We start from the raw sequence: 111,360 nt of genomic DNA, 5'->3' as shown, positions 1-111,360 counted from the left end.
CGCACCCAGGCCTTCGTAGAAGGCAATGCCCGCATGGTTGGACGCCTTCACGTTCCAGTCCATGCGGCCGCAGCCCCCATCGGCTGCGTACCGGGCAACCCAGGCCACGAGCTGGCGGCCAATGCCCTGGCCACGGGCATGGGCGCTCACGAACAGCTCCTTGAGCAGGCACTGGCGCCGGTGCTCGGGGCTGGGGTCCACCAGCGAATGCAGGAGCACGGCGGCGGCAAAGCCCAGGGCCGTTCCCTCCCCATCGCTAGCAACCACCAGGTGTACGGATGAGCCAGGCGCAAGCAGATGGTCGCGCAGGTGAGTTTGCACTGCGTCGCGCGGTGCCGTGGCCACGCCGGCATCGGCGTAGTAGGCGTTCAGTTCGCAGAGCAGGTCCACGAGCGCGGCGCTTGCGCTGGTGGCGAGTGCGATCTGCGCGGCAGGGCGGGCCGTGCGGTTCATCCCGCCTGCGTCATGGGAAAAAGCGCGCCAGCGCGTCCTCGAAGGCCGGCACGTCTGCGCCGACGTGGGTGGCGTTGTACTCGGCCTTGAGCAGCGTCAGCCCAGGGTTGCTCTGTGCGGCCATCTGGGCATGCAGAGGGTTGACGACGGGCACCATGTTTCCATTGACGGCGCCGGTGAGGAACAGCGTGGCGTTCAGAGGCTTGCCGTCGAGCTGCTTTTCGTATGCCAGGAAGGCCGTCGGATTGCTGTGACCGCCGTAGCTGGATTCGGTGGACAGGTAGTGCGAGAAGCTCAAGGCGCCGGCCATGCCCTCGATCACCAGGGCCGCCACCACGAAATAGCCGCCATGCGACAGGCCCGAGAGCGCGCGGCGCTTGGGGTCGGCGCGGTACTGGCGCTCGATGGCGGGCGCCAGCTCCCGGGTGATGAAGTTCAGGTAGACCGCTGCGCCGGGCAGCAGGAAGTCCGTGCCGCGCTGGGCCGTGCCGCCGATGCCCACCAGGATGGCCTGCGTGCCCCGGCGCTGCATCACCTGCTTGAAGGTGTCGAAGCGCGTGGGGGCCAGGCCGCTGCTGCCGTACAGGGCATCGCCTTCGGTCACGTAGATGGTGGGCAATGGGGCCGTGCCCGTGGCGTACGACGCAGGAAGGTAGACGCGGATGGCGTAGGAGCCACCCGTCGCCTCGGACCGCAGCGACGAGTTGATGACCTGGCCCACGGACTCGGCGGGCGGCTCGTCGCTGGACGAACCGCCACCGCCGCAGGCTGCCAGCGCCGTGGCGGCGGCAGCCGCCAGCAGGGCGGTGCGGCGTGGAAGGGAAACAATGGGGCGTGGCGTTGGCTGGGGCAGCTTCATGCGTGGGACTCCTCCTGTGCGGCCCATTGTAGGGAGGACCGCCGCCTTGCGCTGGGGCGTGCCCAGGCGCTCAGAACCGGGCCCGGTCCAGGTCGGCGATCAAGGTGGTTTCCACCGGCCGCCAACCCAGGCGCTGCTGCGTGAGCGCGCTGGATGCCGGGCTGTCCATGCCGGCAAAGCGCGCCAGCCAGCCAAAGTGCTGCCCCGCCTCGCTGGCTGGCACCGAGACCACGGGCAGTTGCAGGCCCCTGCCAATGGACTCGGCCACCGCCTTGAGCGCCACGCCCTCTTCGCCCACCGCGTGGTAGCGGGCGCCGCGCACACCTTGCTCCAGCACCAGCCGGTACAGGCAGGCCGCGTCGAGCACATGCACGGCGGGCCAGCGGTTGCTGCCTTCGTCCACATAGGCCACCACGCCCTTTTCGCGCGCCAGTGCGATCAGGTAGGTGATGAGCCCCTGCTTGAAGGGGTCGTGCACCTGCGGCAGGCGCACCACGCAGGCATGCACGCCCTGCTGCGCCAGATCGGCGGCGGCCTCTTCGGAGGCGCTGCGCGGCACGCCGGCGCTGCTGGGCACGGGCGCGTGCTCTTCGGTGCCTACGCCACCGGTGCCCAGCAGGGTCATGCCGGTGGTGACGAGCAGCGGGCGGTCACTGCCTGCCAGCTCCGCGCCCATCGTGGCGATGACCTGCCGGTCGGCCTCGCAGTTGGCCGCATAGGTCGAGAAGTCGTGGTTGAACGCCGTGTGGACCACGCCATCGGCGTGGGCGATGCCGCGGCGCAGGCTGGCGAGGTCGTCGATGGCGCCGCGGTGCACTTCGGCGCCGACCGCGGCCAGGCGCTCGGCCGCTTCGTCCGAGCGGGCCAGGCCCAGCACCGTGTGGCCCGCATCGATCAGTTCGCGGGTGATGGCCGTACCGACAAAACCGGTCGCACCGGTCACAAATACACGCATGGAAGAACCCCTGGGGTGGAAGGAAGGGGGCAGTGTCGGTATCCTCTCTATCCAGGTAAAGTAGTGTTCTTATACAGGTATAAGAAGTAACAGGAATCGCTCCCATGGCCGATGGCACCAAGGACAACCCGCTGGGTGACTACCTGCGCGACCGCCGCACGCGCATGGACCCGGCGGCGCTCGGCTTTCCGCTGGTGCGCCGGCGCACGCCCGGCCTGCGCCGCGAAGAGGTGGCCCAGCGCGCCCACGTCAGCGCCACCTGGTACACCTGGCTGGAGCAGGGCCGGGGCGGGGCGCCGTCGGCCGAGGTGCTGGCGCGCATCGCGCGCGCGCTGATGCTGACCGATGCCGAGCGCGAATACCTCTTCCTGCTGGCCCTGGGCCGACCGCCCGAGGTGCGCTTTCAGGACGCCGAAGGCGTGACGCCGCGGCTGCAGCGCGTGCTCGATTCGCTCGAAACCAGCCCGGCCTATGTGCGGACCTCGACCTGGGACGTGGTGGCCTGGAACCATGCCTCCACCCGTGTGCTCACCGACTACGGCGCCTTGCCTGCAGGGCAGCGCAACATCCTGCGCGTGGTCTTTGGCAGCATGGCGCTGCGCCGCAAGATGCCCAACTGGGAGCGCGACTCGCGCTTCATCGTCGGCGCCTTCCGCGCCGATGTGGCACGCGCTGGCGCCGCCGCGCGCGTGCAGCCCATGGTGGACGAGCTGTGCCAGCTCGACCCCGAGTTCCGCGCCCTGTGGCGCGGCAACGATGTGCAGAGTGCCTACGGCGAGCACCCCAAGCATGTGGTGCACCCGGTGGCCGGCCCCATCGATCTGGAGTACTCGGCCTTTGCCGTCGATGGCCGGCCCGACCTGGGCATGGTGGTCTACACCCCGGCCACGCCGCGCGACCTGGCGCGCGTGAAGGCGTTGATCGCGGCGGGCGAGGGCGCCAAGGCGCTGGCAGCAGCACCTGCCGCGAAGCGTTCGCGCCAGTCCGCGCCGGCATAGCCCCCGTTGCTTGTCACCCCGCCAGTCCTGCAGGAGACCCGCCAGATGACCACCCCTCCAGTTGCTCACGCCAGCTTCGACCAGTTCCAGGCCCGGTCCTTGGCCGAAGGCTTCGACGAAGTGCTGGTGCGCGAGTGGGCGCCCGGGCAAGAGGGTGAGCCTGTCTATGGCCTTTTCAGGACCGCGCAAGTGCCTTGCCGGGATGGGGTGCAAGGCGCGGTGCGCAGTTGATAGCTCAGCTATCAACAAGCGCAGCAACGCCGCAGACCGCCCGGCAAGGCACTTGCCCGAAGGGTTGGGGTGAAATCGGGCGATTGGACGCCTCGGCTGCTTGCATGGGCACGAGCCCATGCGGCGCATCCGAGGCATCCACTCATCCCGATTGCGCCCCAACGCGGCCCCGAAAAGGCCATAGACAGGCTCTAGCATCGGCACGACTTCGGCGTGAGCGCCATCGTCGTGCAGGGCGAGATGTGGCTCACCTGCGCGGGCCGCGAACGGCACCTGCTGCCGGGTGACGCCTTCACGCTGGACCGCAATGAGCCGCATGCGGAGCGCTATGGCGCGCAGGGGGCGACCTACTGGGTGGCGCGGCGCAACCCTCAGGATTGAGGGGCCTGCCCCGCGTGCCGGGGCAACAGGCAGCGCAGGCCCACGCCGCGCCCGCCCAGGCCTTCGCCAAAGCCCAGGCTGCCGCCCATGCGCTGCACCACGCGGTGCACGATGGCCAGGCCCAGGCCGGTGCCGGCCTCGCTGGTGCCGGGGATGCGGTAGAAGCGCTCCCAGACCTGCGCACGGTGCTCGGGGGCAATGCCCCGGCCATCGTCCTGCACCTGCAGCACCAGTTGCTCGCCCTGGGCCGCACCGGCGCCGCCATCTGCCAGCAGGCCCAGGCTCACTTCCACATGGCCGCCGGACGCACCGTAGCGGATGGCGTTGTCCACCAGGTTGTCGACGATGGAGCACAGGCCTTCGCGGTCAAGCCGGGCTTCCAGGTGCTCGGGGGCGTTCAAGGCCAGCTCGATGCGTTGTGCACGCGCCAGGGGCACCAGCAGCGCGACACGGGTGCGCAGGAGGTCGGCCACGTCCAGGAGCTCGTGGACTGCCGGGGCACTGGGCGCGGCGGCAGCATCGGCACGGGCCAGGGTCAGCAACTGCGTGAGCAGGTGCGAGGCCCGTGCAATGCCCTGCTGCAGCGCGCGGGCGGCCTGGCCGCGCGCGGCGGGGTCGGGCTCGGTCAGCAACTGGTGCGCCTGGGCATTGACGGCGGCCAGGGGGGTGCGCAGCTCGTGTGCGGCATCGGCCAGAAAGCGGCGCTCCGCCTCCAGGCGCTGGGCCTCGTGGGCCAGCAGGGCGTTGAGCTCGTGGATCACGGGTGCGGTTTCGGCATAGAGCCGGTCCACCTGCACCGGTGCCAGATCGCCCGCGCGGCGGCGCGAGATGCGCTCGGCCAGCTGGCGCAGCGGGGCCAGCCCGCTGCGCACGGTGATCCACACGACCAGCGCATGCCACAGGAAAACACCCAGCTGGCTCTTGAGCACCAGCCACAGGATGGGCAGCAGCGCGCCCAGGCGCAGCGTGCCGGGCTCGGCCACCTGCACCACCACGCTCGCGTCGCTGGACGGCTGGGTGTGCAGATGCCAGGGCGGGTTGCCGGCCGGCGGTGCCGCACCATCGGCCATTGCGGTGGCCGCTGCGGGTGCAGGCCAGGGCACCTCGTCGTTGCTGTCGCTGCCGCCACTCTGGTACAGCACCTGGCCCTGCGGGCCGAGCACCCGGTAGTGGGTGAGTCCGGCCGCACCCAGCAGGTCGCGGCCCGTGATGCGCACCAGGGCTTCCTGGGTGGCCTGCATGCGTGCGGGCAGGCCCGCTGGCGGGCCGCTGGCCGCCTCGGCCAGGATGCGCGAGGTTTCCTGGAGCCGCAGGTCGATGTCTTCGGGGCTGCGTTCCAGCGCCACCCAGGTCATCACCGAGGCCAGGGCCAGCCAGGCCACCACCAGGGCCAGGGCCTGCCAGGCGATCAGGCGGCGGATCAGCGAGGGCGGGTGGGCGCCGCCGGGCACCGGGGCTGCTGCGGGCGCTTGGAGGGTGGTCGCGTGCGTCATGGCGCCGTGTCCGTGGCGGGGGCTTCCAGCACATAGCCGACGCCGCGCACCGTGCCGATCAGGTGGTTGCCCAGCTTGCGCCGCAGTTTGTAGACGTGCACGTCGGTGGCGTTGCTGTCCAGCGTGTCGGCCGGGCTGGAGCTGGCCTCGATCTGGGCACGTGTGAGCACGCGGCCGGGGTCTTCCGCCAGGGCGCGCAGGATGTCGTACTCGCGGGCGGACAGGTGCACGTCCTGCCCATGCAACTGCACCCTGCGCCGCGCGGTGTGGATGGACAGCGGCCCGATCTGCCAGACGCTGCTGGCCTGCCCGCTGTGGCGCCGCAGAAGCGCACGCACGCGCGACAGCAGCTCCTCGATCGCGAAGGGCTTGCCTAGGTAGTCATCGGCCCCGGCGTCCAGGCCCTGCACGCGCTCGCCCACGCTGTCGCGCGCGGTCAGCAGCATCACCGGCGTGGCCTGCCCCTGTTCGCGCCACCAGGCCAGCAGCTCCAGCCCGGTCTCGCCGGGCAGGCCGATGTCCAGCAGCAGCAGGGCAAAGTGCTGCTCCTGCAGGAAGCGGCGCGCATCGGCACTGCTGCGCAGCCACACCACATGGTGGCCCGCCACGGTGAGCACGCGCTGCAGTGAATTGCCCAGGGGGAGGTCGTCTTCCACGAGGAGGATGCTGGCCATGCGGTGTCGGTACGGTGGGGGGTAGAGGGGCTGCGGCGATTCTAGGAGCCGCTTGCGCAGATTGCGGGTGGGGCGGCGGGGGTGTTCATCGGAGCTTCATCTTCGCGGCGCGAAGGTGGCGCTGGCTTCATGGGGGCTTCATGCAGCGCTTTGCACACTGCGGGCTTCCTTTCTTTTCTCCTTCACTTCCGGGTTGTCCGCATGAATCTGCAAAACGCCATCGCCCTTTTCCCGCCACGCCACCTGGCATGCGCCTTGTTCATTTCCCTCCTGTCGGCCTGCGGCGGAAGCTCCGATGAGGGGCATGTCGTCACGGTGGACGGTATCAGCATGGACAAGACCATCAACAAGACCGGCCGCTACGACCTGGAGGTGACCGGTGCCCGCAACGACGTCACGGTGTCCGCCGGCAACACCGTCGGGCGCATCATCGTGGCGGGTGTCAACAACCGCATCTTCGTGCTGGAGACCGCCACCGTGGAGCGCATCGAGCTCGATGGCAGCGGCAACACGGTCTATGTGCCCAAGGGGCACAAGCCGCCGGTCACGCGCCATGGCAACAACAACGATGTGATCGAGCGCTGAGTGCTCCGGGGTGGGGCCAGAAGCTGCAAAGGCACAAGGCCCAGCCCGTGGACTGCGGCGGTGGCAGGGCTGCGGCAGCAGGTGCCTGGTGGTGCCTTGTGCCGGTGCGGCTTGCAGGGCAGGGGTGTCGTGGCCGTTCACGCGTTTTTTTGCCGCTCGCGAGCGTGCCCGGCCTGGCCCTGCCAACTGTTGCTCCCCCGCCTCATCCCCAGCAAATCCGCCCCGTCTTACGAAAAATCACGCTTTCCCTCTTGTCATTTTCCATAATTATGAGAAATTACACCCACGCGAGAGCAAAGCCAGCGTTTGCCGTCATTTGGTGGCACGTTGGCGGCAAAAGCCGGTTCCCTGGGGCAGGGCGCGGCCGCTGATCGCCTGGAGTTCGCCTGAACATGCGCCTGGTATCCAATTCCCTGCACGACGAAGTCGCCTCGCGGCTGCGGGAGGAGATCTTTGCCGGCAAGCTCGCGCCGGGCAGCTTCCTCGACGAGGTGGCGCTGTGCGAGCGGCTCGCGATTTCGCGCACGCCGCTGCGCGAGGCGCTCAAGGTGCTGGTGGCCGAGGGCCTGCTGCGCCATGAGCCGCGGCGCGGCTGCTTCGTGGCCGAGGTCACGGCGCGCGACCTGGACGAGATCTTCCCCGTGATCGCGCTGCTCGAAGGCCGGGCCGCGCACGAGGCCACGCGCCATGCCAGCGCCGCCGATGTGGCCGCGCTGGAGGTGCTGCACCAGCGCCTGCAGGCCCACGCGGCGGCCGGGCGCATCACCGAATACTACGAAGCCAACCACGCCATCCACGAGGCCTTCATCACCCTGGCCGACAACCGCTGGCTGGCCCAGGTGATTGGCGACCTGCGCAAGATCCTGCGCCTGGCCCGCCTGCAGCAGCTGCACGCGCCCGGGCGCCTGCAGCAGAGCCTGGCCGAGCACCTGGCGGTGTTTGCCGCCCTGAAGGCCCAGGACTGCGATGCCGCCGAGGAGGCCATGCGCACCCATCTGCTGCGCCAGCGAGAGGCCCTGCGCGACGTAGCCCGCACCCAGCAATCGAGGTTGACACGATGAACATGAACACCGCCCCCGAATGGATCGCCCGCAGTGTCTCGCGCCTGCGCTCCGCTGCCCCGGCCAGCGACAACAAAGCCCCGGGAGACAAGCCCGCGCGAGCGGCGGCCGACAAGGCCAACGTGACCGATGTGGTGGCCAAGGTGGCCGCGCCGCGCTCCACCAACGAGCGCCTGGCGGCCACGCTGCGCCGTGGGCAGGAAGCGCTGTCGCCGCGCGCCCTGCGCCGCCTGCTGGCCGACCTGCAGGAAGTGGTGGCCCCGCAGGTCAGCGAGATCGAGGGCGGGCGCCGCGCCCAGGGCGTGGCCCAGTGGTACGCCGCGGCCGAGCCCGAGGAGCGGCGCGACATGTGGCTGCTGCTGTGCGAGCAGTTCGCACCCGATGCCACGCGCTTCAAGTCGGCGCGCCAGCGCTACGAGGCCGCGGCCGGCACGGCCGAGGAAGGCCAGGCCGAGATCAGCCTGCGCCGCGCCCTGGTGTCGCCGCGCACGCGCCTGCTGCAGCGTTTTGCGGTGTTCCCCGAGGGCATGCGCTTTCTGGTGGACATGCGGGCCGAATTGCTGCCCCTTCTCAAGGCCGACAAGCGCCTGCTGGCGCTCGATGCGGAGCTGGAGCACCTGTTCTCCACCTGGTTCGACGTGGCCTTCCTGGAGCTGCGCCGCCTGTCGTGGGATTCACCGGCCTCGCTGATCGAAAAGCTCATCAAATACGAGGCGGTGCACGACATCCGCAGCTGGGCCGATGTGAAGAACCGGCTGGACAGCGACCGCCGTTGCTACGGCTTCTTCCACCCGCGCCTGCCCAACGAGCCGCTGATCTTCGTGGAGGTGGCGCTGGTGGACCACATCTCGGCCAGCATCACCCCGCTGCTGGACGAGGCTGCCGCGCCGGCCGATCTGGCCAAGGCCACCACGGCGATCTTCTATTCCATCAGCAACACCCAGAACGGGCTGCGCGGCGTGAGCTTTGGCGACTCGCTCATCAAGCATGTGGTGGAGACGCTGAATGCGGAGTTCCCGCGCCTGCGCACCTTTGCCACGCTCTCGCCCATCCCGGGCTTTCGCAGCTGGCTGGGCAAGCACGCGGGTGCCATGCTGGAGAAGCTGGACGACAAGCGCCGCGCCGAGCTGGGCCGCGCCGTGGGCTTCGAGCCGCCACAGGCCGCGCACCTGCTCACCGCGCTGGAAAAGCCGCTGGACCTGGAGCCCCGCTCGCCCGTGCGGCAAATGCTGCTCGAATGCGCGGCGCACTACCTGGCGCGCGAGCTGGCCGAGGGCAAGCCCGTGGACCCGGTGGCGCGCTTCCACCTGGGCAACGGTGCGCGTGTGGAGCGGCTGAACTGGGGGGGCGATCCTTCGGCCAAGGGGCTCAAGCAGTCCTACGGGCTGATGGTCAACTACCTGTATGACCTCAAGCGCATCGACAAGCACCGGGGCCTGCTGGCGCAGGGCAAGATCCCCACCTCCGGGGACATCGAAAGCCTTTGCCGGAACTGATCCGAAGAACCCGGGCCCGGCCCTGGCGCCCCGGTCTGCCGGGGCCGGGAGCAAGCCCGTACGGACAGGGTGTGCATCGGTGACACCCGTGTCGTAAGCCGGCGCTACCATGCGCCTCTTGTGTGTTGGCATTTTCATTTTTATTTTTAGAAGACAGGAGACAAGGATGAAAGACAACGACCTGCAGCGCCGCGACGTGCTGCGCGGTGCCGCTGCTGCGGCCGCCGCTCTGGCCTGTGGCAGCAGCTGGGCCCAGGCCTCGGCGTGGCCCAGCAAGCCGGTGACGCTGGTGGTGCCGTTCCCCGCAGGCGGGGGCACCGACGCCTTTGCCCGCCCCATGTCGGCGCAGTTCTCCAAGACCACGGGCAAGACCCTGGTCATCGACAACCGGGGCGGCGCCGGCGGCACCGTAGGCGCGAGCTTTGCGGCCAAGGGCGCGCCCGATGGCTACACCTTGTTCATGGGCGCGGTGCACCATGCCATCGCGCCATCGATGTACCCCAAGCTCGACTACGACATCGAGAAGGATTTCATCCCCCTGGCCCTGATGGCCAATGTGCCCCAGGTGCTGGTGGTCAACCCCAAGGCCGTGCCGGTGGCCAACTACCAGCAGTTCCTCGAACACGTCAAGCGCAACCCCGCCAAGCTCAACTACGGCTCGGCCGGTGCCGGCACCTCGCACCACCTGGCGGGCGAGCTGTTCAAGCAGCAGACCAAGACCTTCATCACCCATATTCCCTACCGCGGTGCGGGCCCGGCGCTGCAGGATCTGATCGCGGGCAACGTGGACATGATGTTCGACGGCCTGGGCTCGTCGGCCGCGCACATCAAGGGTGGCCGCATCAAGGCGCTGATGGTGGCCGGCACCAAGCGCAACCCGGCCTTCCCCGACGTGCCCTGCGCCGCCGAGGTGGGCCTGCCCGAGTACACCGTGACCACCTGGTACGGCCTGTGGGCGCCCAAGGGCACGCCGGCCGACATCCAGGCGCGCATTGTCGAAGAGGTCAAGCGCATCGGCACGGCCGACGAGATCAAGACCATCTGGGCCAGCAACGGCGCCGAGTACGGCTCCCTGACCCCGCAGCAGTTCGGCGCCATGGTGAGCAGCGAGGTCAAGCGCTGGGCGGCTGTGGTGAAAGCCTCGGGCGCCAAGCTCGACTGAAATGAAACACCCCCTGAGTCGCTTCGCGCCTTCCCCCTCTCTCGACTCGCTGCGCGATTCGGGAGGGGGACGCCCCCAGTGCGGCGGGGCGGCCCTTGCACGGGGGCGCTGGCTTTGGCCGCGCCAGTTTCGAGCAATGAACAAGTAAGAAGAAAGGCGATATGCAGGCAGCAGCAGTGTCCGCAGGGACATCAGCAACCAGGGCCGAAGTGGTCGTGGCGAGCGCGCCCGGCCCGGCCGGCGAGGCCGGCGTGGTGCAGGTCACGCTGCGCCATACCGGCCGGCTCAACGCCATGTCGCGCGCCATGTGGCAGCAGCTGCGCGCGGTGTTCAAGGACATCCAGCGCAGCCACGGGGCGCGCTGCGTACTGATCGAGGGCGACGGGCCGGCGTTCTGCGCGGGCGGCGACATCTCGGAGTACCCGGGCTTTCGCTTCGATGCGGCGGCGCTGCGCGAATTCCACGAGGGTGATGTCTGGGGTGGGCTGTCGGCCATGCTGGACTGCGACGTGCCCATCGTCGCCCACATCGCCGGCGCCTGCATGGGCGCGGGCGTGGAGATCGCCAGCTGCTGCGATGTGCGTGTGGCCCATGCGGGAGCGCGCTTTGGCGCGCCCATCGCGCGCCTGGGCTTTCCCATGGCGCCGCGCGAGGCGCAGTTGGTGGCCGGCGCCGTGGGCGAGGTCACCGCGCGCCAGATGCTGCTCGAAGCCGCCACTTTCAGTGCCGACGAGATGTTCGCGCGCGGCTTTCTGAGCCGCGTGGTGGCCGGGGATGCCCGTGCCGAGGCCCTGGCCAGCGCCTGCCGCATTGCCGCGCTGGCGCCCGGTGCCGCGCGCCTGAACAAGCAGACGCTGCGCGCGCTCAAGAGCGCACCGCCTGCCGACCACACGCCACCCGACCCCTATGCCTACGCGGACAGCGCCGAGCACCGCGAGGGCATCACCGCCTTTCTCGAAAAACGCCCACCGGCGTTCTGATGAATAACCCCGTCCTGTTGCCTACCCGGATGACCGCACCATGAGTTCCACCACCCAGCACAACCTGTTCAGCGCGCTGCGCGCTGCCTTCCCCGCAGACCTCGCCAGCACGGCCGTGGAGACCACCAGCGCCGACGGGCGGCCGCTGCTCTACAGCTGGAGCGACCTGGACCGCGCCAGCGCCCGCATGGCCAACCTGCTCGCCTCGCTCAAGCTGCCCGAGGGCAGCCGCGTGGCCGTGCAGGTCGAGAAATCGGTCGAGGCGATGCTGCTGTACCTGGCCACGCTGCGCGCGGGCTATGTGTTCCTGCCGCTCAACACGGCCTACCAGAGCGCCGAGATCGAGTACTTCATCGGCAATGCCGAACCCGCCGTGGTGGTCTGCACGCCCGGCAACTTCGGCTGGGTGAGCAAGATTGCTTTCACGCAGGGCACGCAGCATGTGTTCACCCTGGGCGACGACCGCACGGGCAGCCTGCTCGAGCGCGCCGCGCACCATGGCGACGAGCACACGCCCGTGCAGCGCCAAGCCGACGACCTGGCCGCCATCCTCTACACCAGCGGCACCACGGGGCGCAGCAAGGGCGCGATGCTCACGCATGGCAACCTGCAGTCCAACGCCGAAGTGCTCAAGGACTACTGGGGCTGGAAGAGCGGTGATGTGCTGATCCATGCGCTGCCCATCTTCCACGTGCACGGCCTGTTCGTGGCCATCCATGGCGCGCTGATCAATGGCAGCAAGATGATCTGGTTTTCCAAGTTCGACCCCAAGGCCGTGCTCGCCGCCATGCCGCGCGCCACGGTCTTCATGGGCGTGCCCACACTGTACGTGCGCCTGCTGGCCGAGGCTGGCCTGAACAAGGAGGCGGCGAAGAACATGCGCCTCTTCGTCGCAGGCTCCGCGCCGCTGCTGATCGAGACCTTCAATGCCTGGCAGCAACGCACCGGCCACACCATCCTGGAGCGCTATGGCATGAGCGAGACCATCATGCTCACCTCCAACCCCTACGCGGCCGATGCGCGCCACGCCGGCCAGACCGAGCGGCGCGGCGCCACCGTGGGCTTCCCCCTGCCGGGTGTGGGCCTGCGCGTGGTGGACGATGCGGGCAAGGCCCTGCCCGTGGGCGAGATCGGCAACATCCAGGTGCAGGGCCCCAACGTGTTCAAAGGCTACTGGCGCATGCCCGAGAAGACGGCCGAGGAATTCACTGCGGACGGCTGGTTCAAGACCGGCGACGTGGGCAAGGTCGATGAGCGCGACTACGTGAGCATCGTGGGCCGCAGCAAGGACCTGATCATCAGCGGCGGCTACAACGTCTACCCGGCCGAGATCGAGGGCTACATCAACGACATGCCCGGTGTGGCCGAGAGCGCCCTGGTCGGCGTGCCCCACCCGGACTTCGGCGAAGTGGGCGTGGCCGTGGTCATCGCCAAGCCCGGTGCGAAACTTGATGGCGAGGCCATCGTGGCATCGCTCAAGTCGCAGCTGGCCAATTTCAAGATTCCCAAGCGCTGCTTCGTGGCCGATGAGCTGCCGCGCAACACCATGGGCAAGGTGCAGAAGAACCTGCTGCGCGATCAGCACAAGGGCTTGTTTGCCTGACGGCCAAGCTGCCGCCTCGGATGATCGAAAAGGGCCTGCGGGCCCTTTCTTCGTTGGGGAATCGGCGCTCGGTCAGGGCGTCGCCAGTTCCATGGGATGCTGCCGCGCAAAGTCGATGAAGCTGCGCAGCGGCACGGGCACATAGCGCTGCTGCGGGTAGTAGAGGTAGGGCACGCCCAGCCCGGGTGCCCAGTCGGCCAGCACGCGCTCCAGCCGGCCGGCGGCCACGTCGGCCAGCACATAGCTTTCGTGCACATAGGCCAGGCCCGCGCCGTGCAGCGCGGCGTTCAAGGCAATGTGCGCATCGTTCACCGTGAGCGGGCCGCGCGGCACCACGCTGGCGGCCTCGCCATCGCGCGCAAAGTGCCAGGTGAACAGCGTGCCGCCCGGAAAGCGCCGCCGTATGCAGCGGTGCGTGGCCAGGTCGTGCGGCGTGGCGGGCCGCCCGTGTTCAGCGAAGTACGCGGGCGAGCCCACCACTGCATAGCGCTGCGGCGGGCCAATGGGCACGGCCACCGCGTCCTGCGCCAGATCGTCCGCAAAGCGCACGCCAGCATCGAAGCCGCCCTTGACGATGTCGGTCAGGGCCGCGTCGGCACTGATGTCCACGCCGATGTCCGGGTAGGCCTGCTGAAAGCGCGCCACCAGCGGTGCCAGCACAAAGTGCGCTATCGGCCCGGGCGCATTGAGCCGCAGGGTGCCAAAGGGCATGTCGCGGTAGCGGTTGAGCCGGTCCACCGCGTCGGCGATCTGCGCCAGGGCGGGTTCCAGTTGGGCAAACAGCTCCTTGCCCGCATCGCTGGGTGCCACGCTGCGCGTGGTGCGCTTGAGCAGCACCACGCCCAGTTGCGCCTCCAGCCGGCGCAGGTTCTGGCTCAGCAGCGAGGGCGTCACGCCCCGCTCCAGCGCCGCGCGGCGAAAGCTGCCATGCCGGGCCACGGCGGCAAAGACTTCGAGGTCGGCCAGGGGGATGCGGTCCATTGCGTAGCCGGGGTTCATTGTTTGTGAATGATTATGGGGCTATCGCTTGATAGTGGGCGCTTTTACAGTCGGCGGCAACGACCCATCAGGAGCCCTAACCATGCCAACTTTCCTGCGCACAGCCCGCTTGGCTGCCCTTGCCGGCTTGATCACACTGGTGCCTCCGGCATGGAGCCAGGGCGCACCCTCTGCCACCTGGACCACGGCCGCCCCGGCCGGTGTGGCGCGCCAGGAGCTGTACCCCGAGGTGCTGAACGGCAAGATCTATGTGGCCGGCGGCCTGCTCAGTCCCAACACGGGCTACTCGGCCCACTTCGAGGCCTACGACCCGGCCACTGACGCCTGGACGCGCCTGGCCACGCTGCCGCAGGCGCGCCACCACATGACGCTCACGGCCATCGGCGGCCAGCTCTATGGTGTGGGGGGCTTCACGGGCGGCTTCCCGGTCTGGCAGGCGCAGCCCACCATGTTCATCTACGACCCCGTGCGCAATGCTTGGCGCCCCGGCACCGACCTGGCTACGCCGCGTGCCGAGGGCATTGCCGCCGCGGTGGACGGCAAGCTCTACCTCATTGGCGGGCGCGTGCGCGCCACGCCTGCGGCCAGCCATTTCGACGAGCATGTGGACAGCACCCTCAACGAGGTGTTCGACCCCTTGCGCGCCCAGTGGTCAGCACGCGCACCCGCGCCCACGGCGCGCAACAGTGCGGCCTTCGGCGTCATCGGCGGCAAGGTCTATGTGGTGGGCGGGCGCCAGTATGGCAAGAACGCCGACGGCACGGCGCGCCAGGTCAACGTGCCCACGCTGGAGGTCTACGACCCCGCCACCGACACCTGGGCCACGCGCGCGCCCATGCCCCAGGCCCAGGGCGGCCTGGCCGCCACGGTGGCCGATGGAAAACTCTACGTGTTTGGCGGCGAGCAGTGGGTGCCCGAGCAAAAGGTGTTTGCCGGCAGCTGGGTCTACGACCCCGCCACCGACCGCTGGTCGGCCCTGCCGCCGCTGCCCACGCCGCGCCACGGCCTGGGTGCGTCCACCCTGGGCAACCGCATCCATGTGTTCGGCGGAGGCCTGCGCACGGGCGGCAATGCGGCCACGGCCGTGCACGAGGTGCTGGTGGTGGACGCCGGCAGCAAGCCCTGAGCTTCAGCCCACAGCGCGTTGCAGCGCGAGCTTCAGGTACTCGGCCACATGCCTGGCCGCGATGTCCTGCACCGCCGTCAGCTTGATATGGCGCCGCCCCTTGCCCTGGCCCTCCAGCACGCCATGCGGGTCGGGCAGGGCCGCGCCTTCGCTGAACTCCAGCGAGACATGCCGGGTGTATGAAAAGATGCCGCAGAAGGGTTGGGAGGCGGCGAACAGGATGCCGCCGTATTTCACCTCGTCGGTGATGGCAGCATCCAGCCCCAGCACGGCCTCGCGCAGGGCCTGGACCAGGGCGTAGCGGTCTGCATCGTGGGCGCGCAGGTCTTCGAGCAATTGGGCAACGCGGTCCGTGGTGGCTGGCGTCATGGTGTTTCGACAGGTGGCGGTGGGTGGGTCGGTGCGTGCATCGTGCCATGGGTGGCGGACGGTTTTTGTCAGCAGCCTGTCCTGGTCCGGCCCGTCAGCGCTTGCTCCAGGAGCGACGCCAGGCCCGATGGGGCCACCAGGTCCAGGCGTCCTTCGCCGAACTGTCGCGCAGCAGGCCCTTGTGCACAGCCGATTTCTCCGGTGCAGCAGGCTACCGCACCGGCGCCCTGAGCGGCAGGCTCAGCCCGAAGGTGTTGCCCTGCGGGCCGCTGGCGGCCTGCCAGGAGTATTCGGCACCGATGGCCAGTGCCCGGCTGCGCACGTTGGCCAGGCCCTTGCCCAGGCTGCGTTCGGACGGCTGCCCCTGCGGCGCGGGGCCGGCATAGGGCGTGCCATCGTCGCGCACCCAGACCACCACGAAGCCGGCCTGCGTGCCCGTGGCGATCTCGATGGTGCGCGCGCCGCTGTGCTTGACGATGTTGGTCAGCACCTCCTGCAGGATGCGCAGGATGTGCAGCGCGCTCTGCGGGTCCAGCCAGGGCAGGGGCGGCACGTCCTCCACGCGCCAGTGCAGTGCCAGCCCGGCGGCCTGCAGGCGTGGCCCCAGGCGAAAGCGCAGGGCCGCCAGCAGGCCCAGCAGGTCGGTATCGGCATGCTCGAGCGAGTCGATGGAGAGCTTGAGGTCTTCGATGCACTCGGTGAGCACGCGCGCCATGTCGGCCTCGGTGAGCTGGCTCTCCTGCGCCATGCGCAGGGCGCTGAGCAGCGAGGAGCCGATGCCGTCGTGCATCTCCTGCATCAGGCGGCGGCGCTCGGCGTCCAGCGTCTGCTGGCGCTCCAGCGCGCTCAGCTGCTGGTAGCTGGCGGCCAGTTCGGCCTCGCGCTGCGACAGGCGGCGCTCCAGCTCGGCGTTGGCCACTTCCACGGCGCGGATGGCCCCGACGTACTTGCGGTAGCCGATGGCCAGGAAGGTGGCCAGCGCGCCGATGGAGGTGTAGGGGGCCAGATAGGCGTGGCCCATGTCCAGTACATAGTTCTGCAGCAGCAGATCGTGCACGCCGGTGGGGATGAACAGCAGCATCCACACGGCCAGCAGCCGGCCTTCCAGCGTGCCTGCGCTCCAGGCCACGCGGCTGCCAGAGACCACGGCGACGGCCAGCATGAGCAGTGCCACTGCCGTGGCCAGGGGGAGCATGGCATCGACCTGCAGCAACCACGGCAGGGGCAGGGTGGCGACCGAGGTGAGCGACTGCAGTACGGCCATGCCGCGTTCCAGTCGGGGCCGGCGCTGGCCATGGATGCGCAGGATGAACAGGTAGATGAAGACCATGGACCAGCCCAGCGCATTCAGCGTGAGCCAGCCGAACCAGGCCTCGGGCAGCAGCAGCGGCAGGTCGCCCAGCGTGAAATGCACGGTGCGCAGGCCATGCGCCAGTGAGGCGGCAAAGAACAGCAGGTAGGGTGTGTCGTGCCGGCGCACGCACCAGACGGCCAGCGCCATCAGCCCGAGGGCCAGGTACACCGCGGAGACAATGGCCAGCAGGTCCACCTGCATCCAGGTGCGCAGCCGGTAGGAGGGGAGCAGTTCGGGAACCGGGCCCATCCAGGCCGCCGACAGGGCCCCGCCGACCCCGGGCTGGCTCGCCATGCGCAGCAGCACCTCGCGGGGGCCGGGCGTGTCGGGCGCCATGGCTGGCAGCTGTACCCACAGCGGCCGGTTGAAGCTGTTCCAGACCCGGCTGCCGCCCTGTTCACCCGTGCCGTGGACCAGGCGGCCGTCCACATACACGGCGACGTTGCCGATGGTCTGCCAGCGTGGCAGGTACAGGGCCAGTGCGGTGCCGCCCGGTGCCTGCAGGGCGTCCGGCACGGGCAGCCGGTACCACACCACCTGCGGCTGGGCCGCGAGCGACTCGCCAGGCTCTGCGATCGAGCGCGGCCGTGCGTGCGGCAGTGCGACGGATTCGCCAGCCGTGACGTCCAGATCGTCGCGCGGTACCGTGGCCGGAGCCTCCCATCCCGCCCCAGGCTGCTGGAACAGTACCGATTCTCCGATGCGCAGATGGCGCTGCTCCGCGTGGGCCTGTGCCGGAGCCACGGCGAGCAGCAGCCACAGGGCCAGCCAGAGCACCAGTGCCACGGCCAGCATCCAGGGCCGCAAGCCCTTCGTCGAGGGCCGCGCCCTGCGGTCAACACTATTGCGGCAGGATGCCATGCCGCTGCGCCTCCAGGATGGCCTCTGCCCGGGTGTTCACTTCCAGCTTGGCGTAGATGCGCCGCACGAAGGTCAGCACGGTGCTGGGCGATATGCCCAGCGCGGCAGCCGTTTCCTCGGCGGTGAAGCCTTTGCTCACGCGCAGCAGAACTTCATGCTCGCGCGGTGACAGGGTGACCGTGGGGCGCTGCGGCGGCGTCGTCCGTTCCGAAGGGGGATGGGCTCCTGGCTCCCGCGGCGCTTGCCGCAGGGCCGTGCGCGCCAGGATCTTGCGCGCCACCATCGGGCTGATGGGGCTGCCGCCGGCGTGCACACTGCGGATCTCGTCCACCAGGCCGGGCGCGCTCGCATCCTTGAGCAGGTAGCCCATGGCGCCGGCCTCGATGGACGGCAGCACATGCATTTCGTCGCCGAAGATGGTGCTCACCAGCACGCTGCAGTCGGGCCATTGGCGGCGCGCAGCGGTGATCACATCCAGGCCCGAGCCGTCGGGCAGGCCCAGGTCCACCAGCAGCACGTCCAGCGGCGCGCGCGGCAGCAGCGCAAGCGCCTGCTCGCGGCTGGCGGCCTGCAGCACCAGCTGCATGTCGGCCTGGTCTGCGATCGCGCGTTCCAGGATGGCCCGGGTCTTGGCGTCGTCCTCCACCAGGCCCACGCGGATGGTGGTTGTGGGCAGGGGCAAGGGGGCGGCTTCGGGGGCAGCAGGCATGGCCGCAATTATGGCCAGCGGGGCGGCGCTGTCTGTCCTCAGTTCTGGGGACATACAAGCGGGGCCGAAAAACCTAGCATCCCGGCCACATCGCATTTGCCATGCCTTGCAGGGCAGGCAGAAATGCCGCTTGCAGACATTGTTCAGAGAAGGTGAGAACCGCCATGAAACGCCTTTTGCCTTGCCACCGGTGGGCCCGCACATGCCGCCCCCTGTTGTGGGTGTTGCCCCTGCTTGGGTGGATGGGCGCAGTACATGCGGCCGGTGTGTGCCAGGTGGCGCCAGGCGGCACGGGCGACGGCAGCAGCTGGGCCCAGGCGGCGTCGCTGCAGGGCGCGCTGGCCGATGCGGCCTGCTCGGAGATCTGGGTGAAGCAGGGTACCTACCAGCCCACGGCGGGCACCGACCGCAGCGTGGGCTTTGCGATCAACCGGCCGCTCAAGCTCTATGGCGGCTTTGCCGGCACCGAGGCGGCGCTGGCCCAGCGCAGCAGCGATGCCAGCCTGACGGTGCTGTCGGGGGACATCGGCGTGGCCGGCGATGCCGCGGACAACAGTTTGCACGTGGTGGTGATTGGCGGCCTGGGCTCGGATGGCAATGGCACCTATACCAGCAGCAATACAGCCATCGATGGCTTGAGCATCCGTGATGGCAGGGCAGACCAGGCCACTTCCGAGCGCGACAAGGGCGGGGGGCTGTACTGCAATGGGTGGGGTACCGGCAAGCAGTGTGGCCCCGCCATCACCAATGTGGTTTTTCGCGACAACTCGGCCAGCGATGTGGGCGGGGCCATCTACCTGACGGGGTCGGGCAGCCTGGACATTGCGAAGTCCTCCTTCCTGTCCAACACGGCGCGCCATGGTGGCGCGATTCGCGTGGCAGGCCGGGGCATTGTGGGCAGCAATGCCACCGCCATCGCGCAGTCCACCTTCTCGGGGAACTCGGCCTCCCAGCAGGGCGGTGCGCTGTACCTTTCGGGCGACGCTTTTGCGGTCACGCAGTCCACTTTCACCGCCAACAGCGCCCAGTGGGGGAGTGCGGCCGTGGTGGTCAACGACAGTGCAAGCCTCAGCGGCAGGTTCGGGCAGTCCACTTTCAGTGGAAATGCGGCCAGTGACCGGGCCACGATCCGTGTGCTCGGTGTGGGCCCCATCGCGTTTGCCCAACTGAGCTTCAGTGCCAATGCATCGCAGTGGCAGGGGGCGGCCATCTACATTGATGCCGGCAACAGCCACTCCATCGAGTCTTCCATCTTCGGCAAGGGGGGCGCTTCATCCCAGCCCCAGGTCTTCGCCAAGATGGGCGCTGCGGTCCCTGTCCAGCGCAGCATCGTGGAAGGGGGCTGCCCGACCCGCGTGACCTGCACGGACACCATCGACGCCGATCCCGTGCTGCAGCCCCTGGCCGACAACGGCGGCAGCACACACACCATGCTGCCGGGCGCGGGCAGCCCGGCCATCGACGTGGCGGACTCCTGCTCCGCCCAGACCACCGACCAGCGCGGCCTGGCGCGCAATGTGCACGGCGCCTGCGATCTCGGCGCGGTCGAGCTGCAACCGCCTGGCGCGCCCACAGCGGTCGCGGCCACGGCTGGCACGGAGCGGGCCAGCGTGTCCTGGACCGCCCCTGCCAGCGACAGCGCCATCACCGGCTACACGGTGGCCGCCGTCGAGGACGGCACCAAGACCTGCACCGTCGGCACCGGCAGCCCGGTTGCCACAAACTGCACGGTGACGGGCCTGGCCAGCGGCCGGGCCTATACCTTCACCGTGGTGGCGTCGAGCGCCCAGGGGGCGGGTGCAGTCTCTGTGGCCAGTGCCGCGGTCACGCCCACGGCCGCGGCGGTCGATCCGCTGCCTCCGTCCCCCAGCCTGCCCGTGACCGGCCCCGGCACCACGACCATCACCGACCCCACCGTGCCCGTGGTGGTGGGCCCGGGCGCCGGTGGCGGCACCATCGTCGTTCCGGGCACGGGCGCCACACCGGTCACGTTGCAGGTCACGATCAACGGCCAGGCATTGCAGGTGCAGGCCAACCCGGGCACGCAGCTGCGCGTGGCCCAGGTCAATGGCCAGAGCGTGCTGGTGCTGGTGGTGCTGCAGGGCTGGGCGTCCATGACCGCCAGCGCTGAAGGCCAGCCCATGGCGCTGGCGGGAGACGTATTGCTCAGCGCAGGCCGCGCCGGTACGGCCATAGAGGCCGAGCCGCTTACGGTGGCCGTGCTCACGGGGGCCCTGGTGCCGCCCCAGGGCAGCCTGCCGCAGGTGGGACGCATGGGGCTGCTGGCGGGTGAGAGGCTGCAGGTCAACGCGCAAGGGGCCGTGGTCTCCATCACACTGGGTTCGCTGAAAGGCGATGCTTCGCTGCCCGGCGATCCGATGGTGTTCGCCAACCTGCCGGCCTCGATCACGGTGGACGGCAAGGCGTTTGCCCGCCTGAGCGGCCCGCTGGCGCGCCTGTCTGGCGTGAACCTGGCCCAGGGGCTGGAAACCACCGCTTCGGGCGTGGTGCTGGTGCGCGACGGGGGCCAGGTGTTCCAGTTGCTGCCCGCCATGCCCATCACCATCGACGCGACGCAGCCCGACGGCCTGGCCTTCACCGCCCCGGGCCTGCTGCGCTGGGTGCGTGGCGGGGTGGTGGTGCAGTTTGCGCCCGCGGTGGCGGATCTGGCCGGCCTGGCGGGTGCCGTCACGGCGCTGCTGCCCGATGCGCAGACCAGGCTGGGTGCCGAGGGCGTCATCCAGCTGCGCACCGGTGGCCGCACCTACGTGCTCAGACCCGGCTGGACCGGTGCGGGACCGGCGGCAGGCTCACCCCGGATCGGTGTGGACGAACAAGGCCACATCTTCTTCCAGGCAGGGGCCGGCCCCCGGCAGTTGCTGTTGCCGGCACTGCTCAATGCCACCCAGGCCCAGGCGATTTTCCAGGCGGCCATCCCGGGCGCCGGGCTGACGGTGCAAACCGCATCCAGCGAGGGCGCCTTCACGGTGACCCTGGGTGGGCAGACCTGGCGGCTGGTGCCGCAGTGGGTGCTGCCGGAGGGCAGTGCGGCGCAGGTGCCCGCACCGGCTGCGAACTGGTGGCTGGGTGGCGATGGGCTGTTGTACCTGAAGCTGGGCAGCCAGGTGCAGGGCGTGCGCGTGGCGCCTTGAAGGGGCAGGGCCTTGCGCCGCCATGGGTGGCTTCCCGGGTACAACCCGGAGCGCCTGAACGCCCTCTGGCCCATGCCGGCGGCCTGTCCTTGTCACAAGTTCTGGGGACATACAGAACCGCTGGCGCTCGGTAGCATGCAGGCATTGCCATGAATCCACTTCCTGTCCTGCGACGCCTGCTGCCCCGCCTGCAACGCCAGCTGTTGGCGCTGTCGGGTGACATGCGCCGGTTTTGGCTGCTGTTTCTGCTCTGGGCGCTGGCCATGGCCGCTTCCCTGCTGGCCGGGCCGGTGGGGAGCCTGCAGGATGCGGCGCTGCCCGGCTTCAGCCCGCCCGCGCATAGCGCCCCGGCGCCAGCCCCACGTGGCGGCTGAAGGCCGTGCTGAAGGTGCTGGCCGAGCCATAGCCCACGCGCTCGGCCACCTCGGCAATGGCCAGGCCCTGCTCACGCAGCAGGCCCTTGGCCAGGGCCATGCGCCAGGCCAGCAGGTATTCCATGGGCGGCATGCCCACGGCGCGCGCAAAGCGCTCGTAGAAGGCTGAGCGCGACAGGGCGGCCGTCTGCGCCAGCTGTGCCATGGTCCAGGGGCGGGCCGGGCTGGCGTGCATGTGGCGCATGGCCTCGCGGATGCGCACATCGGCCAGGCCGCGCAGCAGCCCGGGCGGGGTCTCGTCCCCGGTGGAGCTTGAGCGCAGCGCCTCGATCAGCAGCAGCTCCACCAGGCGCGCCAGCACCAGCTCGCGGCCCGGGCGGTCCGCCGCCGATTCCTGGCTGACCAGTTGCACCAGTGCCTGCAGGTGCTCGACCCCGCGCACATGCATCAGCGCCGGCAGCAGCGAGACCAGCAGGGCCGCATCGGGCGAGCCGAAGACGAAGTAGCCGCCCAGCAGGCGCACATCGGGCGGGCCGTCGGGGTCGCCATGGCGCAGCTCGGTGGTGGGCGCGGGTGCCGTCTTCGGGTCGATGAAACGCGGTGCCGCCGGTTCGGCCCCGCACATGGTGAAACCCGGCGTGGCGGGCAGCAGCACGAAATCGCCTGCCATGAGGGTGATGGCGTCTTGTCCGTCCACCGCCAGTTGGCAGCTGCCCTGCAGCACCACGCAAAAGCTCGGGTGCCCGAAATCTGCATAGCGCACGGCCCAGCGGCCGGCACCGCTGATTGCTTTGGAGAACACGGCGCGGGGTTGCAGGAGGGCAATGACTTCGGCAAGAGGATCGTTCATGGATGGACGATTGCAAACAAAAACAGGATTTTCCATTGTGGATGGTCCGGTCATTGGTCCCTATCGTGGAGGCCTTGTCAACCCACCCTTTGCTTTTCTTCAAGGAAACCACCACCATGACCTCCACCGTTCTCATCACCGGCTGCTCCTCCGGCTACGGCCTCGAAACCGCGCGCCACTTCCATGCCCAGGGCTGGAACGTGGTGGCCACCATGCGCAGCCCGCGCGCCGACCTGCTGCCCGGTGGCGAGCGCATGCGCGTGCTGCCGCTCGATGTGACGCGCGCCGACAGCATTGCCGCCGTGCTGGCCGCGGCCGGGCCCATCGATGTGCTCGTGAACAATGCCGGCATTGGCCTGCTGGGCGCCTTCGAGGCCACGCCCATGGCGACCACGCGCGAACTGTTCGAGACCAATACCTTCGGCGTGATGGCCATGGCCCAGGCCGTGCTGCCCCAGATGCGTGCGCGCCGAGCCGGCACCATCGTGAACGTCACTTCCAGCGCCACGCTGGCGCCCATGCCGCTGGTGGCGGTGTACACCGCGAGCAAGACGGCCATCGAGGGCTTCACGGCCTCGCTGGCCCATGAACTCGAAGCCTTCAACGTGCGCGTGAAGCTGGTGCAGCCGGGCTATGCGCCGACCACCCGCTTCACGGCCAACGGCAGCGAGCGCATGGCGGGCCTGATTCCCGAGGCCTACATGCCCTACGCACAAAGCGTGTTCGCGTCGCTCGGGCAGATCGGTGCCGTGACACGGGAGACCGATGTGGCCGAGGCCGTATGGCAGGCCGCCACGGACGCAGGAGCGCAACTGCGCTTTCCCGCAGGGGCCGATGCCGTGGCGCTGGCCCGCGCGCAGGCACGCTAAGGGCGGCAGGCGACCGCTCTCTGTGGCTCGGTGCTCTGGCCGTTTGTGGCACCATGCGCCGCGGGCCGGAGAGAGAGGTTGATGAGGCCGCCCGCTAACAAAGACACAACGGGGGGCAAAAAAGATGGCAAAAACCAAACCAGCGCTGCTGGCTGCACTGTGCCTTGCATCCGGTGCGGCACACGCGTCGGACATGGGGGCTCTGGCCTACATGCTGGGCGTTCAGCTCATCTACCTGGCATGGCCACTGCTGCTGCCGGCCTTCTTCATCCGTAGCTACCCGCCGGGTGCCAGGTCCTATGCCATCCTGGTGGGGCTGGTCTATGCCGTCATCGGTTTTGTGCGCCTGCCGTTTTCCATCGTTGGCATGGTGGCGCCCTGGCTGGAAGTTGCCTTCCTGGGCATGGTGCTGGTCTTTGGCGAGCAACTGGTGGCGCTGGTGCTGTCGGCGCTTGCCGTCCGCAAGTATGGCAAGGCGCTGGTCGGGGCCCTGCTGGCGCCCCGGGGGGCGGACTGACACATCGGCAGCTGCCTGCCGCGTCGCGCTCCAGTCGTGCAAGCGGGTGCGGAGCGTGTAGCCGATCTACAGGCAAATGCCAGGGCCGCTACACGCTGCGGCGTGTCCCGGGTGCTATTCTTTGATGGAACATTTTCGATCCGCAAGCACCTTCTGGAGAACCCAACATGGCAGTAGAAAAAGTAGCCCTCGTCACCGCCGGTGGCAGCGGCATGGGCGCCGCTGCGGCGCGCAAGCTGGCGGCAGACGGTTACCGCGTGGGCATCCTGTCCTCGTCGGGCAAGGGCGAGGCGCTGGCCGCCGAGCTGGGCGGCCTGGGCGTGACGGGTTCCAACCAGTCGGTGGACGATCTCGCCCGGCTGGTGGACCAGGCCGTGGCGCGCTGGGGCCGGGTGGATGTTTTGGTCAACAGCGCCGGCCATGGCCCGCGCGCCCCGGTGCTGGACCTGACGGACGAGCAATGGCACACCGGCATGGACGTGTACCTGCTCAATGTGATCCGTCCCACGCGCTTGGTCGTACCCCACATGCAAAAGCAGGGCGGGGGCAGCATCATCAACATCTCCACCGCCTGGGCCTTTGAGCCGAGCGCGATGTTCCCGACCTCGGCTGTGTTCCGTGCCGGGCTGGCGGCCTTCACCAAGCTGTTCACCGACACCTATGCCAAGGACAACATCCGCATGAACAATGTGCTGCCGGGCTGGATCGACAGCCTGCCCGAGACCGAGGCGCGGCGCGAGACCGTGCCCCTGGGGCGCTATGGCAAGAGCAGCGAAATCGCGGCAACCATCGCCTTCCTGGCGTCGGAAGGCGGGGCTTACATCGCCGGCCAGAACCTGCGTGTCGATGGCGGGCTGATGCGCTCCGTCTGATACTGGCTCACGCCGCCACGGCGCGACCTGCGGGTGGCATCTGCATTTGCTCCATGGGCGCTGCCGGCAACCAGCGGCACGCCACCATGCCCAGCACCGCTACGGCTGCGGCACAGCCCCACACGGCCTGCAGCGCATGCGGCCCTGCCTCGGCCAACGCGGCGGGGTTTCCTGCCACCAGCGTGTGCACCATCTCGGCGAACAGCGTGGTCAGCAAGGCCACGCCCACGGCGCCGCCCAGGCTGCGCAGCATCACCGGCACGGCCGTGGCAATGCCCATGAGCTGCGCAGGCGATGCGCGCTGCGACACCATGGTGATGATGGGAAACAGCACCCCGATGCCCAGGCCCAGCGGCAGCAGGCACAGCGACAGCACCAGCGGCTGGGCTGGCGCCCACTGCATGCCTGCGGCCAGTGCGGCAAAGCCCAGCACCACCAAGGCGCTGGCCAGCATGCCCATGCTGCGGGCCGGCACGCGGGCACGCAGCAGGCGCCCGCTGGCAATGGCGGCGCCTGTGACCCCGGCCATCAGCGGCAGCAGGTGCCAGGCGGCCGTGGTGGGGCCCAGGTGCAGGGCGGTCTGCAGGTAGGCCGGCATGAAGACCACGGCCGCATACAGCGCCACCCCAGTGACCAGGCCGATGGCGGAGGCTGCTGCATACACCGGCCGGCTGAACAGCGACAGCGGCACCAGCGGGTGCGCAGCCCGGCGCTGGCGCAGCACAAAGGCGGCTGTGCACAGCGCGCAGGCCGTGCCCAGCACGGCGGCGGACAGCCAGCTGGGCAATTGCAGGCGCTCGTGCTGCGTCATCAAGAGGGCGCTGCACAGCGCACCGGTGAGCAGCAGCGCGCCCAGGTGGTCGATGGGCGTGCGCGGCCCGGTGGCCTGGTGCGGCAGCGTTCGGGCGAGCACGGCAAATGCCAGCAGTGCCAGGGGCACGTTCAGGCCAAAGGCCCAGTGCCACGACAGATGCTCGGTGAGCCAGCCACCCGTGAGCGGGCCGAACATGGTGGCCACGCCGTACACCGCCCCCAGCAGCGACTGGTAGCGCCCGCGCTCCTGCAGCGGGAACATGGAGGCCACGGTCAGCATGGTCAGCGTCATCAGCCCCCCGCCACCCGCCCCCTGCAGCGCGCGCGCCAGCACCAGCTGCAGCATGCTCTGGCTGAGCGCGCAGGCCAGCGAGCCCGCGAGGAACAGGCCGATGGACAGCAGCAGCATGGGCTTGCGGCCGTACACATCGGCCAGCCGGCCGTACAGCGCGATCACCACCGTGGCCGCGAGCAGGTAGGCCGAGAAGGTCCATGCCGGCGGCAGCGTGCCCGGCAGGTCGCGCGCAATGGAGGGCAGGGCGGTGGAGAGGATGGTCTGGTCCAGCGCGGCCAGCACCAGCATGAGCATCAGCGCCGCCATGGTGAGCGCAGTGCTGCGGCGGGTGGGAGGGGTGGTCGAAGTCGTGGTCGTCGTCATGGCCGGCAGTGTCCCGGCTGGTGCTGATTCTGTACAGTGCAATGATCTGAACATACAGTTGCACCGTATGAAAACCTATGACCTCAACCTGCTGGTCGCGCTCGATGCCTTGCTGGCCACCGGCAGCGTGACGGCCGCAGCCGAGCGCGTGCACCTCTCCACCCCGGCCATGAGCCATGCGCTGGCCCGCATCCGCGAGGTGTTCGGCGATGCCATCCTGGTGCGCGCCGGCCGCCAACTGGTGCCCACGCCGCGCGCATTGGCCCTGGCCGAGCCGGTGCGCCAGCTGCTGGCCCAGGCCCGGGCGCTGCAGTCGCCCGGCGAGGGGCCGGGCGGCCTGGCCCAGGTGCGCCGGCATTTCGTGGTGCGCGCGCCCGAGGGCATGGCCGTGGTCTATGGCGCGGCGCTGTCGCAGGCCATCGCGCAGCAGATGCCGCTGGCCAGCCTGCAGTTCCTGGCCGAGAGCCACAGCGACCCTGCGGCCTTGCGCGAGGGCCGGGTGGACCTGGACGTGGGCGTGTTCCGCAGCCGCGACCCTGAGGTGGAGTGGCAGGAGTTGTCGCAGCAGCCCCTGGTGGGCGCAGCGCGCGCAGGCCATCCCTTGCTCGCCAAGCCGCTGACCCCCGCACGCCTGGCCGCCGTGCGCCATGTGGGTGTGACGCTGCGGCCTGGGGAGCCGAGCACCTTGGACGATGCGCTGGCTGCGTTGGGTCTGGAGCGCATGGTGGCCTTGCGCGTGCCCAGTGCGTTTGCGGCCTTGATCGCTGCGGCGCGTTCGGACCTGGTGGCCTGTGTGCCGGAGCGGGTGGCGCGTTCGGACCTGGTGGCCTGTGTGCCGGAGCGGGTGGCGCGGGGGATGTCGGCCTCGCTCAGGCTGGAGGTGTTTGCTTTGCCGCTGGCTTTGCAGAGCGATACGACGCGGATGGCGTGGCATCCGCGGTACAGCGCGGATGCGGCGCATCGGTGGTTAAGGGAGTGTTTGTTGAAGGTGTTGGAGGATCCGTTGATCAAGGGGCCGGATGTGAAGCCGCCTTCTCGTCGTCGGAGGCCGTAGGGTTTGTTGTTTCGTTGGTGTTGGTTGCCGCGTGCCTTTGCTGAGGGCGGGAGCCGGGATGTGCGCCCGGCGGCGCAGTAACTTTCTCTTGGGCCGCCAAGAGAAAGTCACCAAAGAGAAGGCGGCCCCCAGTCTGCGTCCCCCATCGCCCGAAGGGCGATGGGGGCAGCCTGCGATGCTCGGATCTGGGGTGGGCGTCGATGAACTCCCTGCGCTGCCTCTGCGAGGCAGCTCCGGTCAAACAGCATCGACGAGCCAGAAGACGAAGTGCATGTGTCCTGCGGCACATGCACCCACCCCAGCTCCTGCGCTTCTCGGCGCAGCCAGAAGGGGTGGGAGCGGGGTCAGGGACGGCTGCTGCTGCGCAGCTGCGCCGGGTGTCGGTTACGCGCTGCGCGCTGCCGACGCAGATGGCGAGCGCTCTGGCGAGCCGAGCGCAGCGAAGGGCCACGCGGCCGAGCGAAGCAATGGCCCGTGTCGGTATCCACCCCCTTCTGACCGTGCCGAGAAGCGCAGGGCCTGGGGTGAGCGCGTGCCGAAGGACACGCGCATCGTTGTCTAGCTTGCCGCAGCTGTTTGAGCGGAGTTCGAAGAACGCAGCGAGTTCTGCGGCACACCCCAGGACCGAGCATCGCAGGCTGCCCCCTCGCCACAGGCGAGGGGGACACGGGCAGCGGGGCCGCCTTCTCTTTGGTGACTTTCTCTTGGCGGCCCAAGAGAAAGTTACTGCGCCGCCGGGCGCACATCCCGGCTCCCGTCCTCAGTCAATGCATGGAGCAACCATGCGTCGCAAGCGCTGAACAGGAAGCAAAGACCTACCTCAACACTAAAACAGGAATGTGCGAATGGGTGAGCACATGCTGCGTCTCACTCCCCATCAACATCCGCTTCACCCCCTTGCGCCCATGCGAGGCCATCACGATCAAATCCGCCTTGTGCTTCTTGGCCGCAGCGATGATCGCCTCGGCCACCAGATCGGACTTGCTCACCACGGCCTTCACCGTGATGCCGCGCGCCTTGCCCCGCGCCTGCACGGCATCGACCAAAGCCTGGGCCGCGTCGTTCCACTGTTGCTCGATGCGCTTCACATCGGCCAGTTCCACGGCCATGCCGCCTTCGAAATAGCTGCGCGGGTAGCGCGGCACCACCTTGAGCGCGATGGCGGTGGCGCCGGACAGCTCCGCCAGTGCCAGCCCATGGTCCACGGCCTTTTCGGACAGGGTGGAGCCGTCGGTGGCGATCAGGATGCGTTGGTAGTACATGGTGGTCTCCTTGTAGATACCGCAAGCGTACGGACCATGATGTTCCTCGCCTTGATCCAGGTCAACCCGCCGACCCTGCTGCGGCGATAGGCTTGAGCCATGTCAAATGCCGCACCCACCGTCTGCGCAGAGGTACCCGGCTTGCCGGTGGACTCCTTGCAAGCGCAGCACCCCACCACGCTGCTCGACGATCCGCAGGAGTGGGCGTCGTTTGGTCGCCCCTGCGCCCCCAGCGGCGCACCAGCGGAATTGCCGGCCGGAGCCACGCCGCAGGAGGCCCCCGCATGGGAGTCGCATGTGGTGCTTTCGGGCATGCACTGCGCGGCCTGCGCGCTCACCATCGAAGACGCGCTGCGCAGCGTGCCCGGCGTGCTGGCCGCCGATGTGAGCGCCACCACCCACCGCGCGCGCATCGTGTGGCAGCCAGCGCAGGTGCTGCCCTCGGGCTGGATGGCGGCGGTGGCCCGCGCGGGCTACCAGGCGCTGCCGGCCGTGGATGCGTATGCGCGCACCCAGCGCCAGCAGGACAACCGGCGCGCGCTGTGGCGCTGGCTGGTGGCGGGCTTTTGCATGATGCAGGTGATGATGTACGCATGGCCCGCCTACGTGGCGCAGCCGGGCGATCTGTCGCAGGAGATGGAGACCCTGTTGCGCTGGGCCTCGTGGGTCATCACCTTGCCGGTGGTGTGCTTTGCCTGCGGGCCCTTCTTCGCGAGCGCGCTGCGCGACGTGCGCCTGCGCCGCGTGAGCATGGACCTGCCCGTGGCGCTGGGCATGGCCATCACCTTTGCCGTGAGCACGGCGGGCACCTTCGACCCTGCGGGCCTCTTCGGCAGGGAGGTGTTCTACGACTCGCTCACCATGTTCGTGTTCTTTCTGCTCACCGGCCGCTGGCTGGAGCTGCGCCTGCGCGACCGCACAGCCGGTGCGCTCGAGGCGGTGATGAACCGCCTGCCCGACAGCGTGGAGCGGCGCGGTGCCGACGGGGCCACCTTCACCCGCGTGGCCACGCGCCGCCTGGCCGTGGGCGATGTCATCCGCGTGCTGCCGGGCGAGGCCTTTCCGGCCGATGGCCGCATCACCGAGGGCAGCACCCAGGCCGACGAGGCCCTTCTCACGGGCGAGTCCACGCCCGTGGCGCGGCCCCTGGGCAGCGCCGTGGTGGCCGGCAGCTACAACCTGCAGGCAGCGGTGCAGGTGTGCGTGGAGCGTGTGGGCAGCGCCACGCGCTTTGCGCAGATCGTTGCGCTGATGGAAAGTGCCTCGCTGCAGAAGCCGCGCCTGGCGCAACTGGCCGACCGCGTGGCGCGTCCCTTTCTCATCGCCGTGCTGCTCGCTGCTGTGTTGGCCGCCGCGTACTGGTGGCCCAGCGACCCGGGCCATGCGCTCATGGTGGCGGTGGCCGTGCTCATCGTCACCTGCCCGTGCGCGCTGTCGCTGGCCACGCCGGTGGCCATGCTCACCGCCGCAGGCACGCTGGCGCGCCACGGCCTGCTGGTGCGCAACCTGCAGGGGCTTGAAGCGCTGGCCGCGGTGGACACCATCGTCTTCGACAAGACCGGCACGCTCACGCGCGACGGCATGGCCCTGCAAACCGTGCACACATCCATTGCCGGCCTGGCGCACGGCGATGCGCTGGCGCTGGCCGCCGCGCTGGCGCGCCAGTCGGTGCACCCGGCATCGCGCGCACTGTGCGCGGCCGCACCTGCAGATGCGGGGCGGTGGGTGGCCACGCAGGTGGTCGAAGAGGCCGGCAGGGGCTTGACCGCCACCGTGACCGATGGCCAGGGCGCCGCTGCCCCGCGCCGGCTGCGCCTGGGCTCTGCGCGCCATGCGGGCGTGGGTGCAGGGGAGGAGGGCGCCCATGGCGACGCCCTCCTGCAGGTGGTGCTGTCCGAAGAGGTGGATGGGCAGGGTACGGCGGTGGAACTGGCGCGCTTCACCCTGGCAGAGCAGTTGCGGCCCGAAGCGCACGCCGTGGTGCAGGCCCTGCAGCACGAAGGCGTGGCCGTGCACGTGCTCTCGGGCGACCGCATGGCGTCGGTGCGGCGCGTGGCCGCACAGGCCGGCATCGCGCAGGCCCAGGGTGACTGCACGCCGGGCGGCAAGCTGGCCGCGCTGCAGATGCTGCAGTCCGCGGGGCGCCACGTGGCCATGGTGGGCGATGGGCTCAACGACGGGCCGGTGCTCGCGGGTGCCCATGTGTCCTTTGCCTTTGGCTGCGCCGTGCCGCTGGCGCGCGCGCAGGCCGACTTCGTGGTGCTGGGCGCCAGCCTGGCGCTGGTGCCCGAGGCCCTGCTGCTGGCCCGCCGGACGCTGCGCGTGGTGCGCCAGAACCTGTGGTGGGCCGCGCTCTACAACGCGCTGTGCGTGCCGCTGGCGGTGCTCGGGTACATGCCGGCCTGGCTCGCCGGCCTGGGCATGGCGGCCAGTTCGCTGCTGGTGGTGCTCAACGCCTCGCGCCTGGCCCGCCTGCCGGGCGAGAAGCTGCGGGCACCGGGGCGTGCCCAGGCCCCTGGGCAAGGCCTTGCGCCCGCCGCGCTGGAGGCCGTGTGATGGACATCCTGTACCTGCTGATCCCCCTGTCCGTGGTGCTGGTCCTGCTGATCCTGGCAGGCCTGTGGTGGGCCGTGTACCGCGGCCAGTTCGAGAGCGTGGAGCAAGAGGGCGAGCGCATTCTCAGGAACGATTGACATGCGTCAATACCCGCCGGGCCCCTCTGCGGGAGACTCTTTACAACACAAAGAGGTGCCCGATGGATTCAACTCACAACACAGCTGCCGCGCACTACAACGACACGGTCGTGCGGCAGTTTTCTATCATGGCAGTGGTATGGGGGGTGGTAGGGATGTTGGTCGGCGTCATCATCGCCGCCCAGCTCGCCTGGCCTGAACTCAACCTCGGCATTCCGTGGCTCAGCTACGGGCGCCTGCGGCCGCTGCACACCAACGCCGTCATCTTCGCCTTTGGCGGCTGCGCGCTGTTCGCCACCAGCTACTACGTGGTGCAGCGCACCTGCCAGGTGCGGCTGTTCGCCGGGCCGCTGGCGGCCTTCACCTTCTGGGGCTGGCAACTGGTCATCGTGGCGGCGGCCATCAGCCTGCCGCTGGGCTACACCTCGGGCAAGGAATACGCCGAACTCGAGTGGCCCATCGACATCCTGATCACGCTGGTGTGGGTGTCTTACGCCATCGTGTTCTTCGGCACGGTGGGCATGCGCAAGGTGCGCCACATCTACGTGGCCAACTGGTTCTTCGGCGCCTTCATCCTGGCCGTGGCCATCCTGCACCTGGTCAACAGTGCCGCGGTGCCCGCCGGCTGGATGAAGAGCTACTCGGCCTACGCCGGCGTGCAGGACGCCATGGTCCAGTGGTGGTATGGCCACAACGCGGTGGGCTTCTTCCTGACCGCGGGCTTCCTGGGGATGATGTACTACTTCATCCCCAAGCAGGCCGGCCGCCCGGTGTACAGCTACCGCCTGTCCATCGTGCACTTCTGGGCGCTGATCTTCACCTACATGTGGGCCGGCCCCCACCACCTGCACTACACCGCGCTGCCCGACTGGACGCAATCGGTGGGCATGGTGTTCTCGCTGATCCTGCTGGCGCCCAGCTGGGGCGGCATGATCAACGGTGTGATGACCCTGTCGGGCGCCTGGCACAAGCTGCGCGACGACCCCATCCTGCGCTTTCTGATCGTGTCCCTGTCGTTCTACGGCATGTCCACCTTCGAGGGCCCGATGATGTCCATCAAGACCGTCAATGCCCTGAGCCACTACACCGACTGGACCGTGGGCCACGTGCACTCCGGCGCGCTGGGCTGGGTCGGCCTGATCTCCATGGGTTCGCTGTACTACCTGGTGCCGCGCCTGTTCGGCCGCGAGAAGATGTACTCGGTCAAGGCCATCGAGCTGCACTTCTGGATGGCCACCGTCGGCATCGTGCTGTACATCGCCGCGATGTGGATCGCCGGCGTCATGCAGGGCCTGATGTGGCGCGCGGTCAACCCCGACGGCACGCTCACCTACACCTTCGTCGAGAGCGTCAAGGCCACCTACCCCTTCTACGTGGTGCGCCTGCTGGGCGGTCTTCTGTACCTGGGCGGCATGGTGGTCATGGCCTGGAACACCTGGGCCACCGCCATCGCCGGCCGCTCGAGCAAGGTGGCCATCCCCGCAGTGCATGCAGCCCACGCCTGACCGGCTGCCGTACGGAGAGCTTTGACCATGTCTGACAACAAGATTCCCGCGACCACCACCCCCGGCTTCAGCCACGAAAAGGTGGAGACCAACAACTTTCTGATGATCGTGCTGATCCTGCTGGTGATCGCCATTGGCGGCCTGGTGGAGATCGTGCCCCTGTTCTTCCAGAAGTCCACCACCGAGGCCGTGAAGGGCGTGGAGCCCTACACAGCCACGCAGCTCATCGGGCGCGACGTGTACATCCGCGAGGGCTGCTACAACTGCCACTCGCAGATGATCCGCCCCTTCCGCGCCGAGACGCTGCGCTACGGCCACTACTCGGTGGCTGGCGAGTTCGTCTACGACCATCCCTTCCAGTGGGGCAGCAAGCGCACCGGCCCCGACCTGCACCGCGTGGGCGGCAAGTACAGCGACGAGTGGCACCGCATCCACCTGAACAACCCGCGCGACGTGGTGCCCGAGTCCAACATGCCGGCCTACCCCTGGCTGGAGAAGACAGCCGTGAACCCGGCCGACGCAGCGCCCCGCATGCAAGCCCTGCGCACCGTGGGCGTGCCCTACACCGACGCGCAGATCGCCGACGCCGCGGCCGAGCTCAAGGGCAAGACCGAGATGGACGCCCTGGTGGCCTACCTGCAGGTCATGGGCCGCGCGCTCAAGTAACGACAGATCAACAACCGAATTGGAGCGGCCAACAAAACTCAGCGAAGCGGTCCTGGCTAGGCGTAGCGTCGCAGGCAGTACGAACAGTACGACAAGACGCCACAACGACGCCAGGAGAGTTTTGTTGGCCGCTCAGAGGAGATAACTATGGACATCACCACCATGCGCATCGTTGCCACGCTGGCCTCGCTGGTCTGCTTCATCGGCATCTGGGTCTGGGCCTACCTGGGCAGCAACAAGGACCGCTTCGACGAAGCGGGCCGCGTGCCCTTCGAGCACGAATGACTGCCCCGCACAGCAAGAACGAACAACGACAACCCCATGAACGAGAGAGCACCCCATGAGTGACTTCACCAGCAATTTCTGGTCGGTCTTCGTGACCGCCGTGACCCTGGGCGGCATCATCGCCTGCGGGCTCCTGCTGTGGATGGCTGGCCGCAAGAAGGTCGCCGCCACCAGCGACAACACCACCGGCCATGTCTGGGACGAAGACCTGGTGGAGATGAACAACCCCCTGCCGCGCTGGTGGGTGTGGCTGTTCGTCATCACCATCGTCTTCGGCCTGGCCTACCTGGCGGCCTACCCCGGCCTGGGCACCTTCGCCGGCAAGCTCGGCTGGACCCAGTTGGGCGAGTACCAGAACGAGATGGACAAGGCCAAGGCAGAGCTTGCGCCTCTGTACGCCCGCTTTGCCGACATGAAGCCCGAAGACATGGCCCGCGACCCGCAGGCCCATGCCATCGGCGAGCGCCTGTTCATGAACAACTGCGCGCAGTGCCACGGCTCCGACGCGCGCGGCAGCAAGGGCTTTCCCAACCTGGCCGATGGCGACTGGCTGCACGGCGGCACGCCCGACAAGATCCGCGAGACCATCGCGCAAGGCCGCACCGGCGTCATGCCGCCCATGGCCGCCGCCGTGGGTTCACCCGAGGACGTGCGCAATGTCTCGCACTATGTGCTGAGCCTGTCGGGCAGCCCGCACGACTCGCTGCGCGCATCGCTGGGCAAGTCCAAGTTCAGCGCCTGTGCGGCCTGCCACGGCATGGACGGCAAGGGCAACGCCGCTCTGGGTGCCCCCAACCTCACCGACGACGTGTGGCTGCACGGCTGGGGCGAGGCCGCCATCACCGCCATGATCAACAACGGCAAGACCAACCAGATGCCGGCCCAGGCCGAGAAGCTGACGGAAGCCCAGATCAAGGTGCTGGCGTCCTACGTCTGGAGCCTCTCCAACAGCGGCGCCTCTCCCGCAGCCGCGCAATGAGCTGAACCCGGCGCCCCGGACCCCGCCACCACGGCTGGGCCGGGGGCGCGCCAGGCCCGCCGCATGCCCCCATGCATTGCCCAAGGCCACCCCTTTCGAGAATTGCCATGAAGCCACCCAGCGGGCCTGCCCGCAAGGTCATTCCCATCACCCCGGTCGCTGCCGGGCCTGCAGGCACCACGGACGCTGCGGCCGAAGTCGTCTCGCTCTATGAAGCGCAGAAGAAGATCTACCCGCGCTCCATCAGCGGCAGCTTCGCGCGCTGGCGCTGGGCCATGGTGGCCCTGACCCAACTGGTGTTCTATGTGGTGCCCTGGCTGCAGTGGGGCGAGCGGCAGATGGTGCTGTTCGACCTGGGCGCGCGGCGCTTCTACCTGTTCGGCTACGTGCTGTACCCGCAGGACTTCATCTACCTCACCGGCCTGCTCATCGTCAGCGCGCTGTCGCTGTTTCTGTTCACCGCTGTGGCGGGGCGGCTGTGGTGCGGCTTTGCCTGCCCGCAGACGGTGTACACCGAGATGTTCATGTGGATCGAGCACAAGGTGGAGGGCGAGCGCAGCGCGCGCCTGCGCCTGGACGCCGGCCCCTGGACCAGGGAGAAGATCCGCAAGAAGGCGCTCAAGCAGTTGCTGTGGATCGGCCTCGCGCTGTGGACGGGTTTCACCTTCGTCGGCTACTTCGTGCCCATCCGCGCACTGGGCGCTGAGCTGCTGGCGCTGCAGGGCAGCTGGCAGATCTTCTGGGTGCTGTTCTATGGCTTTGCCACCTATGGCAACGCGGGCTATATGCGCGAGCAGGTGTGCAAGTACATGTGCCCGTATGCGCGCTTCCAGAGCGCCATGTTCGACCGCGACACCCTCATCGTGACCTACGACAACGCGCGTGGCGAACCCCGCGGCCCGCGCAGCAAGGCTGTGGACCCCAAGGTCAGCGGCCTGGGCGACTGCATCGACTGCACCCTGTGCGTACAGGTCTGCCCCGTGGGCATCGACATCCGCAATGGCCTGCAGTACGAATGCATAGGCTGCGGCCTGTGTGTGGACGCCTGCAACACCGTGATGGACAAGATGCGCTACCGGCGCGGGCTGATCCGCTTTTCCACCCAGAACGCCGTGGCCGCACGCTGGAGCGGTGCACAGATGCTGCGCCGCGTGCTGCGCCCCCGCGTGCTGGTGTACGGCGCCATCCTGCTGTCACTGTGCGTGGGCCTGGCTGCCAGCCTGGTGTTGCGCACGGCTTTCAAGGTGGACGTGGTGCGCGACCGTGCCGCGCTCTCGCGCATCGTCGCGGGCGGCCAGCTCGAGAACATCTACCGCCTGCAGATCATGAACGCCACCGAGGCTGGCCAGCGCTACCGCATCGGCGCGCACGGGCTCGATGGCCTCAGGGTCGCGTCCGATGCCGAGGTGGACATCGGCGCCGCCGAATCCCGCTGGGTCGCCGTGCGCCTGCAGATCCCCTACGGCTCGGCCACGCCCGGCTCGCACCCCGTGCAGTTCGAGATCGAGGCCTTGGGCGGCGGCGGCCATGTCACCGAGAAATCGGTGTTTCTGGTGCCGCGCTGACCGGATCCATCGCCCGACAACCCCACTTTTTTTCAGGATGACCCACATGCCTTCATCTCCCTCCATCGCCGCTGCGCCCGTTCCCGCCCCCTGGTGGAAGTTCGGCCATGTCTGGCTGGTCATCTCCGGCCCGGCCATTGTGGTCGTCGCGGGCTTTGTCACCCTGTGGCTGGCCGTATCGAGCCCCGACCCCGTGGTGGCCGAGGACTACTACCAGCAGGGCATCGAGATCAACAAGACCCTGGGCGAGAAGGCCCGCAGCAGCATGGCCCCGGCCGTCAAGGGCCGCAACCATGCAGCCACGCCAGAGCAGGACAAACCCCGCTGACCGCTGGCGGTGTGCGCCGTCAAAGCCCCACAACAAGGAGACACCCCCATGCTGCGCCAACGCCTGATGTGGATTGCCTGGCCCGCCTTTCTGATGGCGGGCGTGCTGGAGATGCTGGTCTTCGCCGTCGTGGACCCGCAGGACATGCACTGGTTCGGCGGCCAGCCGCTGGCCCTGTCGCGCGAGGGGGTCTACACCCTCGCTTTTTTCGTTTTCTGGCTGGTCACCATGGCATCGAGCGCGCTCACCACGCTGCTGGCCATGTCGCCGTTCGAGCTCAACCGCTGCCCGGTGCCAGTGACCGAGCGCCCAGCGGATTGCGCCAGGCATCACCAGCCCTGAGCGAGCGGGGACCGGGAGGGCAGGGAAAATCGGGAGGGCGAGGGCTGGCACGGCTCTTGAATGCGCGGGGGGATCTCCCTACAGTAGCGGGCGGGCCATGCCGGCCCGCTGCCCGCCACCCCTGCCGCCATGTACCTGAGCCAAGCCCGCGTCGAGAAACTGTCCCGCCTCATGGGCCGGCTGGAGGCCGCCGAGCTGCCCGGCAGCGCAGCCCTGCGCCTGGCCGTGGGCCAGGACCTGCTGGACCTGCTGCAGGCCGACCACTTTGCTTCCTACACCTGGGACGATGCGGCCCAGCGCTTTGGCGAGCGCGCCGCCCTCCACATGGATGACGCCAACCTGCAGGCCTACGAGGCCTACTACCAGTACCGCGACCCCATCACCCACCAGCTGCGCCAGCGCCGCGCGCCCACCCTGGTCACGCAGATCCTGCCCCAGCAGGAACTCATGAAGACCGAGTTCTTCAACGACTTCCTGGCCCGCGACGGCCTGCACCACGGCGTGAACCTGTTCGCCTGGGACGGCGAGCGCAATCTGGGCGACCTGCGCATCTGGCGCGGCCGCCAGCGCGGGCCGTTTGATCGCGATACGCTGGACCTGCTGCGCCTGGTGCAGCCGGCCTTCACCGGTGCCTTACGGCGGCTGCGTGACCGCCCCGTGGCGGCGCCTGCGCCGGTGCCGCCCGATCCCTGGCAAGGCCTCAACGGCCGCGCCCGCGAGATTGCCCAGGCCCTGTGCGCTGGCTGGCCCGACAAGAAGATCGCGGCCGAGCTGGGCATTGGCTACTCGACGGTGCGCACGCATGTGGATGCGCTGTTTGAGCGGTTCGGGGTGCATAACCGCACGGAGCTGGTACGGCGGTTGATCGGGGATGTTACATCTTGCCATTGAGCTTGAAATTGTTTGATATTTCGAAGGACTATCAGGTGGAAAAATCAAGGTCGATGAATTATGAGGACTTGATTGGCTTGGAAATATCGAAGACAGGGTATGTGCTTGAGCACAGGGTTGCTCAGCTGCTTAAGGCGAAAGGATGGTCGGTTATTAGTGGGGAATATTACGTGGATGACAATGAAGATGTGCCGCGAGAAATGGATCTCATTGCATATCGAGTTGCGAAAATAGATAATGACGAAATTGAGGTGTATACCGTATTAATAATAAGCTGTAAGAAGAGTGAAGAAAACGCATGGGCGCTTCTTGCGCGAAATATAAACCTCAAAGATCCAAATACGGATTACTGGCCGCTACATTGCTGGACTAATGATGTAGCATTGGGATACCAATTGGCCATTTCTGGTAAGCCAAAAAAATATCATGAAGGCGTAAGGATTCACGGTGTAACGGATGCTGCGGCAGATCCGCAGGTTGAAGTCTTTGCCTTCCAGGAAATGAGTAAAATTAATGGTTCTCCTAGAAATGATAGAGCAATATTTAATTCATTGACTTCACTGGTTAAGGCGCAAGCATATGAAATATCAGCACTGCCGGCCAGAAAAAAGAGCAAAGCGGTGTATCAGTTTAATCTGATATCAGTGCTTGGCACGGACATGTACCGACTCATGTTTGCCGATGCTGGTGGTGGAGTGAAGGCGGTAGCCATCGAATCGGAGCAATATATAGCACGATACATTGTGGCTAAGCGAGAAAGCTTTTCAAGAATAAGATTTTTAACTGAGGACGGATTTTCTGAATCCCTTGATGATTACGGGCGGTTGCATGCTGCGAATGCCAGATGGTTTGCTGGTGAATATGCTGATTTTTATCGTGACATCGTGTGCGATGACAAGCGAACTGAGGTGTTGATGTCAAAATTTCATGACAAAGTGCGCTTTCCTGTGAAGTGGAGGTTGGAGAGAAAGTTCAAAAATATTTCTTATGATGATAAGCCGCTTTTGAGTTGGAATTTGGATTTCTCTGATTTAAGTGTTGAGTATATGTATGGTGATGATGTCTTGGATTTTATGAATGAAGACGAGGATATTAATAATATAGTTGCTGCGGCTCTGAAGGCGATCTATAGATATGAGGGGTCGTTCAAATTTAGGTTTGAAATTCCGTTCTAAGTTTGTGATTTTTTCGGTTGGTGTCGATGGGGGAATTAACCATATTTTTGAAGCTTGCCCTCTCCACTCTCGCTGCTAGTAATTTCGATATCGGTAGTCCACCGGCACAAACGCATACTTCCCCTTGCCCTCATCGCGCAGATGGCCTACGCCCGGGTACGGCAGGTGCGCCGCAGCCACCAGGCGCCGTTCCTTCGCCAGCCGTGCAAACTGCTGCAGCCGCTGCGCCCGGGCATCGCTCGGCACCACGTCGTAGGCAATGGTCACGTCGGGCCGGGGCATCTGCACGGCCTGCACATGCAGGATGTCGCCAATGAACTCCAGCGCCTCGCCCCGGCTCTGCAGCACGAAGAAGGCGTGGCCGGGCGTGTGGCCCGGGGTGGGGCGCGAGCGGATGCCGGGCACGACTTCCACCGCGCCGGTGAAGGGGCGTACCTGGCCTGATTTCACATACGGCCCGAGGGCGGTGGTGCCCTGCTGGAAGTAGGCTTTGTCGTAGCCGCGCACGCCTTGCTGGTTGCCGGGCGCGAGGAAGAAGTCGACGTCGGCCTTGCCCACATGGATGGTGGCGTTGGGGAACACGCGTTCGCCCTGCGCGTCCACCAGCCCGCCGCTGTGGTCGGTGTGGATGTGGGTGATCAGCACGTCGTTGATCTGCGCAGGCTCCACGCCCACGGCTTGGAGGCTGGCCACCAGCTTGCCGCCCGCGCCGGGGCCGAAGAAGGCGCCGGCACCGGTATCGACCAGCGCCAGGCGGTCACCCGCGTAGACCAGGTAGGCATTGATCGAGGCCTCCACCGGGTTGGCGAGAAATCCACGCGCCAGCAGCTGGTCGGTCTGTGCGGGCTTCATGTGCAGCAGGGCATGCAGGTCCTGTGGCACCGTGCCATCGGACAAGGCCACCACCTGCACGCCGCCCACGCTGAAGCGGTAGTAGCCGGCTTGCTGGGTGGCCGGGGGCGTGCTGGCCGGTGCTGCAGGCGCGGGGGCCTGGGCGATGGCGAGAACAGGGCCGAGCAGCGATGCGGCAACGGCCAGGGAAATGAGGGAGCGGCGAATCGTCATGGTGTGAGAAATATGAGTTTGAAAGCAGCGACAGGGCTCAGGCCACCCGGCCATGCGGAAACAGCTGCGCCTTGGCATCGGCATCGAGCTCGGCCTTGAAGGCGTGCTTTGTGGCCAGGGCCATGGCTGCGATGGCGGCGGGGCGGGCATTGAGTTCGTCGAAGTGGCGCTTGACGTGCGGGAACTTCGCCCACGCCGCATCGCCCATCAGGTAGGCCAGGCCGCCGCACCAGCCCCAGAGCGACATGTCGACGATGCTGTAGTGGTCGTCCCCCAGCACATAGCGGCGCGTGGCCAGGCGCGCGTCGAACAGTGCCCAGTGGCGCTCGGCCTCGAACTGGTAGCGGTGCAGCGCGTAGTCCTTGGGCTCGGGCGCGTAGTGCGTGAAGTGCACGGCCTGGCCGGTGAAGGGGCCCAGGCCCGTGGCGGCCAGCATCAGCCACGAGAGCATTTCGGCGCGGCCTGCGGCACCGGGCGCGCCGAGAAAGCGCCCGCTCTTCTCGGCCAGGTGCAGCAGGATGGCGGCGCTGTCGAAGACCACGGCATCGCCATCGGCCAGGGCCGGCACTTTGCCGTTGGGGTTGATGGCGCGGTAGGCGATGCTGTGCTGCTCGCCTTTCGAGGTATCGACCGGCACCATCTCGTAGGGCAGGCCCAGTTCCTCCAGCAGCAGCGCGACCTTGCGCGGGTTGGGGGTGGGGTGGTAATAAAATTGGATCATCTGAAAGCTCGCGACAAGTGCGGTGAAGTGAGGGCGCAACGATAGGCTGCATGGGCACGAGAGCGTGAGTCGGAATTGCCGATAGGAGGTATAGGCACCATGGATATACGGCGTTCCGATCTGCCGCTCTTGATCTCGCTCGACGCGCTGCTCGACGAACTCAACGTCACCCGCGCGGCGCGGCGCCTGAACATCAGCCAGCCCAGCCTGTCGGGCCAGTTGGCCAAGCTGCGCGACCTGTTCGAAGACCCTTTGCTCGTGCCCGCCGAGAACGGCCGGGGCATGGTGCCCACACACCGCGCGCTGGAGTTGAAACCCCGGCTCAGCGAGGCGCTGAACCAGTTGCGCGGCGCGGTAGAGCTGGGCGAAAGTTTTGACCCCGCCACCGCGCGCCGCGCCTTCGTGATCGCGGCCAATGACAGCGTGTTCAGCATCCTGGGCCTGCCGGCACTGGGCCGCATTGCGGCCATCGGCAACCCCGATCTGCGCGTGAGCTTTGTGCCCGCGGCCGATTCCGGCTTGGTGGAGCGCATGGAGCGCGGTGAGGTCGACCTGTACCTGGGCGATGTGGGCAAGGTGCCCGGCCCGCTCAAGTCGCGCTACCTGATGGGTGACCGCTTCGAGATGGCGCAGCGCATCGGCCACCCGCGTGGCCCTGCGCCCGCCACGCTCGACGAGTACTGCAGCCTGCCGCATGTGCTGGTCTCGCAGGTGGGCCACCCGCACAGCCAGATCGACGATTTGCTGGCCGCACAGCAGCGCAGCCGCAAGGTGGTCGTCACCGTGCCCAGCTACAACCAGGTGGCGCTGGTGCTCACCCACACCAACTGCGTGGCCACGCTGCCCAGCCAGCTGCTGCGCCGCTATGCGGCCATTCTGGAGATCCTGCCCGTGCCCTTCGAGATACCGGTGTTCAACCTGGCCATGGCCTGGCATGCCCGCGTGCAGGAGGACGCGGGCCACCGCTGGCTGCGCGCGCTGTTCACCGACGCGGTGAGCCCCGGTTAAATCTTCGGCGCGGGCACGCTGCCCAGAAGCTTCTCGATTTCCAGGCCAATCGCCAGCAGCTTGCGGTCGCTGCCCACCGGGCCGTCCAGTTCCAGCCCCACCGGCAGGCCGGCGCTGGTCAGGCCCGCAGGCACCGAGAGGCCCGGAATGCCCGCATTGCTGCCCGGGTCGGTGTTGCGGATGAAGGTGGCGAAGGTGTCTGCATCCGCCCCGCCATTGAGCTTGACGGTGGACGAGCCCTTGGCCTTGTCCATGGGCACGGCCGGCAGCGGCGTGGTCGGGAACAGCAGGGCATCGAACTTGCCCTGCGCGAAGGTGCTGGCATACAGCGCCTGCAGCTGCGGCCGGTGCACGGCCATGGCCTCGGGGTAGGCGGCGCCGAAGGCATCGGCCTGGATGGCACCGAAAGCGCCCTGCACATCGGGGCTGGCGACCTTGGCCGCGATGCCGGCCACCGTCTTCACGGGTGCGTTGTTGGCCGCCAGGTAGGCGGGCAGATCGGCCACGGGCTCGTGCAGCGCGATCTGGAACGACATCTTCTCGTTGAGCGGCATCAGCTGTGCCATGTCCACCTCCACCAGCGTGGCGCCGGCTGCGCGCAGCCTGGTCAGGGCGGCATTCACCACGGTGGCCAGGGATGCATCGAGCCCCGCCCACAGCGGCCGCGGCAGGCCCAGGCGCACACGCGAGAGCGGCAGGGCGGGCAGGCTGGCATCGCCGGTGATCACCGCGTCGAGCAGGGCCACGTCGGCCACGGTGCGGCCCATGGGGCCCACGGTGTCCCGCGTGTGGCTGATGGGCACCACGGCCAGCGGGTCGTGGTAGCGGCGCTCGGCCCCGCCATTGCCCACCGAGGGGCGCAGGCCCACGATGCCGCACAGGGCGGCCGGCACGCGGGTGGAGCCGCCCGTGTCCGTGCCCAGGCCGGCCGCCACCATGCGCGCGGCAATGGCTGCGGCCGTGCCGCCCGAAGAGCCGCCGGGGATGCGTGTGGGGTCATACGGGTTGCCCACCGGCCCGGCAAAGGGCGACAGGTTGGTGCTGGTGATGCCAAAGGCCAGCTCGTGCAGGTTGGCCTTGCCCAGCACGATGGCGCCCGCGTCGATCAGCTTTTGCAGCGAGGGCGCGGTGCGCGGGGGCTTGAAGCCCTGCAGCGCGGGCGTGCCGCCCGTGGTGGGCAGGTCGGCCGTGTTGATGTTGTCCTTGGCCACGATCACCAGGCCCGCCAGCGGACCGAGCGTGGCACCCGAGGCACGCGCCGCATCGATGCGCCGGGCAGCAGCCAGGGCGCCCGCTTCGTCGAGGGTGATGAGGGCATTGAGCGACTGCAGCGCCTTGGCGCGCGCCGCCAGCGCGGCCACATAGTCCACGGCTTGGAGTTGCCCGCCCTTGATCTGCGCAATGGCCTGGGCAGAGGTCAGCTGGGTGGGGTCCGACGGCGTGGGGGCTGTGCTGGCACACGCGGCCAGCCAGGCCGGGGCGCTGAGGGTGCCGGCCAGTGCACCGGTGTGTTGCAGAAACCGGCGGCGGGGCTGGTGCGAGGGGTGGCTCATGAAGGCGCTCCTGAAGGTCGATGGCATGGAGTCTTCAGGTTATCGGCGGGGGCCCGCGTGCGGTATCCCCAGGATTGAGGAGGGCGTGGCTGGGCGGCGTTCGATGGACAAGTTGTCCAGTGCGGCGGGCGCAGGGCTCCCTAGAATCCCTCCATGCGGAACGCAGGGCCCATCGCCGCTGCGCCGCCACCATCCAGGGAGCAAACAAAGACATGGACGCCCAAGCCATTGACGGCCATACCCGACAGGACCTGTGGGACCGGCTGGAACAGGCCGACTATTTCGACTGGTGCCGCAAGGAAGAGCTCAAGCAGCTGAGGGCCCTGTTTTTCGAGGGCAAGGTCGTGGAATCCCCCGACAAGTTCATCCGCTGCCGCCAGTTGATCTGGAGCCCTTTGCAGGGCGAGGCGCACTGGCAAGCGGCGATCGAGGCGCGCAGCCACTTCAGGGACAGCGAAACCGAGGAGCTTGTCCGGTCCGAGGAGTCGGGCAGGGCGTTTGCCGACCCCTTCCTCCATGACCTGCTCAGCCGGGACTCGCAGCCCTATGGCCTGGCCGTCGATGACCACGTTGCTCTGATCCGCTTCCTCGGCTTCGAGCGGCATGCACCGTCCCAAGTAAGCTTGTACCTGGGCGAGTGGATACACGAGAGTGAATTCTGGCTCGCGGGCGAGGCCCGGGGCGAGTACGGCATTGCCGGCCTGACCGACATGTTCACCAGCCGGACCATCGACCTGTTCTACCAGCTGCTGGCCCAGGCCCCGCTGGCGCTCAAGGGCAAGCGCCTGGTCACGACCGAGGAGCACGTCGGGTGGAATGACGACCGGGCAGCGCGGCTGCAGTCCAGCCTGCACGGTTTGTTCAAGAAGATCGACAACTACCGCGTGCCGCACAAGCTCAGCTGCGACCCGGCACCGCGTTTGCGCTTTGCGGAGTCCTTGCGCCACGGTGTGGAGGCAGAGGCCACGTCGCAGGTGCTGCGCGAGGTCTGGGGCCTCTGGAAGTCGCTCAAGACCGAAGCCCAGGCCCGGGGCCAGGCCAAGGCCGGCGCCCCAGCGAAGGCTGGTTGAACGCCATGCCCCCATGGGGCAAGGCGTTCGCGCCGGGGATCACAGGAACAGCACCACCCGTTCGCCCGCGGCCCGCGAGCAGCAGGCCATCATGCGCTGGTTGGCCTGGCGCTCGGTCTTGCTGAGCACCTTGTCGCGGTGGTCGATGTCGCCGCCGGCCACCTGCACCTCGCAGGCACCGCACAGGCCCTCGCCGCAGTCGCAGGGCACATCAACACCGGCGGCCTGCAGCGCCTGCAGCAGGGTCTGGTGGCGCGGCACCTCGATGGTGAGGCCCGAGTCCTTGAGCTCGGCGGTGAACGCATGCTCCTTGCTCGGGTCCAGCGCCGCGTTGTCGGTGCTGAAGTGCTCGAAGCGCAGCACGGCCTCGGGCCAATGCTCGGCCAGGGTTTCGAGTTCGGCAATCAACCGGTCCGGCCCGCAGGCGTAGACGCGGGTGCTGCCGTCCACCTGCTGCAGCAGGGCGGGGAGGTCCATGCGCGCGCCCTCGGCCTTGATGTGCAGGGTGGCGTGGCCGGCATGGTCCTTGAGCACCCGGTCCAGCAGCGCCATGTTCTGGCGCGCGCGGCCGGCGTAGTGCAGCTCGTACGGCAGGCCCAGGGCCTTGAGCCGGTCGGCCATGGCCAGGATGGGCGTGATGCCGATGCCCGCAGCCAGCAGGATGTGGTGGGCGCCCGCCTCGTCGATGCGGAAGAGGTTCTTGGGCCCGGCCAGCTGGATTTCGGCACCGGGCTGCAGGGTGTCGCAGAAGTGGCGCGAGCCGCCGCGCCCGTCTTCCTCGCGCTGCACCACGATCTCGTAGCAGCCCGGGTGGGCGCCCGCGCCGCACAGCGAGTATTTGCGCCGGTGGCCCCCGGCGATCAGGTCGATGTGCGAGCCTGCCGTCCAGGTGGGCAGCGGGGTGGTACCGGCAGCGGCCAGCACAAAGCGGTAGAGGCCTTCGCCTTCGGCGATCTTGTCCTTGACCACCACGGCACGTGCAATGCCATCCTTGGGTGGCGGGCCGATCTGGAACTTGGCGAGCACGGCAGGTGCCTGGTTGGCCAGCCGTTCGGGGTTGTGCAGCGGGTCCCACTGCACCCACAGCGCCGAAGGGCCACGGAACGAGGTGTTGGAGAGGAAATCGAACTGCTGCCCCTCGACCAGCCGGATGTGCGGCAGGCGGCGCACGAACTCTTCGAGGAAGATGCGCATCTGCATGCGACCGATGTTCTTGCCCATGCACTGGTGCGCACCGTAGCCGAAGGTCAGGTGCTCCACCGCGTTCTCGCGGTGCAGGTCCACGCGGTCGGGGTCCTCGAAATGGCTGGCGTCCGCGTTGGCCGAGGCCTGGAACAGCAGCAGCTTGCCGCCTTTGGGAATCTCCACGCCGCCGACCACCGTGTCGCGCGTGGCCATGCGCCGCCAGGCGATGATGGAGCCCGCCACGCGCAGGCATTCCTCCACCGCATTGGGGATCAGCGCGGGCTGCGCGCAGATTTCCTCCCAGGCTTCGCGGTGCGACAGCAGGGTCATGAAGGCGTTGGCCGTGGCGTTGGAGGTGGTCTCGTGCGCGGCAGCCAGGATGGCCATCATCATCGAGCGCAGGTAGGACTCGGTCACGATGTCCGGGTGCGCGTGGTGCTGGCGGATGGAGTCGTACATCCAGCCTTCGCCGTCGGGCTTCGCCATCATGGTGTCCAGGATGCCCTGGGCCGTCTGCCAGAAGCGGCCCACGTTGTGCGCGATCTCCAATTGCTCCTGCGCCGTGGGCCGGCCCCAGGTGTTCAGGGTGTGGGCCACGGCAAAGTGGCGCAGTTGCTCGGCCCCTTCGTCGGGCACACCCAGGAAGTGCAGCGCAATGGTCAACGGGATCTCGTAGAACATCTCCGCCACCAGGTCGGCGCGGCCCTTGTCGACAAAGCGGTCCATGTATTTGCGCGCCAGGTCGCGGATGGGCTGCTCGTAGTCCATCAGCCGCTCGGGCATGAAGGCGTCCATCAGCAGGCGGCGGCGCGCCATGTGGTCGGGCTCGTCCTCGTTGACCATGGTGCGGTTCATCGCAAAGCCATAGCTTTTGAGGATGTCCATCACCTCCCCGGTGGCGGGCGTGATCTTCTCCAGCGCCACGGAGGGCGAGAACAGGAGGTTGTCGCGGAACACCGCCTTCACGTCCTCGTAGCGTGTCACCACCCAGTAGCCCAGCTCGGGGCTGTAGAAGACGGGCTCTTCCTCGCGCGCCCAGCGCACCACCTCGGCGGGGTTCTGCTGGTAGCTGGGGGCAAACGGGTCAAAGGCCGCCGCGCGCGCGCTCACCGGGCAACCCGTGGGGCTCTTCAGGGCGGCGGCCATCGCGGCATGGTCGACCGGGCAGCGGGAGGCGTTGGCGGGGGCAGTCATCGTGAATCTCCTTTTGCGTAAATGTATTACGCAATATGAATTCAAAATTACGGGTTTACCCTAGTGGCCCTGGTAGCCCATGGCCCGGCTGATCAGGCGCGCCTCCTGCAGCAGGGCGGGGCAGATGGCACCATCGGGCCGCAGGTCGAAGCCGCCCGTGGCCCCCAGCGTGGTCAGGCAGGCACAGACATTGCCGGTGGCATCGAACACCGGCGCCGCCAGCGCGCTGATGCCCTTGAGCAGCGAGTCGTTGGCCATGGCCCAGCCGCGCGCGCGCACCTGCTGGCGCAATTGCTCCACCGGCCGTGTGCCGTCGAGCTGCGCGCGCCGCTCGGCGGACGCCTCGGCCAGCTCTTGCTCGGCCATGTCGGTGACCTGCCGGTCGTTGGAATAGCCCAAAAACACCCGGCCCGTGGCCGACCACAGCGTGGACAGCACCGAGCCCGCGCGGATGTTCACGGTGACCGGCAGCGTGGGCTCTTCCATGCGCAGCACGGTGGCGCCCTTGTTGCCCATCACCGCGAGGAAGGCCGTCACCTCCAGCGCCTGGCGCAGGCGCTGCAGCGAGGCCTCGCCCAGGCGGATCGGGTCGCACTGGCGCAGGGCCGCCAGGCCGATGGCGATGGACTCCTGCGCCAGGTAGTAGTGCTGGTTGGTGGGCGACTGCTCGACAAAGCCCTGCTGGCACAGGCTGGCCAGGTAGCGGTGCACCTTGGCGGGGCTCTCGCCCACCTCGGCGGCGGTGGCGGTCAGGCTGGCGGCGCCGCCCAGGCGGGTCAGGGCCTTGAGGACGCTCAGGCCCATTTCGGCGGACTGGACGCGCTGGCGGCGGTCGGCCACCCGGGCCGTGGAAGGGGGTGTGCTCATGGTCTTTTGGTGTGAAACCTAGGGTAAACGCTGCCTCGGGATATTACGCATAGCGGAGTAACATCACGCAGATATTAATCCTACGAGGTCTGGACATGTTGAAAAATCGTCGCTTGGCTGCCGCCATGTTGGCTCTGCCTGCATTGCTGGCCTGGGCCGCACCGGCCAGCGCGCAAACTGCTGCTTACCCCGCCAAGTCCATCCGCTGGCTGGTGCCTTACCCGGCAGGCGGCGGCTCCGATTTTCTCGCGCGCACGGTGGGCCAGCAGCTGTCGACGCAGATCGGCCAGCCAGTGCTGATCGACAACAAGCCCGGTGGCAACACCGCCATTGCCGCCGTCGAGACGGGCCGCTCCGCACCCGACGGCTACACCATCCTGTCGGCCGACAACGGCACCATGGTGTTCAACCCCGCGCTGTACAGCAAGCTGACCTACAACCCCAGCAAGGACCTGGTGCCCGTGACGCTGATGGGCAAGTTCCCCATGATCCTGGTGGCCCACCCCGGTGCGGACTTCAAGGACGCCAAGGACTTCATCGCCAAGGCCAAGGCCAAGCCTGGCGCCATGAGCTTCGGCTCGGCCGGCGCAGGCAGCCCGCACCACCTGGCGATGGAGCTGCTCAAGGTCGATGCCGGCCTGTTCATGACCCACATCCCCTACCGCGGTGCGGCGCCGGCACTGACCGACCTGGCCGGCGGCCAGATCCCCGCGATGATGGTCGACCTGGCCGCCGGCGGCGCCTTCATCAAGGCCGGCAAGGTGCGCCCCCTGGCCGTGGCCAACGCCAAGCGCCTGCCGCAGCTGCCCGATGTGCCGACCTTTGCCGAGCTGGGCTTCAAGAATGTGGAGGCCTCGGCCCAGGTAGGCATCGTTGCGCCCGCGGGCACGCCGGCCGACGTGGTGAACGCTTTGCAAAAGCAGGTGGCCACGGCCATCAACCAGCCTGCCGTGAAGCAAAAGCTCATCGATTTCGGCATCGAGCCCGTGGCCAGCACGCCGGCCCAGTATGCGGACCTGATCCGCACCGAAACCGACAAGTGGCACAAGCTGATCAAGGCACAGCGCATTTCGCTCGATTGAGTGGAGCGGGCCCGGGGCGCTGCGGCAAGACCCCGGCGCCCCCGCAGGTTTGCACCCGGCGGCGCACTCCCCGCTACAGTGGGGCTCCAACGCTCCACCCGATGCCGGGAAGTCCCATGCCGACATGCCACCGTTTTCAGGACGCGGCCCTGGGCCGGCGCACCCTGCTGGGTGCGGGCCTGGCCCTCACCACGCTGCGCGCCTGGGCCAGCCAGGATCGAGAGGCCGAAGCCCTGCTGCGCAAGGGCGGTGTGGTGGCAGCCTTCCGCCATGCCCTGGCGCCCGGTACCTTTGATCCTCCGAGGTTTCGCCTGGGCGATTGCAACACGCAGCGCAACCTCAGCGAAGAAGGCCGCGCGCAGGCGCGGCGCACGGGCGCGTGGTTCAAGGAACGTCAGTTGCAGCCGGCCAAGGTGCTTTCGAGTCCCTGGTGCCGCTGTATCGACACGGCGACCCTGGCGTTTGCAGCACCCCAGGTGTGGCCGGCGCTGGGCTCCCCACATGGCGCGCGCGAGACCACCGGCGCGGAGCATCTGCGCGAATTGCGCCAGGCGCTGGCGGCAGCATCGCTGCGGGCCGGAAGTTTCGAGGCCTGGTTCACGCACATGTTCGTGCTGGCCGACCTCGCGGGCGGCAATACCAGCTCGGGTGAGGCGTTGATCCTGCGGGCCGATGCTGGCGGCCGGGCCGAAGTGCTCGCCCGCTTGCAGGTCTCTTGAAGTTTTAGCTGCAGGTCTGCGAGTTGACGATGCGCTTGAGCGCATCGGTATCGAGGATGCGCACATGGCGCTGCTTGACCTCGACGATGCCTTCCTCGACGAACTTCGAGAAGGTGCGGCTCACGGTTTCGAGCTTGAGGCCCAGGTAGCTGCCGATTTCCTCGCGCGTCATGCGCAGCACCAGCTCGGACTGCGAGAACCCACGCGCGTGCAGGCGCTGCACCAGGTTCAGCAGAAAGGCCGCCAGGCGCTCCTCGGCACGCATGCTGCCCAGGAGCAGCATGACGCCGTGCTCGCGCACGATCTCGCGGCTCATGATCTTGTGCACGTGGTGCTGCAGGGCCGTGACCTCGCGCGAGAGCTCCTCGATGCGGTCGAAGGGCATCACGCAGACCTCGGCATCTTCCAGCGCCACGGCGTCGCAGGTGTGGTGGTCGTTCACGATGCCGTCGAGGCCGATGATCTCGCCCGCCATCTGGAAGCCCGTCACCTGGTCGCGCCCGTCCTCGGTGGCCACGCAGGTCTTGAAGAAACCGGTGCGGATGGCGTACAGCGAGGTGAAGGTCTCGCCGTTGCGGAACAGCGTGCCCCCGCGCTTGACCTTGCGCCGCGTCGCCACGATCTCGTCGATGCGTTCCAGCTGCGCGTCGTTCAGGCCCACGGGCATGCACAGCTCGCGCAGGTTGCAGTTGGAACAGGCGACTTTGATGGTGAGCGGGTTCATGGGCGCAGCAGCTGTTGGGGGTTGCGAACGGATCGCATCCGGCGAGAGGAGCGTGGTGGTGGCTGACATGAATCAAATTGTGGGCCCTGCGGGCCTTTCAACACTTGATCTAGGTCAAGGACGGGGGGCAAGCACTGCGGCAAAGTTCCACCTCAATAAGGAATGCCCCCGAAATGACCGCTGTGACGCCCGAACTCCTGACCCGTTTCGACGTGCCGGGCCCCCGTTATACCTCCTATCCCACGGCCGACCGCTTTGTGGAGGCGTTTGGCGAAAACGACTACGTGCTGGCCCTGGCCCAGCGCCGGGCGGGCGCGCCGGGCAAGGCACTGCCGCTGTCGCTGTATGTGCACATTCCGTTCTGCGAATCGCTGTGCTACTACTGCGCCTGCAACAAGATCATCACCAAGCACCACGACCGGGGCGACGTGTACCTGCGCTACCTGGCGCGCGAGGTGGAGCTGCACACGGCCCACTGCGGCACCGGCCAGGTGGTGAGCCAACTGCACCTGGGCGGGGGAACACCCACCTTTCTGTCGGATGACAAGCTGCGCGAGCTGATGGCCGTGCTCAAGCGCAGTTTCAGCTTTGCGCCGGGCGGCGAATACTCCATCGAGGTGGACCCGCGCACCGTGACGGCCGAGCGCCTGGCCGTGCTGGCCGAGCTGGGCTTCAACCGCCTGAGCTTTGGCGTGCAGGACTTCGATGCCGACGTGCAAAAGGCCGTGCACCGCGTGCAGCCGGCCGAGCAGGTGTTCGCGCTGGTCGAATCGGCGCGCCGGCTGGGCTTCGAGTCGGTCAACGTGGACCTGATCTACGGCCTGCCACGGCAGACGCCCGAATCCTTCGACCGCACGCTGGAACAGGTCAAGGCCCTGCGGCCCGACCGCATCGCCCTGTATGCCTATGCGCACCTGCCCGAGCGCTTCAAGCCGCAGCGGCGCATCGTGCCGGCCGAGCTGCCGGCGGCACCCTCCAAGGTGGCCATGCTGTCGCGCTCGCTGCAGCAGTTCATGGACGCGGGCTATGTCTATGTGGGCATGGACCATTTCGCGCTGCCCACCGACGCCCTGGCCGTGGCCAAGCGCCAGGGGCGGCTGCACCGCAACTTCCAGGGCTACAGCACGCAACCCGACTGCGACCTGATCGCCCTGGGCGTCTCGGCCATCGGCCGCGTGGGCGCCACCTACAGCCAGAACGCCAAGACCCTGGACGAGTACTACGACCTGCTGGACCAGGGCCGCCTGCCCGTGGTGCGCGGCCTGGCGCTGAACCGCGACGACCTGGTGCGCCGCGCCGTCATCATGGCGCTGATGTGCCAGGGCGAGCTGTCCTTCGAGTCCATCGAGGCGGGCTGGCTGATCGACTTTCGCCGCAGCTTCGCGGCAGAGTTGGAGCAGCTCGCCGGCCTGCAGGAGCAGGGGCTGGTCAACGTGACCGGTGAGGGCATCACCGTCACGGCCATGGGCTGGTTCTTCGTGCGCGGCATCGCCATGGTGTTCGACCGCTACCTGCAGGCCGACCGCAACCGCGCCCGGTTCTCCCGGATCATCTGACCATGCTGGCCACCCTGGGCTGGACCGCATTGGTGATGGGCCTGGCCGGTGGCCCGCACTGCCTGGCCATGTGCGCTGCACCCTGCGGGGCGCTGGTGGAGCAGGGGGGCGGCCAGCCGGTGCGCTGGGCCGGGCCGGCAGGTGCAGCGCTGGAACCACCACCGCCCGCCCTGGGGCGGCTCGTGGCCTTCCATGGCGGGCGGGTGGCGGGCTATGCGGGCCTGGGTGCTGCTGCGGCGCTGGCCATGGACAGCCTGGCCTGGCTCACGCAGCGCACGGCGGCGCTGCAGCCCGCGTGGGTTTTTCTGCACCTGGCGGTGATGGCCTGGGGCGTGCTGCTCATGGTGCAGGCGCGCCAGCCGGCCTGGGTGGAGCACCTGGGCCGCAGGGTCTGGCAGCGCGTTCGGCCGCTCACGGCCGGGGCGGGCGGGGTGGGGGTGGCCGGGCTGCTGTGGGCGCTGATGCCCTGCGGCCTGCTCTATTCGGCCCTGCTGGTGGCGGCGCTCAGCGGCGGGCCGGTGCAGGGGGCCGCCACCATGGCCTGGTTCGCCCTGGGCAGCGGGGTGTGGCTGGTGGGCGGGCCCTGGTTGTGGGGGCGCCTGCGCCGCCGCATCAACCAGGCCCGGGCCGACTGGGGCACGCGCATTGCCGGGGGGCTGCTGTGCGCGGCGGCGGGCTGGGCGCTGTGGATGGACCTGGTCGTCAAGCCTTCGCTGTGGTGCCGGTGATACAGTGGGCTCGGGGCTGAGGGGCGTGCCGGACTGTTGTTTTGTGTGTCCTACGTACTTGCACGCATGCGGCGTGCGGCCCGGGCCCGCAGGGGGCGCCGTTCGCTGCGCAGCCCGCCCCAGGGTTTTTACCAGGAGGTAAATCGCGCCGCAGCCCCCGCCAGCCGTGGTGCAGGGGGAATGTCCCGGGGCATGGCAGGGCAAGACAAGCCTTCAGAACTGGAGATAATGGGTGTAACCAATGGTGGCAGAAGTGCCGCCGTGTTTCCTCACGTACGTTTGCAGTGAATTCGTCCATCCTCATCGATATCCGCCAGCTGCGCATCGGCATGTACATCCAGCTCGACCTGGGCTGGATGCACCATCCGTTTCCGGTGAGCAGCTTCCGGGTGGCGTCGGCCGAACAGATCGCCACCCTGCGCGAACTGGGGCTGACCGAGGTGCGCTACGTACCCAAGAAGAGCGACCCCGACCTGCGTGATCTGCCCCTGCCCCCGGTGGGCGGCCCCGAGGATGCACCGCCGCCCGATGCGGCCGGCGCCGTGCGCGAGGCCACGGCACCCGCCCCGCTGGCGGCCTCCGCGGACCCTGCGGCGGACGAGGCCGCCGCCCGCCGCCGCCGGCTGCTGGAGGCGCAGAACCGTGCCCTGGCCCTGTGCAACCAGCGCTTTGGCGAAGCCACCCGGCGCTACGTGGAGCTGGAAAAGCTGGTGGTGGAGCTGCCCGAGCGCGCCCGCACCGATGGCGAGCTGCTGGTGGCCGGCTGCGTGACCGATCTGCTCAACAACGGCGATTCGGTGATCCGCCTGCTGTCCGAAGGCGTGGGCGAGTCCGGCGCGCTGCACCCCGTGAACGTGCTGGTCGTCAGCCTGCTGCTGGGCAAGGCCCTGGGCATGAAGGCCGAAGACCTGCAGGACCTGGGCGTGGCAGCCCTGCTGCACGACCTGGGCAAGATGCGCCTGCCCGATGCGTTCAAGAACGCACTGCCCCATATGCCGGCGCCCGACCGCACCCGCTACGAGGGCCATGTGCGCGAGTCCGTGGCGCTGGCGAGCCGCATGGGCCTGGGCAAGCCGGTGCTGCTGGCCATTGCGCAGCACCATGAGATGGTGGACGGCAGCGGTTTTCCGATGCGGCTCACGGCGCATGACCTCTCACGCCCCGGCCAGGTGCTGGCGCTGGTCAACCACTACGACCGGCTGTGCAGCCCGGGCAGCGGCATGGGCGGGCTCACGCCGCACGAGGCGCTGTCCGTCATCTTCGCCCAGCACAAGGCGCGCTTCGATGCCGTGGTGCTGGGGGCCTTCATCCGCATGATGGGGGTGTACCCGCCGGGCTCCATCGTGCAGCTGGTCAACGACCGCTATGCCATCGTGGCCTCGGTCAACTCCTCGCGGCCGCTGCGCCCCAAGGTCATCGTGCACGACCCGCGCGTGCCCAAGGACGAGGCGCCCATCCTCGACCTGGAGACCGTGCCCGAGCTGGGCATCCGCCGCAGCCTCAAGCCCGCCCAGTTGCCGCGCGAGGCGCTCGACTACCTGTCGCCGCGCAAGCGCATCTGCTACTTCTTCGAACGTGCCGTGGCCGCTGTCCCCGACGAGGGTGGAGCGTGATCCGGCCGCTGCCGCAGGCGTGGATCGACGGTCTGCTGGAGGCGGTGTGGCTCGTCGATGAAAAGACGCTGCACATCCTGGCGGCCAACCAGGCGGCCGAGCAGCTGACGGGCCTGTCCATCGCCGACATGCTCGACATGCCGGTGACCCAGCTGGCCGCGACGCCGCAGGACATGGTGTTCTGGAGCCAGCCCGCGGCCGTGGTGGCCGACGGCATCCACTCCCACACCAGCGTGCTGCATGCCACGGGCATGCTGGTGGCCGTGGAGCGGCGCGTGACGCGCGTGCCGCGGCTCGAAGGCGGCACGGCCTTCCTCGTGACCATGGTGGACCGCAGCCACCAGCAGGCCACCGAGCGCGAGCTCGAGACCCTGCTGGCCGAGCTGCGCGCCACGCTCGATTCGGCCGCCGACGGCATGCTGGTGTGCAGCCTGGACGGGCGCGTGCGCGCCTTCAACCAGCGCCTGGCCCAGCTGTGGAACGTGCCGGCCCCGCTGCTCGTGCGCCGCGACGACGAAGCCCTGTTCGCCCACATGGCCGACCAGGTGGCCGACGTGCCGCTCTACATGGAGCGGCTGGCCGCCATCACGGCCGAGCCCATGCAGGAGAGCATCGACATCATCGCGCTGCGCAATGGCATGAGCATCGAGCGCCGCTCGGTGCCCCAGTTCAGCCAGGGGCGCGCCGTGGGCCGGGTGTACTCGTTTCGCGACATCACGCGCCAGCACGAAGTGCAGGCCAGCCTGCGCCTGGCGGCGCGGGTGTTCGAGTCGAGCATGGACGCGATCTTCATCGCCGACAGCCACCACCGCCTGATGCGCATGAACCCGGGCTGCGAGCGCCTGGTGGGCAAGAACGCGCGTTCCTTCGAGGGCGCGGCGGCGGCCTCGCTGTTCGGCGGCGGGCCCGATGCCGACTTCATGGCCCAGGTGGAGGCCGGCTGGGCGCGCGAGGGCTTCTGGGAGGGCGAGCTGTGGCTGCCCCGCGAAAACGATGCCTACTGCGCCGTGCAGCTGTCCTGGGTGGCGCTGCGCGACGACGAAGACCGGCTGGTGCAGAGCATCGGCTTCATGCGCGACCTCACCCTGCAGCATGCCGCGCAAAAGCGCATCGAGGAACTGGCCTACAGCGACGTGCTCACCGGCCTGCCCAACCGCCTGCTGCTCTCGCAGCGCGTGGACACGGCCATCCAGGGCGCGCGCCAGAGCGATACCGGCTTTGCCATCCTGTTCCTGGACCTGGACCGCTTCAAGATCATCAACGACTCGCTGGGCCACCCCTTTGGCGACCGCGTGCTGCAGCTGGTGGCCGAGCGCCTGCAGACCTGCCTGCGCCAGACCGACATGCTGTGCCGCCTGGGCGGCGACGAGTTCGTGATCTACCTGCACGGCGGCGATGCCGTGGTGGCCGAGAGCGTGGCGCGGCGCATCCTCGATGAGATGCTGCGCCCCTTCACGCTGGACAGCATGGGTTTTTCGATCCAGTGCAGCATCGGCATGGCGCTGTACCCGCAGGATGGCGCCACGCTGGACGAGCTGATCAAGCAGGCCGACACGGCCATGTACCAGGTCAAGGAGCGCGGCCGCGGCAGCTACGGCTTCTACCAGCCGCAGATGAATGCCAACCTGCTCTCGCGCATGAAGCTCGAGCACGCCATGCGCCAGGCGCTGGGCGAGCAGCGCCTGGCCGTGCACTACCAGCCCCAGGTGAGCATGGAGACCGGCGCCATCACCGGTGCCGAGGCACTGATCCGCTGGACCGACCCGGAGTTCGGCGCGGTCTCGCCGGGCATGTTCATTCCACTGGCCGAGGAGTCGGGCTACATCGTCACGCTGGGTGCCTGGGTCATGGAGCAGGCCGTGCGCGAAGCCGCGGCCTGGATCCACGGCGGCCACCCCATCGTGGTGTCGGTCAATGTCTCGGCGCTCGAATTCCGCCAGCCCGATTTCGTGGAGCGGCTCACGCGCCTGCTGGCCGTGCACCAGCTGCCGCCCACCTTGCTGGAGCTGGAGCTGACCGAAACCATTCTGCTGCAGGACGCCGCCGAGATGGAGCAGCGCCTGCACGAGCTGGCCGGCCTGGGCGTGAGCCTGGCCATCGACGACTTCGGCACCGGTTATTCGAGCCTGGCCTACCTCAAGAAGCTGCCCATCCACAAGCTCAAGATCGACCAGTCCTTCGTGCGCGGCCTGCCCGACGACGATGGCGACCGGGCCATCGTGAGCGCCATTGTGAGCATGGGCCGCGCGATGCGCATCGAGGTGGTGGCCGAGGGCGTGGAGACCGAGGTGCAGCGCGCGGTGCTCGCGCAGATGCAGTGCGACCACTACCAGGGCTTTCTGCGCGCGCCCGGCCTGCCGGCCGAGGATTTCCGCAGCCTGCTGGGCCGGCCGGTCGCTGCGCCGCCCGGCGTGCCCGCGCCGCAGCCGGTGGTGGCTGGCAAGCGCGCGTCCGATCCCGAAGAAGACTGAGCTGCACGCAACGCTGTTGCCATGGGGTGGTGCCGGAGCTCGCGAGGCGGATCGCTTCGACTGCAGCCTGTGCATCTCCGCGGTCTAAGCCAGGGCAGCCGTGCAAGGGCCGCCCCGCCGCACTGGCTGCGTCCCCCTTCCCGAATGGCGCAGCCATTCGAGTGAAGGGGGAAGGCGCGGAGCGACTCAGGGGGATGTCACCCCTTTGTAGAGCATATAGGCGGCCAGGCAGAACAGCAGGCTGGCGAACACGCGCTTGAGCTGCTTGACGGGCAGCTTGTGCGCGGCCTTGGCGCCCAGTGGTGCGGTGAGCACGCTGCACACCGCGATCACGGCCAGGCCGGGCAGCCAGATGTAGCCCAGCGAGGCCGGCGGCAGGTTCTGCACCGACTGCCCGCCCACGGCATAGCCCACCACGTTGGCCAGTGCAATCGGAAAGCCCAGCGCCGCGCTGGTGGCGACCGCGTTGTGGATGGCCACGTTGCACCAGGTCATGAAGGGCACGCTGACAAAGCCCCCGCCCGCACCGACCAGGCCCGAGAGAAAGCCGATCACGCCGCCGGCCGCCAGCTGGCCTGCCGTGCCCGGCATCTGGCGTGTGGGTGCGGGCTTCTTGTCCAGGAACATCTGCGTGGCCGAGAAGCTCACGAACAGCGCAAAGAAGATCGCCAGCGATGAACCCTTGAGCAGCGCGAACACCCCGAGGCTGGCCGCAAAGCCGCCGATCACGATGCCCGGTGCCAGGCGCTGCACGATGTCCCAGCGCACGGCACCACGCTTGTGGTGCGCGCGCACGCTGGAGACCGAGGTGAAGACGATGGTGGCCATCGAGGTGGCGATGGCCATCTTCACCGCCAGGTCGGGTGCCACCTGGCGCGCACCCAGGATGTAGGTGAGAAAGGGCACCATGAGCATGCCGCCGCCAATGCCCAGCAGCCCCGCGAGAAAGCCCGTGCACAGGCCAAGAACACCGAGTTCAACGATCAGGAGGGGGTCAAGCATGGGCAGGGGGAGGGATGTGGAAAGGAGGCGGGGCGCACCGCTGGGTGGCGCAAGAATTGTAGTGCGCGAGGCTCCGCTCTGCTGACGGGGGCGCATCGCCGGGCGCAGGAGCTGGGCCTCTGGGATGGGTGCCTACTGCGGGCCGCCGCGGCGTGCGCCGTAGCGCCTGAGCAGGGCCGCCTTGCCGGGCTCGCCGCGTTCGGTGGCCATGTCCAGCGCAGTCCTGCCCGCTTTGTTGCGCGCGTTGGGGTCGGCCTTCAGGCGCAGCAGCTGCGCCATCACGTCCTGCATCTCCGGGTGCGCGGTGGCCGAGTGCAGCGGTGTGTTGCCGTCATGGTCCCGTGCCTCGATGGCTGCGCCAGCCTCGACCAGCAGCCTGGCCATGGCGGGGTAGGCTGCCAGGTGCAAGGGCGTGGTGCCTTCGCGGTTGGCGGCATTCACGTTGGCGCCGCGCGCGATGAGCAGGCGGGCCATGCCGGTGTGCTCTTCGCCGGCCACGCCATGCAGCGGCGTGAAGCCGGCCGCGTCGCCGCGGTTCACGCTGGCCGGATCGTGTGCCAGCAGGCGCTCGACGGCCGCACGGTCATTGAACACGGCGGCGTCGTACAGGGTGGCGTGCTGCCGTGCGCCCGCTGCAGCGGGCGCCTGGGCGAGGGCTGCCGGCGCGAACGACACCCCCAGGCTGCAGCAGCACAGGGCAAGGCAAAGGGGAATGCAGGCGTGCATGGTCGCTGCAGGATAGCGGATGGCCTAAGGCAACGCTGAACAAGTCCCTCGCGCGCCGCGCACCCTGCTTTGGGCGGTCTGCGGCGTTGCAAATGCTCGCCATAGCACAGGCTATGGCTGTGCTTTGCGCCTAGCAGCCCATCCCAAATCAGGGCACGCGCCATCGCGAGGACTTGTTCAGCGTTGCCCTAAAAAGAAAAGGCTGCCGGAGTGATCGATCCGGCAGCCTTTGGGTAGAGGTGTCTGCGGTATTTGCTACCGGGCCTGTCATCCTGAACCGGGGGTTCAGGTGGGCGAGGGCAGCCAGGCGTTGGGTTCATCTGACGCGAGACGATCACGCTCCCCTGGCGATGTACCAAGCCCGTGCTCAGAGAGCATTGGTTCAAGGAAATATAAAACCCGGCGGCACCGCAGACACCTTCATTGTAGGGGCTCTGAAAGCCCCTGAAAGCTGTCGGCGATGTAAAGAATTCTCTGACCTGTACGCCATTGATAGCGCAGGGCCGCAGCGCCGTTTACAGCAGGCGCCCGTCGTCGCCCAGGGCCTGGTCCAGGCGCTGCACCAGGTTCTGCAGGCGCTGGATTTCGTCGGCATCGGGGGGCAGCAGGGACTCCTGCACGCCCATGCGCCGCGGTGGCGGCGGAATGTCGTCGCCCACCGCCACGGGTGTGGCCATGGGCACGGGATGGGGGTGGTCCGCCGCGGCGGCCATGTCGGCGGCTTCGCGGTCGGCGATCTCGAAAGCGAGGTTCAGCGCAGCCAGCACCGCGATGCGTTCGCGGGCACGCACCTTGCCGGCATCGCGGATGCGCGTCATGGCGGTGTCCACACGTTCCACGGCATCGAGCAGTCGGCTCTCGTGCCCCTCGGGGCAACTGAGCAGGTAGCTTTGCTGCAGGATCTGCACCTCGATTTGCTTCATGCGGCGTCTTTCGCGGGAGGGGCTTGGGGCAGGCGCTCGAGCAGGGCATCCACCCGCGAGCGCGCGGCGGAGAGGCGGGACTTGAGCGAGTCGCGCTCCTGCGTGAGTGCGGCCACCTGCTCGGACAACAGCGCATTGGTGCGCTGCAGTTCGGCGTGGCGCACCAGGAGCCGCTCCACGCGCTCGGCGATCTGGTCGGTTGTCGATGGTGTTGTTGCCATACAGCCACCGATTGTAGGACGGCGGGTTGTAATCGGTCGTAAAATCACCGGGTTGGTGCTCGCGGTGTGGTTCACATGCTGCAGTTCAACGGGAAGCAGGGAGGTGGCGCCACGCATGGCGCGCCGAGCCTGCGCTGCCCCCGCAACGGTCAGCGGACGAATCGGTTTTCGATTCCCTTTTCATCCCCATGCCACTGGGTGCCTTGAACAAGCACCTGGGAAGGCTTTGAGAAGCGTTCCGCCAGCCCGGATACCGGCCAACACGGTGGCTGCCTGCGCCTTGGTGCAGGCAGTCGTGTCACCCATTTCGCTGGCGGGAGGCCGGCACGGGTTTTTGCTTGCCGACGATTCGCCCCATGAAAATCCGTACCCCCCGTGCGCGCATTGCTGCGTCCGTTCCCCGGTCCTTGTGCCTGCGCCCTGCGCTCGTGTCCCTGGCCGTGCTGGGCGCCTGCGCCGCCCACGCCCAGCAGAACGGCAACGCCCCGGTGCTGCTCGCGCAGAACCTGCGCGCGCCCTCGCTGGCCGAGACCGTGGTGACCGCCACGCGCACGCCGCAGCCGCTGTCCGATCTGGTGGCCGACGTGACCGTGATCGACCGCGCGACCATCGAGACCAGTGGCGCGACGGGCCTGGCCGACGTGCTGGCGCGCGTGCCGGGCATCGAGATCTCGCGCAACGGCGGCCCCGGCACGACCACGGGCGTGTTCCTGCGCGGCGCAGAGTCGCGCTTCACGGCGGTGTACATCGACGGCGTGCGCATGGATTCGCAATCCACGGGCGGCGCGGCATGGGAGTCCATTCCGCTGGCGCAGATCGACCGCATCGAGGTGCTGCGCGGCCCGGCCGGCGCGGTCTACGGCTCCGACGCCATGGGCGGCGTGGTGCAGATCTTCACCAAGCGCGGCGAGCAGGGTGTGGCGCCCTATGTGGGCATCGGCATTGGCAACCAGGGCACACGCAAGGCCGAGGCCGGCGTGAGCGGCGCCAGCGGCACCATCGACTACGCCTTGGGCATCGCCCGCGAAGAGAGCAAGGGCTTCAACGCCCGCACCGTGGCCACGCAGAACCCCGACCGTGACGGCTACGAAAGCACCTCGGCCAGCGCCCGCGTGGGCCTGCAGATCAATGCCACGCACCGGCTCGAAGCCACACTGCTCGTGAACGACCTGGACAGCGGCTACGACAGCGGCCTGGGCCGCGATGACCGCAACCAGCACAAGCTGCATGCCCTGGGCCTGAACTGGCAGGCGCAGTGGACGCCGCAGTACAAGACCCGCGTGCAGATCACCGATTCGCGCGACGAGTACCAGACCACGCCCTCGTTCTACCTGACCGAGACCCGCCTGCGCGGCTACCTGTTCCAGAACGAATGGCGCCAGGGCCCGCACCTGGTGACCGCCGCGCTGGAGCGCCGCGAAGACCGGCTGGAAAACGCCCCCATCGACCGCAAGCGCTCGCAGGATGCGCTGGCCCTGGGCTATGGCTACACCGCGGGCGGCCACACGCTGCAGGCCAATGTGCGCCACGACTCGGACAGCGAGTTCGGCGGCAAGGGCACGGGCAGCCTGGCCTATGGCTACACCTTCGCACCGCAGTGGCGCGCCACGGCCTCGGTGGGCACGGCCTTCCGCGCGCCCACGCTGTACCACCGCTTCAGCGAGTACGGCACGGGCCGCCTGAACCCCGAGAGCAGCCGCAATGCCGAACTGGGCCTGCGCTGGGCGCAGGCATCGAGCAGCTTCTCGGTGACGGCCTACCGCAACCGCGTGCAGGACCTGATCGTCTTTGGCCCTGTGGGCCCCTGCCCGTCCCCTCTGGGTTGCTACGCCAATGTGGCACGCGCCGAGTACAAGGGCGTGACCTTGGCCGGCTCCTACCGCCTGGGCAGCGTGCAGCTGCGTGGTTCGCTGGACCTGCAGAACCCGCGCGACCTCGATACCGGCAAGATGCTGGCGCGCCGCGCCAAGCGCCACGGCACCCTGGGTGCCGACACGCAGATCGCGGGCTGGACCGTGGGCGCCGAGGTGCAGGCCTCGGGCCGCCGCTTCGACACCGTGGCCAACACCTTCGTGCTGGGCGGCTACAGCCTGTTCAACCTGCACGCCAGCACCCGCATTGCCCGCGACTTCACGCTGACCGCGCGCCTCGACAACGCGGCCGACAAGCACTACGAACTGGCACGCACCTACGCCACCCCGGGCCGCACGTTCTTTGTCGGCCTGAAGTGGGCACCGCAGTAACACGCATTGCAGATGAGAAGAGGGAAGGCTGAGAAGAAGCCGCAAGAATGGTCACCCCGGCACGCTGTCCGGCGATCCTGATCGCCGCCCCGGCATCGGGCCAGGGCAAGACCACCGTCACCGCGGCCCTGGCGCGCCTGCATGCGCGCCAGGGCCGGCGGGTGCGGGTGTTCAAGTGCGGCCCGGACTTCCTCGACCCGCACTGGCACCAGCTCGCCAGTGGCGCGCCCGTGCACCAGCTCGACCTGTGGATGAATGGCGAGGCCGATTGCGCCGAGCGCCTGCACGCGGCCGCCGGTGAGAGCGACCTCCTCTTGATCGAAGGCGTGATGGGCCTGTTCGACGGCACGCCGAGTGCGGCCGACCTGGCGCAGCGCTTTGGCGTGCCGGTGCTCGCCGTGGTCGATGCCTCGGCCATGGCCGGCACCTTTGGCGCGCTGGCCTTCGGCCTGCGCCACTACCGTCCGGGCCTGCCCTGGGCCGGCGTGCTGGCCAACCGCGTGGGCTCGGAGCGCCATGCGCAGATGCTGCGCGATGGCCTGCAGGATGCTGCGGACTGGATGGGCGCGCTGGTGCGCGTGGCGCCCGGTGGCGGTGCCACCGGCAAGGCCGCGGCCGCACTGCTGCCCGAACGCCATCTGGGCCTGGTCGTCGCGCAGGAGCTGGGCGATGATGCCCTGGCGCGCCTGGATGCCGCAGCCGACGCGCTGGCTGCCACGCCGCTGGGCCAGATGGGCCTGGGCGGGCTGCAACGCTGGGCGGTGGACTTTCCTGCGCCGGGGCCCTCGGTGCATGTGCCGCCCCTGCTGGCGGGCCGCACGGTGGCCGTGGGGCGCGATGCGGCCTTCTGTTTTGTCTACGACGCCAACCTGCAGTGCCTGGCGCAGCTGGGGGCGCAGGTGGTGTTCTTCTCGCCGCTGCACGATGCGGCATTGCCGGCCTGCGATGCCGTGTGGTTGCCCGGCGGCTACCCCGAGTTGCATGCGGCGCGCATCGCGGCCAATACCGCCATGCAGGTCAGCCTGCGCGCCCATGTGGCGGCGCGCAAGCCGCTGTGGGCAGAATGCGGCGGCATGATGTCCCTGTTCGAATCGATCACCCTGGCCGATGGCACAACGCAGCCGCTGTGGGGCCTGCTGCCCGGCCGCGTGGCCATGCACAAGCGCCTGGCCGCCCTGGGGCCGCAGCAGCTCACAGTGGCGGGCCACACACTGCGCGGCCACACCTTCCATTACTCCACCGCGCAGAGCTCGGCGGATGTGCTGGGGCGCACGTCGCGCCCGGACACCGCGCCGGCGCCCGATGCGGGGGAGGCCTTGTACCGCCATGGCAGCATCCATGCGAGCTACTTCCATGCCTGGTTCCCGTCGGCCCCTGCGGCCGTCGCGCACCTGCTGGGCGGCGAGGGGCCTGCACCATGAACCAGGCCATCACGACCGAGCTTGTCCTGGGCGGGCAAAAGAGCGGCAAGTCGCGCCGCGCCGAGCTGGCCGCGCGCGACTGGCTGGCGCAGGCGCCCGGCCGCGATGCCGTGCTGATCGCCACCGGCCAGCCTTGGGACGAGGAGATGCGCGAACGCATCGCGCGCCACCAGCGCGAGCGGGCCAAGCGCGTGCCCGGCCTGGCCACGCTGGAGGAGCCGCGCGACCTGGCCGGCGCGCTGCGCCAGCGCAGCAGCGCCAGCACCCTGGTGGTGGTCGACTGCCTGACCCTGTGGCTCACCAACTGGACCATGCCGGCCGGCGTGGAGGCCATGGACGCGCACGGGCGCGAGGCCCTGGCACAGGCCTGGGCCGCGCAGTGCGAGGACTTCATCACCGCATTGCAAAACGCCCCCGGCCCCGTGGTTCTGGTGGGCAATGAAATCGGCCTGGGGGTGATTCCGCTGGGGCGCGAGGTGCGCGCCTTTGTCGATGCGCTGGGCGTGCTCAACCAGCGCGTGGCCGCGGCCTGCCCGCGCGTGACCTTGATGGCGGCCGGGCTGCCGCTGACCCTGAAGGAGCCGCGCTGATGGAAGAGCCGACGCCGACCCCCGTGCGCCGCATCCTCTGGGTGATCGCCATCCTCGTGGTGCTGCTGTTGCTGATGGCCGGCCTGGCACGGGCCGAGCCCGTGCAGATCAAGGACGACCGGGGCCGTGTGGTCACCTTGCCCCAGGCACCGCAGCGCATCGTCTCGCTGCTGCCCTCGCTGACCGAGAGCGTCTGCGAGCTCGACCAGTGCCACCGCCTGGTGGGCGTGGACCGCTATTCCAACTGGCCCGAGTCGGTGGCCCGGCTGCCCAGGATGGGCGGCGGCATCGATCCGAGCATCGAGGCCATCGTGGCCGCCAAGCCCGATGTGGTGCTGCTGGCAGCGAGTTCGCGCGCCAGCGATCGGCTCGAAGCCCTGGGCCTCAAGGTCGTGGTGCTGGAGCCCAAGACCCATGCCGACGTGCGCCGCGTGCTCGGCGTCGTGGGCCAGGTGTTGGGCGTGCCCCAGGCCGAGGGGGCTGACCGGCTGTGGCGCGTGATCGACGCCGCCGTGCAGGCGGCGGCCCAGTCGCTGCCGCCCAAGGCGCGCAACACGCGCGTGTACTTCGAGGTGAGCCGCGGGCCGTATGCGGCCAGCGAGGCGTCGTTCATCGGCGAATCGCTCGCGCGCCTGGGCGTGCGCAACGTGGTGCCGGGCGCGCTCGGCCCGTTCCCGCGCCTGAACCCCGAGTACGTGGTGCGCGCGAACCCCGACGTGCTGATGATCGGCAACAGCAGCATGCAGAGCATGGTGCCGTACCCTGGCTGGGCCACCATGCGCGCCGTGCGCGAGAACCGCGTGTGCGTGTTCGGCCCCGGCGATGCCGAGGTGGTGGTGCGCCCCGGCCCGCGCATGGCCGAGGCCGCACGCATCATGGCGCGCTGCCTGACCGAGAAGGCACGATGACGGTTGGCAATGCATTGATCCCCACCGCCGCCGGCCGGCGCCGCGCCGCTTGGTGCGCGCTGTGGCTGGGCCTGGCCAGCCTGCTGCTGCTGGTACTGGGCACGGCCGTGGGCAGCACCGGGCTGGAGAGCCTCACGCACATGGGCGACGACCCCGTGGCGCGCCAGATCGTCTGGGACATCCGCCTGCCGCGCACCCTGGGTGCCTGGCTGGCCGGCGCGCTGCTGGGCCTGGCCGGCGCGGTGGCGCAGGGCCTTTTCCGCAACCCGCTGGCCGACCCCTACCTGCTGGGCAGCGCTTCGGGCGCGGCCCTGGGCGGTGCGGTGGCCATGGCGATGTTCGGCGTGTCGCCCGTGGCCGCGCAGTGGATCGCGCGCATCGGCATCACGGGCATGGCCTTTCTGGGCGCGGCCGGGGCCGTGGTGCTCACGCTGGTGCTGGCGCGGGGCGTGCAGCACACGCTGCGCCTGCTGCTGGCCGGTGTCATCGTGGGCGTGGTGCTGGGCGCCCTGCGCGACCTGGTGGAACTGGCCTCGCCCGACATCCTGCAGGCCATGCAGGCCTTCATCCTGGGCAGCACGGCCTTTGTCGGCTGGATCGCCTGCACCCTGATGGGCGCGGCCTGGGCCCTGTGTGCCCTGCTGGCCTGGGTGCTGGCGCGCGCGCTCGACGGCCTGACCCTGGGCGAGGCCACCGCCGCCAGCCTGGGCTTGCCGCTCGCCCCCATGCGTGCCGGCCTGGTGGCCGCCATGGCCCTGGCCACGGGCACGGCCGTGGCGCAGACCGGGCTGATCGCCTTCGTCGGCCTGGCCGCGCCGCACCTGGTGCGTTCCATCGTGCGTGTCACGCACGAGCGGCACATCCTGCTCTCCAGCCTCATGGGCGCAGTGCTGCTTCTGGCGGCCGATATCCTCGCGCGCTGGATGCTGGCGCCGCAGGAACTGCCCGTGGGTGTGCTCACCGCGGCCCTGGGCGGCACCTATTTGCTGTGGCTGATGCACCGGCGCACCGCGCACGGAGGCGGCCTGTGAAGGGCATCGCGCTCAGCGCCCACCACATCACCGCGCGCGTGGGCGGCGTCGAGGTATTGCACGGCATCGACCTGCACCTGCCCGAAGGCCGCTGGACCAGCATCGTCGGCCCCAACGGCGCGGGCAAGTCCACCCTGCTCAAGGTGCTGGCCGGCCTGCTGCCGCGTGGCCAGGTCGATGGCCAGGTGGCCCTGCTCGGCCGCATGCTGACCCAGGTGCCGGCGCGCGAGCGCGCGCGCCAGCTCTCTTGGCTGGGGCAGAACGAAGGCTCGGCCGACGATTTGACCAGCTACGACGTGGCCATGCTCGGCCGCCTGCCGCACCAGCCCTGGCTGGCACCGCCATCGCCCGCCGACCATGCGGCCGTGGAGCAGGCCCTGCGCACCACGCAGGCCTGGGACTGGCGCGACCGCCCCTTGTCGCAGCTGTCGGGCGGCGAGCGCCAGCGCGTGCTGCTGGCCCGCGCACTGGCTGTGCAGGCCCAGGTGCTGCTGATGGACGAACCCCTGGCCAACCTGGATCCCCCGCACCAGACCGACTGGCTGCACACCGTGCGCGCCCTGGTAGCCGGCGGCGCCACGGTGGTCAGTGTGCTGCACGAGGTCTCGCTGGCCCTGCATGCCGACGACCTGGTGGTGATGGCCCAGGGCCGAGTGACGCACCAAGGTGGCTGCAACGAGGTGGTGACGCACCGCGCGCTGGAGGCGGTGTTCGACCACCGCATCGCGGTGCATGAATTGTTCGGGCAGTGGGTGGCATTGCCGCGCTGACTTTTGATTTTCTTTTTTGTTTTTCATTTTCATTTTTTAACCAAGGAGTCGTGACATGCACATCGAACCTGGACTGGTGGACACCACCAAGATCTTCCTGAGCTACGCCACGGGCGCCACGGCACTGCTGTATGCCAGCAAGCTCGCGCTGGACATGGTGAAGAAGGAGGGCCCTGTGGCCCTGCTGCTGCGCTCGGTCTTCACCACGGCGCTGGTGTTCGCGTTCTTCGAGCTGTTCCCGCACCACCCGGTGGGGGTGTCGGAGGTGCATCTGATCCTGGGCACGACCTTGTTGCTGCTGTTCGGTGTGGCGCCTGCGGCCATCGGCCTGGCGGCTGGCCTGCTGGTCCAGAGCGTGTTCTTTGCGCAGCAGGATCTGCCGCAGTACGGGATGAATGTGACGACCTTGCTGGTGCCGCTGTTTGCGACCGCTGCGCTGGCCAAGCGCATCGTGCCGGAGAGCATGGCGTATGTGGACATGACGTATGCCCAGACGTTCAAGCTGTCGGTGGCGTACCAGGGCGGGATCGTGATGTGGGTGGCGTTCTGGGCTATCTACGGGGCGGGTGTGGGGTCTGCGAATCTGGAGAGCATTGCTACGTTTGGGGCTGCTTATATGACGGTGGTGTTGTTGGAGCCTTTGGTTGATTTGGGCGTTCTGGCGGCTGCCAAGGCGTTGCGTCGTCTTGAGGGGTCTTCATTCGTCGAGCGTCGGTTGCACCAGGCTGCTTGAGTTTGTTGGTTGTGGTTGCTTCTGTTTCTTTGCTCGGCGGGGTGACTGCTCTGTTGGCTGTGTGCCCATGCCATGCGCGGGAGCCGGGATGTGCGCCCGGCGGCGCAGTAACTTTCTTTTGCTTCGCCAAAAGAAAGTCACCAAAGAAAAGGCGACCCCCAGCCCGTGTCCCCCTCGCCGATGGCGAGGGGGCAGCCTGCGATGCTCGGTCCTGGGGTGGCGCCGAAGAACTCCCTGCGCTGCCTCTGCGAGGCAGCTCCGGTCAGACAGCTTCGGCGAGCCAGACCACGAAGTGCGTGTGTCCTTCGGCACACGCACCCACCCCAGGCCCTGCGCTTCTCGGCACGGTCAGAAGGGGTGAATGCGGGCCCCACACGGGCCATCGCTTCGCTCGGCCCCGTGGTGCCTCGCTGCGCGTCGGCAGCGCGCAGCGCGTAACCGACACACGGCGCGGCTGCGTAGCAGCAGCCGTTCCTGACCCCGCTCCCAACCCCTGCTGGCTGCGCCGAGAAGCGCAGGGCCTGGGGTGGGTGCATGTGCCGAAGGACACATGCACTTCGTTGTCTAGCTCGTCGATGCTGTCTGAGCGGAGTTCGAAGAACGCAGCGAGTTCATCGACGCCCACCCCAGGACCGAGCATCGCAGGTTGCCCCCGCTCGCCCGACAGGGCGAGCGGGGGACGCAGACTGGGGGTCGCCTTTTCTTTGGTGACTTTCTTTTGGCGAAGCAAAAGAAAGTTACTGCGCCGCCGGGCGCACACCCCGGCTCCCGGCCGTTGAATAAGCAAGTAGTCACCACCAAGCAACGACATACATGCAAATCGAATCCCCCCCAATCCTGCGCGACACCCCCAAACCCCAAGGCGAACGCCGAGGCCTCATCCTGGTCCACACCGGCACCGGCAAAGGCAAGAGCACCGCCGCCTTCGGCCTCGCCATCCGAGCGCATGGACGAGGCAAGACCGTCAAGATCTACCAGTTCATGAAGGTCCCCACCGCGCGGTTCGGCGAACACCGCCTGTTCGAACAACTGGGCATCCCCATCGAAGGCCTGGGCGACGGCTTCAGCTGGAAGAGCCGCGACCTCGACCACTCCGCCCAACTGGCCCTGGACGGCTGGACCAAGGCCGAGGCCACCATCCGCGCGGGTGAGCACTTCCTCGTCGTGCTCGACGAGATCATGTACCCCCTGCGCTACGGCTGGATCCCGCTGGAGACCATCCTCACCTGCCTGCGCGAGCGCCCGCCGCATGTGCACGTGGTGCTCACTGGCCGCAATGCCCCGGCCGAGCTGATCGAGCTGGCCGACACCGTGACCGAGATGACCCTCGTCAAGCACCACTTCAAGGCCGGCGTGCCCGCGCAGCGCGGGATCGAAGACTGAAGCAGCATGGTGAACGCTTTGACGTCGCTGCCTATGGCCCGCAGCCGCCTGCACCCCACGGTGCCGGCATTGGCCATGCTCGGTCTGTTGGGCGGGTTGGCGGCCCCGATCGCGCATGCCCAACAGCACCGTATCGTCACGCTGTCGCCCTCGCTGACCGAGGCCGTCTGCGCCCTGGGCCACTGCGCCGAGCTGGTCGGCACCGACCGCCATTCGAGCTGGCCCGGCACCGTGGCCAGGTTGCCCAAGGTGGGTGGCCTGCAGGATGCGCAGATCGAGCGCATCGTGGCCCTGCGGCCCGACATGGTGCTGCTGGGCCCGCGCAGCCGCGCGGGCGAGCGCCTGGCGGCTCTGGGCGTGCCGGTGCAGGTGTTCGATGCGCGCACGCACGCCGACCTCAAGCGCATGCTGCTGAGCGTGGGCCAGTCGCTGGGCGAGTCGGCGCGCGCGGCCGAGCTGGTGGCGCGCATCGAGCGCGAGCTCGATGCCGCGGCGCGCCGCATGCCGGCGCACCTGCGCGGGCGCAGCGTGTATGTCGAGGTCGGCGTCGGCCCCACGGCGGCCAGCGCGGCCAGCTTCATCGGCGAGACCATCGCGCGCCTGGGGCTGGTGAACATCGTGCCCGGCGACATGGGGCTCTTTCCGCGCGTCAGCTCCGAGATGGTGGTGCGCGGCGCGCCCGACCTGGTCATCGGCCCGGCGGCCTCGCTCATGAACCTGGCCGAGCGGCCCGGCTGGTCGGGCATGAAGGCGCTGCGCCAGCACCAGGTCTGCCAGCTCGATGCCGAGCGCATGGACCTGCTCTCGCGCCCCGGCCCGCGCCTAGGCGAGGCGGCGCACATGCTGGTCGATTGCCTTGCCGGCCTCCCTCAAGTGCTGCGCTGAACCGCAGTTCTTTTGCACCCATTTTTTTTGACTGGAGATTTCTTCCATGCAAGTGAACAAGATTCCCGCCACCATCGTCACCGGCTTCCTGGGCAGCGGCAAGACCACGCTGCTGCGCCACCTGCTGAGCAACGCGCAGGGCAAGCGCATCGCCGTCATCGTCAACGAGTTTGGCGAGCTGGGCATCGACGGCGAGCTGCTGCGCAGCTGCGGCATTGGCTGCGATGAGAACGGCGAAGAAAATGGCCAGCTGTTCGAGCTGGCCAACGGTTGCCTGTGCTGCACCGTGCAGGAAGAGTTCGCGCCCGTGATGGAACAGCTGGCCGCACGCCGCGACCAGATCGACCACCTGGTCATCGAGACTTCGGGCCTGGCGTTGCCCAAGCCGCTGGTGCAGGCCTTCCAGTGGCCCGCGCTGCGCAACGTGTTCACGGTGGACTCGGTGATCACCGTGGTGGACGCGCCCGCCGTGGCTGCCGGCCAGTTCGCCGACGACCCCGTTGCAGTGGACGCCCAGCGCCGCGCCGACGAGAACCTCGACCATGAATCGCCCCTGCACGAGCTGTTCGAAGACCAGCTCGCCACCGCCGACCTGGTGGTGCTGCACAAGACCGATGGCCTCGATGCCGAGGCCCTGGCCCAGGTGGAAGCCATCGTGCGCGGCGAGACCCTGCCCGGCGTGAAGTTCGTGCACGCCCAGCATGGCCGCATCGACCCCGGCGTGCTGCTGGGCCTGGGCCATGCGGTGGAAGACGTGATCGACGCGCGCAAGACCCACCACGACGAGGAAGAGGACCACGACCACGACGAGTTCGAATCGGTCCAGATCACGCTCGATGTGGCAGACCGCCAGCGCCTCGTGGATGCGCTCATCGCCCTGGTGCAGCGCCACGAGATCTACCGCATCAAGGGCTTTGTGGCCCTGCCGGGTGCGGCCATGCGCCTGGTGGTGCAGGGCGTGGGCCAGCGCTTCGACAGCCACTTCGACCGCGCCTGGCGTGCCGGTGACACCCGCACCACGCGCCTGGTGGTCATCGGCGACCACCTGGATGCTGCGGCCCTGCAGGCCGAGGTGCAGTCGGCACTGTCGGCCGCCACGGCCTGAGGTCCGCCGCATGCATCTGCTGTCCACGCGCCCCGGTGGCTACGTCGAAGACGGGGGCCAGGGCCTGGTGCGCGTGGAGCAGACGCCGGGCGACATTGTCGTCCTGAGCGCGGCCGACACCACGCTGTCGCTGCTGTCCGACGCGGCCGCCAGCCTGGGCGAGGGTTTCCCGCGCGTGCGCCTGGCCAACCTGATGTGGCTGCGCCAGCCTGCGTCCACCGACCTGTATGTGGACGATGTGTTGCGCCATGCGCGCGTGGTCGTCATCGACCACCTGGGCAGCCCGAGCGACTGGGCCTATGTGGTGGAGCAGGCCCAGGCGCTGGCGGCACGCCATGGCCAGTGGCTGGCCCTGTTCTCGGGCGACAACGTGGAAGACCCGCAGCTGCTGATGCGCAGCACCGCCAGCCCGGCCGACTGCCACCAGCTGTGGCGCTGCCTGCGCGAGGGCGGGCGCGAGAACGCGCTGGCGTTCTTTGCGTTGATCGGCCATGCGGCCTTCGGCATCGGCGCGCGCCCACCCGCACCGCAGCCCTTGCCGCCGGTGATGCCTTACACCCCAGCGCAGGCTGCACCCTGGGTGCCCGGTGCACCGGTGGCACTGCTGGTGTTCTACCGCGCCCACCTGCAGGCGGGCAATACGGCGGTGTTCGATGCTGTGCAGGCAGCGCTGGCCGAGGCCGGGCTGAACACCCTGGCCGTGGCGGTCGATTCGCTCAAGAACCCCGAGAGCCTGGCCTCGCTGCAGGCCCTGGCCGCAGAGCAGGGTGTGGCCGTGGTACTCAATGCGACGAGCTTTGCCGTGGCCTCCATTGACGGCAGCGAAGAGGCCCCGCCGGTGGCCCTGGCCGGAGACGCGCCGGTGCTGCAGCTCATCACGGCCGGCTGCTCGCAAGAGCAGTGGCAGGACGACCCGCATGGCCTGGCGCCGCGCGACCTGGCCATGCAGGTGGTGCTGCCCGAGGTGGACGGGCGCATCGGCGCGCGCGCCATCAGCTTCAAGGGCCTGGCCTGGCGCTGCGAGCGCACCGAGGTCGACGTGGTGCGCTACCAGCCCGAGCCCGAACGCATCGCCTTCGTGGCTGAGCTCGCGCGCCGTTGGTGCGCGCTGCGCAGCAAGCCGCCGGTGGGCAAGCGCGTGGCCCTGGTGCTGGCCAACTACCCCAATGACGATGCACGCCTGGCCAATGGCGTGGGGCTGGATACACCGGCCTCCACCGTGCTCATCCTGCAGGCGCTGCGCGATGCGGGCTACACCACGGGTGAGCTGCCCGCGTCGGGCGACGCGTTGATCGCGCAACTGGTGGACGGCGTCACCAACAACCTCGATGCCAACCCCGACCGCCCCGCGGGCCAGAGCCTGGCGATGGACGACTATCTGGCCGACTTTGCCGCGCTGTCTGCCGACAACCAGGCGGCGGTGAACGCGCTGTGGGGCCCGCCCGGCGCAGACCCCATGGTGCGCAGCGGCCGCTTCATGGTGCCCGGTGTGCGCCTGGGCCATGTCTTCGTGGGCATACAGCCTGCGCGCGGGCGCGACCTGGACCTGGTGGCCACCTACCACGATGCCGACCTGGTGCCCACCCATGGCTACCTGGCCTTCTACTTCTGGCTGCGCCGCGTGTTCGCGGTGGACGCCGTGGTGCACGTGGGCAAGCACGGCAACCTCGAATGGCTGCCGGGCAAGAGCGTGGCGCTGGGCGCCGATTGCTGGCCCGACGCCATCCTGAGCCCGCTGCCGCACCTGTACCCCTTCATCGTCAACGACCCGGGCGAGGGCAGCCAGGCCAAGCGGCGCACGCAGGCCGTCATCATCGACCACCTGATGCCCGCGCTCACGCGCGCCGAAACCTACGGCCCGCTGCAGCAGCTCGAACGCTCCATGGACGAGTACTACGAGGCCCTGTCGCTGGACCCGCGCCGCGCCCGGCTGCTGCGCCAGGGCATCCTCGACCAGGTGCTGCAGCACGGCCTGCACCAGGAGCTGGGCTTTGCCCCGCCGGCCGACGATGCCGGGCGCGAGGCCTTGCTGCAGCGCCTGGATGCCTACCTCTGCGAGATCAAGGAGTCGCAGATCCGCGACGGCCTGCACATCCTGGGCCGCTCACCCGAGGGGCGCCAGCGCACCGATACGCTGGTGGCGCTGGCGCGCTTCCCCGGGGGCGTGGTGACAGGGCAGGGCAGCCTGCTGGTGGCGCTGGCGCAGGACCTGGGCCTGGGCGACTTCGACCCCCTGAACCCCGAGTGGGCCGCGCCCTGGACCGCCCCGCGCCCCGCCGCGCTGCAGGCCCTGGGCGACGAGCCCTGGCGCCACGCGGGCCACACGCGCGAGCGGCTGGAGCAGTTGGCCGCGCAGTGCGTGGAGCGCCACCTGGGGGCAGAGGCCGAGCCCATCGATGCGGTGCGGTGGCCGCAGGCCGCGGCCGTGCTGGTGCGCATGCGCACGGTGCTCGCGCCCCGGCTTGATGCCTGTGGCCCGAGTGAGATGGGCCAGCTGTTGCGTGGCCTGGCGGGCCGCTTTGTGCCCCCGGGGCCCAGCGGCGCGCCCTCGCGCGGGCGGCCCGATGTGCTGCCCACGGGCCGCAATTTCTATTCGGTGGACACGCGCGCCGTGCCCACGCCCACGGCCTACGGCATGGGCGCGCTGGCGGCCGACCGCGTGGTGGAGCGCCACCTGCAGGACCATGGCAGCTTTCCCACGGCGGTGGGCCTGTCGGTCTGGGGCACCAGCACCATGCGCACGGGCGGCGAAGACATCGGCCAGGCCTTTGCCCTGCTGGGCGTGCGCCCGAAGTGGGCACCCGGCAGCCACCGCGTGGTGGACATCGAGGTGCTGCCCATGGCGATCCGCAACCGCCCGCGCATCGATGTGACCTTGCGCGTGTCGGGCTTCTTCCGCGACGCCTTCCCGGGCGTGATCGACCTGTTCGATGCCGCCGTGCGCGCGGTCGCGGCCATCTCGCCCGAGGATGAGCCCGATGAGGTGAACCCGATCCGCGTGCGCGTGCGGCGCGAAGCCGCCGAGGCCCAGGCGCAGGGCATGGCAGCCGAGGAAGCGGAGCGCCGCGCCACCTGGCGCGTGTTCGGCCCGCGCCCGGGCGGCTATGGCGCCGGCCTGCAGGAGGTGATGGCCAGCGGCCGCTGGAGCACGGCCGACGACCTGGCCCAGGCCTACCTGCGTGCAGGCGCCTTTGCCTACGGCCAGGGCGGCCATGGCGAGGCCGCGCGCGCGGCCTTCGAGCAGCGCCTGGCGGCGGTGGACGCGGTGCTGCACAACCAGGACAACCGCGAGCACGACATCCTCGACTCCGACGACTACTACCAGTTCCAGGGCGGCATGGCCGCGGCCGTGCAGCAGCTGGCCGGCGCGCCTGCTGCCCTCTACCACGGCGACTTCAGCGTGCCGGGGGCGCCGCGCATCCGCACGCTGGGCGAAGAACTGGCACGCGTGGTGCGCTCGCGCGCGGTCAACCCCAAGTGGATCGATGGCGTGAAACGCCACGGCTACAAGGGTGCCTTCGAGATCGCCGCCACGGTGGACTATTTGTTCGCCTTCGATGCCACCACCGGCGTGGTCGCCGACCACCAGTACGCCCTGGTGGCCGATGCCTACCTGCATGACGACGACACGCGCGCCTTTCTGCAGCAACACAACCCGCTGGCCCTGCGCAGCGTGGGCGAGCGCCTGCTCGAAGCCATGCAGCGTGGCCTGTGGGCCGAGCCCGGCGAGCACCGCGAGCGCATCGAGCAGCACCTGCTGGCGCTCGAACACCGCCTGGAGACCCAGGGCGAAGGACCTCTGACATGACGACGACCATTTCCCTGGCCCCCGTGCCTTCCACCGTGTTCCCCTTCACCGCCCTGGTCGGCCATGACACGCTGCAGCTGGCGCTCTTGCTGGCCGCTGTCGACCCCGGCATGGGCGGGGTGCTGATCAGCGGACCGCGCGGCACGGCCAAGTCCACCTCGGCGCGGGCGCTGGCCGCGCTGCTGCCCGAGGCGCCCTTTGTCACGCTGCCACTGGCCGCCAGCCTGGAGCAATTGGTGGGCACGCTCAACCTCGAAGACGTGCTGCGCGACGGCCAGGTGCGCCTGGCGCCCGGCCTGGTGGCACGCGCGCATGGTGGCGTGCTTTATGTGGACGAGGTCAACCTGCTGCCCGATGCGCTGGTGGATGCGCTGCTCGACGTGGCCGCCAGCGGTGTGAACACCGTGGCGCGCGACGGTGTGTCGCACCAGCACGCAGCGCGTTTCGTGCTGGTGGGCACCATGAACCCCGAGGAGGGCGAGCTGCGCCCGCAGCTGCTGGACCGCTTCGGCCTGTCGGTGGCGCTGGCCAACCCCACTCATCCAGCCGTGCGCCAGGCCATCGTGCGCGCGCGCCTGGCCTTCGAGATGGACCCAGAGGCCGTGGTGGCGCAGCATGCCGCCGCGCAGGCCGGGCTGGCGCAATCGCTGGCCCGCGCCCGCGCGGCCCTGGCGGGCCTGGTGTGGACTGATGAGGTGGTGCAGCACGCCGCACAGCGGGCGCTGGATGCCGGCGTGGACGGCATCCGCGCCGACCTGGTGATGCTGCGCGCAGCGCGTGCGTTGGCCGCGCTGGAGCAGCGCAGCAGCGTGCGCCTGCAGGATGTGGACGCCGTGGCCGAACTCGCGCTGGCGCACCGCCGCACGGAAGACGCTGCAGCGGGCTCGGTACCGCCTTCGGCCGCCACGCCGCCAGCGTCGTCCGCCCGCGGTCCGGCACCCGCAGGCGGGCAGGGCGCAGCGGCATCGGCTCAGAACGCACCCGAAGGCGACTGGGGTGCCTTGCCGCCCGAGCCGCAGGCCATGGCGCGGGTGCGCAGCACGGGGGCGTGGCCGCCAAAAAAAGCCTGAGCCACCCCGGCCCGCGCGTTCCTGGTTCATCGACCAAGGCCAGCGCGGGCTGGCGGTGGCAAGCCCCCCGCAATGCCTGGCTGCGCACACCGCAGCCCGTGACCCGGCCCGCCGATGACCAAGGCCTGGGCATCGACTGGCTGCGCACGCTGGCGGCCAAGGGCCCGGCGCGCCTGCGGGCAGCGCATGTGCGGCGCCGCCCCGCCAGCGCCGTGCAGCCCTGCCTGCACCTGATTGCGCTCGATACCTCGGGCTCCATGCGCCAGGGCGGGCGACTGGCCTGGGCCAAGGGCTATGCGGCGCGCCTGATCGCACAGGCCGCGCGGGCGGGCGACCAGGTCGCATTGCTCAGCTTTGGCGGCCAGGGCGTGCAGTTGCTGCTGCCCCCGGGGCCGGCGCGCGCCTCCGGCACGGCCCGCGTGCGGCCGTTGGGTGGCGGTGGTGGCACGCCCCTGGCCGCGGGGCTGGCCGAGGCCGAGCGCCTGCTGCGCAGCGCACGGCGCCAGCGCGGCGCAGGTGCGCGCTCGTGCCTGTGGCTGCTGACCGATGGCCGCACGCTGGAGCAGCCCGCTGCGCCAGCCGCAGCCACGCAGGTCGTGCTGGTGGACTTCGACGACCCCTTGCGGCCCCTGGGCCGCTGCGCGGCCTGGGCCGCGCGCTGGCACGCGGAACATCGCCTGCCCGAACCCCTTTCTTCCTGAAAAGAACAACGAGCCTTTCCCGATGTCCGACTCCATGACCACCGACGTGATCGTCTGCACCACCTGCCGCCCGGCCGGCGCCTCGCGCGAGCTGCCTGCCGACGGCGAGCTGTTGTTCGAGGCCGTGCAGACCGCCCAGCTCGACGACGATGCCGGCGCCTGGGCCCAGGTGCGCGTGCGCGGCGTGGCCTGCCTGAGCAGTTGCGGGCGCGCCTGCTCCGTGGCCTTCCAGGCGCCGGGCAAATACACCTTTGTGTTTGGCGACCTGAAGCCCGATGAAGAGACCGCCCGCCATGTGCTGGAGTGCGGTGCCATGCACGCGCGTGCCAGCGACGGCATGCTCCAGCGCAACGAACGGCCCGCGCGCCTCAAGAGCGGCATCGTGGCCCGGCTGCCGCCCTGGGGTGTGAACCCCACGGGCTGATCCAGGTGCGCATCTGCCCCCCCGCTTTCGCGTTTTCCTGTTTCTGCCTTTTGGAGTTCTTTTTCCCATGCACCGACATCTCACCCCCCTGTCCCTGGCCGTGCTGGCCTGCATCGCGCAGACGGCGGCCCATGCCCAGTCCACCGCCACCACCCAGTTGCCCGCCGTGCAGGTCACGGACACCCAGACTGCGCCTGGCAGCACCCTGTCGCTCGATGCCCCCAGCGCCACGGGCTCGCGCCTGGGCCTCACGGCGCGCGAAACCCCGGCCAGCGTGAGCAGCCTGGGCGCGGCCGACATCGCCGAGCGCAGCCTCACGCGCGCGCAGGACGTGGCCGTGCGCATGCCCGGCATCACCGAGGCGCCAGCCCCCGGCAACGGCGGCACCAGCCTGGTGGCGCGCGGCTTTGCCGGCCACAACTCGGTGGCGCAGATGGTGGACGGCACGCGCCTCATCGTGGCCTCGGGCACCATCACCTACCCGTTCTCGACCTGGCCCATGGAGTCGGTCGAGGTGCTGCGCGGCCCGGCCTCGGTGCTCTACGGCGATGGCGCCATCGGCGCGGCCGTGAACTATGTGAGCAAGCGCCCCAGCTTCGAGACCACGCAGCGCGAGGCTTTCTTCTCGGTGGGCTCCTACGGCACGGTGCAGGGTGGCGTGGGCCTGCGCGGCCCCATCAACGACGTGCTGGCCTACTCGGTCTACCTCGATGCGGAAAAGAGCGATGGCTACCGCGCCCTCATGGACACGCAGCGCCACAACTACGCGCTGGCCCTGGCCGTGCGCCCGAGCCGCGACCTGAACATCACCCTCTCGGCCGATGGCGGCGTGAACGACGATGCGCGCTACTTCGGCACGCCACTGCGCAATGGCGTGCTCGACGAGCGCCTGCGCCGCACCAACTTCAACGTGGCCGATGCGGTGGTCAAGTACGACGACCGCGTCTGGCGCGCCAAGGTCGATTGGCAGGCCTCCGCCGGTGTGCGCGTGCGCAACGAGACCTACCACCTGACGACCGACCGCCACTGGCGCAATGCCGAGGCCTATGCCTTCAACGCTGCCGGCACGGCGGTGAACCGCAGCGACTACCTCGAAATCCTGCACGACCAGGAGCAGACCGGCAACCGCTTCGACGCCGCCTTCGACGGCCACCTGGGCGGCCTGAAGAACCGCTTCATCGTGGGCCTGGACTGGTACCGCACCAAGCTCGTGCATACCAACAACTCGCCCTATGGCGGAGCGAGCACGGTGGACCCGTTCAACTTTGCGCCTGGTGGCTTCATCAGCCCCGTGCCCACCATCCCCGGCCGGGCGTCGGAACTCAAGACCACGGCGCTGTTCGCCGAGAACGCGCTCGACCTTGGAAAGCAATGGAAGCTGGTCGCCGGCCTGCGCAGCGACCACATGGAGCTCGACACCACCGATCTGCGCGGCGGCGTGCGCATGGTGAAGAAGTACTCGCCCGTCACCGGCCGCCTGGGCGCGGTGTGGTCGCCCAGCGAGGCGCTGTCGCTCTACGGCCAGTTCGGCACGGGCACCGATCCGCTCTCGGGCGCGCTCTCGCTGCCCGGTGGTGGCAACACCTTCGACCTGACCAAAGGCCGCCAGGTGGAAGTCGGCGCCAAGGGCGCCGTGCCCGCCCTGCGCGGCGAGTGGACCGTGGCGCTGTACAAGATCGAAAAGCGCAACCTGCTCTCGCGCGATGCCAGCAACCCCAACATCACGCAGCAGATCGGCCAGCAGTCCTCCACCGGCATCGAGCTGGCCTTTGCGGCCGAGCCCGTGCGCGGCTGGACCATCGATGCCAACGCCGCTTTCCTGCGCGCACGCTACGATGACTTCAAGGAGCTGGTCTCGGGTGCCCTGGTCTCGCGCGACGGCATGACGCCCACCGGCGTGCCCGAGCGCACGGCCAGCATCTGGACGGCATACCGCTTCCTGCCGCAATGGCAGGCCGGTTTCGGTGCGCGCTATGTGGGTGAGCGCCAGGGCAACACGGCCAACACCACGAAGCTGCCGTCGTATGCGGTGTTCGATGCCTCGCTGGCGTACGACTACTCGCGCAACCTCAAGCTCGGCCTGTCGGTGAAGAACCTGGCCAACCGCGACTACGCACTCGCCGGAACGGCCAACACCCGCTGGTTGCTGGGCGCGCCGCGCACGGTGCAGCTGACGGCGCGCGCGTCGTTCTGACCCCGGGGAGGTGCAGCGCATGGCCAAGAAGCTCGTCATTTTTCTGCACAAGTGGCTGGGCGTGGTGCTTGCGCTGTTCTTCCTGATGTGGTTCGTGAGCGGGGTGGTGCTGTACTACGTGCCCTTTCCCAGCCTCACGCAGGCCGAGCGGCTGGCGGCCATGCCGCCGCTCGCGTTGCCGGCCGGCTGCTGCCTGGCGGCGCCCGAGGCGGCCCAGCGCGCGGGCTTGCGCGCCGGTGCGGGCGAAGCGCGCCTGGGCATGCTCGGCGATGTCCCCGTGTGGCGCATGCAGGCCGCGGCGGCCGTTGGCAGTGATGGTGCTGCGCTGCGCCCGCGCTGGCACACGCTGGATGCGCGCACGGGCGCGCTGGTGCCGCCGCTCGACGATGCGCAGGCCGCCGCCGTGGCCGAGGCCTTCAGTGGCCGGCGTGCCACAGGCACCGAGCGGCTGGAGCGCGACCAGTGGACGGTGCCCCAGGGCCTGGACGTGCACCGCCCGCTGGTCAAGGTGCTGCTCGATGGCGACGACGGCCTGGAGCTCTATGTCTCGCCCGGCGCCGCCGAGGTGGTGCGCGACACGCGCCGTGCCGAGCGCTTCTGGAACTGGCTGGGCGCCGTGCCGCACTGGATCTACCCCACGGTGTTGCGCCAGTTCCCCAAGGCCTGGCACCAGGTGGTGGTGTGGCTCTCCATTCCGGGCGTGCTGCTGGCGGCCACGGGCATCGCTCTGGGCGTCTGGCAGCTGTTCCTGAACCGGCGGCGCTGGATTCCCTACCGCAAGTTCTGGATGCGCTGGCACCATATCCTGGGCCTGGTGGCGGCGGTGTTCACGCTCACCTGGATGTTCTCGGGCCTGATGTCGATGAACCCGTTTGGCGTGTTCACCGGGCGCGCGGCCGATCCGCAGGCGCGCACCCAGTGGGCCGGCGAGCCACCGCGCATGGCGCGCGGCCCGGCCGAGGCGGTGGCGCTGGCCGCGGCCGATGGCATCGTGCCACTGGAGCTCGATACCCTGCGCATTGCAGGCCAGGCCTGGTACCGGGTGCGTGGGCTGGGGGAGGGCGCGGTGCAGCGCCTGGTGCGTGCCGACGGACCCGAGGCCACCGTTGTCCGTGCCGTGCCTGACCCCACCGTGCTTGCCGCCCTGCAGGGCCTGCGCCCCGGCAGCCCGCCGCCGGCCATCGAACAGCTCACACAGTACGACGGGCTGTACTATGCGCGCCACCATGATGCTGCATCCACTGCTTTCAACCGCCCGCTGCCCGTCTGGCGTGCCCATTGGGCCGGAGACGACGTGAGCGTGTACGCCGACCCCGCCTCCGCCCGCATCGTGCTGCGTGCCGATGCCACCACGCCCTGGCAGCGTGTGCTCTACAACGGCCTGCACAGCCTGGACTTTGCGCCGCTGCTGGCGCGCCCGCTGCTGCGCACCGCGCTGGTGGTGGGCCTGTCGCTGCTGGGCATCGCGCTGTGCATCACCTCGTGCGTGATCGCCTGGCGCGTGTTCGTGCCGGCGCGCCGCCGCCCTGTGCGCTCCACGAAGCCGCGGCGCGTGGTGGGCGACTCTTCGGGGGGCGCATGGACGGTGTGATCGACCTGCTGCTGCCCGGCACGCAATGGGATGCCCTGCGTGCGCTGATCTGGGTGCCTTTCGTGGCCCTGGCCATCGACTGGTGGCGCGGCGAGCCGCCGGCCGCCATCCACCCCGTGGTGTGGATGGGCAAGGCCCTGGGCTGGTGCGGGGAGCGCTGGGCACCCTTGTCGCCCGTGCCGAACGACTGGCGGGCCTTCTGGTCCATGGCCCTGGCCTGGTGCGCCCTGGCGGCCACGGTGGTGGCCACGGCCTGGGGCCTGCAGTGGCTGGCGCTGCGCTTTCACGACGTGATCGCGGCCGCGCTGCTCGGGCTGCTGCTCAAGCCCCTGCTGTCCTGGCGCATGCTGCACGACGAGGTGCTGGCGGTGGAGGCCGCGCTGGCCCGCTCGCTGCCCGAGGGCCGCGAGCAACTGGCGCGCCTGGTGAGCCGCGATGTGAGCGCGCTCAGCGCGGGCCAGGTGCGCGAGTCGGCCATCGAGTCGCTGGCCGAGAACCTCAACGACTCGGTGGTGGCACCGCTGTTCTGGTTCGTGCTGCTGGGCCTGCCCGGTGCTGCGCTGTACCGCCTGGCCAACACGGCCGATGCCATGTGGGGCTACCCCGGCATGCGCGGCGGGCGCTACTGGCAATGGGCCGGCAAGTGGGCGGCACGCGCGGACGATGTGCTCTCGTGGCTGCCGGCGCGCATCAGCGCGCTGCTGCTGGCCGTGCTGGCGCGCGGGGTGCAGCTGTCCACGGTGGCGCGCCTGGCGCGCCGCACCCCCTCGCCCAACAGCGGCTGGCCCATGGCGGCCATGGCGCTGGCGTTGGGCGTGCGCCTGGCCAAGCCCGGGGTGTATGTGCTCAACGCCGATGCGCGTGACCCCGGCCCGCTCGACACCCACCGAGCCGCCAAGCTGGGCACGCTGCTGGCGCTGGCGCTGATCCCCGTGGGCGTGGGCGCCCACATGCTGATCACCATCGTGACCACCTGGGTGGGCGCATGAGCTGGCAGGCCGGCGTCTTGCACCACCACGGTGGCCCCGATGCGCAGGGTGCGCCGGCGCACGACTTCTCGACCAACAGCAATGCCTGCGGCCCCTGCCCGGATGCGCTGCAGGCCGTGCAGCAGGCCGATGCCACGCGCTACCCCGACCCGCACTACACGGCGCTGCGCGAGGCGCTGGGCGCCTTCCACGGCGTGGCGGCCGGGCGCATCGTGCTGGCGGCCAGCTCCAGCGAGTTCATCCACCGCATCACGGCCCTGGCCGTGCAGCAGGGGGTGGTGCGGGTGGGCGTTCCCCTGCACAGCTATGGCGACTATGCCCAGGCGGCGCAGGCGCGCGGGCTCGCCCTGCTGCGACGCGGAGACGAAGCGGTGACCGCACCAGGCCTGCAATGGGCTTGCGAGCCTTCGAGCCCGCTGGGCCGGGCCGACCCCGTGCTGGCCGCCTGGAGAGACGGGCAGGCCGCGCTGCGCGTGCTGGATTGCGCCTATGCCCCGCTGCAACTGCACGGGGGCGGCGGCATGGCGCCCTGGGCCGGCGTCCCTGCCATGCCGCCCGGGCTGCGCTGCTGGCAGCTGTGGACGCCCAACAAGGCCCTGGGCCTCACGGGGGTGCGCGCCGCCTATGCCGTGGCGCCCGAGGGGGCGGATGGCGATGTGCAGGCACTGCAGGCCCTGGCGCCATCCTGGGCCGTGGGAGCGCATGGCGTGGCCTTGCTGCAGGCCTGGGTGCAGCCCGGTGTGCAGCGCTGGCTGGTGCACAGCCTCGATGTCCTGCGCGACTGGAAGCAGCGCCAGCTCACCCTGTGCCTGGACCTGGGCTGGGCCGTGCATGCGGGCAGCCTGGCCAATTACTTCTGCGCCCAGCCTGCGTGCGCTGATCTGCCGGCCGCGCTGGCGGCGCTGCGCGTGTCCGGCATCAAGCTGCGCGACACCACCTCGTTCGGCCTGCCCGGCGGGGTCCGCATGGGGGTGCTGGCACCCGAGGCGCAGGACGCCTTGCGCCAGGCCTGGTTGGCCGTACGATCTGGCGCACAACCCCAAGAAAGCGACACCCCCTGATGCGAACCATCACCGTCACCCGCTATGTCACGCCGCTGCGTGAAGGCGGCTCCATGCCCGCCGTGGTCGAGGGCGACGACCTGGGCCTGTACGTGCTCAAGTTCCGCGGCGCAGGGCAGGGCGTGCGCGCCCTGCTGGCCGAGATGATCTCGGGCGGCATCGCCCGTGCCCTGGCCCTGCCCGTGCCCGAGATCGTGCTCGCCGAGCTCGACCCGGCCCTGGCCCAGACCGAGCCCGACCCCGAGATCCAGGACCTGGTGCGCGCCAGCGGCGGCCTCAATGTGGGGCTCGACTATCTCTCAGGCGCGCTCAACTTCGACCCGGGCGTGGACGAGGTGAGCGACGACTTCGCCTCGCGCCTGGTCTGGTTCGACGCCCTGGTGGCCAATGTGGACCGCACGGCGCGCAACACCAACCTGCTCATGTGGCACCGCAAGCCCTGGCTCATCGACCATGGCGCCTCGCTCACCTTCCACCATGCGTGGAACGGCGCGGTGGCGCAGCCGGCCAAGGCCTTTGCACCGATTGCCGACCATGTGCTGCTGCACCGGGCCACGGCCATCGCCCAGGTCGATGCGGAACTGGCCGCGTTGCTCACGCGCGAGGTGATCACGGGCATCCTGGCCGAGGTACCCGATGAATTCCTGGCGCTGGCCGCAGCCGAACACACCGAGGGCCCGCTCGCGCAGCCGGCCAGCCACCGCCAGGCCTATGTGGAGCATTTCTGCGCACGCCTGGCCGGCCGCGAAACCTGGGTGAAAGGGGCCATCGATGCCCGCGGCTGAGACACAACAGGTCTACGACTACGCCATCGTGCGCGTGGTGCCGCGCGTGGAGCGCGAGGAATTCATCAACGCCGGCGTGATCCTTTCGTGCCAGAAGAGCGGCTTCCTGCAGGCCGCCATTGCGCTCGATGAAGAGCGCCTCTTGGCCATGGACCCGCATGCCGACATCGACACCGTGCGCCGCCACCTGGCCGCCATCGTGGCCATCTGCGCGGGGGAGGCGGGTTGCGGGCCGATCGCGCAGCTGCCCTTCCGCCAGCGCTTCCACTGGCTCACGGCCAAGCGCAGCGCCATCATCCAGACCTCGCCCGTGCACACGGGCCGCTGCACCGATGCAGCGGCGGCGCTCGAGCACATCATGGACCGCATGGTGCGGCCGCTGCCTTGACTGCACGCCCGTCTGCAAAGCTCGCCCGCTGCGTCATGGTGCTGGGCACCACCAGTGGCGCCGGCAAGAGCTGGCTGGCCACGGCGCTGTGCCGCTGGTACGCCAACCAGGGCTACAAGGTGGCGCCCTTCAAGGCACAGAACATGAGCAACAACGCGCGCGTGGTGGCCAGCGACCATGGCCACGGCGAGATCGGAAGTGCCCAGTACTTCCAGGCCATCGCCGCCCGCACCGTGCCCGATGTGCGCATGAACCCGCTGCTGCTCAAGCCCGAGGCCGACACCAAGAGCCAGGTGGTGCTGCTCGGCCAGGTCAGCGCCGAGCTCACCGCGCTGCCCTGGCGTGGCCGCAGCGAACGCGTGTGGCCGCAGATCGCCGCTGCGCTCGATGCCCTGCGCGCCGAGAACGACGTGGTGGTGATCGAGGGCGCGGGCTCGCCTGCCGAGATCAACCTGCACGCCAGCGATGTGGTGAACATGCGCGTGGCGCGCCACAGCGGCGCGCGCTGCCTGCTGGTGACCGACATCGACCGCGGCGGCGCCTTTGCCCACCTCTACGGCACCTGGGCCCTGCTGCCCGAGGACGAGCGCGCGCTGATCCACGGCTTTGTGCTCAACCGCTTCCGCGGCGATGCCACGCTGCTGGCCCCGGCCCCGCAGATGCTCCAGGAACTGACGGGTGTGCCCACGGTGGCCACCATCCCCATGCAGTGGCACCATGGCCTGCCCGAGGAAGACGGCGTGTTCGACGACCGCAGCACCGCGGCCGGGGCCGTGCACACCACGGTGGCCATCATCGCCTACCCGCGCATCAGCAACCTCGACGAATTCCAGCCGCTCAAGAACGTGCCCGGCGTGCGCCTGGTCTGGGCGCGCAGCCCGGCCGAGCTGGCGGGCCTGAAGCCCACGGACTGGGTCGTGCTGCCCGGCTCCAAGGCCACCGCGGCCGACCTGGCTTGGCTGCGCGCGCAGGGGCTGGATGTTGCCGTCGCCGCGCACGCAGGGCAGGGCGGTACCGTGCTGGGCGTGTGCGGCGGCCTGCAGATGCTGGGCGAGGCGCTGATCGACACCGCCGGCATCGACGGCAACGCGCCCGGCCTGGGCCTGCTGCCGCTGGTGACCACCTTCGAGCCCGCCAAGACCGTGCGCCGCAGCACCGTGCAGTTCGGTGCGCTGCAGGGCGCCTGGGCGCCGCTGTCGGGCGTGCAGGCCAGCGGCTATGAGATCCACCACGGCCAGACCGCCCAGCACCCGGCCATGGCGGCCGGTGGCGATGTGGCGCGCGAAGTCGTGCCGGGCCTGGCCTGGCAGAACGGCGCGGGCAATGTGCTCGGGCTGTACCTGCACGGCTTGCTCGAAGACCCGGCCGCACTGCAGGCCCTGTTCGGCCGCGCAGGGGCCGCCCCCGTGCCCACGCTCGACGCCGTGATGGAGGGCCTGGCCCGCGTCGTGGATGCGCATTTCGAGCCCGGCGTGCTGCAAGCCTTGGTGGCCTGATTCTTTTCACTTCTCCTTTTGACGATCCCCATGTCCTTTGCCATCCCCGCCATTGCCGACCTCACCGACGCCGCCCTCACGGCGCGCCTGCAGCACATCATCGATTTCAAGACCAAGCCCCTGGGCTCGCTTGGCCGCATCGAGGCCCTGGCCCTGCGCATCGGCCAGGTGCTGGGCACTGAGGCGCCGCAGCTCGTGCAGCCGCAGATGCTGGTCTGTGCGGGCGATCATGGCATTGCCGCGCGCGGTGTGTCGGCTTTCCCGAGCGATGTGACGTGGCAGATGGTGGAGAACTTCCTGGCCGGTGGCGCGGCCGTGAGCGTGCTCGCGCGCCAGCACGGCCTGGCCCTTACGGTGGTGGACTGCGGCGTGGCCAAACCCATTGCACCGCGCGAGGCAGCCCCGGGCGCGCCCCAGTTGCTGCTGCGCAAGGTGGCACCGGGCACGGCCGATGCGTCGGTGGGCCCGGCCATGAGCGCCGAGCAGTGCCAGCAGGCCATCGCCAACGGCATGGAGGTGGTGCGCGGCCTGCCCGGCAACGCGCTGCTGCTGGGCGAGATGGGCATTGCCAACACCTCGGTCGCCTCGCTGCTGCTGGCGCGCCTGGCCGGCCTGCCGCTGGCCGAGGTGACCGGCGCCGGCACCGGGCTGGATGCCGCCGGCATCGAACGCAAACGCGCCGTGCTGCAGCAGGCGCTGGACGTGAATGCCCAGGCCTCCAGCCCCCTAGAGGCACTGGCCGCCCTGGGCGGCTACGAGGTCGCGACCCTGGTGGGCGCCGTGCTGCAGGCCGCGGCCGAGCGCCGGGTCATCGTGGTCGACGGCTTCATCACCAGCGCTGCCGTGCTGGTGGCAAGCCGCCTGCAGCCCACCGTGCTGCAGCGCTGCGTGTTCGCCCACCGTTCGGGCGAGCGCGGCCACAGCCTCATGCTGGCGCAGATGCAGGCCGAACCCCTGCTGGACCTGGGCCTGCGCCTGGGCGAGGGTTCGGGCGCAGCCCTGGCCTGGCCGCTGCTGCAGTCGGCCTGCGCAGTGCTGGCGGAGATGGCGAGCTTCGAGTCCGCAGGCGTGGACAACAAGAGCTGATGCAGCTCAGCGCCTGCGGCGTGCGGGTTTTTCGGCCGGGGCCTGGTGGTGCGCGCGCAGCAGGTCAATGAGCGCCTGCGCATACGCCGGTATGCGCCCTGACTCGCGCACCAGGATGTAGCGCTCGCGCACGCTCCAGGTGTCGTCCAGCTCGATCAGCACCAGGCCCATGGGATCGAGGTAGCGGCGTGCCGCGCTCTCGGGCACGATGCCGATGCCCACCCCGGCGCCGATCATGCGGCACATGGCGTCGAAGCTCGACAGCTGCACACGCAGCTTTTGCGTCTGGCCGAGCTGCTCGGTCACCTGGGCCAGAAAGGTCTGCAGCGTGCTGGCCGGGTGCATGCCCACCATGGGCTCGTCCAGCGTCTGCGCAAAGGCCATGCGCCTGCGCCGTGCAAAGCGGTGGCCACGTGGCACCACGAGGGCCAGGCGGTCGGTGCTGAAGTGGATGGCTTGCAAGCCCAGGGTGTCCACCTGGCCGGCCACGATGCCGATGTCGGCACGCCCGTCGCGCACACCGCGCGGGATCTCGGCGTTCGGTGTTTCCTGAAGCTCCACGTTCACGCGCGGGTTCGCCGCGAGGAAGGCGGGCAGGATCTCGGGCATGAAGTCCGTCACCGCCGTGGTGTTGGCGAACACGCGCACATGGCCGCGCAGGCCGCCGCTGTACTCCTGCAGGTCGGCGCGCAACTGCTCGGCCTGGCGCAGCACGCCGCGCGCATGGTGCAGAAAGGCCTCGCCCGCGGGCGTGGTGCGCATGCCGCGCGCCTCGCGGTACAGCAGGGGCATGCCCGCCTGCTCCTCCAGGGCCTTGATGCGCGCACTGGCCGCTGCCAGCGACAGGTGGCGCGCAGCAGCGGCACGGGAGAGGGCGCCTTGCTCGGCCGTGAGCACGAACAGGCGCAGGTCGGTCAGGTCGAACTGCATGGCGCCATGGTACCGCCCAGGGCCGCGAGGTTTCGGAAATTCCGAAAGCCCGGTTCCGAAATGCGTGATTGTGCGAAGCGGTCTGGCGGGCGAACATGCGCCACTTTCCGAGAACACGCTGGAGACACACCGCATGAAGTTCACCGCCTCGCGCCGCACCGCCCTCGCTGCCCTGCTGGCCGCACCCCTGCTGGCCACCGCCCAGGCCAGCTACCCCAACCGCCCCATCACCCTGGTCGTGCCCCAGGCCGCCGGCGGCACCAACGACATCGTGGGCCGCCTGGTGGGCCAGAAGCTCGGCGAGGTGCTGGGCGGCGCCACCGTGGTGGAGAACCGGCCCGGCGCGGGCGGCAACATCGGCACGCAGTTCGTGGCCAAGGCGCCCAAGGACGGCTACACCCTGCTCATGACCATCAGCAGCAGCCAGGCCATCAACCCCGCCCTTTTCAAGAACCCCGGCTTCGACCCGGTCAAGGACTTCAAGCCCGTGGGCCTGATCGGTGCTGTGCCCAATGTGCTGCTGGTCAACCCATCGTTCCCTGCGCGCAACATGGCGGAACTGGTGGCCTTGGCGAAATCCAAGCCCGGCCACTACCAGTACGCATCGGCCGGCAACGGCACGCTCAACCACCTGCTCGGCGAAATGCTCAACAGCATGGCCGGCATCCAGCTGCAGCATGTGCCCTACAAGGGCGTGGCCCCGGCGATCAACGACGTGCTGGGCGGCCAGTTGCCCATCGTGTTTGCGAGCATGCCCTCGGCGCTCTCGCACATCAAGGCCGGCAAGCTGCGCGCCCTGGCGGTGAGCGGCGCCACGCGCTCGCCCGTATTGCCCGATGTGCCCACCATTGCAGAGACCGTGGCCGGCTACAACGGCACGCTGTGGATCGGCCTGTTCGCTCCCGCGGGCTTGCCGGCCGATACCCAGTCCAAACTGCAGGACGGCATGGCCTCCGCATTGACCGCCAAGGACCTGCGCGACAAGCTGGAGCTGCAGGGTGTGGAGATTGCACCCAAGACCACGCCCGATCAATTCGCCGCGCTGCTGCAGGAAGACCTCACGAAGTGGGCCAAGGTGGTCAAGACTTCCGGCGCCACGGTTGACTGACTGAGTTGAAGAACACTGCCATGACCCGCCCCCTGGACCACATCACGGTGGTGTCGCTCGAGCATGCGATCGCCGCCCCGTTCTGCACCCGCCAGCTGGCCGACCTGGGGGCGCGCGTCATCAAGGTCGAGCGCCCGGGCGGCGGCGACTTTGCGCGCGACTACGACACGCGCGCCCAGGGCATGGCCTCGCACTTCGTCTGGGTCAACCGCTCCAAGGAAAGCCTCACGCTCGACCTCAAGCAGCCCGAGGCCCTGGCCGTGCTGTGGGAGCTGCTGGCCAGCGCCGACGTGCTGGTGCAGAACCTCGCGCCCGGCGCCGCCGCGCGCATGGGCCTGTCGTGGGAGGCCTTGCAGGTGCAAAACCCGCGCCTCGTCGTCTGCGATATCTCGGGCTACGGCAGCGATGGCCCTTACCGCGACAAGAAGGCCTACGACCTGCTGATCCAGAGCGAGGCGGGCTATCTCTCGGTGACCGGCACGCCCGAGGAACCCTGCAAGTCGGGCAACTCGATTGCCGACATTGCGGCGGGCATGTATGCCTACACCAGCGTGCTGGCCGCGCTGATGCAGCGCGAGAAGACGGGGCAGGGCTCGCGCATCGATGTGTCCATGCTCGAATCGCTGGCCGAGTGGATGGGTTTTCCCCTGTACTACGCCTATGGCGGCGCCACGCCGCCGCCGCGCAATGCGGCCTCGCACGCCACCATCTACCCCTATGGTCCGTTTGTCGCGGGCGACGGCGGCACGGTGATGCTGGGCCTGCAGAACGAGCGCGAGTGGAAGCTGTTCTGCGAACACGTGATGCTGCAGCCGGGGCTGGCGGACGATCCGCGCTTTGACAGCAATGCCCGGCGCAACGAGCACCGCGCCGAACTCAAGGCCTTGATCCTGGCAGTGTTCGGCACGCTCACGGCCGCCCAGGTCATTGGGCGGTTGGAAGACGCGCACATTGCCAACGCCCGCATGAACACCATGGCCGAGGTCTGGGCCCACCCGCAGCTGCAGGCGCGCGGCCGGGTGCAGCAGGTGGACACGCCCGAGGGCCCGCTCGATGCACTGCTGCCCCCCGGTGCGCACAGCAGCTTTGCCTACCGCATGGACCCGATCCCTGCCGTGGGCGAGCACACTGAGGCCATCCTGCGCGCCCTGGGGCGCAATGACGAACAAGTGGCCGCGCTGCGCGCCAGCAAGGCCATCTGATGGGCATGCCTTCAGTGCAAGGCGCCATTGCCCGCGCCACCACCTTCCTGTTCGTTCCTGCCACACGGCCCGAGCGCATCGCCAAGGCATTGGCCAGTGGTGCAGGCGCCGTGGTCGTGGACCTGGAGGATGCGGTCGCACCCGATGACAAGGCTGCGGCGCGCACCGCCCTGCTGTCCGCCGTGCAGGGCCTGGAGCCCGGCGAGCGCGCGCGCCTGCTGGTGCGCACCAACGCCGCCGGCACCCCCTGGCATGCCGACGACGTAGCCGCGGTGGCCGCCTGCGTGGCGCAGGGCCTGGCGGGCGCCATGGTGGCCAAGGCCGAGTCGGCCGGGGTGCTCCAGGCCGTGGCCAACGCCCTCGGCCCAGAGGGCCTGCTGGTGCCGCTGGTCGAATCGAATGCCGGGCTGGATGCGCTCGACACCCTGGCCCGGGCCCCCCAGGTGGTGCGTCTGGCCTTTGGCCACCTCGACTTCCAGGTCGATCTGGGCATGGAGTGCGGCCCCGACGAGGCCGAACTGCTGCCCGTGCGCCTAGCATTCGCGCGCGCTTCGCGCCGCGCCGGCCTGGCCGCGCCGGTGGATGGCGTGACCACGGCCACGGACGACCTGCCGCGCCTGCAGCAAGACACGGCACGCAGCCGGCGCCTGGGCTTTGGCGGCAAGCTGTGCATCCACCCCGCCCAGGTGGCGCCGGTGCAGGCAGCGTTTGCCCCGGGACCGGAGGAACTGGCGTGGGCTGCAAGGGTGCTGGAGGCGGCGCCCGCGCACGGTGGTGCCGTGTTCCGGCTCGATGGCCGCATGGTCGATGCGCCGGTGCTGGCGTTGGCTGCACGCCTGGTGGCGCGGGCCTGAGGCGCTAACCGACCACGGTCTGGTTGCGGCCTTGCGCTTTGGCGCGGTACAGCGCCGCGTCCGCACGTGCCAGCATGGCATCCAGCGTGTCCTCAGGCCCCGTCCATTGCGTGAGGCCGATGCTCACCTTGCAGTCGAGCGCATGGCCCACGGCCAGTGTGGCGTGGATGCGCCGCGCCACGTTGAGCGCGGCCGTCGCGTCGGTACCGGGCAGCAGCACCATGAATTCCTCGCCGCCATAGCGGCCCATGCGGTCGGGCGTGCGCAGCACGGCCAGGGTGCGGCCCACGAAGTGCACCAGCACGGCGTCGCCGTGCTGGTGGCCGCAGCTGTCGTTCACGGCCTTGAAGTGGTCCAGGTCCAGCATCATCAGCGAGGGGCCGCCGCCGTAGCGGCGCGCGCGCTCGATCTCCTCCTCGCAGCGCTGCAGCAGCGCGCGCCGGTTGAGTGCCGGGGTCAGCGAGTCGTGCGTGGCCAGGTGCTCTAGCTCGGTGCGCAGGCGATCGGTGGCCATGAGCAGCGCGCCGATGGACAGCATGAGCACCGTGAGCGCGTAGGCGCCGATGTACAGGTTCTGGTAGATCGACGGCTCCATGAGGTTGGCGCCCGTGTGCCCGGCAAAGATGGAGCCCAGGCGCATCAGCAGGGTTGCCAGGTGCAGCACCAGCACCACCTCCACCAGCCGCACCGGAAAGTTGCTGCCGCCAAAGCGCAGCAGAAAGCGCAGCTGCGCGCCATAGATGCACGACATCACCAGCGTGAAGAAGGTCAGCCGGGCCTCGTAGTTGGGCCAGCCGTAGGACAGCCAGGTGAAGACGCCCAGGCACAGCAGCAGCACGCCACTCCAGATGCGCCAGGTGTGGCGGTGCCCCAGGAAGGCGCGCGTGCCCATGTAGTAGGTCATGGTGCCCAGCACCAGCAGGGTGTTGGCACCCACCAGGCCCATCCAGTCGGGCACCAGGCCGCGCGAACTGAACAGGGCGGTGGAGGCGAGCCAGAACACGGGGGCCGCCGCCCAGGCGCCGATGCCCCGGATGTGGGGTGGGTAGTAGCGCCGCATGCAGGCCAGCACGATGGCCATCAGGGCGGACATGAACCCCGCCAGGGCGATCATGGAGCGAGGGTCGAGGTTCGTCATCCTGCGGGGAGGGTGGGGAACGCTGGGCGGGCGGACGTAAAGAAATGTTTCCGTGAACAGCCAGTATAGCCAGCGACCGGGCCGGCAGGACACTTGTCCGAGGAACGGCATTGGTGCCGAATGGCGTATGTGGTGCTTGCGCGACGGGCGCTGCGGTCGATTTTGGTGCCGCCTGCACCCGCTCCGGGCGGGCTTGCGCACAGCAACGGTGCATTTTGTATACAAACTGCACCAAACATTGTGTGCAAAACCTGGCACGTGGTTTGCGTAAGCCCAGGCATGCAAGACACCACGCCTGCCCAGCCCCCGGCCGCCATCGAGATCGTGGCGCTCACCAAGCGCTATGCCAGCGGCAAGCCCGCCGTGGATGCGATCAACCTGCGCATCGCCAGCGGCAGCTACTGCTGCCTGCTGGGCCCTTCGGGCTGCGGCAAGAGCACCACCTTGCGCATGATCGCCGGACACGAGTCGGTGACCAGCGGCGACATCCTGCTCGAGAACCGCAACATCACCGACCTGCCCGCTGCGGCGCGCGGCACGGCCATGATGTTCCAGAGCTTTGCGCTGTTCCCGCACCTGTCTGCGCTGGACAACGTGGCCTTCAGCCTCAAGATGAAGGGCGTGGCCAAGGCCGAGCGCCAGGCCAAGGCGCGCGACCTGCTCGAACGCGTGGCCATGGGCCACCTGGCCGAGCGCAAGCCGGCCGAGCTCTCGGGCGGGCAGCAGCAGCGCGTGGCGCTGGCGCGTGCCCTGATCACCCAGCCGCGCGTGCTGCTGCTCGATGAGCCGCTGTCGGCGCTCGACCCGTTCCTGCGCATCCAGATGCGCGCCGAGCTGCGCCGCTGGCAGAAGGAGCTGGGCCTGACCTTCATCCACGTGACCCATTCGCAAGAAGAGGCCATGGCCCTGGCCGACACCATGGTGGTGATGAACCACGGCGTGATCGAGCAGGTCGGCTCGCCCCTCGAGGTCTACAACCGGCCTGCCAGCGAATTCGTGGCGCGCTTCATGGGGGGCCACAACGTGATCGACACGCCGGATGGCAAGGTCGGTGTGCGCACCGACCACCTGCAGGTGCTGCCGCAGGGCTCGCCGCTGCCCTGGGGCGCCCAGCACATGCAGGCCGTGGTGACCGATGTGGAATACCAGGGCACCTATGTGCTGCTGGGCCTGCAAAAGCAGGGCGTGGCCCTGTCGGCCAATGCCACGGCGGCCTACTCGGTGATGGTGCCCGAAGCCGCCTTTGCCGCCCAACCCTACGAAGTGGGCCAGGCCGTGCAGCTGCACTGGACGCCTGAGCAGGCCCACCCGTTGACCCGGCCTGCCACGGCGCCAGCCGCTGCACCTGCGGTGGCAACCGCCACCGCGCAGGCGGTACCTGCCTGACCTGTTTTCTTTGTCCGTTGTTGTTGTCTGTTTCCCAACCCTCCACCCGCAAACCAAGGAGCTTTCCCATGTCCGACGACTCTCGTGCTGATTCCCCCGCTGTTGCCGCATCCGACACCACCGGCGGCGTGCAGCGCCGCTCGCTGCTCAAAGGCACGGCGGGCATCCTGGCCGCCGGCGTGTTCCCGGCCGTGCATGCGCAGGAAAAGATCGTGCTGCGCTACCTGGGCACGGCTGTGAACCAGGACAAGGCCATCGCCGAGAAGTTCAAGGCCGACACCGGCATCGAGATCCAGTACGTGGCCGTGACCACCGACGATGTGACCAAGCGCGCCGTGACCGCGCCCAACAGCTTCGATCTGATCGACACCGAGTACTTCTCGCTCAAGAAGATCGTGCCCACGGGCAACCTCAAGGGCATCGACACCAAGCGCATCAAGAACGCCGACAAGATCACCACGCTGTTCACCACCGGCATGGTGGCCGGCAAGGCCGTGGGTGACCAGGGCACGGCGCCCAAGAAGGTGATCTACCTGGAGGGCGAGAAGTCCAAGAAGTTCGCCACGGCGCCCACGCAGTTCATGTCGCTGATCCCCACCGTGTACAACGCCGACACGCTGGGCATCCGCCCCGACCTGATCAAGCGCCCCATCAACTCCTGGGCCGAGTTGCTCAATGCCGAGTTCAAGGGCAAGGCCGCGATTCTGAACATTCCTTCCATCGGCATCATGGACGCCGCCATGGTGGTCGAGTCCCTGGGCCTGTACAAGTACCCTGACAAGGGCAACATGACCAAGAAGGAAATCGACCTGACGATCAAGACCCTGATCGAGGCCAAGAAGCAGGGCCAGTTCCGCGCGCTGTGGAAGGACTTCAACGAGTCGGTGAACCTCATGGCCTCGGGCGAGGTGGTGATCCAGTCCATGTGGAGCCCTGCCGTCACGGCCGTGCGCACCAAGGGCATCGCCTGCAACTTCCAGCCGCTCAAGGAAGGCTACCGCGCCTGGGCTGCCGGCTTCGGCCTGCCGGCCACCCTGTCGGGCCGTAAGCTCGACGGCGCTTACGAGTTCATCAACTGGTTCCTGGACGGCTGGGCTGGTGCCTACCTGAACCGCCAGGGCTACTACAGCGCCGTGCTGGAGACCGCCAAGTCCAAGATGGAAGCCTACGAGTGGGCCTACTGGATGGAAGGCAAGCCCGCCACGCAGGACATCAAGAGCCCTAACGGCGACGTGCTGGCCAAGTCCGGCGCGGTGCGCGACGGCGGCAGCTATGAGTCGCGCATGGGCGGTATCGCCTGCTGGAACGCGCTGATGGACGAGAACAACTACATGGTCCAGAAGTGGAACGAGTTTGTAGCAGCGTAACTCCCCCTGAGTCGCTTCGCGCCTTCCCCCTCTCTCATATTGCTTCGCAATCTGGGAGGGGGACGCCCCCGGTGCGGCGGGGCGGCCCTTGCACGGGGGCACTGGCCTTTGGCCGCGCCGGTTTCGAAGGCAGCGTGCGGCGCTGCTGATATCTGAATTGCACACATGAGCATCACCAATAACCCGACTTTGCCTGCTGCTGCCGTTCCCGGGCGCGGCATTGCCGCCTGGTGGCAGGCGGCGCCGTTCACGCTGGTGTTCGTGCTGTTCTTTTTGGTGCCGCTGGCGCTGATCGTGATGGTCAGCTTCTGGGACTTCAACGAGTACGAGTTGTTGCCCGGTTTCACGTTCAAGAACTACATCTCCATCTTTGCGGGCTGTGGCGATGCGTCGGAGGGGTTGTGCGTCACGCTCAAGACCTACTATTCAACGCTCAAGTTCAGTTTTCTCGTGTGGCTGATCACGCTGGTGATCGGCTTCACCGTGGCCTATTTCCTGGCCTTTCATGTGCGTTCCTCGGGCATGCAGACGCTACTGTTCGTGCTGTGCACCATCCCGTTCTGGACCTCGAACGTGATCCGCATGATCTCGTGGGTGCCGCTCTTGGGGCGCAACGGCCTGGTCAACCAGGGCCTGGTGGGTACCGGCCTGGTGGACCAGCCGGTGGAGTGGCTGCTGTTCTCGGATTTTTCGGTGGTGCTGGCCTTCGTGCACCTGTACACCATGTTCATGATCGTGCCCATCTTCAACAGCATGATGCGCATCGACCGCAGCCTTATCGAGGCCGCCAGCGACAGCGGAGCCAGTGGCTGGCAGACGCTGTGGAACGTGATCGTGCCGCTCTCGCGCACCGGCATCATCATCGGGTCGATCTTCGTGATCACCATCGTCATGGGCGACTTCGTGACCATCGGGGTGATGGGGGGCCAGCAGATCGCCTCCATCGGCAAGATCATCCAGGTGCAGACCTCGTACCTGCAGTTCCCGCTGGCGGCGGCCAATGCCGTGATTTTGCTCGCGGTGGTGCTGATGATCATCTGGGGGCTGACGCGCCTGGTCGACATTCGCAAAGAGCTTTGAACCACGCTGCCAACACCCACAGGACACCCGCATGAAAGCCCGCATCCGCGAATCCCGCCCCGCCAGCTTCTGGATTCTGGCCATCGTGTTCAGCCTGTTCGTGCTGTTCATGTACGGGCCCATGTTCGTCATCTTCATCCTGAGCTTCCAGGGCCCTGAGGGCGGGCTGACCTTCCCCATGCGCGGCGTGTCGCTGCACTGGTTTTACAAGCTGGCCGAGGGCCTGGGCGTGGTGGACATCGGCGCGGCGCTGTGGCGCTCGCTCGGCCTGGGCGTGGCGGTGATGCTGTGCACGGTGGTGCTGTCGGTGCTGGCCGGCCTGGCCTTTCGCAAGCGGCTGGCGGGCGGCAACACGCTGTTCTTCATCGTCGTGGCCAGCCTCATCATGCCGTCCATCATCGTCTCGCTGGGCATCGGGCTGGAGTTCCGCCTGGTCGATACCGGCCTCAAGGCCGCGCTCGAATGGCTGGGCATGGAGAGCACGCTGGAGGGCTATGGCACCTCGCTGGGCCTGTTCACCTCGGCCCTGGGCGCGCACCTGACCTGGACGCTGCCCTTCGGCCTGCTCATCATGTTCGCGGTGTTCAACCGCTTCAGCCCTTCGTACGAAGAGGCTGCACGCGACCTGGGCGCCACCCCATGGCAGGGCTTTGCCCATGTGGTGCTGCCGCTGATCGCGCCCTCGGTCGTGGGCATCGGCATGTTCGGCTTCACGCTGAGCTGGGACGAGATCGCCCGCACCTCGCAGGCCATTGGCGATGTGAACACCTTGCCGCTGGAACTGCAGGGCCTGACCAGCACCGTGACCACGCCCTCGATCTACGCGCTGGGCACGCTGACCACGGTGGTGTCCTTCGTGGTCATGGGCATCACCCTGGCCCTGGTCTGGGCCCTGGGCCAGCGCAAGAAGGGGCGGGCCCACTAGCCGCCAGAAGACAGCCACCACAAGACAGCCGCCATGAGACTGCCCCCGTGCGCCTGCGTACCGACAAACCCATGACTGCCGCCCCCACACCACGACGCCGCGCGCGCGCAGCCCTTGCTGCTGCGCCGGCAGACGCCGAGCCGCCCTCCACTGGCCTGCTCAGCGACAACGACATGTACGAGCGCATGGTCTCGGCCATCCTCGACCACCGGCTGCCGCCCGGCACCAAGCTGGTGGAGGACAAGCTCGCGGCCGCCTTCGGTGTCTCGCGCACGCGCGTGCGGCCGGTGCTGGTGCGCCTGGCCAACGAGCAGGTGGTCACGCTCACACCCAACCGCGGCGCCTCCATCGCCCAGCCCACGCCCGAGGAGGCGCTCGAAGTCTTCGAGGCGCGCCGCCTGCTGGAGCCGCGCCTGGTGGAGCTCTTCATCGCCAACGCCACCGACGAACACATTGCCGCGCTGCGCGCCTGCGTGGACGAAGAGGAGTCTGCGCGCGCAGGGGGCGACATGCGCCGCGCCATCCGCCTGTCGGGCGACTTCCACCTGCACATCGCGCAGGCGGCCGGGCACCAGACGCTGGGGCGCATCCTGCGCGAGCTGGTCTCGCGCACCTCGCTGATCCTCATGACCTACAGCCCCAGCCACGCGCGCGAGCGCGAGGAAGCGACCGCCTGCGGTTGCCGCGAGCACCGCGCGCTGATCGACGCCATCCGTCTGCGCGACCCCAAGGAGGCCGCACGCCGCATGCTGGACCACCTGGCGCGCATCGAAACGCAGCTGGAATTCACGCCACCGGCGAGCGAGGTACCGGACCTGGCCACCTTGCTGGGAGCCTGAGGCCATGCGCCACCTGCTCGTCATCAATCCGAACACATCCCCCAGGGTCAGCGCGCTGCTGCAGCAGCATGTGCAGGCCGCCGCGGGCTCGCACGTGGTGGTGCGCACCGCCACCGCGCGCTTCGGCGCACCCTATATCGCCTGCGAGGCCAGCTACGCCGTGGCCGCGCATGCCGCGCTCGACGCCTGGGCGCTCGACGTGTCCGCCCATGCTTCGCCGCCCAGCGCCGTGCTCATCGGCTGCTTCGGCGACCCGGGCCTGATGGCGCTGCGCGAGAGCAGCCCCGTGCCCGTCACCGGCCTGGCCGAGGCCTCCTTCATCGAGGCCGCACGCCACGGCCGCTATGCCATCGTGACCGGCGGCGAGCGCTGGGGCCCCATGCTGCAGCGCCTGGCCCAGGCCCTGGGCCATGCCCATGCGCTGGCCGGCATCCACACCGTGGCCCCCACGGGCGCCCAGCTCGCGGCCGACCCCGTGGCCGCCCGCGCCTTGCTGGCCCAGGCCTGCCGCGACGTGGTGCGCCAGATGGGCGTGCAGTCCGTCATCCTGGGCGGTGCCGGCCTGGCCGGCATGGCTGCGGCCGTGCAGTCCCAGGTGGGCGTGCCCGTGATCGACAGCGTGGTGGCTGGCGCCCACTGGGCGCTGCGCGCCAACGCCGTGCCACCCGAGCGCAGTGTGCCGGCGTTCGATGTGGCGTGGGAGGGGGTGTCGGACGCGATGGCGGCGCTGGGTCTGAAGGCCGTTTCGTAGCTGTTTGACTCTGTGCATGGCCTGTTTTAGTATTACATTCGTAATAACTGAAAGAACCGCCATGCACATGCTCAAGCTGACCCAGATCGGGAATTCCGTCGGTGTGGTGCTGCCCAAAGAGGCGCTGGCGAGGCTCAAGCTCAGCAAAGGCGAATCCATCTTTTTGACCGAGACTCCCGATGGATACGCTCTGACCCCTTACGACCCAACCCTGGAAGAGGAAATCAAGGCGGGGCGTGAGTTCATGCAGGACTTCAAAGACACCTTCCACCAGCTCGCCAAATGAATTGGCGCTGGGTTAGCAAACAGGCCTTGATGCTTCTGCACGGGGAAAGCCTTGCCACCCATGGTGGCCGAGAAGGCATGCGCAACGAGGGATTGCTGGAATCCGCCTTGATGCGCCCGCAGAACATCGTGTCTTATGCAGATGCAGCCGAACCGCCCGACGCGGCGATGCTGGCGGCCAGTTATGGCGTGGGGCTGGCGAAGAACCACCCTTTCGTGGATGGAAACAAGCGTGCGGCATTTCTGGCCGTGGGTTTGTTTCTCTACCTGAACGGCCTGCGGCTACAGGCCACCCAGGCTGAGGCCACAGTGGCCATGTTGGCCGTGGCCTCGGGGGAGTGGACGGAAGATGCCTTTGCCGCCTGGTTGCGTGTGCACACCGGTCCTCGCGTGACACGCTGAGGTCAACCGGTTAGCCCGGCGTAGCCACACGCTCCATGCGGGTGAGCGGCAGCGCCTCATCCTCGCTGGCCGCCCTGGGCAGCACGAAGTTGAACACCGAACGCGTGAACGGCGCGGTGATACCCAGCGACTCATAGCCTGCAGGCGCTACATTGCGCTGCAGCTCCACGATCAGCCCATCGCGCGTGGCAAAGGCGAAATCGTCATCGATGTAGCTGTCGCCCGGAATATTCACCTGCGTGGTCAGCGTGCGCATGCCGGGTGCCGCCACCAAAAAGTGGATGTGCGCAGGCCGCTGGCCATGGCGGCCCAGCAAGGCAAACAGCTCATGCACGGGGCCCACGGGCGGTATCGCATAGCCCGGTGGCAGAAAGCTGCGAAAGCGGTAAAAGCCCTTGGCATCGGTCTCGATGCGGCGGCGCAGCTCATAGGGCTGCATGCCCGGCATGAAATGCGAGTAGCCGCCCTTCTCGTTGGCATGCCAGACATCCACCATGGCATGGGGAACCGGCTTGCCATCGAGGTCCAGCACCTGGCCCTCCATGACGAAGATCTCGCCACGGGGCTCGCCTTCGTCCACACGGACCTCCACCTTGGACGTGGGGGCGCCGGCCACGAATAGAGGCCCCTCGATGGCCCGGGGCGTGCCACCTGCGCGGCCGGCGCGCGCATCGGCCTCATCGGCGCGGATATCGATCAGGCGGTCAAAGCCCAGGCCGGCGGTGATCAGGCCGGCTTGGCCGGCAGCGCCCAGGCGGTTGAGCCAGCCCGTGGCGGCCCAGAACTCGTCGGGGGTGACATCGAGTTCGTCGATGGTCTTGAACAGGTCGGTGACGATGCGCTCGGTGAGCTGGCGCACGCGGGCGTTGCCCGGGGCGATCTGGCGCGTGTTGACCTGCTCCAGCAGTTGCGATTGGGTGAATTCAGCCATGGGGTTGCCTCCTTGTGGTGGGGTAGAGAAATGGAATCGTTGGGTGTTCAGAGGCTCTTGAACAGCGGGCTGCGCCGCGCGGGCGCGCCCGCGTCGGCCGCGGTGAAGAACTTCTCGGTGTAGATGTCGGGCTCGAACAGGCGGCCTTGCATCAGCGTGGCGATGCAGCCTTCGATCATGGGCGGCGGCCCGCACAGGTAGGCCTTGCTGCCGCGGAAGTCGTTGCCCAGGTGCTGCTGCAGCGCCTGGTGCACATAGCCGGTGGCGCCGGTCCAGGTGGCCTCGTCGTTGGCAGACAGCACGGGTACATAGCGGAAGTTGGCGTGCTGTGCCGCCAGGGCCTCGAACAGCTCGGCAAAGTACAACTCCTGCCGCGTGCGTGCGCCATGGAACAGGGTGATCGGGTAGTCCGCGCCTTCGGCCAGCAGGTCCAGCACCATGGACTTGGGGCTGGACAGCCCCGAGCCGCCCGCCAGGAAGATCGCCTGGCGCGTGGCCGACTTGCGCACGAAAAAGCGGCCGAACGGGCCCGAGAGGTCCAGGCGTTGGCCCACCACCGCATGCTCGTGCAGCCAGGTGGTGGCGGGCCCGCCATCGACCTTGCGGATGTGCAGCTCGATCAGCGCATCGCCCGGCGCGCTGGCGATGGAAAAGGCGCGCGCGCCCTGCACCCCCGGCACCTGCAGCATCACATACTGGCCGGCCTGGAACGCGATGGCCCGGTCCGGCTGCAGCCACAGGCCCAGGATGGTGGGCGTGAGCATCTCCCGGCGCACCACCTGGCCCAGAAAGTCCTGCAGGGGCAGGTAGCGGGCGTCGGGGTCTTCGTCCACCTCGGCCTCGATCACCAGGTCGGACTGCGGCGTGGCGCAGCAGGCCAGCACCTTGTTCTCGTCGCGCTCGAAGTCCATCAGCGCGAAGGGCGAAGCCTCGCCGTGCTCGAACTCGCCGTCCAGCACCTGCACCTTGCAGGTGGCGCACAGGCCGTGGCAGCAGGCATGCGGTATCCACACGCCCGCGCGCAGGCAGGCGTCCAGCACCGTCTGGCCCTCGGCGATCTCCACCGTCTGGCCCAGCGGCTCTATCGTGATCTGGTAGCCCATGGCCGCCTCACGAACCGGAGCCTGCGATGCCGGCCAGGCCCGGCGTGCGCAACTGGATGAAGGACTTGTGCACCAGGCCGTTGTCGGCCAGCGAGCGCGCCGGGTCGGGCGTGAAGGGCTTGCCCGAGTCGCGCCATTCGGCCCGGCTCCAGTCGATGCGCGCAAAGTCCGGGTGGCTTCCGTAGACGCCGGGCAGCACCTCGCTCACCAGGGCGCCGAAGGGCATGGCCGCGGGCAGGGGCAGGCACACGGGCGAGCAGAACAGCAGGTGGTCTTCCCAGCCGATGTAGAGCAGGCGGTTGCCGTGGAACTTGTCTTCGGCGTCGGCGGCTGCGCCTTCGTAGCCGGGCTGCAGTGCGATGACAGGCATGTGTATCTCCTTTCGTTCGTTCGTTCGGGGTCAGGCCGCCTTGGCAGGGCTTGCCGCGGCGCCTTCGGCGGGCAGGTGGCTGCGGCCGGTCCAGCGCTCCCAGTTGGCGCGGTCGGGGCTGGCGTTGTATTCACCCGTGTCGGCGCTGGTATCGAGGTGGTACCAGGCCAGCACCTCGGCCAGCGGGTTGAAGCCGGGCTGGGTCGGGTCGGTGCCTTCGCGGAAGCAGTTGCCCTGGTAGATCTGGTGCACGGGCAGCCAGGCCTGCTTGAACTTCTCGGGCTCGCCGTCAAACACGTCCTTGCAGCCGTCGGAGCAGAAGTGGTACTTCATGCCGTGGTAGGTGGACTCGCGCGCCGCGATCTTCGTGGGGTTGTCCATCTCGGTGAACGCCATCGGGATCTGGCAGATCTGGCACAGCATGGGCAGGCTGTTGTTCACCCAGCGCTGGCCGGCCTGCTCCTGCTCGCGCAGGTGCACCAGGCGCGGGCGGTAGTATTGGTCGAAGGTATTGGGGTACTTGGCAGACAGCCAGTCCATCTCTTCGTCGGTGGGGATCCAGGTGTGGATGCCGGCGGCGTGCGTGTAGTTGTAGAAGATGCCCCAGGCCTGGTGGGTGATGTGCTCCTTTTCGAGCTTTGCCACGTCGGCGTACTTGGGCAGCTTCACGCCGTAGCGCGCCAGGTCCTCGAACAGCGCGCCGCCGTTCTTCTCGAAGTACATCTCCCAGGCCTCGGCCCAGCTCATCACGCGCTTGGGCAGCATGTAGTCCATCATCATGCCCACCAGCGTGAGCAGGCGGTAGCCGCGCCAGAACCACTTGTCCACCCACTTCTGGATGATGGGCAGGTTGTCCGGGTCCTGCTCCAGCATGAACTTCACCACCTCCAGGCCCAGCGTCATGTGGCGCGATTCGTCCGACTGGGCCGAGAAGCCGAAGGTCACGGTCGCCATGTCGCCGTTGTAGGCCGCGCCGCTCATGAAGGGCATGAACAGCAGGTTGGTGAGCACATACTCGAACGAGAACGAGATGGCGGTGATGAACTCGAACGGCCCCGCCGTCATCGCGTCGTCAAAGTAGGACTTGGGCACCGACAGGTACCACAGCCGGTCGTGCATGTGGTGGAAGTCGTGCAGCCCGTTGAAGTACTTGTTGTAGTGGCTGATGGTGTGCACCTGCGTCTGCGCGTGGCGCAACTCGTCGATGGACTGCATCTGCGCGGCGATGCGAGCACCCACGCCACGCAGCGAGCGCCCGGCCATGGCATAGCCGCGGTGCGCTGCGTACTCCAGCGGCGAAACGCCCGTGAGGAACAGCTTCAAGGTGTTGACGTAGCGCGCATCGGTGATGTTGAACTGGCCGTTGTTCTGCGCGAAGGCGTCGATGATGGCGTAGAGCTTTTTCTCCTTCTCGCCCTGGAACTTCCAGTACGCGTCCATGGTCAGGCGAAACGGGTCTTCCCATTTGTCCCAGTCGTGGATCTTGATGCCCTCGAACTGGTCGAAGGGGAACACATCGTCCATGGACTGGTAGGTGGTGTCCCAGCCCAGGCCGCGCGTCATCAGCGCGTACTTTTCCTTGATGCCCAGGCGGCGGGCGCTGGCGTTGTGGTTGTTGTTCTGGCTCATGGGTGTCTCCTGGAGATAAATGGGGGCAGCGTCAGGCGGCTTCGCCGCGCGTGAGGCGGAAGGCATCGTCCGTCTCGTCGATGTTTCCGGACAGCGAGATCAGGTTCAGGTGCAGCTCCTGCACGTCCCAGTCGCGGCCCATGCGGTCTTGCACCGATGTGCGGTGGATGACGATCTGGCCGGGCGCGTCGATCTTCACCATGGCCGGGAACTCCGCGGCCGTGGCCAGCGGGTTGTCGGCCAGGATGGCGTCGATGATGAAGCGCGTCTCGTCATTCGCCTGCAGTGCGATGAAGACGCTGGGGCGGTCCTGCAGTGCGGTGGTGGTGGTGGTCATGGGGGCCTTTCGTCGAGAGGGTTCAGGCAGCGATGCCAAGCTTGGCCATGCGGGCGACCAGGGCGGCATCGGCCTGCGCCAGTGCCGCGGCGCCGCCCTCGGCACCCAGGCCGGCCGTGGCCAGCGGTGCCAGCGCGCGCAGGATCTCGCCGCGCCAGGTGGCGGCCCAGGCGCTCAGTTGCTGCGCATTGGCGGGCGAGTCTTCGGCGGCGGTCTTCACGGTGGCGTCCACCCAGCGTGCGGTCTCGTCGTACCACTCGTTCATGAAGCCGGTGAGCAGGGACAGGGCATTGCCTGTGGCGGGGTTCAGGTCGGCTTCCAGGTGGCGATAGACCAGCGGGTAGAGCAGGCCGTCGAACACCAGGTTCTGGGCCACGAAGACCTCGAACCAGTCTTTGGTGACGAACAGGTTTTCCACGAGGCGGCGCACGCCCTGCCAGGCAGGGGCATGCAGCCAGTCCTCCTTGGCCTGCGCCAGCGCGGCGTCGCCGTTGGCATCGAGCATCAGGCCCACGCGGGTCAGGTACTGCGCAATGCCCAGGCGGTCCATGGTGGCGAACTTGGTGGCCTGGGTGATGGCTGCGCCCCAGCCGTAGGCGGTGATGTAGCAGTTGTTCATGTTGGCGCCCCACTCGTAGTGGCGCAGCGGCACCAGCACGGACTGGATGCGCTGGCGCGTGGCGGCGTCGAGTTGGCCGAGCAACTGGCGCTTTTCCACGAACTCGTACTGCTTCTCGGTGGCGTCCTGCTGCTTGGCGCGGGCCATCACGTACACGCCGTAGTAGAAGTGGCGCGGGTCCTTGAAGGCGTACCAGTCCTCCATCACGATGGCCGTGCGGCGCTTGTCATACAGCGCGCGCTCGGGCTCCCACAGCGGGCGGTAGTGGAAGTGCGCTTCGGGCTGCATGTCGATGGTCGCCTCCTGGTAGCGCGAGGCGGGCTTGTCCGCGCCCAGGCGGCGCGCTATGAACGAGAAGGTCTGCCGTATCGGCTTGACGCTGGTGGTCTGGATGTCGACATGCATCGTGTTGTCTCCTGGTCGTGGTGTGATGGGTTGGGGAATCGGAAAGAAGAGAAATCTCAGTGGTCGATGCCGGGCGCGCCGAAGCGCCACTTCAGGCGTTCGTAGTCCAGCCGCGCACCCTCTTCGGCGTCGAGGTGGATGGCCTGGTGCTGGGCGCAGAATGCGTGGAACTGGGGGAACAGCAGCACCAGTTCCACGGCGAACTCGGGGTCGCCGATGGCGAACTCGAATTCGACGAAGCGCTGCTCCAGCGTGCCGGTCACGCGCACATAGCAGGGCAGGCCGGTCAGCGTGCTGGCCGATCCGGGCTGGGAGGCACCGTGGGTGGGGTTCATTTGTTCACTACACCAATCGAGTAGGGGCCAGGGGCCCGGGCGGTGTAGAAAGGGCAATCGCTGTGCCAGCGCACGCAAGCCCTTGATTTGCATGGGATGGGCCCATGCCGTGACCCCGTTGCCAGGGTTTTCCTGAAGCCTCAAATCATCAAATGCTGCAGTGCAGCTTGATCAAATGGTGAATGGTCCCGGCGGGTGGAGCCTTCTGGAAAAGCACCAAGAACGGTGGCGACCGGGGGAGGCGAGAAATGGCAGCGCCAGGGGATGGTCACTGCCTTCGAACGGACGCGGCCTGGGCCAGTGACCACCGCGCAACGGCCGCCCCGCCGCGCTGGTGGTGTCCCCCTTCCCGAATGGCGCAGCCGTTCGAGAGAAGGGGAAGGTGCGCAGCGCCTCAGGGGGATGTCCCTATGCGGTGGGAACGCCTTCTTTTTTCAGCCGGTAGGCCAGCTGCGGTCGCGTGATGCCCAGGAGGCGCGCCGCCTGCGAGAGGTTGCCGCCCGCGCGCTGCAGGGCGGTCTGCAGCAGGCGCTGCTCCAGCTGGGCCAGGTCCACATTGCGGTCCAGCACCTCGGTGCAGATGCCGTCGATGGCATCGCTGGGCGCGCCGCGCGTGACCGCGCCACGCCCGTCGAGCTGCCCGCCCTGGGCGGGGGGCGCCACGCCCGACAGGTGCGATGCCTCGATGAAGCCCTTGTCCGGTGCCAGCAGCACGGCGCGCTCCATCACGTTCTCCAGCTCGCGGATGTTGCCGGGCCAGGGGTGGCCCAGCACCGCGCGCATGGCCTTGTCGGTCAGTCCCAGCACTTTCTTGCGGTACAGCTCGCCATAGCGCTCGACGAAGCGGTCCACCAGGGCCGGGATGTCGGCCGTGCGCTCGCGCAGCGGCGGGATGGTGATGGGAAAGGTGTTCAGGCGGTAGAACAGGTCGGCGCGGAAGCGCCCGGCCTGCATGGCCTGCTGCAGGTTGACATTGGTGGCGGCAACGATGCGCACGTCGAACGGCGTGCTGTTCTCGGCGCCCAGGCGCTCCACCTCGCCGGTCTGCAGGGCGCGCAGCAGTTTGACCTGCGCGGCCAGCGGCAGGTCGCCGATCTCGTCGAGGAACAGGGTGCCACCGTGCGCCCGCTCGAAGCGTCCGGCCCGCGCCAGGTGGGCGCCGGTGTAGGCGCCTTTCTCCACGCCGAAGAGCTCGGCCTCGATCAGCTCGTGCGGAATGGCCGCGCAGTTGACGGCGATGAACGGCCCTTTGGCGCGCGGCCCGTTCTCATGCAGCCAGCGTGCAAAGACCTCCTTGCCCACGCCGGTCTCGCCCAGCAGCAGCACGGTGATGGCGTTGTCGGCCGCGCGGCTGAGCAGCTCGAAGGCCTCGCGAAAACCCGGCGATACGCCCACCAGCTTGCTGTCGTAGCGCCGGCGCGCCTGCACGCTGCGCAACTGGTCCAGGCCGATCTGGTAGTCGATGAGCTGCGCGGCAAAGGGCTGGGGCTGGAAGTAGGCCACGTAGGCATCGTCGTTCCAGCGCTCCGCCGGCTGGCCGACGATGCGGCACAGCGCATCGCCCTGGCTGCGGCATTCCACCTCCTTGTAGACCACGAGCTGGCCCATGAAGGTGCTGGTATAGCCCGAGGCATAGCCGATCTGCGTCCAGCAGGCCGGGTCGTCGCCAAAGCCGAAGTCGCTGATGTTGACCTCGTCCTCCCAGGAGTTGGTCCACAGGAACTCGCCATAGAAGTGCCCCTGGGCGAGGTTGATGTCGAGCTGTACCTTCTCGACCGAGACCACGCCTTCGATGGAGTGCAGCTGCGGGCCGAGCAGAAAGGCATCGTGCGTCTTGAGGCCGGCGCGCCGCTGCTTGACGGCCAGCTCTCCATCGCGCTGGCCCGAGGCAAAACCCATGCGGATGAGCAGGCCGCGCGCGCGCTCCACGCCCAGCGAGTCGAACAGCTCCTTGCGCAGCGCCGCCAGCGCGCGGGCGTGCAGCAGCAGCATGCGCTGCTCGTCGAGCCAGATGTGGCCGGTGTCGGCGTTGAAGCGCAGCAGCGAGAGGGGATTGGCCAAGGGGGTCTCCAGCATTCCGCCGCGCAGCAGCCGGGCTGCGCTGGGTGGATGGTGCGAGTATGGTGCGCCATCGCGTCTGCCGGCGCCACGGGGTTTTTCCTGCAGCGGGGTGGGGCTGCTGAATGACACCCCCAACACGAAAAGCCGCCCCCGCTAAGGGGCAGCTTGGCGTCGGAGCGGTGGCGGATCAGCCCGGCGTTGCGACGCGCTCCATGCGGGTCAGCGGCAGTGCCTCGTCCTCGCTGGCCGCCCTGGGCAGCACGAAGTTGAACACCGAGCGTGTGAACGGCGCCGTGATGCCCAGCGACTCATAGCCTTTGGGTGCCACATTGCGCTCCAGCGCAACGATCAGCCCATCGCGCGTGGCGAAGGCGAAGTCATCGTCGATGTAGCTGTCGCCCGGAATGTTGACCTGGGTGGTCAGCGTGCGCATGCCGGGCGCAGCGACCAGGAAGTGGATGTGCGCCGGGCGCTGGCCATGGCGGCCCAGGGCGGCAAACAGCTCTGCGACCGGGCCGGTGGGCGGGATCGCATAGCCCGGTGGCAAGAAGCTGCGAAAGCGGTAGAAGCCCTTGGCATCGGTCTCGATGCGGCGGCGTAGTTCATAGGGCTGCATGCCTGGGAAGAAGTGTGAGTAGCCGCCTTTCTCATTGGCGTGCCACACATCGACCATGGCATGGGGAACAGGTTGGCCATCGAGGTCCAGCACCTGGCCCTCCATCACGAACACCTCGCCTTTGGGCTCGCCCTCGTCTACACGCACTTCCACCTTGGAAGTGGGGGCTCCAGCCACGAACAAGGGCCCCTCGATGGCACGGGGCGTGCCGCCTTCGCGCCCGGCTTTCTGGTCGGCCTCGTCGGCGCGGATGTCGAGCAGGCGGTCAAAGCCCAGGCCCGCCGTGATCAGCCCAGTCTGGCCTGCGGCGCCCAGGCGTGTGAGCCAGGCGGTGGCGGCCCAGAACTCGTCGGGGGTCACGTCCAGTTCGTCGATGGTCTTGAACAGGTCGGTGACGATGCGCTCGGTGAGCTGGCGCACGCGTGGGTTGCCGGGGGCGATCTTCTTGGTGTTGACCAGTTCGAGCAACTGGGCCTGGGTGAGTTCTGCCATGTTCTTGTCTCCTCTGTGGGGTGGTTCGTGGGGAAGAAAGGGGGATGCCCGGTCAGTCGAGCTTGATGTGGCGCTCTGCAATCAGCTTCGCCCAGCGATCGGATTCCTTGGCCAGGTGGGTGGCCAGTTCGGCGGGCGTGGAGCCCACGGGCTCGGCGCCGATGGTCTCGAAGCGCGCCACCACATCGGGCTGCTTCATCGCATCGCGCAGGGCGGCATTGAGCTTGTTGACGATGGGCGCTGGTGTGCCCGCCGGCGTGAACACCGCGAACCAGGGCGAGACCTCGTAGCCCGGCAAGCCGGCCTCGGCCAGCGTGGGCACATTGGGCAGGGTGGCCGAGCGTTTGGCCGTGGTCACGCCCAGGGCGCGCAGCTTGCCCGACTGCAGGTGCGGCCGTGCCGAGGTGATGCTGTCGAACATGTAGTTGATCTGCCCGCCCAGCAGGTCGGCCACGGCCGGGCCGCTGCCCTTGTAGGGGATGTGCAGCATGTCGACCTGGGCCAGCGAGTTGAACACCTCGCCCGCCAGGTGGATCGAGGTGCCGTTGCCGGCCGAGCCGTAGGTGAGCTTGCCGGGCGCCTTGCGTGCGGCGGCGATCACGTCGGCCACGGTCTTCACCTCGGGCTGGGTGGCATTGGTCACCAGCACGTTGGGCACCACGGCGAGCAGGCTCACCGGTGCGAAGTCCTTGATCGGGTCGTAGGACAGCTTGCCGTACAGCGGCTTGTTGGTGGCCATGCCGATGGAGGTGATCATCAGCGTGTAGCCGTCGGCTGGCTGCTTGGCCACGAACTCGGCGCCGATGTTGCCGCCCGCGCCGGCCTTGTTCTCGACCACGAAGGGCTGGCCCAGCGCCTGGCCGGCCTTCTCGCCCAGGGTGCGGGCAATCGCGTCCATGGCGCCACCGGGCGGGAAGGGCACGACCCAGCGGATGGGCTTGTTCGGCCAATTGGCGCCGCTGGTCTGGGCATGCGCCGTGGGCAGCACCGCCAGCGCGGTGGTTGCGGCCAGCAGGGCCAGCAGGGTTTGTCGCTTCATTCGTCTTGTCTCCGGTACTCTTCTGGGGGATGGCGGTCAGATGGCCGAGGGGTGCTTTGCCAGTGGCGTCACGGAGATCTTCATGAACGGGAACAGCGGCAGGCCCTGCAGCAGCTGGTGCAGCTCGTCGTTGGAGGCCACGTCGAAGATGCTGTAGTTGGCGTACTCGCCCACCACGCGCCAGAGGTGGGGCCAACGGCCGTCGCGCTGCAGATCCTGCGAGTAGGCTTTTTCGCGGGCCTTGATCTCGTTGGCCTGTTCGGCAGGCAGGTCGTGGGGGACGTACACATCCATGCGGACGAGGAACAGCATAGGGGGGTCTCCTTAATGGGTTGAAGCCTGGCGGCCCAGGTCGATGTGCACGGGCGCCTGGCCCGCGCGGGCGCGGTCGAAGCGGTCGAGCTGCGCGAGCGAAACCTCCACGCCGAAGCCTGGGCCATCGGGCAACTGCAGCGCGAAGTCGGTGATGGGCATCTGGTTTTCCACGATGTCGTCGACCAGCAGTTGCGGGCCGAACAGCTCGCAGCCATGGTGCTGGTGGCCCAGGGTGGAGAACACATGGGCCGACGCAGCGCTGCCCAGCGAGGTCTCCAGCATGGTGCCGCCGTACCAGCCTATGTCGGCCGCCTCGGCCACTGCCGCCACCTTGCGCGTGCGCAGCAGGCCGCCGTGCTTGGCGACCTTGAGCGAGAACACGTGGCAGGCCTGGCCACGCGCGAGGGCCATCGCGTCCTGCGGGGTGCACACGGTCTCGTCGGCCATGATGAGGGCGTCGCGGCCCAGCATGGCGGTCAAGCCCTTGAGGGCCTCCACGTTCCAGTGGGCCACGGGCTGCTCGATCAGCGTCACGCCGGCTTCCACCAGCTGCGGCAGGTAGCGGCGCGCGGTGTTGCCGTCCCAGGCCTGGTTCACGTCCACCGTCAGCGTGGCGCGGCCTGCGAGGCCCCGCGCGATCTGCGTGACGTGGGCCACGTCGTCGGCCGGGGCGTTGGCGCCGATCTTCATCTTGAAGATGTGGTGGCGGCGCTGCTCCAGACGCAGCTGGGCTTCCTCGAGGTCGCGCTCCACGTTGCCGCTGGCCAGGGTCCAGGCCAGGGGCAGGCTGGCGTGCACCTTGCCGCCCAGCAGCTGCCAGGCCGGCAGGCTCAGCGTGCGGCTCACGGCGTCGACCAGGGCCATTTCCACGGCGCTCTTGGCAAAGGCATTGCCCTTGCAGGCCTTGTCCATGCGCGCCAGCGCCGCCTCGAAGCCGCCCGCGCCTTGGCCGCGCAGGGCGGGCGCCAGGTACTGGGTGATGGCGTGGTGGATGCTCTCGGGCGATTCCTCGTTCCATGAAGGGCCGCCGATGGTGGCCGCCTCGCCGAACCCGCAGGCACCGTCGGCCAGCCACAGCTGCACGATGACCGGGCTCTGGCGGCTGATGGCACCGAACGAGAGCTTGTGCGGGCGGATGGTGGGGATGTCCAGGATGCGCGCTTCGATGCGCTCGATGGTGAAACCACCGGGGTGGTTGTGCATGGGGAAGGCCTTCGGTCGGTAAGCGGAAAACGGTACAGGCCAAAGGTTAGTTTCTGCCCGTCTGCAAATCCAATGATTCATTTGCAATGCATTGTTCGATACCATCGATGAATTTCCTTGCCGTCCTCCAGAAAGCCACCCCATGGAAATCCGCCAGCTCCGCTATTTCCTCGACATCGCGCGCACCGAGCACCTGACGCAGTCGGCGCAGAACCTGTTCGTCACGCAGTCCACGCTGTCGCACGGCCTGCGCCAGCTGGAGCAGGAGCTGGGCGTGGCCCTGTTCGACCGCCTGGGCCGCGGGCTCAAGCTGTCGCAAGCGGGGGTGGCCTTTCGCACCTATGCCGCGCGCGCCCTGCAGGAGATCGAGGCCGGCCGCATGGCCCTGGCCGACATGGGGGCGCTGGAGTCGGGATCGCTCACCGTGGGCGTGATCCCCACCTTTCTGCACAGCCTGGTGCCGGCGGCCGTGGCGGCCTTCAGCAGCGCCTACCCCGGTGTCAACGTGGTGGTGCGAGATCTGCGCGCCGGGCCCATCGAGGAGCAACTGGTGGAGGGGCAGCTCGATGTGGGCATTGCCTTCTACCCCACCGAGCGCGAGGAGATCGAGACGGAGCCCTTGTTCGAGGAGCGGCTGCAGCTGGTGGTGAACCGGGCGCATCCCCTGGCGCGGCGGCGCACGCTGGCGTTGAAGGACCTGGCGGGGGTGCCGTTGGCCATGTTGCCGCGGGCGTTCACTACGCGGCGCTTGATCGATGAGAGCCTACGTGCTGCGGGGGTGGTGCCTCTGGTGCGGGTGGAGATGGAGTCGGTGGAGGGCTTGCTCGATGTGTGCCGGTGGGGGGATCTGGCGAGCATCGCTCCTGAACGCGCAGCCTTGCAGGCGGCGGACTTGCATGCGATCAATCTGCATTCGCCTGGGATGGTGCGGCATGCGGGGATTTTGTGGCGCAAGGGGGCTTCTAGGAGCCGGGCGGCGTTGGAGTTTGCTGCTTTGCTTCGGCCTTGAGTTTTTGATGGTGGTTACAGCGTGCTTTGGTTGAGTGCGGGAGCCGGGATGTCCGCCCGGCGGCGGAGTAACTTTCTCTTGGGCCGCCAAGAGAAAGTCACCAAAGAGAAGGCGGCCCCGCTGTCTGCGTCCCTCCGCTTCGCTGCGGGCAACCTGCGATGCTCGGATCTGGGGTGGGCGTCGATGAACTCCCTGCGCTGCCTCTGCGAGGCAGCTCCGGTCAAACAGCATCGACGAGCCAGACAACGAAGTGCATGTGTCCTTCGGCACATGCACCCACCCCAGCTCCTGCGCTTCTCGGCGCAGCCAGAAGGGGTGGGGAGCGGGGACAAAGACGGCT

Annotated in this window: 104 protein-coding genes, 1 pseudogene and 1 riboswitch (1 of these 106 only partly in view); of the genes and pseudogenes, 69 read left to right on the top strand and 36 right to left on the bottom strand. The window is 68.6% G+C overall.

Features of this window, described 5'->3' with window-relative positions:
* From HNP48_RS30275 to HNP48_RS30265, 3 genes are all read right to left on the bottom strand, one after another.
* Window positions 1–453: the 5' portion of a GNAT family N-acetyltransferase gene (locus HNP48_RS30275; protein ID WP_184864348.1), read on the bottom strand. The gene continues 105 nt to the left of window position 1, outside the view; the window shows 453 of its 558 coding nt (coding positions 1–453); its start codon is at window positions 451–453; the stop codon falls past the left edge of the window.
* Window positions 454–463: 10 nt separating this feature from the next.
* The gene (locus tag HNP48_RS30270) at window positions 464–1,312 is read right to left on the bottom strand and encodes an alpha/beta hydrolase (RefSeq protein ID WP_184864346.1); all 849 of its coding nucleotides are present in this window, start codon (window positions 1,310–1,312) and stop codon (window positions 464–466) included.
* 70 nt (window positions 1,313–1,382) lie between these two features.
* On the bottom strand, window positions 1,383–2,267 hold the full coding sequence (locus HNP48_RS30265) for an SDR family oxidoreductase (RefSeq protein WP_184864345.1): 885 nt from the start codon (window positions 2,265–2,267) through the stop codon (window positions 1,383–1,385).
* A 104-nt stretch (window positions 2,268–2,371) separates the two neighbouring features.
* On the opposite strand from HNP48_RS30265, the gene HNP48_RS30260 reads away from it, so the two are divergent.
* From HNP48_RS30260 to HNP48_RS30250, 3 genes and pseudogenes are all read left to right on the top strand, one after another.
* Complete coding sequence (locus HNP48_RS30260; RefSeq protein ID WP_184864343.1) at window positions 2,372–3,265, top strand: helix-turn-helix transcriptional regulator; 894 nt, start codon at window positions 2,372–2,374, stop codon at window positions 3,263–3,265.
* 45 nt (window positions 3,266–3,310) lie between these two features.
* Window positions 3,311–3,496, top strand: a complete 186-nt coding sequence (locus HNP48_RS30255; RefSeq protein WP_184864341.1) for a hypothetical protein — start codon at window positions 3,311–3,313, stop codon at window positions 3,494–3,496.
* A gap of 207 nt (window positions 3,497–3,703) precedes the next feature.
* Window positions 3,704–3,877 (top strand): annotated as a pseudogene (locus tag HNP48_RS30250) (AraC family ligand binding domain-containing protein); the annotation flags it as partial.
* On the opposite strand, the gene HNP48_RS30245 reads toward HNP48_RS30250, so the two are convergent.
* Complete coding sequence (locus tag HNP48_RS30245) at window positions 3,868–5,370, bottom strand: ATP-binding protein (RefSeq protein WP_184864339.1); 1,503 nt, start codon at window positions 5,368–5,370, stop codon at window positions 3,868–3,870. The pseudogene HNP48_RS30250 and the gene HNP48_RS30245 overlap by 10 nt on opposite strands.
* On the bottom strand, window positions 5,367–6,044 hold the full coding sequence (locus tag HNP48_RS30240; RefSeq protein WP_184864337.1) for a response regulator transcription factor: 678 nt from the start codon (window positions 6,042–6,044) through the stop codon (window positions 5,367–5,369). The genes HNP48_RS30245 and HNP48_RS30240 overlap by 4 nt, the downstream gene beginning before the upstream one ends.
* A gap of 255 nt (window positions 6,045–6,299) precedes the next feature.
* Between HNP48_RS30240 and HNP48_RS30235 the strand changes: the two genes are divergently transcribed.
* From HNP48_RS30235 to HNP48_RS30210, 6 genes are all read left to right on the top strand, one after another.
* A complete protein-coding gene (locus HNP48_RS30235) occupies window positions 6,300–6,629 on the top strand; it encodes a hypothetical protein (protein WP_221480406.1) in 330 nt (109 codons plus the stop codon).
* Between the two features lie 392 nt (window positions 6,630–7,021).
* Window positions 7,022–7,690 (top strand): GntR family transcriptional regulator, encoded by a 669-nt coding sequence (locus HNP48_RS30230; RefSeq protein ID WP_184864333.1) that lies wholly within the window; start codon window positions 7,022–7,024, stop codon window positions 7,688–7,690.
* Between the two features lie 2 nt (window positions 7,691–7,692).
* The gene (locus HNP48_RS30225) at window positions 7,693–9,186 is read left to right on the top strand and encodes a malonyl-CoA decarboxylase (protein ID WP_184864365.1); all 1,494 of its coding nucleotides are present in this window, start codon (window positions 7,693–7,695) and stop codon (window positions 9,184–9,186) included.
* Between the two features lie 166 nt (window positions 9,187–9,352).
* Complete coding sequence (locus HNP48_RS30220; RefSeq protein WP_184864331.1) at window positions 9,353–10,348, top strand: tripartite tricarboxylate transporter substrate binding protein; 996 nt, start codon at window positions 9,353–9,355, stop codon at window positions 10,346–10,348.
* Window positions 10,349–10,509: 161 nt separating this feature from the next.
* Entirely contained in the window at window positions 10,510–11,328 is an 819-nt protein-coding gene (locus HNP48_RS30215) for an enoyl-CoA hydratase/isomerase family protein (protein WP_221480405.1), read from the top strand.
* 40 nt (window positions 11,329–11,368) lie between these two features.
* Window positions 11,369–12,931 carry a malonyl-CoA synthase gene (locus tag HNP48_RS30210; RefSeq protein WP_184864327.1) on the top strand — a complete coding sequence of 521 codons (1,563 nt, stop codon included), beginning with the start codon at window positions 11,369–11,371 and terminating at the stop codon, window positions 12,929–12,931.
* 72 nt (window positions 12,932–13,003) lie between these two features.
* Here the strand turns inward: HNP48_RS30210 and HNP48_RS30205 are convergent, their stop codons facing one another.
* Window positions 13,004–13,912, bottom strand: a complete 909-nt coding sequence (locus tag HNP48_RS30205) for a LysR family transcriptional regulator (protein ID WP_184864324.1) — start codon at window positions 13,910–13,912, stop codon at window positions 13,004–13,006.
* Window positions 13,913–14,012: 100 nt separating this feature from the next.
* Here HNP48_RS30205 and HNP48_RS30200 point away from each other — a divergent pair, with 100 nt between their 5' ends.
* Window positions 14,013–15,056, top strand: coding sequence for a kelch repeat-containing protein (locus HNP48_RS30200; RefSeq protein WP_184864322.1), 1,044 nt, complete (start codon window positions 14,013–14,015; stop codon window positions 15,054–15,056).
* 3 nt (window positions 15,057–15,059) lie between these two features.
* Here the strand turns inward: HNP48_RS30200 and HNP48_RS30195 are convergent, their stop codons facing one another.
* The 3 genes from HNP48_RS30195 to HNP48_RS30185 form a co-directional block, all read right to left on the bottom strand.
* The gene (locus HNP48_RS30195; protein WP_184864320.1) at window positions 15,060–15,425 is read right to left on the bottom strand and encodes a DUF1801 domain-containing protein; all 366 of its coding nucleotides are present in this window, start codon (window positions 15,423–15,425) and stop codon (window positions 15,060–15,062) included.
* A 211-nt stretch (window positions 15,426–15,636) separates the two neighbouring features.
* On the bottom strand, window positions 15,637–17,565 hold the full coding sequence (locus tag HNP48_RS30190) for a 7TM diverse intracellular signaling domain-containing protein (protein WP_221480404.1): 1,929 nt from the start codon (window positions 17,563–17,565) through the stop codon (window positions 15,637–15,639).
* Window positions 17,566–17,620: 55 nt separating this feature from the next.
* On the bottom strand, window positions 17,621–18,349 hold the full coding sequence (locus HNP48_RS30185; protein ID WP_184864315.1) for a response regulator transcription factor: 729 nt from the start codon (window positions 18,347–18,349) through the stop codon (window positions 17,621–17,623).
* A 242-nt stretch (window positions 18,350–18,591) separates the two neighbouring features.
* Here HNP48_RS30185 and HNP48_RS35230 point away from each other — a divergent pair, with 242 nt between their 5' ends.
* Window positions 18,592–21,501, top strand: a complete 2,910-nt coding sequence (locus HNP48_RS35230) for a fibronectin type III domain-containing protein (protein ID WP_221480403.1) — start codon at window positions 18,592–18,594, stop codon at window positions 21,499–21,501.
* Window positions 21,502–21,650: 149 nt separating this feature from the next.
* Window positions 21,651–21,875: a hypothetical protein gene (locus tag HNP48_RS30175; RefSeq protein WP_184864314.1), complete on the top strand. Its 225-nt coding sequence runs from the start codon at window positions 21,651–21,653 to the stop codon at window positions 21,873–21,875.
* Here HNP48_RS30175 and HNP48_RS30170 read toward each other — a convergent pair.
* Window positions 21,826–22,725 carry an AraC family transcriptional regulator gene (locus HNP48_RS30170; RefSeq protein ID WP_184864313.1) on the bottom strand — a complete coding sequence of 300 codons (900 nt, stop codon included), beginning with the start codon at window positions 22,723–22,725 and terminating at the stop codon, window positions 21,826–21,828. The two genes, HNP48_RS30175 and HNP48_RS30170, sit on opposite strands and share 50 nt — an antisense overlap.
* 116 nt (window positions 22,726–22,841) lie before the next feature.
* Here HNP48_RS30170 and HNP48_RS30165 point away from each other — a divergent pair, with 116 nt between their 5' ends.
* The 3 genes from HNP48_RS30165 (at window position 22,842) to HNP48_RS30155 (ending at window position 24,983) form a co-directional block, all read left to right on the top strand.
* Window positions 22,842–23,594 (top strand): SDR family oxidoreductase, encoded by a 753-nt coding sequence (locus tag HNP48_RS30165; protein ID WP_184864310.1) that lies wholly within the window; start codon window positions 22,842–22,844, stop codon window positions 23,592–23,594.
* A gap of 124 nt (window positions 23,595–23,718) precedes the next feature.
* Entirely contained in the window at window positions 23,719–24,111 is a 393-nt protein-coding gene (locus HNP48_RS30160; protein WP_184864308.1) for a hypothetical protein, read from the top strand.
* A gap of 167 nt (window positions 24,112–24,278) precedes the next feature.
* Window positions 24,279–24,983 carry an SDR family oxidoreductase gene (locus tag HNP48_RS30155; protein ID WP_184864306.1) on the top strand — a complete coding sequence of 235 codons (705 nt, stop codon included), beginning with the start codon at window positions 24,279–24,281 and terminating at the stop codon, window positions 24,981–24,983.
* Between the two features lie 7 nt (window positions 24,984–24,990).
* On the opposite strand, the gene HNP48_RS30150 is transcribed toward HNP48_RS30155, so the two are convergent.
* On the bottom strand, window positions 24,991–26,454 hold the full coding sequence (locus HNP48_RS30150) for an MFS transporter (RefSeq protein WP_260420432.1): 1,464 nt from the start codon (window positions 26,452–26,454) through the stop codon (window positions 24,991–24,993).
* A gap of 67 nt (window positions 26,455–26,521) precedes the next feature.
* On the opposite strand from HNP48_RS30150, the gene HNP48_RS30145 reads away from it, so the two are divergent.
* Complete coding sequence (locus HNP48_RS30145) at window positions 26,522–27,508, top strand: LysR family transcriptional regulator (protein WP_184864305.1); 987 nt, start codon at window positions 26,522–26,524, stop codon at window positions 27,506–27,508.
* A gap of 815 nt (window positions 27,509–28,323) precedes the next feature.
* On the opposite strand, the gene HNP48_RS30140 is transcribed toward HNP48_RS30145, so the two are convergent.
* A complete protein-coding gene (locus HNP48_RS30140; RefSeq protein ID WP_184864303.1) occupies window positions 28,324–28,770 on the bottom strand; it encodes a universal stress protein in 447 nt (148 codons plus the stop codon).
* Window positions 28,771–28,869: 99 nt separating this feature from the next.
* On the opposite strand from HNP48_RS30140, the gene HNP48_RS30135 reads away from it, so the two are divergent.
* From HNP48_RS30135 to HNP48_RS30085, 11 genes are all read left to right on the top strand, one after another.
* Window positions 28,870–31,326 (top strand): cation-translocating P-type ATPase, encoded by a 2,457-nt coding sequence (locus HNP48_RS30135; protein ID WP_184864301.1) that lies wholly within the window; start codon window positions 28,870–28,872, stop codon window positions 31,324–31,326.
* Window positions 31,326–31,463 carry a cbb3-type cytochrome oxidase assembly protein CcoS gene (gene ccoS, locus HNP48_RS30130; RefSeq protein WP_007860012.1) on the top strand — a complete coding sequence of 46 codons (138 nt, stop codon included), beginning with the start codon at window positions 31,326–31,328 and terminating at the stop codon, window positions 31,461–31,463. The genes HNP48_RS30135 and ccoS overlap by 1 nt, the downstream gene beginning before the upstream one ends.
* A gap of 62 nt (window positions 31,464–31,525) precedes the next feature.
* Window positions 31,526–32,968: a cytochrome-c oxidase, cbb3-type subunit I gene (ccoN, locus tag HNP48_RS30125; RefSeq protein WP_184864299.1), complete on the top strand. Its 1,443-nt coding sequence runs from the start codon at window positions 31,526–31,528 to the stop codon at window positions 32,966–32,968.
* 27 nt (window positions 32,969–32,995) lie between these two features.
* Window positions 32,996–33,634 (top strand): cytochrome-c oxidase, cbb3-type subunit II, encoded by a 639-nt coding sequence (ccoO, locus tag HNP48_RS30120; RefSeq protein ID WP_184864297.1) that lies wholly within the window; start codon window positions 32,996–32,998, stop codon window positions 33,632–33,634.
* A gap of 147 nt (window positions 33,635–33,781) precedes the next feature.
* Window positions 33,782–33,919, top strand: a complete 138-nt coding sequence (locus HNP48_RS30115; protein ID WP_184864295.1) for a cbb3-type cytochrome c oxidase subunit 3 — start codon at window positions 33,782–33,784, stop codon at window positions 33,917–33,919.
* Window positions 33,920–33,974: 55 nt separating this feature from the next.
* Window positions 33,975–34,898 (top strand): cytochrome-c oxidase, cbb3-type subunit III, encoded by a 924-nt coding sequence (gene ccoP, locus HNP48_RS30110; RefSeq protein ID WP_184864293.1) that lies wholly within the window; start codon window positions 33,975–33,977, stop codon window positions 34,896–34,898.
* A gap of 107 nt (window positions 34,899–35,005) precedes the next feature.
* Window positions 35,006–36,463 (top strand): cytochrome c oxidase accessory protein CcoG, encoded by a 1,458-nt coding sequence (gene ccoG / locus HNP48_RS30105; RefSeq protein ID WP_184864291.1) that lies wholly within the window; start codon window positions 35,006–35,008, stop codon window positions 36,461–36,463.
* A gap of 46 nt (window positions 36,464–36,509) precedes the next feature.
* Window positions 36,510–36,791, top strand: coding sequence for a FixH family protein (locus tag HNP48_RS30100; RefSeq protein ID WP_184864289.1), 282 nt, complete (start codon window positions 36,510–36,512; stop codon window positions 36,789–36,791).
* A gap of 48 nt (window positions 36,792–36,839) precedes the next feature.
* Window positions 36,840–37,133, top strand: coding sequence for a hypothetical protein (locus HNP48_RS30095; protein ID WP_184864287.1), 294 nt, complete (start codon window positions 36,840–36,842; stop codon window positions 37,131–37,133).
* A 129-nt stretch (window positions 37,134–37,262) separates the two neighbouring features.
* Window positions 37,263–38,024 (top strand): helix-turn-helix transcriptional regulator, encoded by a 762-nt coding sequence (locus tag HNP48_RS30090; protein ID WP_184864285.1) that lies wholly within the window; start codon window positions 37,263–37,265, stop codon window positions 38,022–38,024.
* Between the two features lie 2 nt (window positions 38,025–38,026).
* Window positions 38,027–39,199 (top strand): hypothetical protein, encoded by a 1,173-nt coding sequence (locus tag HNP48_RS30085; protein ID WP_184864283.1) that lies wholly within the window; start codon window positions 38,027–38,029, stop codon window positions 39,197–39,199.
* A 75-nt stretch (window positions 39,200–39,274) separates the two neighbouring features.
* Here the strand turns inward: HNP48_RS30085 and HNP48_RS30080 are convergent, their stop codons facing one another.
* Entirely contained in the window at window positions 39,275–40,264 is a 990-nt protein-coding gene (locus HNP48_RS30080) for an MBL fold metallo-hydrolase (protein ID WP_184864281.1), read from the bottom strand.
* 37 nt (window positions 40,265–40,301) lie between these two features.
* Window positions 40,302–40,985 (bottom strand): glutathione S-transferase family protein, encoded by a 684-nt coding sequence (locus HNP48_RS30075; RefSeq protein WP_184864280.1) that lies wholly within the window; start codon window positions 40,983–40,985, stop codon window positions 40,302–40,304.
* Between the two features lie 99 nt (window positions 40,986–41,084).
* Between HNP48_RS30075 and HNP48_RS30070 the strand changes: the two genes are divergently transcribed.
* Window positions 41,085–41,993, top strand: a complete 909-nt coding sequence (locus tag HNP48_RS30070) for a LysR family transcriptional regulator (RefSeq protein ID WP_184864277.1) — start codon at window positions 41,085–41,087, stop codon at window positions 41,991–41,993.
* Here the strand turns inward: HNP48_RS30070 and iaaH are convergent.
* Complete coding sequence (iaaH, locus tag HNP48_RS30065) at window positions 41,990–43,546, bottom strand: indoleacetamide hydrolase (protein ID WP_260420431.1); 1,557 nt, start codon at window positions 43,544–43,546, stop codon at window positions 41,990–41,992. The genes HNP48_RS30070 and iaaH overlap by 4 nt on opposite strands.
* 212 nt (window positions 43,547–43,758) lie before the next feature.
* On the opposite strand from iaaH, the gene HNP48_RS30060 reads away from it, so the two are divergent.
* On the top strand, window positions 43,759–44,616 hold the full coding sequence (locus HNP48_RS30060) for a hypothetical protein (RefSeq protein ID WP_184864275.1): 858 nt from the start codon (window positions 43,759–43,761) through the stop codon (window positions 44,614–44,616).
* Window positions 44,617–44,655: 39 nt separating this feature from the next.
* Here the strand turns inward: HNP48_RS30060 and HNP48_RS30055 are convergent, their stop codons facing one another.
* Window positions 44,656–46,995 (bottom strand): cytochrome P450/oxidoreductase, encoded by a 2,340-nt coding sequence (locus tag HNP48_RS30055; protein ID WP_184864273.1) that lies wholly within the window; start codon window positions 46,993–46,995, stop codon window positions 44,656–44,658.
* A gap of 60 nt (window positions 46,996–47,055) precedes the next feature.
* Window positions 47,056–47,862, bottom strand: coding sequence for an IclR family transcriptional regulator (locus HNP48_RS30050; protein ID WP_184864265.1), 807 nt, complete (start codon window positions 47,860–47,862; stop codon window positions 47,056–47,058).
* A gap of 95 nt (window positions 47,863–47,957) precedes the next feature.
* Between HNP48_RS30050 and HNP48_RS30045 the strand changes: the two genes are divergently transcribed.
* Window positions 47,958–48,944: a tripartite tricarboxylate transporter substrate binding protein gene (locus tag HNP48_RS30045; RefSeq protein WP_184864263.1), complete on the top strand. Its 987-nt coding sequence runs from the start codon at window positions 47,958–47,960 to the stop codon at window positions 48,942–48,944.
* 116 nt (window positions 48,945–49,060) lie between these two features.
* Window positions 49,061–49,663: a histidine phosphatase family protein gene (locus HNP48_RS30040; RefSeq protein ID WP_184864261.1), complete on the top strand. Its 603-nt coding sequence runs from the start codon at window positions 49,061–49,063 to the stop codon at window positions 49,661–49,663.
* A 4-nt stretch (window positions 49,664–49,667) separates the two neighbouring features.
* Here HNP48_RS30040 and fnr read toward each other — a convergent pair whose 3' ends face one another.
* Window positions 49,668–50,387, bottom strand: a complete 720-nt coding sequence (fnr, locus tag HNP48_RS30035; RefSeq protein ID WP_184864259.1) for a fumarate/nitrate reduction transcriptional regulator Fnr — start codon at window positions 50,385–50,387, stop codon at window positions 49,668–49,670.
* A gap of 173 nt (window positions 50,388–50,560) precedes the next feature.
* On the opposite strand from fnr, the gene hemN reads away from it, so the two are divergent.
* The 4 genes from hemN (at window position 50,561) to HNP48_RS30015 (ending at window position 56,755) form a co-directional block, all read left to right on the top strand.
* Window positions 50,561–51,943, top strand: a complete 1,383-nt coding sequence (hemN, locus tag HNP48_RS30030) for an oxygen-independent coproporphyrinogen III oxidase (RefSeq protein ID WP_184864257.1) — start codon at window positions 50,561–50,563, stop codon at window positions 51,941–51,943.
* A 2-nt stretch (window positions 51,944–51,945) separates the two neighbouring features.
* On the top strand, window positions 51,946–52,671 hold the full coding sequence (locus HNP48_RS30025) for a sulfite exporter TauE/SafE family protein (RefSeq protein ID WP_184864255.1): 726 nt from the start codon (window positions 51,946–51,948) through the stop codon (window positions 52,669–52,671).
* Window positions 52,672–52,955: 284 nt separating this feature from the next.
* Window positions 52,956–54,284 (top strand): HD-GYP domain-containing protein, encoded by a 1,329-nt coding sequence (locus HNP48_RS30020; protein ID WP_184864253.1) that lies wholly within the window; start codon window positions 52,956–52,958, stop codon window positions 54,282–54,284.
* Entirely contained in the window at window positions 54,281–56,755 is a 2,475-nt protein-coding gene (locus HNP48_RS30015) for a bifunctional diguanylate cyclase/phosphodiesterase (RefSeq protein WP_184864251.1), read from the top strand. Before HNP48_RS30020 ends, HNP48_RS30015 begins: the two co-directional genes overlap by 4 nt.
* A 186-nt stretch (window positions 56,756–56,941) precedes the next feature.
* Here the strand turns inward: HNP48_RS30015 and HNP48_RS30010 are convergent, their stop codons facing one another.
* The 4 genes from HNP48_RS30010 to HNP48_RS29995 all read right to left on the bottom strand — a co-directional run bounded on the left by HNP48_RS30010 (window position 56,942) and on the right by HNP48_RS29995 (window position 59,627).
* A complete protein-coding gene (locus HNP48_RS30010) occupies window positions 56,942–57,757 on the bottom strand; it encodes a sulfite exporter TauE/SafE family protein (RefSeq protein ID WP_184864249.1) in 816 nt (271 codons plus the stop codon).
* Between the two features lie 132 nt (window positions 57,758–57,889).
* Window positions 57,890–58,483: an ankyrin repeat domain-containing protein gene (locus HNP48_RS30005; RefSeq protein ID WP_184864247.1), complete on the bottom strand. Its 594-nt coding sequence runs from the start codon at window positions 58,481–58,483 to the stop codon at window positions 57,890–57,892.
* Window positions 58,484–58,998: 515 nt separating this feature from the next.
* Entirely contained in the window at window positions 58,999–59,406 is a 408-nt protein-coding gene (locus HNP48_RS30000) for a cell division protein ZapA (protein ID WP_184864245.1), read from the bottom strand.
* Window positions 59,403–59,627, bottom strand: a complete 225-nt coding sequence (locus tag HNP48_RS29995) for a hypothetical protein (RefSeq protein ID WP_007858570.1) — start codon at window positions 59,625–59,627, stop codon at window positions 59,403–59,405. The genes HNP48_RS30000 and HNP48_RS29995 overlap by 4 nt, the downstream gene beginning before the upstream one ends.
* A gap of 36 nt (window positions 59,628–59,663) precedes the next feature.
* Window positions 59,664–59,904, top strand: a riboswitch (cobalamin riboswitch).
* Window positions 59,905–59,983: 79 nt separating this feature from the next.
* Here HNP48_RS29995 and HNP48_RS29990 point away from each other — a divergent pair.
* From HNP48_RS29990 to cobT, 22 genes are all read left to right on the top strand, one after another.
* A complete protein-coding gene (locus HNP48_RS29990; protein ID WP_184864243.1) occupies window positions 59,984–61,870 on the top strand; it encodes a TonB-dependent receptor domain-containing protein in 1,887 nt (628 codons plus the stop codon).
* Window positions 61,871–61,917: 47 nt separating this feature from the next.
* Window positions 61,918–63,291 (top strand): cobyrinate a,c-diamide synthase, encoded by a 1,374-nt coding sequence (locus tag HNP48_RS29985; RefSeq protein ID WP_184864241.1) that lies wholly within the window; start codon window positions 61,918–61,920, stop codon window positions 63,289–63,291.
* Window positions 63,288–63,881, top strand: a complete 594-nt coding sequence (locus tag HNP48_RS29980; RefSeq protein ID WP_184864239.1) for a bifunctional adenosylcobinamide kinase/adenosylcobinamide-phosphate guanylyltransferase — start codon at window positions 63,288–63,290, stop codon at window positions 63,879–63,881. The genes HNP48_RS29985 and HNP48_RS29980 overlap by 4 nt, the downstream gene beginning before the upstream one ends.
* The gene (locus HNP48_RS29975; RefSeq protein WP_184864237.1) at window positions 63,881–64,789 is read left to right on the top strand and encodes an ABC transporter substrate-binding protein; all 909 of its coding nucleotides are present in this window, start codon (window positions 63,881–63,883) and stop codon (window positions 64,787–64,789) included. Before HNP48_RS29980 ends, HNP48_RS29975 begins: the two co-directional genes overlap by 1 nt.
* The gene (locus HNP48_RS29970) at window positions 64,786–65,820 is read left to right on the top strand and encodes an iron ABC transporter permease (protein WP_184864235.1); all 1,035 of its coding nucleotides are present in this window, start codon (window positions 64,786–64,788) and stop codon (window positions 65,818–65,820) included. Before HNP48_RS29975 ends, HNP48_RS29970 begins: the two co-directional genes overlap by 4 nt.
* Window positions 65,817–66,590 (top strand): ABC transporter ATP-binding protein, encoded by a 774-nt coding sequence (locus tag HNP48_RS29965; RefSeq protein WP_184864233.1) that lies wholly within the window; start codon window positions 65,817–65,819, stop codon window positions 66,588–66,590. Before HNP48_RS29970 ends, HNP48_RS29965 begins: the two co-directional genes overlap by 4 nt.
* A gap of 55 nt (window positions 66,591–66,645) precedes the next feature.
* The gene (locus tag HNP48_RS29960) at window positions 66,646–67,323 is read left to right on the top strand and encodes an energy-coupling factor ABC transporter permease (RefSeq protein ID WP_184864231.1); all 678 of its coding nucleotides are present in this window, start codon (window positions 66,646–66,648) and stop codon (window positions 67,321–67,323) included.
* Between the two features lie 813 nt (window positions 67,324–68,136).
* The gene (cobO, locus tag HNP48_RS29955) at window positions 68,137–68,706 is read left to right on the top strand and encodes a cob(I)yrinic acid a,c-diamide adenosyltransferase (protein ID WP_184864229.1); all 570 of its coding nucleotides are present in this window, start codon (window positions 68,137–68,139) and stop codon (window positions 68,704–68,706) included.
* A gap of 6 nt (window positions 68,707–68,712) precedes the next feature.
* Complete coding sequence (locus tag HNP48_RS29950) at window positions 68,713–69,591, top strand: ABC transporter substrate-binding protein (protein ID WP_184864227.1); 879 nt, start codon at window positions 68,713–68,715, stop codon at window positions 69,589–69,591.
* Window positions 69,592–69,637: 46 nt separating this feature from the next.
* Complete coding sequence (gene cobW, locus HNP48_RS29945; RefSeq protein ID WP_184864225.1) at window positions 69,638–70,696, top strand: cobalamin biosynthesis protein CobW; 1,059 nt, start codon at window positions 69,638–69,640, stop codon at window positions 70,694–70,696.
* A 10-nt stretch (window positions 70,697–70,706) separates the two neighbouring features.
* Window positions 70,707–74,504 carry a cobaltochelatase subunit CobN gene (gene cobN / locus HNP48_RS29940; RefSeq protein ID WP_184864223.1) on the top strand — a complete coding sequence of 1,266 codons (3,798 nt, stop codon included), beginning with the start codon at window positions 70,707–70,709 and terminating at the stop codon, window positions 74,502–74,504.
* Window positions 74,501–75,574 carry an ATP-binding protein gene (locus tag HNP48_RS29935; protein ID WP_184864221.1) on the top strand — a complete coding sequence of 358 codons (1,074 nt, stop codon included), beginning with the start codon at window positions 74,501–74,503 and terminating at the stop codon, window positions 75,572–75,574. Before cobN ends, HNP48_RS29935 begins: the two co-directional genes overlap by 4 nt.
* Window positions 75,553–76,275: a VWA domain-containing protein gene (locus HNP48_RS29930; protein ID WP_184864219.1), complete on the top strand. Its 723-nt coding sequence runs from the start codon at window positions 75,553–75,555 to the stop codon at window positions 76,273–76,275. The genes HNP48_RS29935 and HNP48_RS29930 overlap by 22 nt, the downstream gene beginning before the upstream one ends.
* A gap of 22 nt (window positions 76,276–76,297) precedes the next feature.
* Entirely contained in the window at window positions 76,298–76,699 is a 402-nt protein-coding gene (locus HNP48_RS29925; RefSeq protein WP_184864217.1) for a DUF1636 domain-containing protein, read from the top strand.
* A gap of 67 nt (window positions 76,700–76,766) precedes the next feature.
* On the top strand, window positions 76,767–78,893 hold the full coding sequence (locus tag HNP48_RS29920) for a TonB-dependent siderophore receptor (protein WP_184864215.1): 2,127 nt from the start codon (window positions 76,767–76,769) through the stop codon (window positions 78,891–78,893).
* 19 nt (window positions 78,894–78,912) lie between these two features.
* Window positions 78,913–80,484: a PepSY-associated TM helix domain-containing protein gene (locus tag HNP48_RS29915; protein ID WP_184864214.1), complete on the top strand. Its 1,572-nt coding sequence runs from the start codon at window positions 78,913–78,915 to the stop codon at window positions 80,482–80,484.
* Window positions 80,472–81,473 carry an adenosylcobinamide-phosphate synthase CbiB gene (gene cbiB, locus HNP48_RS29910; protein ID WP_184864212.1) on the top strand — a complete coding sequence of 334 codons (1,002 nt, stop codon included), beginning with the start codon at window positions 80,472–80,474 and terminating at the stop codon, window positions 81,471–81,473. The genes HNP48_RS29915 and cbiB overlap by 13 nt, the downstream gene beginning before the upstream one ends.
* The gene (locus HNP48_RS29905) at window positions 81,470–82,534 is read left to right on the top strand and encodes an aminotransferase class I/II-fold pyridoxal phosphate-dependent enzyme (RefSeq protein ID WP_184864204.1); all 1,065 of its coding nucleotides are present in this window, start codon (window positions 81,470–81,472) and stop codon (window positions 82,532–82,534) included. The genes cbiB and HNP48_RS29905 overlap by 4 nt, the downstream gene beginning before the upstream one ends.
* Window positions 82,534–83,319, top strand: coding sequence for a HipA family kinase (locus HNP48_RS29900; protein ID WP_184864195.1), 786 nt, complete (start codon window positions 82,534–82,536; stop codon window positions 83,317–83,319). The genes HNP48_RS29905 and HNP48_RS29900 overlap by 1 nt, the downstream gene beginning before the upstream one ends.
* Window positions 83,306–83,707 carry a DUF3037 domain-containing protein gene (locus tag HNP48_RS29895; protein ID WP_184864193.1) on the top strand — a complete coding sequence of 134 codons (402 nt, stop codon included), beginning with the start codon at window positions 83,306–83,308 and terminating at the stop codon, window positions 83,705–83,707. Before HNP48_RS29900 ends, HNP48_RS29895 begins: the two co-directional genes overlap by 14 nt.
* Before the next feature lie 35 nt (window positions 83,708–83,742).
* Complete coding sequence (locus HNP48_RS29890; protein WP_184864359.1) at window positions 83,743–85,203, top strand: cobyric acid synthase; 1,461 nt, start codon at window positions 83,743–83,745, stop codon at window positions 85,201–85,203.
* A gap of 30 nt (window positions 85,204–85,233) precedes the next feature.
* Window positions 85,234–86,289 (top strand): nicotinate-nucleotide--dimethylbenzimidazole phosphoribosyltransferase, encoded by a 1,056-nt coding sequence (gene cobT, locus HNP48_RS29885; protein WP_184864191.1) that lies wholly within the window; start codon window positions 85,234–85,236, stop codon window positions 86,287–86,289.
* Between the two features lie 6 nt (window positions 86,290–86,295).
* On the opposite strand, the gene HNP48_RS29880 is transcribed toward cobT, so the two are convergent.
* Complete coding sequence (locus HNP48_RS29880; protein WP_184864189.1) at window positions 86,296–87,219, bottom strand: LysR family transcriptional regulator; 924 nt, start codon at window positions 87,217–87,219, stop codon at window positions 86,296–86,298.
* Between the two features lie 133 nt (window positions 87,220–87,352).
* Between HNP48_RS29880 and HNP48_RS29875 the strand changes: the two genes are divergently transcribed.
* From HNP48_RS29875 to HNP48_RS29865, 3 genes are read left to right on the top strand one after another with little or no spacing between them, the layout of a single operon-like run.
* The gene (locus HNP48_RS29875) at window positions 87,353–88,327 is read left to right on the top strand and encodes a tripartite tricarboxylate transporter substrate binding protein (RefSeq protein ID WP_184864187.1); all 975 of its coding nucleotides are present in this window, start codon (window positions 87,353–87,355) and stop codon (window positions 88,325–88,327) included.
* A 20-nt stretch (window positions 88,328–88,347) separates the two neighbouring features.
* Window positions 88,348–89,529 carry a CaiB/BaiF CoA-transferase family protein gene (locus HNP48_RS29870; protein ID WP_184864185.1) on the top strand — a complete coding sequence of 394 codons (1,182 nt, stop codon included), beginning with the start codon at window positions 88,348–88,350 and terminating at the stop codon, window positions 89,527–89,529.
* Window positions 89,530–89,534: 5 nt separating this feature from the next.
* Window positions 89,535–90,383, top strand: a complete 849-nt coding sequence (locus HNP48_RS29865; protein WP_409362591.1) for an HpcH/HpaI aldolase/citrate lyase family protein — start codon at window positions 89,535–89,537, stop codon at window positions 90,381–90,383.
* A gap of 4 nt (window positions 90,384–90,387) precedes the next feature.
* Here the strand turns inward: HNP48_RS29865 and HNP48_RS29860 are convergent, their stop codons facing one another.
* Entirely contained in the window at window positions 90,388–91,521 is a 1,134-nt protein-coding gene (locus HNP48_RS29860) for a GGDEF domain-containing protein (protein ID WP_260420429.1), read from the bottom strand.
* A 279-nt stretch (window positions 91,522–91,800) separates the two neighbouring features.
* Here HNP48_RS29860 and HNP48_RS29855 point away from each other — a divergent pair, with 279 nt between their 5' ends.
* The 8 genes from HNP48_RS29855 to HNP48_RS29820 all read left to right on the top strand — a co-directional run bounded on the left by HNP48_RS29855 (window position 91,801) and on the right by HNP48_RS29820 (window position 98,556).
* Window positions 91,801–92,907: an ABC transporter ATP-binding protein gene (locus tag HNP48_RS29855; protein WP_184864181.1), complete on the top strand. Its 1,107-nt coding sequence runs from the start codon at window positions 91,801–91,803 to the stop codon at window positions 92,905–92,907.
* 68 nt (window positions 92,908–92,975) lie between these two features.
* On the top strand, window positions 92,976–94,274 hold the full coding sequence (locus HNP48_RS29850) for a PotD/PotF family extracellular solute-binding protein (RefSeq protein WP_184864179.1): 1,299 nt from the start codon (window positions 92,976–92,978) through the stop codon (window positions 94,272–94,274).
* 165 nt (window positions 94,275–94,439) lie between these two features.
* Window positions 94,440–95,354, top strand: coding sequence for an ABC transporter permease (locus HNP48_RS29845; protein ID WP_184864177.1), 915 nt, complete (start codon window positions 94,440–94,442; stop codon window positions 95,352–95,354).
* A 31-nt stretch (window positions 95,355–95,385) separates the two neighbouring features.
* On the top strand, window positions 95,386–96,279 hold the full coding sequence (locus tag HNP48_RS29840) for an ABC transporter permease (protein WP_184864175.1): 894 nt from the start codon (window positions 95,386–95,388) through the stop codon (window positions 96,277–96,279).
* A 71-nt stretch (window positions 96,280–96,350) separates the two neighbouring features.
* On the top strand, window positions 96,351–97,118 hold the full coding sequence (locus HNP48_RS29835) for a GntR family transcriptional regulator (protein ID WP_184864173.1): 768 nt from the start codon (window positions 96,351–96,353) through the stop codon (window positions 97,116–97,118).
* Window positions 97,119–97,122: 4 nt separating this feature from the next.
* Window positions 97,123–97,869: an aspartate/glutamate racemase family protein gene (locus HNP48_RS29830; protein WP_184864171.1), complete on the top strand. Its 747-nt coding sequence runs from the start codon at window positions 97,123–97,125 to the stop codon at window positions 97,867–97,869.
* Window positions 97,870–97,930: 61 nt separating this feature from the next.
* Window positions 97,931–98,155: an AbrB/MazE/SpoVT family DNA-binding domain-containing protein gene (locus tag HNP48_RS29825; protein WP_145696226.1), complete on the top strand. Its 225-nt coding sequence runs from the start codon at window positions 97,931–97,933 to the stop codon at window positions 98,153–98,155.
* Window positions 98,152–98,556, top strand: coding sequence for a type II toxin-antitoxin system death-on-curing family toxin (locus tag HNP48_RS29820; protein ID WP_184864169.1), 405 nt, complete (start codon window positions 98,152–98,154; stop codon window positions 98,554–98,556). Before HNP48_RS29825 ends, HNP48_RS29820 begins: the two co-directional genes overlap by 4 nt.
* A 10-nt stretch (window positions 98,557–98,566) precedes the next feature.
* On the opposite strand, the gene HNP48_RS29815 is transcribed toward HNP48_RS29820, so the two are convergent.
* From HNP48_RS29815 to HNP48_RS29760, 12 genes are all read right to left on the bottom strand, one after another.
* Window positions 98,567–99,487: a dioxygenase gene (locus tag HNP48_RS29815; RefSeq protein ID WP_184864167.1), complete on the bottom strand. Its 921-nt coding sequence runs from the start codon at window positions 99,485–99,487 to the stop codon at window positions 98,567–98,569.
* 47 nt (window positions 99,488–99,534) lie between these two features.
* On the bottom strand, window positions 99,535–100,590 hold the full coding sequence (locus HNP48_RS29810; RefSeq protein WP_184864164.1) for an NADH:ubiquinone reductase (Na(+)-transporting) subunit F: 1,056 nt from the start codon (window positions 100,588–100,590) through the stop codon (window positions 99,535–99,537).
* Window positions 100,591–100,597: 7 nt separating this feature from the next.
* Window positions 100,598–100,960 (bottom strand): phenol hydroxylase subunit P4, encoded by a 363-nt coding sequence (locus HNP48_RS29805; protein ID WP_184864162.1) that lies wholly within the window; start codon window positions 100,958–100,960, stop codon window positions 100,598–100,600.
* Window positions 100,961–100,990: 30 nt separating this feature from the next.
* The gene (locus HNP48_RS29800; protein WP_184864160.1) at window positions 100,991–102,589 is read right to left on the bottom strand and encodes an aromatic/alkene/methane monooxygenase hydroxylase/oxygenase subunit alpha; all 1,599 of its coding nucleotides are present in this window, start codon (window positions 102,587–102,589) and stop codon (window positions 100,991–100,993) included.
* A 31-nt stretch (window positions 102,590–102,620) separates the two neighbouring features.
* On the bottom strand, window positions 102,621–102,926 hold the full coding sequence (locus HNP48_RS29795) for an MmoB/DmpM family protein (protein WP_184864157.1): 306 nt from the start codon (window positions 102,924–102,926) through the stop codon (window positions 102,621–102,623).
* 22 nt (window positions 102,927–102,948) lie between these two features.
* A complete protein-coding gene (locus HNP48_RS29790) occupies window positions 102,949–103,950 on the bottom strand; it encodes an aromatic/alkene monooxygenase hydroxylase subunit beta (RefSeq protein WP_184864155.1) in 1,002 nt (333 codons plus the stop codon).
* 56 nt (window positions 103,951–104,006) lie between these two features.
* Window positions 104,007–104,285: a phenol hydroxylase subunit gene (locus HNP48_RS29785; RefSeq protein ID WP_184864153.1), complete on the bottom strand. Its 279-nt coding sequence runs from the start codon at window positions 104,283–104,285 to the stop codon at window positions 104,007–104,009.
* Between the two features lie 408 nt (window positions 104,286–104,693).
* Complete coding sequence (locus HNP48_RS29780; RefSeq protein WP_184864151.1) at window positions 104,694–106,361, bottom strand: sigma-54-dependent Fis family transcriptional regulator; 1,668 nt, start codon at window positions 106,359–106,361, stop codon at window positions 104,694–104,696.
* 172 nt (window positions 106,362–106,533) lie between these two features.
* Complete coding sequence (locus HNP48_RS29775) at window positions 106,534–107,454, bottom strand: dioxygenase (protein WP_184864149.1); 921 nt, start codon at window positions 107,452–107,454, stop codon at window positions 106,534–106,536.
* Window positions 107,455–107,506: 52 nt separating this feature from the next.
* Window positions 107,507–108,493 carry a tripartite tricarboxylate transporter substrate binding protein gene (locus HNP48_RS29770; RefSeq protein WP_184864147.1) on the bottom strand — a complete coding sequence of 329 codons (987 nt, stop codon included), beginning with the start codon at window positions 108,491–108,493 and terminating at the stop codon, window positions 107,507–107,509.
* A gap of 36 nt (window positions 108,494–108,529) precedes the next feature.
* Window positions 108,530–108,805, bottom strand: coding sequence for a muconolactone Delta-isomerase (gene catC / locus HNP48_RS29765; RefSeq protein ID WP_184864145.1), 276 nt, complete (start codon window positions 108,803–108,805; stop codon window positions 108,530–108,532).
* 12 nt (window positions 108,806–108,817) lie between these two features.
* Window positions 108,818–110,011, bottom strand: a complete 1,194-nt coding sequence (locus HNP48_RS29760) for a muconate cycloisomerase family protein (RefSeq protein ID WP_184864143.1) — start codon at window positions 110,009–110,011, stop codon at window positions 108,818–108,820.
* A 142-nt stretch (window positions 110,012–110,153) separates the two neighbouring features.
* Here HNP48_RS29760 and cynR point away from each other — a divergent pair, with 142 nt between their 5' ends.
* Window positions 110,154–111,020 carry a transcriptional regulator CynR gene (gene cynR, locus HNP48_RS29755; protein ID WP_184864141.1) on the top strand — a complete coding sequence of 289 codons (867 nt, stop codon included), beginning with the start codon at window positions 110,154–110,156 and terminating at the stop codon, window positions 111,018–111,020.
* Window positions 111,021–111,360: the final 340 nt, after the last annotated feature.

Origin of the sequence: Acidovorax soli, assembly GCF_014207955.1 — a bacterium.
GTDB lineage: Bacteria > Pseudomonadota > Gammaproteobacteria > Burkholderiales > Burkholderiaceae_C > Acidovorax > Acidovorax soli_A.
Note: the sequence above shows the minus strand (reverse complement) of the source record. Positions and strands in the feature narration are given on the sequence as shown.

Coding starts and splice junctions, on each gene's coding strand:
- HNP48_RS30185 (WP_184864315.1), bottom strand. CDS start 18,349: ATGCCTGCTGCCCCCGAAGCCGCCCCCTTGCCCCTGCCCACAACCACC.
- HNP48_RS30090 (WP_184864285.1), top strand. CDS start 37,263: ATGTACCTGAGCCAAGCCCGCGTCGAGAAACTGTCCCGCCTCATGGGC.
- cobO (WP_184864229.1), top strand. CDS start 68,137: ATGCAAATCGAATCCCCCCCAATCCTGCGCGACACCCCCAAACCCCAA.
- HNP48_RS30240 (WP_184864337.1), bottom strand. CDS start 6,044: ATGGCCAGCATCCTCCTCGTGGAAGACGACCTCCCCCTGGGCAATTCA.
- HNP48_RS29960 (WP_184864231.1), top strand. CDS start 66,646: ATGCACATCGAACCTGGACTGGTGGACACCACCAAGATCTTCCTGAGC.
- HNP48_RS35230 (WP_221480403.1), top strand. CDS start 18,592: ATGGGCGCAGTACATGCGGCCGGTGTGTGCCAGGTGGCGCCAGGCGGC.
- HNP48_RS30040 (WP_184864261.1), top strand. CDS start 49,061: ATGCCGACATGCCACCGTTTTCAGGACGCGGCCCTGGGCCGGCGCACC.
- HNP48_RS29790 (WP_184864155.1), bottom strand. CDS start 103,950: ATGCATGTCGACATCCAGACCACCAGCGTCAAGCCGATACGGCAGACC.
- ccoO (WP_184864297.1), top strand. CDS start 32,996: ATGTCTGACAACAAGATTCCCGCGACCACCACCCCCGGCTTCAGCCAC.
- HNP48_RS30160 (WP_184864308.1), top strand. CDS start 23,719: ATGGCAAAAACCAAACCAGCGCTGCTGGCTGCACTGTGCCTTGCATCC.
- HNP48_RS30095 (WP_184864287.1), top strand. CDS start 36,840: ATGCTGCGCCAACGCCTGATGTGGATTGCCTGGCCCGCCTTTCTGATG.
- HNP48_RS29890 (WP_184864359.1), top strand. CDS start 83,743: ATGGTGCTGGGCACCACCAGTGGCGCCGGCAAGAGCTGGCTGGCCACG.
- ccoG (WP_184864291.1), top strand. CDS start 35,006: ATGAAGCCACCCAGCGGGCCTGCCCGCAAGGTCATTCCCATCACCCCG.
- HNP48_RS30215 (WP_221480405.1), top strand. CDS start 10,510: ATGCAGGCAGCAGCAGTGTCCGCAGGGACATCAGCAACCAGGGCCGAA.
- HNP48_RS30170 (WP_184864313.1), bottom strand. CDS start 22,725: ATGAACGATCCTCTTGCCGAAGTCATTGCCCTCCTGCAACCCCGCGCC.
- cobW (WP_184864225.1), top strand. CDS start 69,638: ATGCAAGTGAACAAGATTCCCGCCACCATCGTCACCGGCTTCCTGGGC.
- iaaH (WP_260420431.1), bottom strand. CDS start 43,546: ATGAGCCACCCCTCGCACCAGCCCCGCCGCCGGTTTCTGCAACACACC.
- HNP48_RS29880 (WP_184864189.1), bottom strand. CDS start 87,219: ATGCAGTTCGACCTGACCGACCTGCGCCTGTTCGTGCTCACGGCCGAG.
- HNP48_RS30265 (WP_184864345.1), bottom strand. CDS start 2,267: ATGCGTGTATTTGTGACCGGTGCGACCGGTTTTGTCGGTACGGCCATC.
- HNP48_RS29855 (WP_184864181.1), top strand. CDS start 91,801: ATGCAAGACACCACGCCTGCCCAGCCCCCGGCCGCCATCGAGATCGTG.
- HNP48_RS29795 (WP_184864157.1), bottom strand. CDS start 102,926: ATGACCACCACCACCACCGCACTGCAGGACCGCCCCAGCGTCTTCATC.
- HNP48_RS29775 (WP_184864149.1), bottom strand. CDS start 107,454: ATGGCAGAACTCACCCAGGCCCAGTTGCTCGAACTGGTCAACACCAAG.
- HNP48_RS29845 (WP_184864177.1), top strand. CDS start 94,440: ATGAGCATCACCAATAACCCGACTTTGCCTGCTGCTGCCGTTCCCGGG.
- HNP48_RS30200 (WP_184864322.1), top strand. CDS start 14,013: ATGCCAACTTTCCTGCGCACAGCCCGCTTGGCTGCCCTTGCCGGCTTG.
- HNP48_RS29785 (WP_184864153.1), bottom strand. CDS start 104,285: ATGAACCCCACCCACGGTGCCTCCCAGCCCGGATCGGCCAGCACGCTG.
- HNP48_RS30210 (WP_184864327.1), top strand. CDS start 11,369: ATGAGTTCCACCACCCAGCACAACCTGTTCAGCGCGCTGCGCGCTGCC.
- HNP48_RS30195 (WP_184864320.1), bottom strand. CDS start 15,425: ATGACGCCAGCCACCACGGACCGCGTTGCCCAATTGCTCGAAGACCTG.
- HNP48_RS29800 (WP_184864160.1), bottom strand. CDS start 102,589: ATGAGCCAGAACAACAACCACAACGCCAGCGCCCGCCGCCTGGGCATC.
- HNP48_RS30075 (WP_184864280.1), bottom strand. CDS start 40,985: ATGATCCAATTTTATTACCACCCCACCCCCAACCCGCGCAAGGTCGCG.
- HNP48_RS29815 (WP_184864167.1), bottom strand. CDS start 99,487: ATGGCTGAATTCACCCAATCGCAACTGCTGGAGCAGGTCAACACGCGC.
- HNP48_RS30255 (WP_184864341.1), top strand. CDS start 3,311: ATGACCACCCCTCCAGTTGCTCACGCCAGCTTCGACCAGTTCCAGGCC.
- HNP48_RS29780 (WP_184864151.1), bottom strand. CDS start 106,361: ATGCTGGAGACCCCCTTGGCCAATCCCCTCTCGCTGCTGCGCTTCAAC.
- HNP48_RS29970 (WP_184864235.1), top strand. CDS start 64,786: ATGACGGTTGGCAATGCATTGATCCCCACCGCCGCCGGCCGGCGCCGC.
- fnr (WP_184864259.1), bottom strand. CDS start 50,387: ATGAACCCGCTCACCATCAAAGTCGCCTGTTCCAACTGCAACCTGCGC.
- HNP48_RS29920 (WP_184864215.1), top strand. CDS start 76,767: ATGCACCGACATCTCACCCCCCTGTCCCTGGCCGTGCTGGCCTGCATC.
- HNP48_RS29810 (WP_184864164.1), bottom strand. CDS start 100,590: ATGGGCTACCAGATCACGATAGAGCCGCTGGGCCAGACGGTGGAGATC.
- HNP48_RS30135 (WP_184864301.1), top strand. CDS start 28,870: ATGTCAAATGCCGCACCCACCGTCTGCGCAGAGGTACCCGGCTTGCCG.
- HNP48_RS30175 (WP_184864314.1), top strand. CDS start 21,651: ATGAATCCACTTCCTGTCCTGCGACGCCTGCTGCCCCGCCTGCAACGC.
- HNP48_RS29900 (WP_184864195.1), top strand. CDS start 82,534: ATGCGAACCATCACCGTCACCCGCTATGTCACGCCGCTGCGTGAAGGC.
- HNP48_RS30000 (WP_184864245.1), bottom strand. CDS start 59,406: ATGAAGCAAATCGAGGTGCAGATCCTGCAGCAAAGCTACCTGCTCAGT.
- HNP48_RS29860 (WP_260420429.1), bottom strand. CDS start 91,521: ATGACGAACCTCGACCCTCGCTCCATGATCGCCCTGGCGGGGTTCATG.
- HNP48_RS29865 (WP_409362591.1), top strand. CDS start 89,535: ATGCCTTCAGTGCAAGGCGCCATTGCCCGCGCCACCACCTTCCTGTTC.
- HNP48_RS29825 (WP_145696226.1), top strand. CDS start 97,931: ATGCACATGCTCAAGCTGACCCAGATCGGGAATTCCGTCGGTGTGGTG.
- HNP48_RS30150 (WP_260420432.1), bottom strand. CDS start 26,454: ATGACGACGACCACGACTTCGACCACCCCTCCCACCCGCCGCAGCACT.
- HNP48_RS30260 (WP_184864343.1), top strand. CDS start 2,372: ATGGCCGATGGCACCAAGGACAACCCGCTGGGTGACTACCTGCGCGAC.
- HNP48_RS29875 (WP_184864187.1), top strand. CDS start 87,353: ATGAAGTTCACCGCCTCGCGCCGCACCGCCCTCGCTGCCCTGCTGGCC.
- HNP48_RS29990 (WP_184864243.1), top strand. CDS start 59,984: ATGAAAATCCGTACCCCCCGTGCGCGCATTGCTGCGTCCGTTCCCCGG.
- HNP48_RS29820 (WP_184864169.1), top strand. CDS start 98,152: ATGAATTGGCGCTGGGTTAGCAAACAGGCCTTGATGCTTCTGCACGGG.
- ccoN (WP_184864299.1), top strand. CDS start 31,526: ATGGATTCAACTCACAACACAGCTGCCGCGCACTACAACGACACGGTC.
- HNP48_RS29915 (WP_184864214.1), top strand. CDS start 78,913: ATGGCCAAGAAGCTCGTCATTTTTCTGCACAAGTGGCTGGGCGTGGTG.
- hemN (WP_184864257.1), top strand. CDS start 50,561: ATGACCGCTGTGACGCCCGAACTCCTGACCCGTTTCGACGTGCCGGGC.
- HNP48_RS30045 (WP_184864263.1), top strand. CDS start 47,958: ATGTTGAAAAATCGTCGCTTGGCTGCCGCCATGTTGGCTCTGCCTGCA.
- HNP48_RS30070 (WP_184864277.1), top strand. CDS start 41,085: ATGGATATACGGCGTTCCGATCTGCCGCTCTTGATCTCGCTCGACGCG.
- HNP48_RS30230 (WP_184864333.1), top strand. CDS start 7,022: ATGCGCCTGGTATCCAATTCCCTGCACGACGAAGTCGCCTCGCGGCTG.
- HNP48_RS30060 (WP_184864275.1), top strand. CDS start 43,759: ATGGACGCCCAAGCCATTGACGGCCATACCCGACAGGACCTGTGGGAC.
- HNP48_RS29840 (WP_184864175.1), top strand. CDS start 95,386: ATGAAAGCCCGCATCCGCGAATCCCGCCCCGCCAGCTTCTGGATTCTG.
- HNP48_RS29950 (WP_184864227.1), top strand. CDS start 68,713: ATGGTGAACGCTTTGACGTCGCTGCCTATGGCCCGCAGCCGCCTGCAC.
- HNP48_RS30225 (WP_184864365.1), top strand. CDS start 7,693: ATGAACACCGCCCCCGAATGGATCGCCCGCAGTGTCTCGCGCCTGCGC.
- HNP48_RS30165 (WP_184864310.1), top strand. CDS start 22,842: ATGACCTCCACCGTTCTCATCACCGGCTGCTCCTCCGGCTACGGCCTC.
- HNP48_RS29985 (WP_184864241.1), top strand. CDS start 61,918: ATGGTCACCCCGGCACGCTGTCCGGCGATCCTGATCGCCGCCCCGGCA.
- HNP48_RS29805 (WP_184864162.1), bottom strand. CDS start 100,960: ATGCCTGTCATCGCACTGCAGCCCGGCTACGAAGGCGCAGCCGCCGAC.
- catC (WP_184864145.1), bottom strand. CDS start 108,805: ATGCTGTTCCTCGTCCGCATGGATGTGTACGTCCCCCACGACCTGCCT.
- HNP48_RS30115 (WP_184864295.1), top strand. CDS start 33,782: ATGGACATCACCACCATGCGCATCGTTGCCACGCTGGCCTCGCTGGTC.
- HNP48_RS29935 (WP_184864221.1), top strand. CDS start 74,501: ATGACGACGACCATTTCCCTGGCCCCCGTGCCTTCCACCGTGTTCCCC.
- HNP48_RS30145 (WP_184864305.1), top strand. CDS start 26,522: ATGAAAACCTATGACCTCAACCTGCTGGTCGCGCTCGATGCCTTGCTG.
- HNP48_RS29870 (WP_184864185.1), top strand. CDS start 88,348: ATGACCCGCCCCCTGGACCACATCACGGTGGTGTCGCTCGAGCATGCG.
- HNP48_RS30055 (WP_184864273.1), bottom strand. CDS start 46,995: ATGACTGCCCCCGCCAACGCCTCCCGCTGCCCGGTCGACCATGCCGCG.
- HNP48_RS29770 (WP_184864147.1), bottom strand. CDS start 108,493: ATGAAGCGACAAACCCTGCTGGCCCTGCTGGCCGCAACCACCGCGCTG.
- cbiB (WP_184864212.1), top strand. CDS start 80,472: ATGGACGGTGTGATCGACCTGCTGCTGCCCGGCACGCAATGGGATGCC.
- HNP48_RS29905 (WP_184864204.1), top strand. CDS start 81,470: ATGAGCTGGCAGGCCGGCGTCTTGCACCACCACGGTGGCCCCGATGCG.
- HNP48_RS30050 (WP_184864265.1), bottom strand. CDS start 47,862: ATGAGCACACCCCCTTCCACGGCCCGGGTGGCCGACCGCCGCCAGCGC.
- HNP48_RS29980 (WP_184864239.1), top strand. CDS start 63,288: ATGAACCAGGCCATCACGACCGAGCTTGTCCTGGGCGGGCAAAAGAGC.
- ccoP (WP_184864293.1), top strand. CDS start 33,975: ATGAGTGACTTCACCAGCAATTTCTGGTCGGTCTTCGTGACCGCCGTG.
- HNP48_RS30205 (WP_184864324.1), bottom strand. CDS start 13,912: ATGGACCGCATCCCCCTGGCCGACCTCGAAGTCTTTGCCGCCGTGGCC.
- HNP48_RS29995 (WP_007858570.1), bottom strand. CDS start 59,627: ATGGCAACAACACCATCGACAACCGACCAGATCGCCGAGCGCGTGGAG.
- HNP48_RS29850 (WP_184864179.1), top strand. CDS start 92,976: ATGTCCGACGACTCTCGTGCTGATTCCCCCGCTGTTGCCGCATCCGAC.
- cobN (WP_184864223.1), top strand. CDS start 70,707: ATGCATCTGCTGTCCACGCGCCCCGGTGGCTACGTCGAAGACGGGGGC.
- HNP48_RS30025 (WP_184864255.1), top strand. CDS start 51,946: ATGCTGGCCACCCTGGGCTGGACCGCATTGGTGATGGGCCTGGCCGGT.
- HNP48_RS30245 (WP_184864339.1), bottom strand. CDS start 5,370: ATGACGCACGCGACCACCCTCCAAGCGCCCGCAGCAGCCCCGGTGCCC.
- ccoS (WP_007860012.1), top strand. CDS start 31,326: ATGGACATCCTGTACCTGCTGATCCCCCTGTCCGTGGTGCTGGTCCTG.
- HNP48_RS29830 (WP_184864171.1), top strand. CDS start 97,123: ATGCGCCACCTGCTCGTCATCAATCCGAACACATCCCCCAGGGTCAGC.
- HNP48_RS30155 (WP_184864306.1), top strand. CDS start 24,279: ATGGCAGTAGAAAAAGTAGCCCTCGTCACCGCCGGTGGCAGCGGCATG.
- HNP48_RS30270 (WP_184864346.1), bottom strand. CDS start 1,312: ATGAAGCTGCCCCAGCCAACGCCACGCCCCATTGTTTCCCTTCCACGC.
- HNP48_RS29975 (WP_184864237.1), top strand. CDS start 63,881: ATGGAAGAGCCGACGCCGACCCCCGTGCGCCGCATCCTCTGGGTGATC.
- HNP48_RS29835 (WP_184864173.1), top strand. CDS start 96,351: ATGACTGCCGCCCCCACACCACGACGCCGCGCGCGCGCAGCCCTTGCT.
- cynR (WP_184864141.1), top strand. CDS start 110,154: ATGGAAATCCGCCAGCTCCGCTATTTCCTCGACATCGCGCGCACCGAG.
- HNP48_RS30140 (WP_184864303.1), bottom strand. CDS start 28,770: ATGTACTACCAACGCATCCTGATCGCCACCGACGGCTCCACCCTGTCC.
- HNP48_RS30005 (WP_184864247.1), bottom strand. CDS start 58,483: ATGCACGCCTGCATTCCCCTTTGCCTTGCCCTGTGCTGCTGCAGCCTG.
- HNP48_RS30080 (WP_184864281.1), bottom strand. CDS start 40,264: ATGACGATTCGCCGCTCCCTCATTTCCCTGGCCGTTGCCGCATCGCTG.
- HNP48_RS29925 (WP_184864217.1), top strand. CDS start 76,298: ATGTCCGACTCCATGACCACCGACGTGATCGTCTGCACCACCTGCCGC.
- HNP48_RS29760 (WP_184864143.1), bottom strand. CDS start 110,011: ATGCACAACCACCCCGGTGGTTTCACCATCGAGCGCATCGAAGCGCGC.
- HNP48_RS29895 (WP_184864193.1), top strand. CDS start 83,306: ATGCCCGCGGCTGAGACACAACAGGTCTACGACTACGCCATCGTGCGC.
- cobT (WP_184864191.1), top strand. CDS start 85,234: ATGTCCTTTGCCATCCCCGCCATTGCCGACCTCACCGACGCCGCCCTC.
- HNP48_RS30220 (WP_184864331.1), top strand. CDS start 9,353: ATGAAAGACAACGACCTGCAGCGCCGCGACGTGCTGCGCGGTGCCGCT.
- HNP48_RS30010 (WP_184864249.1), bottom strand. CDS start 57,757: ATGCTTGACCCCCTCCTGATCGTTGAACTCGGTGTTCTTGGCCTGTGC.
- HNP48_RS30100 (WP_184864289.1), top strand. CDS start 36,510: ATGCCTTCATCTCCCTCCATCGCCGCTGCGCCCGTTCCCGCCCCCTGG.